This window comes from Sedimenticola hydrogenitrophicus, assembly GCF_025175675.1.
GTDB classification, from domain to species: Bacteria; Pseudomonadota; Gammaproteobacteria; order Chromatiales; family Chromatiaceae; genus Sedimenticola; species Sedimenticola hydrogenitrophicus.
This window is the reverse complement of the sequence record NZ_JANIOA010000012.1, coordinates 1-113,148: the sequence shown is the minus strand read 5'-3', so window position 1 is coordinate 113,148 and position 113,148 is coordinate 1. Positions and strand designations below refer to the sequence as shown.

The following is a 113,148-nucleotide window of genomic DNA, read 5'->3' as shown; positions in this document are numbered from 1 at the left end:
AAATAATAGAGGACAGACCACGCTTTACAGAGCAATTTCAAAAAGCCATTGCCTAACTTGTTATCTACGCGACTATAACCGTGGTCTGTCCCCTATTGGTCCAAAGGATATTGCCGAGCCTAGATCCTGATGGGTGACTGGTGCGTTTCGTTATCGAATCAGCACAACCCGAAGAAAAGGCAGGCGCGCCTTGGTTTCGACTCTATTTCAAATGGGCCTCAATCGTATCAGCGGACAAATCTGCACCGCACTCCCACTCAATGAAATATTTTCCATTATGTATTTTCTTGAATTCTTCCGGATCTTTTAATGGCTCGAATGCCTCTCCCTTCAGGTAGGGACCTACATCAAATTCACCTGATCTTCCATTTTCCGCCACAATACGGAGGATGAAATTCTCTTTTGGAATAACTTGCTGAATAATCATTGATCCAGTCCTCGTATAGGGAACGGCTTGCTCCCGATCACTGCCAATTGCCAATCCGCAATCAATTCTTCCTGATAAATTTCAATCCGAGCCACGACGAGCTTGTGTTTCCTCTTTCTTAACGCCGGACAATGATCATACATCCCGAGAATTTAGTGAATAATACAGTGCGAACCAATAATGTAAAACCCGACATCTTGCTCCGTGCATTATCCTGCCTGCTCTAATTGAACAAATTGAGCTAAACAACTGATTTAATTATTTTTTGTTTTTGCTGATAAAACCTGCCCCATTGGCTTTACGGCACGGCCCACCGATGCCCCAATGGACACATACTCAAAAATGGAAATGATCCGCATCCAGGTGGGCGGGGAATTTTTCGCGATAGCTGGCCAGCTCCTCATGATTGAGTTGCACGGTGAACAGGCCCGCGTCACTCCCGGCGTTCAGCAGTTCCTCTCCTTTGGGGGAGATGACCACGCTGTCGCCGCTGTAGGCGATGGCGTTGCCGTCCTCGCCGACCCGGTTCAGGCCCGCCACGTAACAGAGGTTTTCAATCGCCCGTGCCGGTAGCAGGCGCTGCCAGTGCAGGCGGCGTTTTTCCGGCCAGTTGGCCACGTACAGCAGCAGGTCGAAACTGCTGGTGTTGCGGCTCCAGACCGGGAAGCGTAGGTCGTAGCAGACCAACGGACAGATGCGCCAGCCGTTGAGGGTCACCACCAGCCGTTCGTCACCCGGGGTGTAGTGGTGGTGCTCGTCGGCCATGCGGAACAGGTGGCGCTTGTCGTAGAAGGCGAAGGTACCGTCCGGGCGCATCCAGATCAGCCGGTTGTAGTAGTGGCCGTCATCCTCCAGGATCAGGGAACCGGCCACCACTGCCCCGCTCTCTTTTGCCATGCGGGTCATCCAGTGGATGCTGTCGCCGGTCATGGTTTCGGCCAGTTGTGAGGATTGCAGGGAGAAACCGGTACTGAACATCTCCGGCAGCAGGATCAGGTCGGAACTCGGCGCCTGCGAGATCAGGGCCTCGAAGTGCTGCCGGTTGGCTTCCGGCTGCTGCCAGTGAATCTGGTCTTGAATCAGGGTAAGGGTCAGATCCTGCACAGTAACTCCGCCGCCTTGATGAGGGTTTGATCTTCCTTGGCGAAACAGAAGCGCACGTAGCGCCCCGGCGGTGGCTCTTTATAAAACACCGAAACCGGTATGGCTGCCACCCCTTTTTCACCGGTCAGCCATTCGGCCATGGCCATATCGTCCCGGTCACTGATATCACTATAATCCATCAGCTGGAAAAAGGTGCCCCGGGTCGGCGTAAATTTGAAACGCGAGCCGGTCATGTGCTCGCAAAACAGGTCCCGCTTGTGCTGATAGAAGGCGGGCAGTTGCCGGTAATGTTCCGGACAATCCCGCAGGTAATCCGCCAAGGCGAGCTGGATCGGCGTCACCGCCACGAAGGTGACGTACTGGTGGACCTTGCGCAGTTCCGCGGTGAGGGCGGCGGGGGCGATGCAGTAGCCGGTCTTCCAGCCGGTCACGTGGTAGGTCTTGCCGAAGGAGAAGACCACGAAGGCGCGCGCCGCCAATTCATCATGCCGCAACAGGCTTTGGTGGGTCTCGCCATCATAGACAAGATGCTCGTACACCTCATCGGAGAGCAGCAGGATATCGGTATCCCGCACCAGTTCGGCCAGGCTATCCAGATCTCCCGCCGACAGGGTCGCCCCGGTCGGGTTGTGGGGCGAGTTGAGGATGATCATGCGGGTGCGGGGATTGATCGCATCCTTGACCCGCTGCCAGTCGATTCCGAAGGCCGGCGGCAGCAGCGGCAGGTGCACCGCGCGACCGCCGCTAAGTTCGATGGCCGGCTCGTAGCTGTCGTAGGCGGGATCGAACACGATCACCTCGTCGCCCGGACGGACGCAGGCGGTGATGGCACAGTAGAGGGCTTCCGTGGCACCGGGCGTCACCGTCACCTCCCGGTCCGCCGAGACCGCACGGCCGTAGCTCTGCCCGATCTTGTCGGCGATTGCCTCGCGCAGGGCGGCCACCCCGGCCATGGGGGCATACTGATTATGCCCCTGCTGGATATGGTAATCGACCCGATCCAGCAATCCCTGGGGGGCGCTGAAATCGGGAAAGCCCTGGCCCAGGTTGATCGCCTGGTGCCGGTTGGCCAGTTCGCCAATGACGGTGAAGATGGTGGTGCCCAGGTTCGGTAGTTTGCTGTCGATGTTGATGCTCATGGTCTGGATTGGCTGTTGGAGATGGCGATCTAGTGTGCCAAATAGTGGCGCCGGGCGATAGCTGAACGGGCGCAGATTTCCTATCCTATGAAGCATATGCAGAACAAACCGCTACTCGTCGTCGAACAACTGTTCCACAGCTACCAGGAAGGGGGCGGTGGGCGGCCCATTCTCAATGGGATCGACTTGCAAGTGGCGGAGCATGAGTGTCTCGCCCTGCTGGGCAGAAGCGGCTCCGGCAAGTCGACCCTGCTGAACATGCTGGCCGGTATCGATACCCCCCAAGCGGGACGCATCCGGGTGCTGGACCAGGACATCAATGCACTCTCGGAACGCGACCGCACGCTGCTGAGGCGCCGCCACATAGGCTTTGTCTACCAGTTCTTCAACCTGATCCCCACCCTGACCGTCGCCGAGAACGTGGGTCTGCCATTGGAGCTCAACGGCGTCAGGGAACCTGAGATCAGCCGCCTGGTCGGCTTCATCCTCTCCGACGTGGGATTGGGTGATCGCTGGAACGCCTTCCCCGACCAGCTCTCCGGCGGCGAACAGCAGCGCATCGCCATCGCCCGCGCCCTGATTCACAATCCCGCCCTGGTGCTGGCCGACGAGCCCACCGGCAATCTCGACGCCGAGACCGGCGAGCAGATCCTCGGCATCCTGATTGGCCTCTCCCGACAGCTCAAGCGCACCCTGGTGATCGTCACCCACAGCCTGGAGGTTGCTCGGCGGGCCGACCGTATCCTCACCCTGTGCGACGGGGTGTTAAGTGAACAGGGAGAGCTCCAGTGGTAGGCTCACGGCTTTGGCGGGCCGGTCTCCGCCACCAGCGGCGACACACCTGGCAGGCCATCCTTTCGGTACTCGGCATCGCCCTGGGGGTGGCGGTGGTGATGGCGGTGGGACTGGCCAACCAGAGCGCCAGCCGGGCGTTCGAACTCACCATGGAGCAGATCTCCGGCCGCGTCAGCCATCAGATCATCGGCGGTCCGGGCGGGATACCGGAACGGCTCTATACCCGACTGAGAATGGAACATCCCTACCTGCCCAGCGCACCGGTGGTGGAGGGGGTGGTGCGCATCGGCGAGGAGCAGCTGACCCTGCTCGGGGTCGATCCGTTGGCGGAACGGCCGTTCCGGGATCTCACCCTGGATACCCCGCCCGCGGTGCTGAACCAATTGCTGACCCGGCGCGACGGCCTGCTGATCCCGGCCTACAGCGCACAGCGGCTGGGACTGCAGGCGGGCAGCCGCCTCACCCTGGATATCGCCGGGCGTGCCCGGGAGACGGAGATCCTGGCCCTGTTCGGCGGCCGTTCGCAGGCCGCCCTCGACGGCGTCCTGGTGACCGATATCGGAGTGGCCCAGACCCTGCTGACACAGTACGGCACGCTGGACCGGATCGACCTCGCCCTGGACGGGGCGCAGGCCGCCCGGTTACGGGGCTGGTTGCCCCCGGGGGTGCAACTGGTGGAGACCGAGCAGCGCACCGCCGCCATGGCCGGCATGAGCCAGGCGTTCCAGACCAACCTGACGGCCATGAGCCTGTTGGCCCTGCTGGTGGGCGGCTTCCTGATCTACAACACCGCCACCTTTTCGGTACTGCAACGTCGCCGCCAGTTCGGCATCATGCGCCTGCTGGGCGCCACCCGGGGCGAGGTGTTCCGCGCCATCCTGGCCGAACAGATGATCATCGGTCTGCTCGGCACCCTGCTGGGGATGGGCGCCGGTATTCTGCTGGCCCGGGAGCTGCTCTGGCTGGTGACCCGCACCATCAATGACCTCTATTTCGCCCTCACGGTAAGTCGGCTCGACCTGGCGCCGCCGATCCTGCTGACCGGCGCCCTCCTGGGTCTGCTGACCACCCTGATCGCCGCCTCGGTACCGGCCTGGGAGGCGACCCGCTCCAGCCCGCAGAGCGTCAACCGCCGCTCGGTCATCGAACGGCGCAGCCACCGCGCCCTCCCTTGGCTGCTGCTGATCGGCCTGGCAGGCATGGGCGGCGGCCTGGTGCTGGTGCAGAGCTCCGAGCGCAGCCTGCTGTTGGGATTTGCCGCCCTGTTCTGTTTCATCATGGGCTACTGCCTGCTGGTGCCGAGCCTGGTGCCGCCGCTTTCGCGACTGCTGCAGCGGCCGCTGGCAAGTGCCTTCGGCAGCATCGGCCGTCTCGCCTCCCGGGGTATCGACGCCACCCTGAGCCGCACCGGCCCGGCCATCGCCGCCCTGACCCTGGCGATCGCCGCCACCATCGGCATGGGCATCATGGTGGAGAGTTTCCGCGACACCGTCGGCCAGTGGCTGGCCCAGACGGTGCAGGGGGATATCTATGTCAGTGCGACTCACAGCGCCTCCCAACGCGCCTCCGCCCCCCTGCCCGACTGGCTGCCGTCACGGATCCAACAACTGGAGGGGGTGGCGGAGATCAGCAGTGGCCGTCACGTTACCCTGGAGAGCGAGCGCGGTCCGGTCCATCTGCTGGCCATCGGCCTGGCCAGCCGCAGCTATCGCGGCTTCCGTTTCAAGGGCGGGACCCTGCCCGATCTCTGGGCGCGCTTCGCCGCGGGCGATCTGCTGCTGATCTCCGAGCCCTACGCCTACCACCAGCGGCTGCAGGTCGGTGACCCGCTGCCGCTGCTGACGCCGGATGGCGTCGTCAGCTTTACCGTCGGCGGCATCTTCTTCGACTACGGCTCGGACCGGGGCCTGGTGGTGATGCCCAGGGAGCGCTACGCCGCCCTCTGGCACGACGCGCAGATCACCACCCTGGGCGTCTACCTGCAACCGGGTCAACCCAGCGGACCGTTGCTCACCCGGATCAAGCAGCTGGCCGGCCAGGCGGAGCAGCCCCTGCGGGTGCGCGCCAACCGGGAGATCCTGGAACAGTCCCTGGAGATCTTCGACCGCACCTTCACCATCACCCGGGTGCTGCGCCTGCTGGTGATCGCGGTGGCCTTTGTCGGCATCCTCAGCGCCATGATGGCGCTGGAGCTGGAACGGGCCAGGGAGCATGCAATCCTGCGCGCCACCGGCCTGACGCCGCGCCAGCTGCTGGGCCAGGTCAGCCTGCAGACCCTGCTGATGGGCCTGATGGCGGCGCTGCTGGCGATGCCGCTGGGCTGGCTGATGGCGGAGATCCTGGTGCATGTGATCAATCTGCGCGCCTTCGGCTGGAGCATGCCCAGCCAGTTGTCGCCGACCATCCTGCTGGAGGCCACCGGTTTCGCCCTGGTGGCGGCGCTGCTGGCCGGGCTCTACCCCAGCCTGCGCATGGCGCGCACCCGCCCCGCCCTGGCATTGCGGGAGGAGTAGCATGAAACGGTTCGCGCTTCTGCTGCTTGTGCTCCTGCTGACGGCCTGTCAGGAACCGCCCAAGCCAGGGGCCGAGCTTTCGGCCACCGATCTGCTCTCGTCGCTGGACCAGGCCGGATTCGCCCGCGCCACCCAACCGCGCGATTTCCGTTTCCCGCAAGATCATGGCGGGCATCCCGAGTATCGCAACGAGTGGTGGTATCTCACCGGTAATCTACAGAGCAAGGACGGGCGCCGCTTCGGCTATCAGGTGACCTTTTTCCGTTTCGGCCTGACACCGCCCAACACCATTCAAAACGCTTCCAGCTGGGTAGGCAATCCGGTCTGGATGGCCCATGTGGCCATCACCGATGCCCATGGCAAGCGACATCTTTCCGAGGAGCGATTGACCCGTGCGGGCCCCGGGCTGGCAGGCGTAGCAACCACACCGTTTCGGGTCTGGACGGAGGATTGGCAACTGCGCGCCGAAGGTAGCAAGTTCCCCTGGCACCTGGATCTGAAAACCCGGGCGTTCAGCCTGACGCTGGCTGTCGAACCCGGAGTCGAGGTGGTACTCCAGGGTGAGCGGGGGCTGAGCCGGAAAAGCGCTGAACCGGGCAACGCATCCTATTACTACTCCTATCCGCGCCTGCGCACCGCCGGGACGATCAGCCTGGATGGAGAGACCGTGGCGGTACAGGGCGACTCCTGGCTCGACCGGGAGTGGGGTACCAGTGCCCTGTCCCCGGAACAGTCCGGCTGGGACTGGTTCTCCCTGCAACTAAACGACGGCGACAATCTGATGTTCTACCGGCTGCGCGGCCGGGACGGCAAGGACGATCCCCACAGCGCCGGCAGCCTGACCGGGGCCGATGGCGCAACCCGTCGCCTGGACCTGGAAGACATTGAACTCACTCCCCTGCGCTGGTGGCAGAACCCCGCGGGCATAAGCTATCCGGTCGAATGGGAAATGCGGATCAAATCCCGCGACAGAACCCTGCGGATCAAACCGTTGCTGGATGATCAGGAGATGGACCACACCGTGCGCTACTGGGAAGGCGCCGTGGAGGTGTTCGAAGGGCAGACCCCGGTGGGCCGGGGCTATCTGGAGCTGGCTGGGTATTGAGGAACAATGGTTGTGCCCACGACGTGATGGTGCGGTATGCATTCCGTGTCCACCGGTCAACCGGCCACTCGCAGGGGCAGGCTCCCGTGCCTGCCCGAACCGCGTAATCGCCACGGCGATACGGGCAACCACAGGGGGTTGCCCCTACCGAATCGGCGGATCAATGCCTACCCGGTTCAAAGCCGGAACCGGTGGTAAAAAATCTCCATGACGACGCTTGAAATCCCCAAGCACCATCCCTAACTCATAGTCAAGTGGATGCCGCAAGGATTCACGAAATCGTGTGGTTCAATCGAACACACCTGTTTGAAAATATCGCTTGAAAAATGAGGATATGACCATGAGAGCTTATGATCTTTCACCCCTGTTTCGCAGCGCCATCGGCTTTGACCGGCTGGCCAACACCCTGGAGACCATCCACAACTCCAACGTCAGCGGCGGTTACCCGCCCTACAACATCGAGCTGATGGATGAGGATCACTACACCATTACCATGGCGGTCGCCGGTTTCACCCCCGATGATCTGGAGATCGAAGTCCGGCAGAACATGCTGCACGTTTCCGGCCAGAAAGCCGAGGAAGCACAGTCCAACCGGACCTTCCTGCATCGCGGTATCGCCAATCGCAGCTTTGAACGCAATTTCCAGCTCGCGGACCACATTCGGGTTGAGAGTGCCACCATTCAGGACGGCATGCTCGAAGTGAAACTGGTCAGGGAGATACCGGAGGAGATGAAGCCGCGCCGGATCGAGATCCAGAAACGCGCTTCCAATGTCATCGACAGCAAGGTGGAGGTGGCCTGATCCACCCACACAGGGCTCGGTCGCCAGACCGGGCCCTGTTGTCTTTCGACTACTCCTTGCCCAGCTGCTTCAGATAGACGGCAATCTTCGCCGCCTCCTGTTGCGGCATTTTCTCGAAACTGGGCATGCCGCTCTTCTCACCCGTACCCTGCTGCACCTTGTGGATAATCTGCCAGACCGAGAGGTCGGTTTCCCGATTGGCCGGCGCCCCCTTCAGAAATATCCCCGAACCATCCGCCTTGTGGCAGGGCGCGCAGTGATGTTCATAGAGTTGCTTACCGCTGACCAGATCGGGATGGTCATGTTCATCGGCGCTGCAACCGGCCAGGACCAGGGGCGTTGCAAGTAAGATGGCCCGGCAGTTTGCCAATAGTTGCATTAATTATGCCCAATGAGTGGTTTAGCCGTTATCTGTCGAATGATACAGACATGTTGCACGGCTTTCTGCAATGCTCCGCTGGTGAAGTTCAGAATCGCGCTTGTAGGAGCGGCGCCCCGCCGCGATTTCGGCCCGGGGGCGGGCCTCCTACAGGTGGATTTTTGCAACGATCGTTTTTTTCAACTGGAATCCTCCCGGCGGAGTCACCTGGGCAACACCCTGTTCAGCGCTGTTTTTCGAGAAAGTCACAAACCAGCTCCAGTGTCCGCTCCGGCTGTTCAAGATGGGGGGAGTGGCCGCAATCCTTCAGAATGGCCAGTTCGGTCCATTGCGGCAGCCGCTCGGCCAGGGTATGTATCTGCGCCAGGGTGCCGTACTGGTCATCCTCCCCCATCACCGCCAGCAGCGGCACTTCAATACCGGGCAGGCTGGCCTCGATATTCCAGGATTCGAAGCGGGGATCCAGCCAGATCCCCGACCAGTGACGGAAAGTGCTCTCGGTGTGATCCAAATGGTAGCGACGCAGCCGCTCGGCCAGGCTGCCGCTGTCGTAATCCTGCTTGGCCTGACGAATACCGTGCAGGGTCTCCTCCTCGACGAACAGATGAGGAGCCAGCAGCACCAGCCCCAGTATACGCGGGTCGCGCGGGTCGGTGCGCTCGCCGGCATAAATCAGGGAGATGGAGGCGCCGTCGCTGTGGCCGACCAGGAAGGCCTGGCCGATCCCCGCCGCATCCAGCACCGCGGGCAGGATATCCATCCCCTCCCGGTGCATGAAATCGACATCCAGCGGATGCGCGAACGGATCGGAACCGCCATAGCCCTGGCGGCTGTAGACGAACACGGCAAGCCCGGTCTGCTGCGCCAGCCGGCGGGGAAAATCCCGCCACATGTCGACACAGCCCAGCCCCTCATGCAGCAGTACCAGCACCGGCCGGTCCCCGTCGGGTTGGCCAAACCACTGGCATTCCAGTCGCGTCCCGTTCAGGGTGAGATAGGTTTTGCTCTCGTTGTCCATTGATTTCACATGTAACCGTTAATCCTTGAAGCGTAACCGCTCGGGCGGCCGATGAACAGCCCGCGCGGCCGTGCCGACTCAGGCCACCCGGATTCGCACCACCTTCATCACCTCAAATTCGATCCCGGCCACCGCATCCACGGTCGGGTAGTAGGTGATGTTGACGCGCTGCCCCTGCAATGATTTGTAGCGTCGTCTGCGTTTATAGATGAATGGCACCGACTGCCCTGCGATCATCAGGGTATTGATGATCCACTCACCCTGTTCCCGTTGCACGTGGGACGCCACCATGCGGCCATCTGACTGGACCAGCTCGCGGTGTTTCTTCAGCAATTTGTCAACAGGAGATTGCATTGAGTCCCAGTGTTGCACTCGCGATTAGCGCCGCGGCGGCATGGCGCAGCGCTCGCCCTCGCAGCCGGTCACCTCGATGGTGACATGCCCCAGCGTGCGGATATGCCGGATCAGCGCCTTATAGTGCTCGGGATCCCTGGGTTCATGGGTCACCAGGGAGATGATGACGCCAAAGCTCTTCGGCCCCAGCTGCCAGATATGCAGATCGACAATGCGGTTGTCCGAATCCTCCTCGATCGCCTCGGTGATGCGTCGGCCCAGCTCCTCACTGGGCACCGAATCGAGCAGCACGCCACTGGTCTCCTGCAGCAGGCCGACACTCCAGCGGGTGATCAGCACGGCACCGACTATGCCCATCAGGGCATCCATCCAGATCCAGTCAAAATACTTGCCGGCAATCAGGGCAATGATGGCCAGCACCGAGGTAAGGGCATCGGCAATGACATGCAGATAGGCGGCGCGCAGATTCTGGTCGTGGTGATGATGGTGCCCGTGGGGCTGGTCATCATGGTGGTGGTGGTGGTGCGCGACCGAGCCGCCATGCAACAACCAGGCGCTGAGCAGATTGACGGCCAGCCCCAGCACCGCCACCAGGATCGCCTGGTCAAAGTGGATGGTCTGGGGTGCGACCAGGCGCTCGACCGACTCCACCCCCATCAGCAAGGCCACCATCGCCAGGGTAATGGCGCTGGCGAAACCGCCCAGCGCGGTGACCTTGCCGGTGCCGAAACTGAAACGCGGGTTGTCCACATTCAGCCGGGCATAGCGGTAGGCGAACAGCGAGATGGCCAGCGCCGCCACATGGGTGCCCATATGCCAGCCGTCCGCCAGCAGGGCCATGGAGCCGAACAGGTAACCGGCGGCGATCTCCACCACCATCATGACCGCCGTCAGCAGCACCACCAACCGGGTGCGGCGTTCCCCTTCCGAGGTATCGATATTGAAGTTGTGGCCGTGGCGCCACTGTTCGAGCGAGTGGATATGCATGTCGATTCCCGGATACTGCCAAATCTGTGTACCGGGATTATAGGGTTTTGCGGCGAATGGATGCACCCCCAAAATCACCCCGCCTAAGCCGGTATCGTTACCCGGGGCCGCGCTACAGCGGCCGCGATTCTAATGTAGGGTGCCGGTGAGCTTGCGAACCGCACCACCCAGCACTGGAAACGGTGCAAGCTATCTGATGCGGTTCGTTTCACTCACCGCATCCTACAAGCTACCCGGGGTAGCGCTACAGCGGTCGGTTCCTCCCGTCGCGATAGGCCCTGAGCTGTCGCAGCTCCTCGGCTTCGTGCTGCTTGCGCAGCTTCAGCTCCTCCTTGTGTTCCCGCAGCAGGCGCAGGGCCAGCTCCACGTACTCTGTGGAACGCAACTCATTCCGTGCATAGCGCTTGAGCAGATTCAACCACTGGTGGTGGATCTGGCAATAACTCGCCTCACCAAAGGTGTTCATCGGGCAGTCCCGGCAGCGGGTCTGACCGGCCTCCTGTACAGCCACCTGCTGCTGCCACTGGGCGCGGTACTCGGCGGCATATTCGGCTATCCACTCGATCGTCCGCTCCCGCCGCTCCCCCTCAGGATAGCGCGCGAGATACCGTTTCATGGTCTCCACCTGACGCTGCAGGAAATCCTCATCCATCACATCGAGATCGCTGTCCCGCACGACAAAACGGACAATCAAGGCCAGTACTGGATCATCGACTACAAACATATCATCACCCATGAGTCACCACGGCAGTCCCCTTTCCCCATACCTTTAGCTGAAAAAAACGGAATGACAAACCGTTTCTTACCAGGGTTATTCCGGGTTATCCCGGCTGACCAACAGCCGACGGCTTTGTGTATAATGGCCCGGTCGCAGATCGAATAATCCACCTCCGGGGCCAGAACCCATGTTACAAGATCAACTTATCACGGCCGTAACCGGGTTGGCGTTTATCGTTCCCGGAATCCTGCTCCTGCGCTGGTGGCTGAATCGATCGGTCGGTTCGCCCGAAGCGTGGGCGGAGCAACATATCAAGATACTGCAGCAGAAATATGCCCAGGGCGAGATCGACGAGGAGACCTACCGTACCCGGCTGAAGGAGCTGCAGGGAGAGTAAGGAGCCGAATGTCAGGACAGGGGTCCCCTAAGTACGTGCCATTCAGTAAGGACCCGTCAATCTCAACCGGACTGAGCGATCTGTTTGCATGACAGAACACCCGATACTCTTTACCATTTTTCTGATCTTCTCCGGTGCCGCGCTGTTCGCCACCCTGGCGCTCTATGCGCGCCAGGCGTTGCTGATCTCCTACATCCTGCTGGGGGTGCTGCTGGGCCCCTCCGCCGCCGGGCTGGTGAACGACAGCGAACTGGTACGGGAGATGTCCAATATCGGCATCATGTTCCTGCTGTTCCTGATGGGGCTGGAGTTGAACCCCCGGGAGCTGCTGCTGTTGCTGAAAAAGACCACCACCGTCACCCTGCTCAGCTCCGCCCTGTTCGCCCTGTGCGGCGGGCTGGTCGCCTGGCTGTTTGGCTTCAGCCTGCAGGAGTCGCTGATCGTCGGCGCGGCAATGATGTTCTCCAGCACCATCATCGGCCTGAAACTGCTGCCCACCACGGTGTTGCATCACCAGCACACCGGCGAACTGGTGATCAGCATCCTGCTGTTCCAGGATCTGATCGCCATCGTGTTGCTGCTGGTGATCAAGGGTGGCGGCGGTAACGAGTCCCCGCTGATGGAGATCCTCAAGCTGGGACTGGCCCTACCCCTGCTGATCGGCGTCTCGGTGGTGTTCGTGAAGTTTGTCTTCTATCCCCTGATGAAGCGGTTCGACACCATCAAGGAGTACATCTTCCTGATCACCATCGGCTGGTGCCTCGGCCTCGCCGAGGCCGCCACCGCACTCGGCCTCTCGCATGAGATCGGCGCCTTCATCGCCGGCGTTTCCCTGGCCACCAGCCCGGTGTCGTTGTTCATCTCTGAGAATCTCAAACCCCTGCGTGACTTCTTCCTGGTGCTGTTCTTCTTCTCACTGGGCGCCGGGTTCGATTTGGGGATGCTGGACGACGTGATCCTCCCCGCCCTGCTGATTGCCGCGCTCATGCTGCTGCTGAAACCGGTCATCTTCGGCCGGCTGTTGCGTATGGTGGGGGAGGAGCAGGCGCGTTCGGCCGAGGTGGGCGCCCGCCTGGGGCAGATGAGCGAATTTTCCCTGCTGCTGGCGGTACTCGCCTGGGAGAGCCAACTGATCGGCCTGCAGGCCTCCTATCTGATCCAGCTCGCCACCCTGCTCACCTTCCTGGTCTCCACCTACCGGGTGCTGTTCAAGTACCCCACGCCGATCGCCCTGTCGGACAAGCTGCGGCGGGATTGATCATCACACCCCCAGCACCTCACCGTCGTCGGAGAGGTCGATGCGCTGCGCCGCCGGGGTGGCGGAGAGCCCCGGCATGGTGACGATGTCACCGGTGAGGGCCAGCAGATAGCCGACTCCGGCGCAGATCCGCACCGACTCCACCGGTAGTTCAAATCCGTCCTGGTGCCCCACCCGGGCCGGGTCGCTGCTCAGGGAGAGGTGGGTCTTGGCGATACAGATGGGCAGTTGTTCATAACCCAGGGTGCGAATCCGTTCCAGGTCCTTCAACGCCGCGCGGCTGTATACCACCTCACTGGCGCCATAGATGGTGCTGGCCACGGCCAGGATTTTGCGTTCCGGGGACTCGTCCAACGCATACAGGAAGCGCGCCGGCGGTCGCGGCCGGGCGGCGGCCTGGATCACCGCGTCGGCCAGCGACTCCCCGCCGGTACCGCCCCGCTCAAAACCGTCAAACCGGGCCACATTCAGGCCGTGCTCCCGGCAACCGGCCTCGATGGCGGCCAGGTCCGCCTCGCGGTCACCGGCAAACCGGTTGATGGTGATCACCGGTTCGAAGCCGAACGCCTGCACGCTCTCCACGTGGTGATAGAGGTGCTCCATGCCGGCGCGGATCTCCTCCACCGTCCCGCCGGTGTCGGGATTGCCGCCGCCGTGGGTGCGCAGGGCGCGCACCGTCACCACCAGCACCACGGCACTGGGCCAGATGCCGGCACTGCGGCACTTGAGATCGAAAAACTTTTCCGCCCCCAGGTCGAATCCGAACCCGGCCTCGGTGACCACGTATTCGGCGCGGGCCGCGGCGCTCTTGGTGGCGATCACGCTGTTGCAGCCGTGGGCGATGTTGCCGAACGGTCCGCCGTGCACCAGCGCCGGCACCCCCTCGCTGGATTGCACCAGGTTGGGCAGGATGGCATCGTGCAGCAGGGCCGCCATGGCCCCGGTGGCCTTCAGCCGGCCGGCGGTGACCGGTGCCCCCGCGCGGTCGAATCCCACCAGGATATTACCGAGACGCCGTTTCAGATCGGCCAGGTCCTCGGCCAGGCAGAGGATGCCCATCACCTCGGAGGCGGCGGTGATATCGAAACCGGTCTCCCGCGGCACTCCGTTGAGGCGGCCGCCCAGCCCGATCACCGCCTGACGCAGCGCCCGGTCGTTCACATCCAGCACCCGGCGCCAGAACACCTGGCGGTGTTCCAGGTCCAGTTCGCTGCGAAAATGCACCGCGTTGTCCACCAGGGCCGCCAGCAGATTGTGGGCGGCGCCGATGGCGTGCATGTCGCCGGTAAAGTGCATGTTGATGCGGGTCGACGGCTCCAACTGACAACGGCCGCCACCGGCACCGCCCCCCTTGATGCCGAAGATCGGCCCCAGGGAAGGCTCCCGGAGCGCCAGCGCCACCCGTGCGCCCAGCCGCTGCATGCCCTGGGCCAGTCCGATGGAGACCGTGGTCTTGCCCTCGCCGGCACGGGTGGGATTGATGGCCGAGACCAGGATGATCCGGCCGGCCGGCCGGTCGGCATTCTGCCGCAGCACCGGGAGCCGGAGCTTGGCCATGTACTCGCCGTAGGTCATCAGATCGGCGGCGGTCAGGTCGAGCCGCTCGGCAATTTCCTGGATGGGTCGCATCGGATACCCCTGTGTTGGTGGTCGTATTGTTTTCAGTCTATTAAAGCACAAGGCGACCCCGTTCCCTTAGCATCAACCATAAAGGACGTGAAGACGATTGATTGGTATCGGGTAACTACTCACCCGGTCTGCAAGTGATTGGTCTGCCTTGTTGGCCGATCTTGATCCAGCCATCACGTGAGGCCGGCAAGGTAGGCCAATCACCCCGTGAGCATTGGTGAGGAGTGGTACATGGATGTACCGTTTACGGACCTGAGGATGGCATGCGCCTACCGGCTTATCCACCCTACATCCTTACCCAGTGAGTAGTTACGGTATCGGATTGTTAATCCATTCCACAATACAGCTCCTTGCTTTTCCTTGGCGCTCCTTGGCGATAATCGCGGTTCAGGCTTTACTTCCGGATACCTGGGAAATTCGCAAAGGGATGGTATTCTTGCCGGAAACTCCTTATTCTTTCCCGATGTTGCGCCGCACAACGCGGGCACCCGAATCAGCAGCCTGAGCAACCATGTTAAGAAGCATCTATATCGCCGGAGCGGAACCCGGCAGCGGTAAATCGGTCGTGGTCCTGGGCATGATGGAGATGCTCACCGCCCTGACCAAGCGGGTCGGCTTCTTTCGCCCGATCATCCCGGAGAACGGCGGCAGCGACGATCTCACCCACCTGATCACCCAACGCTACGGCATCGACCTGCCCGTCTCCTCGTTATATGGCTGTACCGACGAGACGGCGCGCAATCTGCTGGCGGAGGGGCGCTACGCCGAGTTGCTGAAACAGATCATGGCCAAGTACAAGGCCCTGGAGCAGCAGGTCGAGATGGTGGTCTGCGCCGGCACCGACTTTTCCGATGTCACCTCGGCCATGGAGCTGGATTTCAACGCCGACTTGGCCAACAACCTGGGCTGCCTGCTGATGCCGGTGATCAAGGGCTACGGCCGCTCCGCCCATGAGACGGTGGACGCGGTGCGGGTGCTGGAGGAGTCCCTGAACAACCGCGGCTGCGATCTGCTGGCGGCCATCGTCAATCGGGTGGATCCGGCGAACATCGACCAGGTGATCGCCGAGCTGACCGTCTCGGCAATACCGACCCTGCCGTTCTATGTGCTGCCGGAACACCGCACCCTGGAGAAACCGACCGTCGGCGAGATTGCCCGTTCGCTCAATATCACCTGCCTGAACGGCGATCAGGAGTCCCTCAACCACGAGGTGAGTCACTACAAGGTGGCCGCCATGGAAGTGCCGAACTTCCTCGACAATATCCAGGAAGACAGTCTCATCATCACCCCGGGTGACCGCGCCGACATCATCCTCACCAGCCTGGCGGCGGACGCCTCCAGCAGCTACCCGAAGATCGCCGGCCTGCTGCTGACCGGCGGGCTGAGGCCAGCGCCGCAGGTAACCCGCCTGCTGGAGGGACTGAGCAAATCCCGCGTCGCCATCCTCAGCGCCCCCTGGGACACCTTCACCACCGCCCTGCGGGTGAACGAGGTGGAGGGCAGCATCCTGCCCGCGGACGAGCGCAAGATCGCCGCCGCGCTGGGCATTGTGGAGAAATACATCAACGGAGAGGAGCTGAAGGCACGGATCTCGCTCAGCCAGACCCGGCGCAAGACCCCGCTGATGTTCGAATACGAGATGATCCAGCGCGCCAAGTCGGTGCGCAAGCACATCGTGCTGCCGGAGGGCTTCGACGAGCGCATCCTGCGGGCGGCGGAGATCCTGCTGCTGCGCGAGGTGGTGGATATCACCCTGCTCGGCTCGGAAGAGAAGATCCGCCAGCGCATCAGTCAGCTGGGGCTCAATCTCAACGGGGTGAGGATGATCGACCCCCAGACCTCGCCCTGGCGCCGCACCTTTGCCGACACCTACTACCGACTGCGTAAGCACAAGGGGATCTCCGAGCAGATGGCCTATGACGCCATGGCCGATGTCAGCTACTTCGGCACCATGATGATCCACCACGGCTATGCCGACGGCATGGTCTCCGGGGCCGCCCACACCACCCAGCACACCATCCGCCCGGCGTTCGAGATCATCCGCACCAAGCCCGGCCGTTTGCTGGTCTCCAGCGTCTTCTTCATGTGCCTGGAGGACAAGGTGCTGGTGTACGGTGACTGTGCCATCAATCCCAATCCCAATGCCGCCCAACTGGCCGATATCGCCATCAGCTCGGCCGCCACTGCGGCCATGTTCGGCATCGAGCCGCGGGTCGCCATGCTCTCCTACTCCACCGGCATCTCCGGCAAGGGGGATGATGTGGAGTCGGTGCGCGAGGCGGTGACCATCGCGCGCCGCCTGCGCCCGGACCTGAAACTGGAGGGACCGATCCAGTACGATGCCGCTATCGATCCCGAGGTGGCCCGCACCAAGATGCCGGAGAGCGAGGTGGCCGGCCGGGCCACGGTGTTCATCTTTCCCGACCTCAACACCGGCAACAACACCTACAAGGCGGTGCAGCGCTCGGCCAACGCGGTGGCCATCGGCCCGGTGATCCAGGGGCTGAACAAGCCGGTGAACGACCTGAGCCGCGGCTGCAGCGTGACCGATATCGTCAACACCGTGGCCATCACCGCCATCCAGGCCCAGGAGAACGATCCCCGGAACGATCCGCGGGAGGAGACGGCGTGAGCATACTGGTGATCAACGCGGGCAGCTCTTCCATCAAATACCAGCTGTTCGATATGCAGCGGCAACCCGCCCTGGCCAGCGGACTGCTGGAGCGCATCGGTGAGCCGCGGAGCCGGCATCAGCTGCAGTGGCTGGACGCCACCGGGCAACACCAGACGTATGAGTTCGCCTGCCAGACCGCCAGTCATCACCAGGCGCTGGAGCAGGTGGTGGAACAACTCGGTGCCCGGGGCGTTCTCACTTCCCTGGATCAGCTGGATGCCATCGGCCACCGGGTGGTGCATGGCGGCGAACGCTTCAGCCAGCCGGTATTGATCGACAGCGCGGTCATCGACGCGATCCGTGACATGATCCCGCTGGCGCCGCTGCACAATCCGGCCAACCTGGAGGGGATCGAGGTGACGCTGGCGCTCTGTCCATCGGTCCCCCAGGTAGCGGTTTTCGACACCGCCTTCCACCAGACCATGCCGGCCCACGCCTACCACTACGCGTTGCCGGAACGGCTCTATCGCAACTACCGGGTGCGCCGCTACGGCTTTCACGGCACCTCGCACCACTTCGTCGCCAAGCAGGCGGCGGAATATCTGGAGCAGCCGCTGGAGAGCCTCAACCTGATCACCCTGCACCTGGGCAACGGCTGTAGCGCCAGTGCCATCCAGGCCGGGCACTGCATCGACACCAGCATGGGTATGACGCCCCTGGAGGGGCTGATGATGGGCACCCGCTGCGGCGATATCGACCCGGCGCTGCACTTCTATCTGCTGCGCGAGAGCAGCATGACCGCGCAGCAGCTGGAGCGGCTGCTGAACCGGGAGAGCGGGCTCAAGGGGGTCTGTGGTTCCAGTGATATGCGCGAGGTGGCCGACAAGGCCGCGCGCGGCGACGCCCAGGCGCAGCTCGCCCGGGCCATGTTCGCCTACCGGGTGAAGAAGAGCATCGGCAGTTACTACGCCGCCCTGGGACGGGTCGACGCGATCCTCTTCACCGGCGGCATCGGCGAGCATGACGGCGCGCTGCGGCGGCAGATCTGCGGCGGTTTGGAGGGGCTGGGCATCGAGGTCGCCGTTGAAGATCAGGCAACGACAGGCAACACCCTGCCCCTGCACACGGCCGATTCCAGGGTCAAACTGCTGGTGGTCCCCACCAACGAAGAGCTGGAAATTGCGCGCTGTGCACAGCTGGTAATCGATTCGAAAAAGTAGCACGGGCCACCGCGGCGGCGATCCACCAAGGTTCAGACGCCGATAACGGCGCCCACGGGGCGCCCTATGTACTGGATTGACCGGCCCCTACCGTCCCACCAGAAAATTCGCCATCCCGTAGGGGCAACCCCCGTGGTTGCCCTTGTGTTCACCGTACCAGTGACCCAGGCAGGCACGGGGGCCTGCCCCTACCAGCCCTGCAAATAGTCCACAAAATCGTCACTTTGCAACCGCTCCTCGTTCCCACGCTCTGCGTGGGAAAGTATACCCAAGGTGGATGCGCCCCTCGGGCTTATCCACCAAGCCCGGGTATCGTTCCGCCCTCCGGAGGAGCGGCGCCCCGCCGCGATTTCGGCCCGGGGGCGGGCCTCCTACAGATATCCCCAATCCCGAGTGCAGTCCCGTCCGCAGGCGCTACTTTCCTCGTTCCCACGCTCCGAGACTGTGAATGCATACCCAGTCGCATAGTGGAGTACGTTGCCTGTGCCCACGTTTTACCCCGCGCCGCACCCTCCGCGTGGGCACAAAAAGCGCGCCCACTCTACCGAGCAGCGATTTTCATCAGGAGGCAAACCGGGTGATACAATCCAACCCGGGATACCTGAACTGACCACATCTATGGACAAGAAAACCGCCACCATTCTCGAAGCGCTGGAACAGGCCGCCATCTCGGGGCTGTGCCGCGACGGCCAGTTGGAGATCGGCATGCAGGTGGCCCGCACCCTGTACCCGGAGATGAGCGAGGCGGAACTGCTGGCGCTTGCCGAGGCGCTCTACAAGCGCAGCGTTTCAGCGGAGTAATCGATTCGGGCAGGCTCCCAAGTATAAGCTCCAGGTTAACCTGACAGTAACATTAATAAATTAGAAAAGTCTTATTGATTATAGTATGGTAGGCAGCGAAACATCAGCGAGCCCTAATCCGTTCTGGATGCTGAAGAATCAACAACTTAACGCCCCAATCTGCCCGGCATACCGCCTGTCCCGCTGGTGAATCCCATTCACTCCGGAAACGACCGCGATAGCCACGGCGCGCCCGGCAGTTGGTCGATTTACCCTGCAGGGTAGTCTCACATTTCGCTTGGACACGAGGTAATCACAAAGATTAGATGCGTATTACGGCACTGCAACCCGCCTGGAGCTTCCTGCTTCCGTTCACCCACTGGCTTCCCAATATCGACAAGCGCGACCTGCGCGCCGACCTGCTTGCCGCCCTCACCGGCGCCATCGTCGTCCTGCCGCAAGGCGTGGCCTTCGCCACCATCGCCGGCATGCCACCGGAATACGGGCTCTACGCGGGCATGGTGCCGGCGATCATCGCCGCCCTGTTCGGCTCCTCGAAACACCTGGTTTCGGGACCCACCACCGCCGCCTCGGTGGTGCTGTTCTCCGCCCTGTCGGTCTATGCCACACCGGGCAGTGCCGATTACATCACCCTCGCCCTCACCCTCACCTTCATGGTGGGCGTGTTTGAGCTGGCCCTGGGCCTGGCGCGCATGGGCGCGCTGGTCAACTTCATCTCCCACTCGGTCATCATCGGCTTCACCGCGGGCGCCGCGGTGCTGATTTCCGCCAAACAGCTGAAACACTTTTTCGGCGTCGAAATGGACAGTGGCGGCCATCTGCATGAGATTCTGTTCAACTTCTCGCGGCATTTCCCGGAGATCAATCCCTGGGTGACCGGCATCGCCCTGATCACCCTGCTCTCCGGTATCGCCTTCAAGCGCTGGCTGCCGCGCATCCCCTACATGATCGCCGCCATGCTCACCGGCACCCTGGTGTCGCTGTTGCTGGATACCTGGTTCGGGCCATCGATTACCCATATACCGACCGTCGGCGCCCTGCCGGCCACCCTGCCGCCGCTGTCGGCGCCGGAACTTTCGTTCCAGAACGTCAAGGACCTGGCCCCCACCGCCCTGGCGGTGACCCTGTTCGCGCTGACCGAGGCGGTCTCCATCGGCCGCTCCATCGCTGCCCGGGGCGGTTATCGCATCAACGGCAATCAGGAGTTCATCGGCCAGGGGCTGTCCAATATCGCCGGCGCCTTCTTCTCCGGTTACGTGGCCACCGGCTCGTTCAACCGCAGTGGGCTGAATTATCAGGCCGGCGCCAGGACGCCCCTGGCGGCCATCTTTGCCGCCCTGCTGCTGATGGTGATCGTGCTGCTGGTGGCCCCCTATGCCGCCTATCTGCCGAAGGCGGCCATGGCCGGTATCCTGTTCCTGGTGGCCTGGGGCCTGATCGACTTCAAGGAGATCAGTCATGTCCTGAAGTCTTCCAAGCGCGAAAGCGCGGTGCTGCTGGTGACCCTGTTGAGCGCCATGTTCCTGGAACTGGAATTCGCCATCTTCGCCGGGGTGCTGCTTTCCCTGGTGCTCTACCTGGAGCGGGTCTCCAAGCCCAATATCGTTACCCGGGTGCCCGACCACCGCCTTTACAAACACGCCTTCTCCAGCGATCCCGACCTGCCGGAGTGCAAGCAGCTGAAGATCATCCGTATCGACGGCTCCCTGTTCTTCGGCTCGGTCAATCACCTGCAGGAGCGGTTCGATCGCATCCGTGCCAATCACCCGGAGAAGAAGCACCTGGCCATCATCGCCAGCGGCATCAACTTTGTCGATCTGCAGGGCGGACACGCCCTGGTCGAGGAGGCGCAACGTCGCAAGGACGCGGGTGGAAAGCTCTACCTGATCAACGTCAAGGAGCGGTTGTGGGACTCGCTGGAACGGGGTGGCGATCTGGAAGTGATCGGCGACCGCAATATCTTCCAGTCGAAGAATGCCGCCATCCACGCCATCTATCATAAGCTGGATAAATCGATCTGCGCGGGCTGTGAGCATCACATCTTCCAGGAGTGCCGGAGCGCACCGGCGCGGTAGCCGTCCGGTGACATGGCCGGTGGACCGCCGGAGCCCCCTGAAAGCGCATTACCCGGTTAATAAGGAACCACGGATTCACACGGATAAACACGGATTCAGAATTCTGATCTCCTATCTGTGTGAATCTGTGTCATCCGTGGTTCTCCAGGGTCCCGCCCAGCCATTATGCCCGGGTCAATTAATTCGTCCGTAATGCCCCACCCATCTGCCAACCACCAAACCACCAGAGGGGATTATGGTAAATTTATTCGCGTTCATTTGCGTTCATTCCATCCTTAGGTCCGTAAACGGTGCATGACATCCTCGGCTCCGTAAACGGTACATCCCTGTACCACTCCTCTTGCACCACTCCTCGCGGCCAAAAATGAATCCTTGCCGAGAGATGCTGAGGATAAGCCTCGTCAAATTTAGAATTGCTGTCATCGAAGCGGTCCACTTTACTCGCCGGCCACCCCGGAATAGAGGTCCGATTCCGGCTAGCACCGCCCCGATCGCTGCCCTATGATGAGCGAAACAGGCAAGACAGGCGGCGGCAATGGAGTTGGACCTCACCACATGCGAACAGGCACGGCAGACCCGGGACCCCCGCTTCGACGGACGCTTCTATGTCGGAGTGAAAAGCACCGGCATCTATTGCCGCCCCATCTGCCCCGCCCGGCTGCCGAAGGCGGAGAACATCACCTTTTTCCGCTCCGCCGCGGCCGCCGCGGAGGCGGGTTTCCGCCCCTGCCTGCGCTGCCGGCCCGAAGCGGCACCGGGCACACCGGCCTGGCACGGTACCTCCACCACCGTCACCCGGGCGTTGCGGCTGATCCATGAGGGGGCGCTCGACCAATCCTCGGTCACTGCCCTGGCCGACCGGCTGGGGATCACCAGCCGGCATCTCGGCCGCCTGTTCCAGCGCCACCTCGGCGCCTCGCCCCTCGCCGTCGCCCAGACCCGGCGCCTGCAGTTCGCCAAAAAGCTGATCGACGAGACCGGCCTCTCCATGACCGAGGTGGCCATGGCGACCGGTTACGGCAGTGTGCGTCGCTTCAACGACCATTTTCGCCAGGTCTATGGCCGGCCGCCCTCAGTGCTACGGGCCGGTACCGGCCCGGCCGCCGGCGACCCGCTGGTTATCCGCCTGCCCTACCGCGCCCCCTACTGCTGGGAATCGATCGCGGCATTTCTGGCCAAACGGGCCGTTCCCGGCGTGGAGTGGGTGAGCGACGGGGCCTGGCACCGGCATATCGCGCTGGACGGCCAGGCCGGCCATATCGAGGTCAACGACCACCCCACCGAACAGGCCCTGGTCTGTCGCCTCACCCTGCCCTCCACGGCTGCGCTCTACAGCCTGGTGGAACGGCTGCGTATCCTGTTCGATCTGAATGCCGATCCACGGGAGATCGACGTAACCCTGTCACGCGATCCCGTGTTGCAACGCCTGCAATACGAGCACCCCGGCATCCGCGTGCCCGGCGGCTGGGACGGTTTCGAGCTGGCGGTGCGCGCGATCGTGGGACAACAGATATCCGTGGCCGGCGCCACCACGGTGATGGGGCGCATCGCCGAGCGCCTGGGCACCAGCGTCGACGGCGTCCACCCGTTCCCCACCCCGGAGCGGCTGATGCGGGCCGATCCATCCGACTTGCCGATGCCGCAGGCCCGGGCACGGGCCATTATCCAGCTGGCCGGTGCGGTGGCCGATGGCACGCTTGACCTGAGCCGCTGGGTCGAGGCGGACAGCCTGCGTGAATCGCTGATCGCCATCAAGGGGATCGGCGAATGGACCGCCGGCTACATCGCCCTGCGTGTCTTGTCCGATCCGGACGCCTTCCTGCACTCCGACCTGGTGCTACTCAAGGTGGCCCGGCAACTGTACGGTGACCGCAATGCGGCCGCGCTGCTGGAACGCTCCGCCGACTGGCGACCTTGGCGCGCCTATGCTGGCATGCACCTGTGGCGAGCCGCCGCACAACTCAATGGGTAACCTGAGATGAAATACGACTACTACGACAGCCCCATCGGCCCCCTGTTACTGGCGGGGGACGAACATGGACTCGAACTGATCGGCTTTCCAGAGGGCAAGGGACGCATCGAACCGGGCGCGGACTGGCGGCGGGATGCGCTGCCCTTCGCCACGGTCCGGGCGCAGCTCGCCGAGTATTTCGCCGGTGACCGAAGCACCTTCGATCTGCCGTTGCGTCCCCACGGCACACCGTTCCAACTCGCCGTTCTGAACGCCCTGCGCTCGATCCCCTACGGCGAGACCCGCAGTTATGCCGACATCGCCCAACAGCTCGGCCGGCCCAAGGCAATGCGCGCGGTAGGCGCCGCCAACGGGCGCAACCCGCTGCCGATCGTCATCCCCTGTCATCGGGTGATCGGCGCCGACGGCAGCCTGACCGGCTTCGGCGGCGGTGTCCGGGTGAAGCAGTATCTGCTCGACCTGGAACAGGACAAACCGGGCCTGTTCTAAGCCATCCGCCTAGGCACAGAAGACGTGCCGATATGGGGTCTATTCCCCTGAACGAGCTTGATAGGGTGGGCACGCTTTTTGTGCCCACGCTGTTGTAGCTTGGTATGCATTCCCACGCGGAGAGACTGTGAAAGAATTGCCAAATGACGCGAAAAGTGGGGTACCCAAACCCTTCCCGACATGGCGATCGCCTCTCTACGGGTGTCTCAGGCGGTCAATTTTTTTGCCACGTTGATCAGCCTGAATACTTTCACAGTCTCGGAGCATGGGAACGAGTCAACCTGAATTCCTCGATTCAACCGTGAAGAACGCAAAGTGCGCAAATAGATACCATGGCTTACCTTCATTTCCGTCCTTTGGTCCTTTGATCCGTAAACGGTGCATTGCATCCTCGGCTCCGTTATCGGTACATCCCTGTACCACTCCTCCGGTCCAACCCGGCAGGTGGAGGATCGGGAGAATACAGCTCGTAGGTTGGGGTGAGCCTGCGAACCCCAACGATGTTTGTTTGGGAGTGCGTCATGATGTTGGGGTTCGTACCTCACCCCAACCTACCACACTGCTCTAACCCATTTCCCCTGCAAGAAAAACCGAGCTGCCTCATAAGCAGCGGTTTGCGCTACCCGTAATTTAATAAATTAGAATGGCCTTATGTTTTATAGTATCTTTTCATATCGGAACATCGGCTGCTGCTGATCACTCGTTCCAGAAGCCCAACACTCAACAGCTTATAGCGTCAGGCTACCCGGCGGACTGTGTTCACAGCGCGTGTCGGGTTCGGCTGTGTACAGACAGGTATCCCCCCGGGGACCGGACGAAAAATTGTCGGAGTCAAACCACCCGGCACCGGGTTCTGCTCCGTGCGCACGTCCGGCTTGACCCGGCCCCCGGCAAAGCGTGATCGCAGGCATCGGCATCAGATTTTCCGACAGCACAAATCAATATAGAAAGGTTTTTTTTCGGGAGCGTATACATGACCACACTGGCCGACGAGGAGCAGACAGCCCCCCAGCCACTATTGCTGTCGCTGAAACAGATCATCCCCGCCGCGCTGTTCCTGGTCGGTGGCGTACTGCTGGCCATGAATGTCCCTACGATCGAGATCGCCTGGGTCACCGCCCTGCTGCTGCTCACCATCTATCTGTTCGCCTTTGAAGTAGTGGGGGTCGATGTCGCCGCCATCGTCATCATGGTGCTGCTCGGCCTTACCTCGCTGGCCGCCCCGCTGATGGGCTTGAACGCCGGACTGGTGGATACCCAGCACCTGTTCGACGGTTTCAGTTCCAACGCGGTGATCTCCATCATCGCCGTGATGATCATCGGCGCCGGGCTGGACCGCACCGGCATCATGAGCAAGGTGGCCGCCTTCATCCTCAAGGTCGGCGGCAAGACCGAGGGACGCATCATTCCCATCATCTCCAGCACCGTGGCCATCATCTCCTCGTTCATGCAGAATGTGGGCGCCGCCGCCCTGTTCCTGCCGGTGGTCTCGCGTATCTCCGCCCGCGCCGACCTGCCCATGTCGCGCCTGCTGATGCCCATGGGCTTCTGCGCCATCCTCGGCGGCACCGTGACCATGGTCGGGTCGTCACCGCTGATCCTGCTCAATGACCTGATCAACACCTCCAACATCGCCCTGCCCGAGACGCAGAAGATGCAAGCCTGGGGTCTGTTCTCCGTCACCCCCATCGGCCTGATGCTGGTGGCCACCGGGGTGATCTATTTCGTGCTCGCGGGGCGCTTCGTGCTGCCCGCCACCAAGAGCGAGAGCAGCACCACCGCGGCCGGGGCGATGCAATACTTCCGCGATCTTTACGGCGTCAGCTTCAGTCTGTTCGAACTGGTGGTGCCGGACGGCAGCACCCTGGTAGGCAAGGAGCTGGACGATATCGAGACGCTGTACAAGGTGCGGGTCATCGCCAACAAGCGCCCCGGCCAGGAGAGCCAGGTCGGGCCCGGCACCCTGGCCCGCGATACCGCCATCGAAAATGGCATGGTACTGGGGGTGATTGCCGAGTCGCGCAATATCGACCACTTTGTCGAGACCTTCGGTCTCAGGAAGCGCAATGAGCTGCGCAGCTTCACCGAGTCCCTGGCCGCCACCAAGGCCGGTATCGCCGAGGTGCTGATCCCCCCCGGTTCCAAGCTGATCGGCAAGAGCGCCCGCGACGTGTGGATGCGCAAGGTCTACGGCATCGCCATGATCGCCCTGCACCGCAACGGCGAGACCATGCGCGAGGGTGACGATATCCGCAACATCCCGTTTGTCGCCGGCGACACCCTGGTGGTACACACCACCTGGGAGGCGCTGGCGCGCCTGGAGAAGGACCGCAATTTCGTGGTGATCACCACCGAGTATCCGCGCGAGGAGCTGCGTCCGCACAAGGTGGGCTGGGCCGCCCTGTTCTTCCTGATCGCCCTCTCCATGGTGCTGTTCACCGATATCCGTCTCTCCGTGGCCCTGCTCACCGGGGCGATCGGCATGATCCTCTCCGGGGTACTCTCCATCGAGGAGGCCTACGAGGCGGTGAGCTGGAAAACCGTGTTTCTGCTCGCCTCGCTGATCCCGCTGGGACTGGCGGTGGAGAGCACCGGCACCGCCAAATGGATCGCCGAGCAGACCCTCGAAGTAGTGGGTGCGCAACCTGTCTGGGTGATCCAGGCGGCGGTCGCCATCCTCGCCACCTTCTTTACCTTGGTGATGTCCAACGTGGGTGCCACGGTGCTGCTGGTGCCACTGGCGGTCAATATCGCCATCGGCGCCGGGGCCGATCCGGCGGTGTTCGCCCTCACCGTGGCCATCGCCACCTCCAACTCGTTCCTCATCCCTACCCACCAGGTGAATGCCCTGATCATGGGACCGGCCGGTTACCGGGTGCCGGACTTCATGCGCGCCGGTGGCATCATGACCATCCTGTTCCTGGTGGTGATGATGATCGCCATGCAGCTGTTCCTGTAAAGGCCTTGCCGTGCGGGCGCCGCGACCGCGGTGCCCGCCACGGGCCGAACAATTGCGATACGACGCTCACCTTCTGGGTGAGCCTGGCTTCAGCTACAATCTTTTATCTTTTTGTATTTTTTGGTAACTACTCACGGGGTGATCGGTCTGCCTTGCCGGCCTCACGTGCTGGCTCGCCTCCACGAATCCGGCCCCATTTTCAGCGCCTGCCCAAACTCGCTTCGCTCAAACAAGGGCAGGCGTGAAACTGAAAAAGGGGCCGGATTCGAGGCGCCATCAAGATCGGCCAACAAGGCAGACCGATCACTTACCGACCGAGCGAGTAGTTACATTTTTTGTAAATTTCGTGGTTCAACGGCTTTTTCCAGGTTAAAGGCAGGAATCTGTTTTTCTTGGCGTGCTTTGCGTCTTGGCAAGAGTCCATTTGCCATCCTTCATCCAGAGGCGCTCAACCGGCGGACACGCCAAACCTGACGAATCCGCCGGCGAAGCCAGGGGGTTAGCCAAGGAATTTATTTGTAAGTACACTGATTTAGACCTACATTTAATTCCGGAACAGCCGATATATTTCGGTGTGGTTTTTGTTTTCACACAACACGACGGCCACAGGCCAGGGAGTGGAGATGCCGAAAACCAATGACCAGACCATCCTGATTGTCGATGACGCCCCGGAGAATCTCACGGTACTCAGCGAACTGCTGCAACCCCGCTACCGGGTCCGCGCCGCCACCTCGGGCGAGAAGGCGCTACGCATTGCTGGTACCCCGCCTCGTCCAGACCTGGTCCTGCTGGATGTGATGATGCCGGAGATGGATGGCCACGAGGTGTTCGCCCGGCTGCGTGCCGACCCGCTCACCCGAGATATTCCGGTCATCTTCATCACCGCCATGGACAGCACCGAGGCGGAACTGAGCGGGCTGGAGATGGGTGCGGTGGACTACATCGCCAAACCGATCGTGCCCCCCATCGTGCTGGCCCGGGTGCATACGCAGTTGGAACTGAAGCAGGCGCGCGACCGGCTGTCCGACCAAAATGCCTGGCTGGAGGCCGAAATCCAGCGGCGCATGAGCGAAAACCTGCTGGTGCAGAATGTCAGCATCCACGCCCTGGCCCGCCTCGCCGAGACGCGTGATCCGGAAACCGGTAATCACCTGCACCGCACCCAAAACTATGTCCGCACCCTGGCGACACGATTACGGGATCACCCCCGCTTCTCGGTCTATCTGGACGACCCGATCATCGACTCAATGGCAAAATCCGCGCCCCTGCACGATATCGGCAAGGTGGGTATCCCTGATCACATCCTGCAGAAACCCGGCAAGCTGACACCGGAGGAGTGGGTGATCATGAAGACCCACGCCAAACTGGGTTCGGAGGCGCTGGAACAGGCCGAGCGGGATGCGGAAAAACCGGTCAAATTTCTCACCCTGGCCAAGGAGATCGCCCACTGGCATCACGAGTACTGGGACGGCAGCGGCTATCCGGACGGACTGGCGGGTGACGCCATCCCGGTATCGGCACGGCTGATGACCATCGCCGATGTATTCGATGCCCTGATCTCCCGACGGGTCTATAAACCGCCGATACCCTTTCCGGAGGCCCGGGAGATCATCGCCAAAGGCCGCGGCAACCAGTTCGATCCGGACATGGTGGACAACTTCCTGGCGGGATATGAGGATTTCGTCGCCATCGCCGAACGCTATTCCGACAACCACTGACCATGACCCGCGAGCGCGCACGGAAAAGCCATATCAGCCGGGGATATATACTCTATATAGTTCTCGTCTACGCCATCTTTGCCGCCCTCTGGATCCTGCTCTCGGACAAAACGCTGGAGTGGCTGTTCCAGGATACTGCCAACCTCACCCTGGCCAGCACCCTGAAAGGTTGGGTGTTTGTGGTGGTCACTTCACTACTGCTCTATGGATTGATGAGGCGACTGGCCGCCAGCGACGAATCCGCCCCCATCCACCTGGGAGGGCGGAGCTTGTTCCAGTTCCTGCTGCTGGCCGGCCTGATCGTCCTGTTGGCCGGTGCCGGTATCAGCCTTATGGTGCAGCATGAACAGGAAAAAGCGCTTGCCCGACTGCAGGTGATTGCCGATCTCAAGTCGCGACAGATCTCGGACTGGCGTGTGGAACGAGAGAAAGAAGCGGCCCTGATACAGTCCAACAGCTTCTTCACCGAGCAGTTCCAGCGCTGGCAGGAGCGGGATGACCAGCGCGCCCGGGACGCCCTGCGCGCACGCCTGGAGCAGATGCGCGGCAGCCATGGCTTCAGCGCCATTGAGCTGTTTGATCCGCAAGGCCGCTACCTGTTGGGCACCGGCGCCGTACCGGAACGGACGGCCCCGGATCTGCTGACGGCCCTGGAACAGGTCAGACGGGACCGGCAGATCCACCAGGCCGGACCCTATCGCCACCCGGACGGCACCACCCATCTGGATTTCGTGGTGCCGCTCGTCATCGCCCAGCCCGCGCCCTGCCTGGTGCTGCACATCGATCTGGCGGAGTGGCTCTACCCGGTCCTGCAGACCTGGCCGATACCCAGCGACACGGGCGATACCGTCCTGTTCCGGCGCGACGGTGACCAGGTGCAGTTCCTCAACCAACTGCGCCATCACCCGGACGCGGCGATGAACTTCCGCCTGCCACTGGGCAACCTGGCACTGCTCTCCGCGCAGGTACTGCGGGGCGAGGCACGCCAGGGTGCCCTGGTGAAGGGGCTCGATTATCGTGACGAACCGGCCATCGGCGTGGTGCGCGCGATCGCCGGGACCGACTGGTTCCTGCTGGCCAAAGTGGACCGGAGCGAGTTCCTCTACGGGGCCATTGAGGGCAGCCTCTGGATCGGCCTGGCCGGCTTGCTCGCCCTGCTGGTCGCCGGGGCCGGCCTGGTGATGCTGCGCCAGCGCGAACAACTGCTACGGGCCGAAAGCGCCCGCCAGGCCCAGACGGATCGCCTGCACGCACTGAAGCTGCTGGGGGCCATCGTCGACGCCTCCGAGGACGCGATCTTCGCCCTGGATCTGGACGGCCGTTTCATCCTCTTCAACCGGGCCGCCCAGCAGTTTACCGGCAAGACCGCCGAGGAGGTGCTCGGCCAGGACGAAAGGGTGCTGTTTCCGGCAGCGAAGGCCGAACAGATGATCGCCGCCAACCATCAGGTGATGACGGAAGGCGTACACCGGATATTCGAAGAGGTCATATCGGTCGCTGGCAGCGAACGTTTTTTTCACACCGGCAAGGGCCCGTTACGCGATGAACGCGGGGAAGTCATGGGGCTGTACGGGGTTTCACGCGACATCACCGAGCGCAAGGATTTCGAGGTAACCCTGCAGCGTCAGACCGAGGAGCTGGCGCAGCGCAATGAAGAGCTGGAGCGTTTCAACCGTGCCACGGTGGGGCGGGAGCTGGACATGATTGAACTCAAGCGCCAGATCAATACGCTGTCGCGACAGCTTGGCCAGGAACCGCCCTACCCACTGAATTTTCTCGACAACGGCATGGATCGGCAAAGCGAGGGCCGGGAATCGTGAGCAGAATCCACAACCCTGGAAGGCGGGAGGCAGACCGCCGAAGCCACTCCCCCGACGGATGATAAACGACACAGGATCCTGATGCAGATAGCCACCCGACTCAGCCTCGCGTTTCTCGCCGTGGCCCTGGCGGCCACCCTGTCACTGGGTGGCCTGAGTTATGTGGCCGGCCGCAATGCCCTCATCCAGCAGACCCACGCGCAGTTGCAGGCGATTGCCGCGATTCAACAGCAGCGACTTGAAGCGCTGCTGGCGCAGAGCCGGGAACGCCTGCTGCTGGTGGCCAGCCGCACCCAGTTGCGCCTCAGCCTGGAACGTTTCCTGGAGACGCCCAACCCGGCCGACCAGGCGCTGATGAACCGTATCCTGCGCGATGCCAGGGCACAGATCGACGATTTCACAAAGATCTCCATACATACCGCCGATGGCCGTATTGTCGCCTCCACCGACCGCCGCGAGCCGGGCCGGCAGGCACCCCCGGACACAGCGCCGGAGGGCGGGACGGAACGGATTCGCGTCGACCGGTTCTTCACCTATCCGGGAGGCGAGCTCGGCATCCGTCTCTCCGCCACCCTGTCGCTGAATGACCGGGTACTGGGCCTACTGGTCATCGAGGCGACGGGGCAGAAACTGCTCGATCTGATACAGGACTACACCGGTCTCGGCGCCACTGGGGAGACCCTGCTGATCGGCAGAAGCGGCAGCGGCGATGCGCTGTTCCTCACCCCGGCCCGGTTCGCCCCGGATACCGCCCTCAAGCGCTCACTCCCCATGGGTGAACTGGCCTCACCGGCGGTCCAGAGCCTGCGGCTGACCGCGCCACAAATGTTTAGCGGTACCGACTACCGCGGCCGCAGCGTGCTCGCCGCCGTCCGGCAGATACCGCAGTACGGCTGGGGATTGCTGACCAAGATTGACCAGGCGGAAGTCCTCGCCCCCGTGGACCGCCTGGTGGAACTGCTGATCTATCTGATCATCGCCATTACCGCTCTGGTGGTGCTGGCCTCGTGGTACATCGCCCGCTCCATCAGCCGCCCGATCATTGCCCTGACCCGCACCGCCCAGGCCGTGACCGAGGGGGAACTCACGTGCCGTGCGGATAGCGCCGGGGGGGACGAGATTGGCGCCCTGGCCCGCTCCTTCAATGCCATGACCGAAAAGCTGATCTCCAGCAACGCGGCGCTGAAAAACCATGTCGCCGAATTGCAGCGCTACGAGCAGATTGTCTCCACCTCGGGTGACATGCTCGCCTTCGTGGACCAGGAGCAACGCTATCTGCTGGCCAACCCCGCCTATGCCGAGCCCTTCAACACCACCCCGGCAGGCTTGCGGCTGCGCCATGTCGAAGAGGTTGTCGGCCCGCTGGCCTATCGGGAGATCGCCCCCCATATGGATCGGGCACTGGCCGGCGAGGCGCAGTATTTCGTCCTGGAGCCGCGCTTTCCAGACGGCCTAACGCGGATGCTGAGCGCCGAATTCCTCCCCTACCGGCGACAGGAGGAGGTGCTGGGGGCGGTGATCAACCTGCGTAACATCACCAGGCAACGGCAGGCCGAGGAGACGCTGCGACGTAGCGAGGCGGAGTTGCGCCAGGCACAGCAGCTGGCCGGGGTCGGCAACTGGAGCTGGGATCTGGTGAACGACATACACAGCTGGTCGGACGAAATCTACCGCATTTATGGGCGCGATCCCGCACTGCCGGCGGCGGTCTACCCGGAGGTCCGCGAATACTTCACCGAGGAGAGCTGGGAGAGACTGACCGTTGCGGTTGAGCAGGGCCTTAAGGAGGGGACTCCCTATTTGTGCGACGCCGAGGTGATCCGTCCCGACGGCAACCATCGCTGGATCGTGGCCCGCGGCGAGGCCACCCGGGACGCCCAGGGCAAGGTGATCAGCCTGCGCGGCACGGTGCAGGACATCACCGAGCGCAAACTGGCCGAGCAGGAGATTCGCCGCCTCAACGCCGACCTGGAGCGGCGCGTGGCCGAGCGCACCGCCGAGCTCAGCGCCGCCAACCGGGAGCTGGATGCCTTTGCCTATGCCGTCTCCCATGACCTGCGGGCCCCGCTACGGGCGATGAGCGGTTTCAGCCAGGCCCTGGCGGAGGATTTCGGCGACCAGCTGCAGGAGGAGGCGCGGGGATATCTGCGCCAGATCGAGCTCGCCAGCCAGCGCATGGGAAAACTGATCGATGCCCTGTTGGCGCTCTCGCGCATCAACCGGGGTCCGCTGAAGTGCGAACGGGTGGACCTCAGCGACCTTGCGCAACGTCTGCTCGAGGAGTTGGCACAGTCCGACCCGCAACGCCAGGTGAGTGTCTCCATCGAGGCCGGGCTTCGGGTCGACGGCGATCTGTCCATGATCGAGATCGTCATGCACAATCTGCTCGGCAATGCCTGGAAGTACACCGCCCGGACGACCAACCCGCACATCCGGGTCTATAGCGAGGGACAGGCCGACGACCGCCGCTTCTGCATCGCCGACAACGGAGCCGGGTTTGACATGGGCCACGCCACGCGGCTGTTTTCACCCTTCCAGCGGCTGCACCGCCAGGAGGAGTTCCCGGGCATCGGCATTGGGCTGGCCACCGTGCAGCGCATCATCAACAGGCATGGTGGACAGATAGAGGGACGGGGCGAAACAGGCAAGGGGGCGCTATTTCGCTTCTCCCTGCCGGACACCATCGTGGACAGCACCATCGTGGCTACCACAACGAGTGACAAGGAGAGGTTTAATGAATGAAAAGATGATCCTCCTGGTGGAGGACAATCCCCAGGATGAACTGCTTACCCTGCGCGCCCTGCGCAACGCCAAACTGGCCAACCGGGTGGAGGTGGTGCGGGACGGCCAGCAGGCGCTCGACTACCTGTTCCAGGAAGGCGAGTTCGCCGACCGGGCGGGACCGGCCCTGCCCACCGTGGTGATGCTCGATATCGGCCTGCCGCGCCTCTCCGGTCTGGAGGTGCTGGAGCGGCTGCGCGGCGACCCCAGGACCGCCCTGTTGCCGGTGGTGATACTCACCTCCTCCGATGACGAGCAGGATCGGCTGCGGAGCTACGAAAGCGGTTGCAACAGTTTTGTGCGCAAGCCGGTGGCGTTTGCCGAATTTGCCGAGACTGTGGCCCATCTGGGCATTTACTGGCTGGCGACCAACATCGCGCCACCGGAGTATTGATTGGCGATGAACGTCCCCCTCAAATTGCTGGTGATCGAGGATAGCGAAGCGGATTTCCTGCTGCTGGAACGCCATCTGCGTCAACAAGGCATCACCATCAAGTGTCGGCGTGTCGTGAATAAGGCGGAGCTGGAGGAGGCCCTGCAGACCCGCTGGGACCTGCTGCTCTCCGATTACTCGGTCCCGGGCATGGACTTCCGCGAGACCCTGCGACAGGTCCGCACGGCCGAACCCGACCTGCCGGTGGTCCTGGTCTCCGGTAGCGTCGGCGAGGAGACGGCAGTGGAATTGCTGCGCCTGGGGCTGAACGATTTTGTCCTCAAGGAGAGCCTGGTGCGACTCTGGCCGGCCATCCAGCGCGTACTGGCGGATGCGCAAGAGCGCCGGGCCCGCCGCACCGCCGAACAGGGACTGCGTGAGGCCCAGGCTTCGATGCTGCAGGAGCAGCACCAGGCACGCCTGGCGGCACTGAATCTGATGGAGGATGCGCTGGCCGCCCGGGCGCGCGCTGAAGCGGCCCACGCCGAGCTGCAGGAGAGCATGACACGGTTGAACTATGCCCTCGCCGCCACCCAGGAGGCGGTTTGGGACTGGGACCTGCCCAGCGGCCGGATCAAGCACAACCCGCGCTGGTGTGAACTGCTGGGCATCACCGACGATCTGCCCGAGCATGGGGTCGAATTCTATTATGCGCTGATCCATCCCGATGACCGGCAGTTGGTCAACAGCCGGCTCAAGGACGCCTTCAGGAGCGACGCGCACTATGTGGCCGAGTATCGTCTACGCCACGCCGACGGCCGCTACCTCTGGGTGCTCGACCAGGGGCAGATCGTGTCACGCAACTCCCAGGGCAAGGCGTTACGCCTGGTGGGTGCCTTCACCGACGTAACCCAGCGGCGGCAGGACGAGGAGCAGTTGCGCGAACTCTCCCTGGCCGTCGAGCAGAGTCCGGAGAGCATCGTGTTCACCAATCTGCAGGGCGAGATCGAATATGTAAACGAGACCTTCGTGCAGAACACCGGCTACCGCCGGGAAGAGGTACTGGGGCACAATCCGCGCATCCTGAAGACCGGCAAGACGCCGCCGGAGACCTATCGAGAGATGTGGGCGACCTTGACCGAAGGACACACCTGGAAGGGCGAGTTCCACAATCGCCGCCGCGACGGCAGCGAGTTCGTGGAGTTCGCCATTATCACCCCACTGCGCCAGCCCGACGGCCGCATCTCCCACTATGTCGCGGTCAAGGAGGACATCACCGAGAAGAAACGCCTGGGCGAGGAGCTGGACCGGCACCGCCATCACCTGGAGGAGCTGGTGGCCAGCCGCACGGCGGAGCTGGAGGTGGCGCGCGCCCTGGCCGACACCGCCAACCAGGCCAAAAGCACCTTCCTGGCCAACATGAGCCATGAAATCCGCACCCCGATGAATGCCATCCTCGGACTGACCCACCTGCTGCGCCGCGACGGCGCCACGCCGCGCCAGATCGAGCGCCTGGACAAGATCGACAGCGCCGCGCAGCATCTGCTGTCGATCATCAACGACGTGCTCGACCTGTCGAAAATCGAGGCCGGACGGCTGGAACTGGAACAGACCGACTTCGCCCTCGCCTCGATACTGGACCATGTCCGTTCGCTGATTGGCGAAGCGGCCAACGCCAAGGGCCTGTCGGTGACCATCGACACCGATAATGTCCCCGCCTGGTTGCGTGGCGATGTCACCCGGCTGCGCCAGGCGTTCCTCAACTACGCCAGCAACGCGGTCAAGTTTACCGAGCGGGGCAGCATCACCCTGCGTGCCCAACTGCTGGATCAGCGGGACAACCGGCTGTACATCCGCTTCGAGGTGCGGGACAGCGGAATCGGTATCGCCCCGGAGCAGCTGTCGAAGCTGTTCCAGTCCTTCGAGCAGGCAGACATCTCCACCACCCGCCGCTTTGGCGGCACCGGTCTCGGGCTGGCCATTACCCGTCGACTGGCACTCATGATGGGGGGTGACAGCGGGGTCGAGAGCCAGCCCGGCCAGGGCAGCCGCTTCTGGTTTGCCGTCTGGCTGCAGCGCGGGCACGGTATCATGACCAGCGAATCGATCGCCACGCCACGCGACGCTGAATCCCAGTTGCGCCGGAAACACGCCCGCCGCCGCCTCCTGCTGGCCGAAGACAACCCGATCAATCGGGAGGTGGCCCTGGAACTGCTGCATGGGGTCGGCCTGTCGGTGGACACGGCGGAAAACGGCCGCATTGCCCTGGAGAAGGCCGCGGCCAACCACTATGACCTGGTGTTGATGGATGTGCAGATGCCGGAGATGGACGGTCTGACCGCGACCCGGGCGCTCCGCGCACGACCCGACAACGCCGACCTGCCGATCCTGGCCATGACCGCCAACGCCTTCGATGAGGACCGGCGCGCCTGTCTTGATGCCGGGATGAACGACTTTGTCGCCAAGCCGGTGAACCCGGAGGACCTCTATACCACCCTGCTGCGCTGGCTCGAACCGCCTGAGCGGGGGACGGAGTCCACCGTTCCATCCGGCACCACGACCGGGGAAAAGTCCGGGCAGCTCCCCTTGAGCGCCATCCCCGCCCAACTGACAGAAATCCCGGGGCTGAATCCCGCCCGGGGCATCGCCGCCGTCAAGCAGAATCCGGCCAGATATCAGCAGCTGTTGCACATGTTTGCCGATGCCCACCGGGGGGATGTAACGGAGATAAAGCGCCTGCTGGAACAGGAAAACACCCGGGCGGCCCAACAGCTGACCCATGAACTGAAGGGGGTCGCCGCCACCCTGGGTGCCGAGGGGATTGCCGAATTGGCCGGCGCGCTGGACCGGGCGCTGCGGGAAGAGGCGGCGCCCGCAGCGTGCGATCAAATGATCCGGCAGTGTGAGCAGGCATTGGGACAACTGGTCGGGGTGATAGATGGTCTATCCGGGGAAGCGGTTTCCGCACCGCTCCCCACCGGCATCACCAACGAACAGTCGGTGCAGCTCTTCAAGGAGCTGGAGCGCCTGCTCAGTGAGGATAACACCCGTGCCAATCAGCTGGCCCGCGACTCAGCCGACCTGCTGCGCCTCAGGCTGGGCAGTCGCTATGGGGAATTTACCCGGCAGCTCGACCGATTCGACTATGAACAGGCCCTGCGGACCCTGCAGGAGATCATCAGGCCGGAAGCGGACGACTGAAGCGAAACAGTGACAGGAACGTTACCCCTCCAGTTTGTCGGGATCAGTGACAAACGAACGCAAACAGAAACGACTAATCGACTCGTGCTTACTTGCCTGATTCGGCAAAATGGATCGTGAAGGGTGACTCCAAGCCATTTTCCTGATGATATTTCCCTTGTTATTTTATGGTTTACGGCCAGCTGATGGCACGCCATAATAGCGCGCAACCATTTGTTTTTATAGATGTTTAATTCATTTTCCGCAGTATGGGCAGCAGCGGATGATGGTGGCTTGTGGCGCTTACGCGGTAACCCTATTCTGAAGAAACGGAATCCGTTCGTTCAGCCGGAAAACAGCTTCCAGGTTTCGGGTGTGATCCGGTGCTATTTCCGGGCTATCCGGAGTTGCTCGCCGGGTGCTTTCCGGTCAGCCTCATGATATAAGAAACCCAAGCAGAAGGATCTCCGTCGTTAAAGATTACCGACCGACCGCCGATACAATGGGTGATAGATTATTCCCATATATATCCAAGGTTTATATTTTGGGAATCAATTTACGCAGGCTTGCCTGTTGAAGTGTACAGGTCCTACTGAACCCGACACGAGTTACTGAACCATGAAAATTCTGATGACAACCTTCACCGGAGTGTGCGCGCTGATCCTCGGTGCTACTGCCGTAGCCGCCGAATTCGGCACCAGCGTTCCGATGCGCACCGGCAACGCCACCACCTATTATGTCAAGGCAGTAGCCGGCGATCTGGAAGCCATGGAGTTCATGGTGGATACCGGTTCTGGCTACACCACCATCAATGAGGTGACCCTGGCGGAACTGAAGCGCACCAAGCAGGCGGAATATCTGCGTGACCTGATCGGAATTCTGGCCAACGGCACGGAAATGGTGGTCCCGGTGTATCGCCTGGCCAGTCTCAATATCGGCGGTGGTTGCCATCTCAGCAATGTCGAGGCGGCGGTGTTCCCCGGCAAGACACGCCAGATTCTGGGTCTGAGCGCCCTGAAACAGGCTGGGCCATTCATCTTCTCCTTCGAACCCCCGAGCCTGATGCTCAGCAACTGCGTCAACCCCGCGCTGCTGGCCGGTGCACCGGAAAAGTGAGCCGCCGCAACAGCTAATCCATCCGCCCTCCCGCATGCCCCGTTAAATTCCGTCGCCTTCCGGCGACGGAAAGCGGGGCTATGCCGGGCAAATTCGCCGTCTCTCCGCTACGCATATCCCGGCAGCCTCCCGCTGTGGCCGCCTAGCCCTCCAGAACCCCCGTCCGCTAAGGCTTGTGCACCCCAGCTTCAGCCTCCAATCAATTCTGGCAAGTAAATTGCAGAATTAGGTAGTGAACGGAACCCACCGCATCGAATCCGATACGGAGAGGTTAATGCAAACGATGCCGAAAGGCAGGAGGAAGTCATGAATAAGGGATATCGTAAAACACTATTGGCAGGCGCTATCGCCGCCCTGATCGCCGGGCCCGTGCTGGGTGCGGAACATGCAGCACAAGCACCCGAGGCGCCGGGCGTGACACCGGATCAACCGATGCAGGAGTCTCCGCAGTCTTCCCCGAGCACCCCACAGCCGATGGATAAACAGACCGGAACCGCGGAGCAGCCGGGGGCTGCCGAACCCAGTTCCATGCTCGCCCTGACACCCGATGACCTGCGCAGACAGGAGGTGATCGGTAGCGACGGCGAGGCCATCGGCAGGATCAGTGATGTGGTGAGTAACCGGGGGGGCGGCGAGATCTATGCCGTCATCTCCACCGGTGGTTTCCTGGGGCTCATTGGCGGCAGCGAGCATGTGGTACCGCTCAGTGAACTGCGCCTGGAGGAGCAGAAACTGCATCTCAGCACTACCCAGGAAGAGTTGACCTCCCGTGAAGAATACACGGAAGATCAATATCTAGTTGTGCAGCCGGATGACCGGCCCATCAGTGAATTCTCTGCATTTGAGCAGCAACAGCCTGAGCAACAGCCGGAGCAGCAGCAGGAGCAACAGCCGGAGCAACAGCAGCAACAGCAACAGCCGGCGGAGCAGAAGAGTAACTGACGCCTGGCACTCCGCTTCTCGCCGGCACGGTAGGTAATGTGGCGGCGGGTGGTGGCGGATCTCACCGCAGGCAGGGTGGTGCAAAAACCAGTTTTCTCACGGGACCGGTGTCGGATCGGGCAAACAGTTTGAATTGACGCCCGGTTTTCAAAGGGATTTGAAACCGGCCCCGGGGGAAAAAGATTTTAGCGCACCACTCACTTGGGGGATTTCACCAACAGCGGGAGCCTGGCTCCCGCTTTATTTTGTTGATCCCCCACAGCCGAGACAGAGTAGGAGAATCAATATGCGGAAAAAAACATCATTTATCGCAATAGTCGTTCTGGCGCTCAGCACGCTGGTCCAGGGCTGTGGTTTCCTGGTGGGAGCCGCCGTGGGCGGAACCGCCGGTTATCTGTTGAAAGACGAGGGCTATGAAGTACAAACTCCCGTCAGACGCGAATCTCCACCGGCGCAAGAGTGATCCCTGATCGATAATCCGATGTCAGTTCGGCACCGGGCGAAATGCCTAGCGGACCATCCCCGGCTCCCGGAAATGCGCCCTGTCGTCGTTTCGCAACACAAATCTTCTTGTAGTTCAAGCAGTTGCGAAACCACTCATAAAGGCGTTGCCAAGCAACGACAGATGAGACCAGACACGACACGACAACCGCGCCACCCTACGGCTATCTTATTGATTTTATAGTCATCTGTTGAGTTGGCATGGATGGTGCTGTAACGAGGACGTGGATGTACCACAATCAACCCATGGAGGAGAAAATGAAGACTACCACTTTAGCGAAAATACTCGGTTTCTCATTGGCGACCCTGTTTTCCGCAGCTACCATTGCCGCGGAGATGGACGCCGTTCAGTTTGAGTCTCTGGATCAGAACCAGGATGGTCAGCTGACTGCCGAAGAGGCGGCCCGCGACACCGCATTGAATGAGAACTGGACGGCCGTGGACAAGGATGGCAGCGGCACCATCGACAAGGCCGAGTTCAGTGCCTTTGAATCCATGCTCAAGGAAGGTGGCGAAGCGGGTGGCGAGAAAAAACCCGCTGAATAACCCCTAGAGCCGTGGAAAGGCCATCCGCGAAGGGAAGCGCGGATGGCCTTTGTTATTGCGCGCAACCCCGCCTGCCCAATATTCCTTGTTTGTTCATGACAAACCACGCCATTAGCGTTCATTCGCGGCATTATTAACAGTTTCCGACCCGGGCGTAGTCTGCTGGATTATCGGTTCAGAGCGCGCCTTTGAGACCGATCCGCTCCGCCACCTCGCGCATGCCGAGGATGGTCTGGGTGATCAGCTCGCGCCGCTCCATGCCGAGCATCGCCGCCCCGCGATCGATAATGCCGCGATCCACCTTGGCGGCGAAACTTTTGTCCTTCCACTTCTTGATCACCGACTTCGCCTCCAGGTCGAGGACACTTTTCGAGGGACGCACCAGGGCGGTGGTGGTGACCAACCCGGTCAGCTCATCGGTGGCATAGAGCACCTTCTCCATGTCGCTGAGCGGCTCGACCTCGGTGCAGATACCCCAGCCGTGGCTGATGACCGCACGGATATAGGCGTCCGGCCACTGCTGTTGGCGCAGTATCTGTTCGGTTTTCCAGTGTGTCGTGACGCTCAGGAAGCAAAACGGGACATCCCAGTCGGCCCTTTCGCCCTCGCTTGCCACGACAGCTTATTAAGCCCCGGCCGCCCTGCGTCAGGGACGCTTCGCCACAGCATTGCAAGCTCGCTGCAGGCTACGCCTCCCTTCCTCAAATGGCTCGACGGCGTTTCGAATGTGCTTGCATATGGCCTCCGCTGGCTCCGGACCTTCGGCCCTACGCCACTACGGCCATACGCCCGCACCTACGCCTGCCGGGGATTACGCGCCTTCGCTTCGCTCTCCATGGCGCGCAGCGTATGCAGTGTTGCTCGGGAAACTGGTCATAATCCAGATCATGCACCAGTCCGACGATCCCCCACTGCTCCTCGTCGCCCCCGCGTTGCCGGGCGAAATAGCGCATTACCGCCTCCACCGCCAGGCCATGTTTGACCAGGCTTTCCGTTTGGGTATAGGTGGTCAGCAGCCGGTACGCCTCATCCCGGCTTGGAATCCGCTCCTCCATAGTCCCACTCCTGTTTCTGTTTTCACCCAGTCGGGTCTACTATTGCATTCAATGAACTGATCCGCATCTTATCCGTTATGCATACAAACCCCAAACCGACCGACATCATCCTGCACAACCAGTCACGCACCCTGGAAGTGGTTTTCGATACTGGTGAGCGTTTCAATCTGCCCTGGGAGTACCTGCGTGTCTTCTCGCCCTCCAAGGAGGTCAGGGGGCGTTTCGGCAAAGACCGGATTCTGGTGCTGGACAAGCGGGATGTGGTACTGCAAGAGATCAAACCGATTGGCAATTATTCCCTGAAGCTCTATTTCGACGACGGCCACAACTCCGGCCTGTACGACTGGCGGTTTCTCTATGAGCTGGGGGTCAATCAGGCGCAGTACTGGCAGGAGCACCTACAGCGGGTGGCTGCATTGAAGTCTGACCCGGATTGATTCACGCCGCCTCACTCCCTGATCACCCCGGCCTGATTGACCAGCCCCTCGGCCGCGCTGATACCGCAACGCTGATTCCCCGCCACCGCCAGGTCGATCTTTTGCGGTTTCTCCAGATCCATATCGCTCATGATGCGGATATAACCCTCCCGCGTCTGGTTGTTCCCCAGCCGGGGATTGTGCCGCCTCTCTTCACCTATGGTCGAGGTGGTCATGCCGTTGTAGTCATGGGCCGGGTAGACCCTGATCCGGTCAGGCAGGACAAACAGCTGGCGCGTGATCGAATCGAACGCCTTACCGGCGTCACCGGACTGGAAATCGGTGCGGCCGCTGCCGCGAATCAACAGCGTATCGCCGGTAAACACCCGATCGGCGGCGAGGTAACAGATATCGGTATCGGTATGTCCCGGGGTATACAGCACCTTCAGCGCATTGTCGCCAAACAGCACATGATCGCCCTGCTTCAACCAGACGTCGGCACAGGGAACTTGTGCATTCCCATGTACCGCCACATGGCAGTTGAAGCGCTCCCGCAACAGCCCGCCGCCGGTGATGTGGTCGGCGTGTATGTGGGTCTCCAGCGAATAGCGCAGAACCAGCTCCAGCTCCTCGATCAGCCGGATGTCCCGCTCACTCTGTTCCAGCACCGGATCGATCATCACCGCCTCCAGGCTCTGTTTGTCCCAGAGCAGGTAACTGTAGGTGCTGGAGTCCCTATCGAAAAGCTGTCGCATCTGCATGGTTTGTCCTTCCCGCATGTTTCTCTATAGGACTACAGATGATGTTTAAATGTTCGGCGATCAACCCAGGGAAATTTAAGGTAATAGGCCACAAGTGCGTCGGACGGTAACCTGGATGAAGCCCACCCATATTGTTCGAACGTAACTACTCACCCGGTCTGTAAGTGATTGGCCTGCCTTGTTGGCCGATCTTGATGGCGCCTCGAATCCGGTCCCTTTTTCAGATTCAAGCCTGCCCTTGTTTGAGCGAAGCGAGTTTTGTCCAGGGAAGGACTTATGCCGCGAAGGCCAGGAGGAGTGGTACAGGGATGTACCGTTTACGGAGCCGAGGATGCAATGGCCGGGAGCGGCTTGGGCAGGCGCTGAAAAAGGGACCGGATTCGAGGAAACAAGCCATCACGTGAGGCCGGCAAGGCAGGCCAGTCACCCCGTGAGTAGTTACATTCGAACAATACACTGACTTGGGCGAGCGAAATCCGGGGTAGAACCCTGTCGGCTCTGCTCCCCGGATTCCGCCGCTATCGGCCTGTGGATTTTCTCCCTGTGCAAGGTAGCGGCTAAATCCAGGCTACCGTGCAATGAACCGGTCCCGGGTAAAGACTATTGGCGAATGCCTTCTACGGTGAGGAACAGCTCCACTTCACGCGCGGCCGGACCCAGGTCCATGGGAATACCGAAATCCGCGAGCGCCAGCCGGGTGGTGCCCTCGAATCCCCGACGGAAACCGCCCCAGGGGTCCTTGCCGGCGCCGATCTGGGTGACATCGATGCTGATCGGACGGGTCACGCCGCGCAGCGTCAGGTCACCCTTGAGCAGCCCCGTGTTATCTCCCGTGACCGCATAGCTGGTGCTGGTGAAGGTCGCCTGGGCAAACTCGTCCACTTTCAGGAAATCCTGGCTGCGCAGGTGCTTGTCCCGCTCGGCATGGTTACTGTCCACGCTGGCGGGATTGACCGTGACTGAAACCGTCGATGCCGATGGGTTGTTCTCGTCATAGTCGAAGCTCCCCTCGAACTGGTTAAAGCGGCCCAGCACCCAGCTGTAACCCAGATGGGCGATCTTGAACTGGACGAAGGCATGGGCATTTTGCGTATCGATGACATAGCGCTCGGCCGATACCGGGGCGGCAAGGACCATCCCGGCCGCCGTAAGCAGTGAAAATATCAAGCGTTTTTTCATGATGTCTCCTTGGTAAAAAAGGTTTCTGATTCAGTGATTGCACCTGTCGCGCGGCCTGTCACGCGCCTGGGCTTGCCGAGCATCCGCATCAGGGTGGGATCGCGATCGATAAAGTGGTGCTTGAGGGCGGCCAGTGCATGCAGGGCGACCAACCCGATCAGGCTGACGGCAAGGACAAAATGGACGTCACCCGCCGCATCCTCCATGTCCTTAAACGCCGGCAGCAGCGCCGGTACCGTGAACCAGCCGAACACCTCGATACCGCGTCCGTCGGCGGTGGAGATGAGATAGCCGCTGACGGCGATGGCTAACAGCAGCAGGTAGAGCCCGCCGTGCACCAGGCCAGCCAGACGCCTCAGCAACCGCGAACCGCCATCCAGCGGCCGCGGCGGCGGGCTGATAAACCGCCAGCACAGCCGGAGCGACAGCAACAGCAGCAGGGTGATCCCGAGACCGCGATGGAGATGCGGTGCCGCCTGATACCAGGGGTGGTAATAATCCAGGCTGGTCATATAGAGACCCAGCGGGAACAGGCCCAGGACCAACAGCGCCACCAGCCAGTGCAGCGCAATGCTGATGGCGCCGTAGGTTTGCCGGGTGTTGCCGAGCCGCATCCCTTGAGCCCCCTCTCTGCGGACCTGGCGCGGTACCATCTTGAATATGACGGGCTCAGGCGGCATGCCGCTCGATCTCGGCCTGGGCATCCTCTATCCCCTTGCGACGAATTTCATCCCCCATATTGAGCCCTTCCGAATGGATAAAGTTCACCTGCCGTATGCCGAGGAAATTGAACAGGGTCTGCAGATAGGGGGCCTGCTGATCGGTGGCGGTACCGCTGTGCACGCCACCCCGCGCGGTGATGATGAAGACCGGTTTGTCTTGCACCAGCCCCACCGCCCCTTGGTCGGTATAGGCGAAGGTGCGTCCGGCCATCACGATATGGTCGATGTAGGCCTTCAGCGTGGAAGGGATGCCCAGGTTGTACATCGGCACACCCAGGACCACCAGATCGGCGGAGAGAAATTCATCGATCAGCAGATTGATGCGTTCCGCAATCCGCGCCATCTCCGGGGTATGCTGCTCCGGCGGGCTCATCATGGCGGCCAGCATGGTCTCGTCCAGATGGGGCAGCGGTTTGCCGACCAGGTCCCGCTCGATGACCTGGTATTCCGGGTGGTTGTCGAGCCACTGGCGCACAAACCGGGCGCTGAGCCGGCGCGAGTCGGAACCGGTCAACCGGGCACTGGAGTCGATATGGAGTAGCCGTTTTCTGTTCATGTGACACTCTCTCAGGTAATGTTTAACTTGGAGAGGAGCCTATCATTGTCCCTGTTTTGTTATTAGACGGTATTTTTCAAAAACTATGTTCCACCTATGGAACAATGCACCCCCTTGGGAGGGCTTGCATGAAGGTGGGTTAATGCGGAAGACTGCTGAAATGCCGGTCCAGGAAGGTGATGAAGGCCCTGACCTTGGGGGTCAGGTGACGGGGAGAGGGATAGACGGCGTAGATCCCCCCCTCCCGGACACTCCACTCATCGAGCACCGAGACCAGCTCACCGCTGGCGATCAGATCCTGGCAGTGCAGCTCCGGTAACAGGCCGATCACGCGGCCGGTCAGGCAGGCCCCGCGGATGGCATTCAGGTTGTTGATACCCAGTCGGCCGGTAATCTCCACCGCGACCGTTCCCCGCGGCCCTCTGAACTTGAGGAGTTCACTGCCGCGGCGCGCGGAGAACACCACGCAGTCGTGCTGTTTCAGATCCTCGGGTGAGCCGGGAATCCCGTGTTGTTGGAAATACTCCGGTGCGCCACAGACCCGCATCCGGTCGGTATAGAGCCGATGCGCCACCAGGGTGGAATCCTCCAGCTCCCCGGCCCGGATCGCCATATCGAAGCCCTCCCCCACCAGGTCCACAAGGCGGTCGGAGACATCCACCTGCAGCCGGATCTCCGGCTGCTGGCGAAGGAACTCCCGGGTAATGGCCGGCATGATGGAGATACCGATATCCACCGGCAGGGTGACCCGCAGCAGCCCCCGCGGCTGCTCCTGACACTGGCTGATGGCACGCTCCGCCTCCTCCGCCTCGGCCACCAGCCGGGCACAGCGGTCATAATAGAGCGCGCCCAGCTCCGTGGTGCGAACGCTGCGCGTGGTCCGCTGCAGCAGGCGCGCACCCAGCCGGCCTTCCAACTGGCTGATCTTGCGGCTGACACTCGATTTCGGCAGGCCAAGATTGGTCGCGGCAGCGGTAAAATTACCCGCCTCCACCACCTTTACAAAGATCACCATCTCGTTGAAATCCAGCATGCAGCCTGACCTTCCCTTCGGTTTCGTTGCCGGGCTATACGTTAACGCATTCCCCAACCGTTGCGCATTACTTTCGTTTGCAACAACTACTCGCCCCCTATCCACACCACAGAGACACAGAGAGCACAGAGAGCACAGAGAGCACAGAGAAATAACAAGATCCTCCCGCAGGTTCCATCCTCAGGTCCGTAAGCGGTGCATTCCAGGATCGGGGAGGGTCTGAGTGCCAATTATCCGCCACGCTACGTTGTTGAGTGAACCTCTGTGTCCTCTGTGCCTCCGTGGTACATTGGAGAGGCATTAATGGACACCTCGGGTAAATAGTTACCGCTTGCAACCGATTTCCCCACGCAACTCCGGCTTGTCTTGGTTCGATCGGCAATGGCATAGTCAACCCTTTCCGCCACCAATAATAAAAGGCCACCCGCTTGGATCCCAGCCTCACCCGCCGCCACCTGTTCCTCAGTATCCTGTTCCCCTTTGCCCTGGGCTACTACCTCTCCTATCTCGCCCGGGTGGTGAATGCGGTACTGGCACCAGACCTGGTGGCGGAACTCTCGCTCGGCGCGGATACGCTCGGACTGCTGACCGCCTCCTACTTCTTCACCTTTGCCGCCGCCCAGCTGCCCCTGGGAATCCTGTTGGACCGTTACAGCCCGCGCCGCATTGAATCCCTGCTGCTGCTGGTGGCGGCCGCCGGGGCCCTGCTGTTCGCGCTGGGGGACAGCGCCTGGGACCTGATCATCGGCCGCGGCCTGATCGGACTGGGCGTGTCGGCCTGTCTGATGGCCGCCTTCAAGACCTTCACCCTCTGGTTCAAGCCGGAAAAGCTGCCGCTGCTGAACGGGATCATTCTCGCCTCGGGCGGGGTCGGCGCCATCACCGCCACGGCACCGGTCCAGGCCGCCCTGTCGCTGACCGACTGGCGCGGGGTCTTCCTGCTGCTAGCGGGCCTGCTGCTGCTCTCATCCGTGATCATCTTTGTACTGGTACCGGATCACACCGAGGAGCGCCCGCAGGAGACCCTGCGGGAGCAGCTGCGCGGCATCGGCACCATCTTCCGCGACCGCTTCTTCTGGATGATCGCCCCCCTGACCATGCTGTCACAGTCCTCGTTCATCTCCATCCAGAGCCTCTGGGCCGGCCCCTGGCTGCAGGACATCGGCGGACTGGAACGCACCGCCATGGCCGACACCCTGTTGCTGGTGGCCGCCGCCATGGTGGCCGGTTTCCTGGCCATGGGTACACTGGCGGAACGACTTGCGCGTATCGGGGTACGCCCCATCCTGTTGTCGGCGGCCGGCATGCTGACCTTTCAGTGTATTCAGCTGCTGATCATCCTCGGGCCGGCGGCGGCCTGGCTCTCCCCGGTCTGGATCGGTTTCGGCTTCTTCGGCACCACCGGCATCGTCCAGTACGCGGTACTCTCACAACACTATCCGCGTCACCTGGCCGGGCGGGTCAATACGGCGATGAATCTGCTGGTGTTTGTGTCGATTTTTGTTTTGCAATACGCCATCGGCGCCATTATCAATCTCTGGCCGCAAGTGGGTCCCGGCCAGTATCCGGCCGTCGCCTACCAGATGGCGTTTGGTTTTGCCCTAATGCTGCAGGCGGGCGCATTCAGCTGGTTTGTCCGGGAGTACCGGCGCGGTCGGGCGGTCACAAGGTAGGCGTCTGAATGCAACCCATTGGTTGTGACGCCCCGACCGCTGCTTTAGGATAGGGCGCGTTTTGGTGGCTGATGCGGCCAGCTAGGGCTGAAGGGCAAAGCAAGGTGTTCCGATGAAAGTAAAACTGCGACTCCAGATCCGTTTTAACGACAGTGTCATCGGTCCCGGCAAGATCGCCCTGCTGGAGTCGGTCGCGCAACACGGCAGCATCTCCGGTGCCGGCAAGGCGTGCGGCATGACCTTCCGGCGCGCCTGGCAACTGATCGAAACCGTTCAGGAGGCGCTGGGTCAACCGCTGGTGGAGACCACCGTGGGTGGCAAGGGCGGCGGCGGCGCCGAACTGACGCCCTTTGCCAAATCACTGATCGAGCATTATCGAAAGCTCGAAAAACAGGCCAATGGCTCCGCCGGATCGCTGTTCGAGTTGCTTAACCAGACCGATTCGGACCTATCCTGACGGATCACGCTTTCGTCTGTTGGATAAACTCCAGGGCGTTCTGATCCGGATCGCGGCAGAACAGCGCCCGCCGGCCCGAACGACTCAGGGTGTAGCCGATCCCGGCGGCATCCAGGGTGGTGACCAGGTCATCCAATGTCTCCACCCGAAAGGCGAGGTGACGGTCCAGCCCACCGTGGGCCGGCCTGCCCTGCAGCGGGTCGGGGTTGGGCAGCTCCAGCAGATGGATCTGCTGTTCGCCCAGGTTGAGCCAGGCCCCCGGGTAACCGAGATCCGGGCGCGACCGATCGACGGTCAGCCCCAGTACGCCCCGATAGAAATCCAGCGCCCGCGTGGTATCGGCCACGATCAGGCTGGCATGATGAAATCCGGTCACCAGTTTCGACATCGCAATCTCTCCCGACCGTCTGTAACTCAAGTTTCGGAGTTCAGTCCCAGACACCGGTCGGGCCACCCCCTTGCCGGGACCGTCGGAGGCATTTGTGCCGACGCCGAGGGCATCCATATACGTATTCACAGTGTGTCTCTGCAAGGGAGTAGCACGCCCTGAACGACCTCTTTTGAACTCCGAAACTTGAGTCTGTAATTTCAGGCAATCTGCCGGCAGTGGGTCTCCCTGGTAAACAGTATCAATACCAGCGCCAGGACAAGCCAGCCCAACATCAGGCCAAAGCCGTTGCGATAGGCCTCCAGCCCGTAGATCCGTGCACCGTTTTCCATGGCCCCCGTCCAGTGCCGGTCCAGCAGCCAACCCACGGCGGGCTGCAGCAGCATGGGGCCGATCATCACCCCCATGTTGACTAGGCCCGAGGCGGTGCCGGCCAGGCGGGGTGGCGCCGACTCCCGGGCGAAGGCGAAGCCGATGATCATGTTGCCGGTAAAGAAACCGATCACGACCAGCAGCAGCACCAGCAGCCAGACCGGCAGGCCTGGCACCAGGATCACCACACACCAGACCGCCAGCTGCACCACGCAGCCCAGCAGATAGAGCGGCTTGCGATGCCCCAGGTGATCCGACAGCCAGCCGAACACCGGCCCGCCGATCGCCCAGGAGACCAGCAGCGCCGAACAGATGGCGGCGGCCGAAGTCTTCTCCAGTCCATAGTGGGTGGTGAGAAACGGCACACCCCAGAGGCCGGCAAAGGTGAGCACGCTGCCGACCCCGGCGCCGGGGACGAAATAGAGCAGCCAGGTGTTGCGATACCCCAGCACCGTCCGTATGCCCGCCATCACCCCCCGGGAGTGCTGCGTGGCTGTGTCGTCATGGGCGGTGGCATGGCTGGCATACCCCCTCTCCGTGGGGTCATCCCGGACCAGCAGCCAGATGGCCAGGGCCACCGCAAAGGCGACCCCCGCGGATACCAGCATCACCGGTCGCCAGCCAAAGCCATCCACCAGCAGCCGCAGCGGCACCCCGGCGAACACCGCCCCCACCACGCCGCAGAACAGCGCCATGCCGGAGGCCAGCGAGTACTGTTTCGGCGGTAGCCAGTGGCCGGCCAGCTTGAGCATGCCGACAAAGGCCACCGCCACCGACCCGCCGATCAGCAGGCGCCCCAGGTTGGCCCAGAGCGCATCCGGGGCCATGGCAAACAGCAGGGTGCCGAGCCCGGCAATGGTCGCCCCGCTGGCCAGCAGTCGCCGCGGTCCCCAGTGATCCGCCAGCAGCCCGGTGGGCACCTGCATCGCCACATAGCTGTAGAAATAGAAGGCAGAAAGATTCCCCAGTGCCGTGGCGTTGAGCTGAAAATCGGTCATCAGCTCGGTGGTCATTACCCCCGGAGCCACCCGCTGATAGAAACCGATGAGGTAGAGTGCCGCCCCAAGTCCCCAGATCATCCAGGCCAGGCGCAGTGGTGGAAAGGCTACAGCATTCATGAATTATCCCTATTGACGTTCACGTCACTATAGCCTGTGTTGCAGGGAGATAAAACCCGACAGAGAGGACCGCTATTACTTCGTCAAACAAAGCGCTACGGCTTATCGGTTACAAACGCAATTATTTAGGCAGGACGGCGAAATCGCCTACACGAGGGGGTGAATACCAATGGGGAGTGCGACCGGGCACCGCCGCCTCACCATCATCCGGAGTGGTTGTGAGCCGCCCGGCTCAGTTATCCCGCAGCCAATCCTGATACTGGATTCGCTTATTGCAATTGTCAAAAAGCTCGGGCGGGCAATCCAGCTTATCGCAGATGAATTCACAACGTGCGCATTCAGCCGGGACATCGCTGATGAAAGAACCGAACAGATCCCTGAGAAAAGCGCTGATTCCCCTGATCATTTTTGGCTGTCCTTTTGGCTGGTTATAGACTAAGTACCGGATTGACCGGATTATTATTCTATCCATAGACCTCCATTCCCTGATCAGCACCCAATCGACAAATTCGTCGACAGGACGAACCCGCCCGGGAGTCTGACCTCCCGGATAGTACTTAATCCCACGTGGCAGTTCAAGAATGCCCTTAGCGGCCTGGTTTTTGCGCCTTTCTGATACGCCGCAGCTGCACAATCTCGGCAAAGATGCCGCCGATAGCGCCCCAGAGGCCACCAAGAATGATCACCACCACCGCTTTGTCGCCGGCCAGCTGTTGCAGAAAGGTGGGTTGGGGCATCGGGTAGAGCATGAGGTGGATCAGCAGGGATAACAGCAGCGCGCCGATCAGTCCCATCGCCATACCGTGCAGCAGCCGGCCATCGCGTGCCTTCAGGGCGGTGAAGACGCCGGGGGCGATCCACAGTGCGGAGAGCGTGAGCAGTTGCGGTGCGGTCGCCTGCTGCACGCCCAGCCACAGGGCCAGCACGATCAGCCCCAGGGAGAGTGTTACCAGCATCAACGCGCCGAGCAACAGGGCGCGATAGTTCATGAAAGGCGGTTGTTCTGCTGCCATATGAGGGTTCTTCAGCTTACGGGCGGTGGGTTTAGAGGACATACAGAAGGCGACGAGACGAGCCTCATCGGGCCGGCTTCACATTGACATGATCGAAGGGACAGTGGCGACAGGCGGAACCGCAGCAGTTACCCCGGCTGCGGTGATAACATTCGGTGAACACCATCAGCCCGTCCTCCCAGTAGTAGTGCCGCCCCTCCACCAGCTGCTCCAGGGGCCAGGGATCGATCGCTTCCGTTTCGTTCGCTTCTCTCATCGCCTCTCCCACCCGGTTACTGAGCGGTCCAGCCCGAATCGATGGTCAGGGAGGAACCGGTGATGGAGGAGGCCTGGTTGCTGGCCAGGAAGGCGACCAGGTCGGCTACCTCTTCCGGCTCGATCAGTTTTTTGATCGCGGCATTTTTCAGCATCACATCGGTGACCACCTGGTCCTCGGGAATACCCCGGGTACGGGCCTGATCGGCGATCTGATTCTCCACCAGCGGGGTGCGCACATAGGCCGGGCAGATGGCGTTCACCGTGATCCCGAATTCGCCCCCTTCCAGCGCCGCGGTCTTGGTCAGGCCGATCACCCCGTGCTTGGCGGAGATGTATCCCGCCTTGAAGGGGGAAGCCACCATGGCGTGGACCGAGGCGATGTTGATCACCCGGCCCCAGCCCTTCTGCTTCATCATCGGCCAGGCATAGCGGATCAGCAAGAAGGGGGCGGTCAACATGACCCCGATCAGCTTGTTCCACTGCTCCACCGGAAACTCCTCGATCGGGGAGATATGCTGGAAGCCGGCATTGTTGATCAGGATATCGACACTGCCGTGCAGTTGAGCGGCCTGGGCGATGAGGGAACGGCACTGCTCGGCATCGGACAGATCCGCCTGGATGAAATTGGCGCCGATTTGCGTGGCGGTGGCGTTTCCGCTCTGCGAATTGAAATCCGCAATTACCACCTTGCAGCCCAGACTCACCAACTTCTCGGCCACGGCCCGCCCGATACCGCTCGCCCCACCGGTCACCACGGCAACTTTATTCTGCATCTGATCACTCTCCTGATAAGTATCGGCGCCACGGCCGGTCGTTCAGGTGCGGATTATAACCCAGTGAGTTGACGATTTATTGATGAAAAAAACATTAAAAAGCGTGGGGTTCCGGTGTGCTGGACCGATAGCGTAAAGCGGCGGGGGAAATCGGTGGGCCGGGTACGGCCCACCTCAGATCAGGTTTTCCCTGCTACCAAGCCGCCTGCCCTGAGTGACCGGTCTCCGCGATTTTGACCTTTGTCGCTCTCATGAAACGACTCGGGCAACAGACCCTTGTGGGGTGGTGGCTGGGAGACGGCCGGGACAGGCTTGTTCAGTGGCACCAGTATAGGGAAAAAAGTTGAGTGAATGGATGCAAATACAGCCCATGATTCACTTTAATATAGATTTTTTAACTATAATATTGGCTATTTATAGTGATATTATTCAGATTATTCTAATAATGTACAAACCAGACCCTACTGTCGAATATCCAATATGAAACTGGACCGCATAGACCGACGCATCCTCACGGAGATGCAACACGACGGCCGCATCAGCAATCTGGAGCTGGCGGAGCGGGTAGGTCTCTCCCCCACCCCCTGCGCGCGGCGGGTCCGGCAGCTGGAGGAGGCCGGCATCATCGACAAGCACGTCACCCTGCTCAATCCCGCGCGGCTGAACCTGAAACTCACCGCGCTGATCCAGATCAGCATGGACCGGCACACCCCCGACCGCTTCGAGAATTTTCAAGCCCGGGTGGCGGAGTACCCCGAGGTGATCGAATGCAGTTTGATCACCGGACAGTCGGCGGATTACCTGGTCAAGGTGGTGGTACCCGACATGGAGGCCTACCAGGAGTTTTTGCTGGGCAAGATCACGCGCATCGCCGGCGTCTCCGGGGTACAATCCAGCTTCATCATGCGACAGATCATCCACAAGACCGAACTGCCGCTGGATTACCTGACATAGTGCCAATCAGGGCACCCCACTACCCGCACGGCAGACAGAGAGCACCACGATGGATCAGACCACCACCCTCAGCAAACTGGATCAATTGAAACGCATGACGGTTGTCGTGGCGGACACCGGCGAGTTTGAGCTGGTAAAACAGTACACCCCGGAAGATGCCACCACCAACCCCTCGCTGATTCTGAAGGCCTCGCAGCAGCCGCAATATGCCGGGCTGACGGACCAGGCCATCCGCTGGGCCAGGGCACAGGGCGATCAGGAGCGCTTCATGGACAATGCGGTCGACAAGCTGTCGGTCAGCTTCGGCTGTGAGTTGCTCAAGCTGATTCCGGGGCGGGTCTCCACCGAAGTGGACGCCCGCCTCTCGTTCGATCGCGACGCCACCATCCGGCGCGCCCGCCGCCTGATCGAGCTGTATGAGCAGCAGGGCATCGCCCGTGAGCGCATCCTGATCAAGATCGCCTCGACCTGGGAAGGTATCCGCGCCGGCGAGGTGCTGGAGGCCGAGGGCATCCACTGCAACCTCACCCTGCTGTTCAGCTTCGTCCAGGCGGTGGCCTGCGCCGCGGCCGGCATCACCCTGGTCTCCCCGTTTGTCGGCCGCATCCTCGACTGGCACAAGCAGCAGAGCGGCCGCGACAGCTATCCCGCCAATGAAGATCCCGGGGTACTCTCGGTACGGCGCATCTACGACTATTTCAAGAAGTTCGACCACCCCACCATTGTCATGGGCGCCAGCTTCCGCAATCTGGGGGAGATCGAGGCGCTGGCCGGCTGCGACCGCCTCACCATCAGCCCGGCACTGCTCAACGAGCTGGCCGGCCAGCACGACCCCCTACCCCGGGCGCTCTCGGCCGAGCACGCCCGCCAGGCGGACATCGAACAGCTGGAGATCGATGAGACACGCTTCCGCTGGCTGCTGAACGAGGACGCCATGGCCACGGAAAAACTGGCCGAGGGGATCCGCCTGTTCAGCCGCGATCTGGAAAAACTGGAACGGGCCATCGACGGGAAGATGGTAGAATAGGCGCCCGAATTCACCCATTAACAACGGACAAGGCCATACCATGAGTACAGAACAGGCGTTACTTGAGCGCAGCGAATCCAAATGCGAACTCTGCGCGGCCACGGAAAATCTCCAGCCCTACCCGGTCCCGCCCGCCTCCGAAGACAGCGCCGAGCAGTCCCTGCTGCTCTGTGACACCTGTCGCGAACAGATCGAGGCGCCGGAGAAGACCGACCCCAACCACTGGCGCTGCCTCAACGACAGCATGTGGAGCCAGGTGCCGGCGGTGCAAGTGGTGGCCTGGCGCATGCTCAAGCGCCTCAGCGCCGAGGGCTGGCCGCAGGATCTGCTGGATATGCTCTACCTGGACGAGTCGACCCTGGCCTGGGCGGAGGCCGGCAGTGAAAGCGGCGGCGGTGAGCAGTCAGCGCCGCATCTGGACTGCAACGGCGCTCGGCTCGAAGCGGGTGATACGGTCACCCTGACCAAGGATCTGAACGTCAAGGGGGCCAACTTTACCGCCAAGCGCGGCACCGCGGTACGCGGCATCTCCCTGGTGGCTGACAATCCCGGACAGATCGAGGGCCGGGTGAACGGCCAGCAGATCGTTATCCTGACCCAGTTCGTGAAGAAGTCGGGCTGAACGCTACCTTACTTCACAGGCCAAATACGGATCGTAGGGGCAGGCCCCCGTGCCTGCCCTGGTCCGATGCAATCACCGCCCACGAACAACCACGGGAGGTTGCCCCTACAAGTACCGAATCGCGTCTACCAGGGTGACCCGCTGTTTGTGCCCGAGCGTGTAGGATGGGTGGAGGCGCGGCACCATTATTGACGGCTATTCGCGGCGGTCGGGCGCGCCGTAACCCATCTTCGGATGCGGATGCAGGTGCACGATGGGTTGCGCGCCGGAGACGGAGCCGGCGGAGAGTTCATGGAAGCGCTCCACCCATCCTACGAACTGGAACCGGCAAAAAGCAAGTAACCGCGAAGAACGCAAAGTACACGAAGGAAGACGAGTAGCTTTTCCTTTGCGCTCTTGGCGTTCTTTGTGGTTATAACGACATCCATAGGGCGCGTAGGGTGGGTACGCTTTTTGTGCCCACGCAGCTGCTAGCCGGTATTCTGCATACCGGCGGAGATCCCCGCCATGGTCACCATCAACGCCTGCTCCAGGCGCTCATCCGGGGCGTTGCGGTCGCGATGTAGCAGTTCCGCCTGCAGGTAGTGGAGCGGATCGATATAGGGGTTGCGCACATTGATGGAGCGCCGGATCAGGGGGAAATCCGCCAGCAGCTTGCGGGTCTGCTTGATCTTCAACACCTGATCGAAGGTGCCACAGAGACGCTCCCGCAGGGTATCGCCCAGGGGTTGCAGCGCCTCCGGCACCAGCCGGGCGGCATAGTACTCGGCAATCACCGGGTCACTCTTGGCCAGCACCATCTCCAGCATATCCACATAACTGGCGAAGAAGGGCCAGGCCGCGTACATCTCGTGCAGTTGCGCCAGCCGGCCGGACTCGATCGCCTGCCCCAAGGCGCTGTCGGAGCCCAGCCAGGCCGGCAGCATGAGCCGGATCTGGGTCCAGGCGAACACCCAGGGGATGGCGCGCAGGCTCTCCACCCCGCCATCGGCACGGCGTTTCGCCGGCCGCGATCCCAGCGGCAGCTTGCCCAGCTCATGCTCCGGCGTGGAGGCGCGGAAGAACGGCACAAAGCGCGGATCATCCCGCACCACCGCCCGGTATTCGTGAAAGGCGGTCTCGGCCAGGGATTCCATCATCGCCCGCCACTCCGGCCGGGGCGCCGGCAAGGGACAGAGGGTGGCGGCCAGCACGGCGCCGGTATAGCGCTCCAGGTTGCGCTCGGCAATCTCCGGGATGCCGAACTTGAAGCGGATCACCTCGCCCTGCTCGGTCACCCGCAGGGTGTGATCCACCGATCCGGGCGGCTGGGCCAGGATCGCCCGGTGGGTGGGACCGCCACCGCGGCCGACCGTGCCGCCGCGGCCATGGAACAGAGTCAGGTGCACCTCGCGGCCGCGGCAGGTGGCGGTCAACGCCTCCTGGGCCTGGTACTGTCCCCAGACCGCCGCCAGCTGGCCGGCATCCTTGGAGGAGTCGGAGTAGCCGATCATCACCTCCTGATGCCCGTGGGTGTAGTCCCGGTACCAGTCGATGGCGAGCAGCTGGTCGATACAGTGGTGGGCCTCCTGCAGGTCCACCAGGGTCTCGAACAGCGGCACCACCCGCATGTCGTGACCCACCCCCATCTCCCGCAGCAGCAGGATGACCGAGAGCACATCGGAGGGTTGGCTGGCCATGGAGATGACATAGGAACCGAGGGCGCTGGGATCGGCCTGGGCGATCACCCGGCAGGTCTCCAGCACCTCATTGATCTCCCCGTCCGGCTGCCAGTTAGCCGGGATCAGCGGCCGCTTGCTGCGCAGCTCACCCAGCAGGAAGCGCTGCTTCTCCGCCTCGTCCCACGCCAGGTAGGAGCCGAGATCGTAGAACCGGGTGAGGGCCTCGAACACCGCCGCGTGACGGTCGGCATTCTGCCGGATATCCAGCCGCACCAGGGTGACCCCAAAACAGGCGATGCGGCGGATGATATCCTCCAGCAGCCCGCCGGCGATGATCTGCATGCCGCACTCGATGAGCGAGCGATGGCAGAGCATCAGCGGCTCCAGCAGCTCCTCGGCCGTCAGCAGCGTCTCCGCGATGATGTGGTGTCCGGACAGCCCCTGCTGGATCAGGGTCTTGGTCTGGTCCAGGCGACGCCGCAGCCCGGCCAGGATATGCCGATAGGGTTCGGCCGTATCGCCGGCCCGCTCCCGCAGCTCATCGTTGCACTGATACATGGAGAGTTCGGAGCGCAGTTCATCCAGATCGCGGTCATACAGATCGGCGGCCATCCAGCGCGCCAGCTGCAGCACCTCCCGGGTCACCGCCGCCGTGACATGGGGATTGCCGTCCCGGTCCCCGCCCATCCAGGAGGAGAAGCGGACCGGTGACCAGTCGAGGGGCAGCGGCTGCCCCAGCACCGCCTGCATCGACTCGTCCAGCTGGCGCAGATAGTTTGGCACCGCTTGCCACAGCGAGCCCTCGATCACGGCAAAGCCCCACTTCGCCTCGTCGATGGGCGTGGGGCGCTGGCGCCGGATCTCGTTGGTGTGCCAGATCTGGCTGACCAGTTCATTCAGGCGCCGCTGGCGGTACTCGCCCCGCTCCAGCTTGCGCAGACAGTCGGTGATGGCGTTGTATTTCTTGATCAGGGTACGGCGGTTTACCTCGGTGGGGTGGGCAGTAAGCACCAGGTCCACCTCCATGCGGCCGATCGCCCGCAGGATCTGTTCATTGTCGAGGCCATCCGCCTGCAGCTGTTTCAGTTGCCGGGCGAAGGAGTCCTCCGCATCCAGCTCGCAAACATCCTGATGCAGCCGCACACGATGAAACTCCTCGGCGATATTGGCCAGGTTGAGAAACTGGGTGAAGGCGCGCGCCACCGGCAGCATCTCCGCCTCGCTCAGAGCAGAGAGCTCCCGCAACAGCGCCTGGTGATCCGAACCGGCATCCAGCCGCCCCGCCTTGGCCAGGCGGCGAATGCGTTCGATCTTCCGCAGAAACGCCGGACCCAGATGGTTTTCGATGGTTCGCCCCAGACTCTCACCCAGCATGCGCACGTCGTCGCGTAATGATTCATCCAGATTGGTCATAGACTTCCAAACTCCAACAAGGGCGATAATATCGGCGACTAGTACTACTTCAATTCGATGAAGTACTTTGTAGGGTGGATAAGCCGGTAGGCGCATCCACCGCAATAATGGTGGATGCGCTTTGGCTTATCCACCCTACGAAACCGAACAGCTTTACCCGACATATTAAATTGGAAGACTCCTTTAGGCCGGGACGGCAAACCGCAACAAAAAGGGGGCGAGATAACGGGTACTCTCTTCACTGTAGGTGCGCGGTGCATTATAGATGACCAGCCGGCGGGAGACGAACAATTCGGGCCGGCGACTGAAGCTGAGCACGGCCACCTTGGCCTGACTGTGGCCATGCCCGGCAAAGTCGATGCGCCCGTTCAGCCGCAGGCCGGCCGCCGCCGCCAGCGCGCTAACCCGGGTCACCCCGTGCACCGGGATCAGCAGGTAGAAACATCCGTCCTCGCGCAACAGGCGGGCGGCGATCGGCACCAGTTCGGCATAGGGCAGGCGGTCGGCGTGCCGGGCTAGGCGGCGCAGGTTTGTGCCGCTTTTGGTGTGTTGTTCGAAAAAGGGCGGATTGCTGATGATCAGATCGAAGCGCCGGTCGCAGTCGGTCGCGTAGGCCTGTATCGACCGCCGCACCAACTCCAGCCGCCCGGACCAGGGGCTGGCGGCGAAATTGGCAGCGGCGTCACGACACGCCGACGCGGCCAGTTCCACGGCAGTGACCCGCCCCGCCCCCAGTTGCATCAGCATCAGCGACAGCAGGCCGCTGCCGGCGCCGATATCCAGCACCCGTTCACCACCGGCGACCGGGGCCATGGCGCCGAACAGGGTGGCATCGGTGCATACCTTCATGGCCGTTTCGCCCTGCCGCACACCGAACTGCTGAAAGCGGAAAATCGACACCGCGCTCAGTCCGGCGGGGTGACGGGGCGCAGTCCGCCCGCTGGCAGCACCAGGTCATAGGCCTTGCCGAACCCCGCCACATAGCGCCCGGTTTGTGGCGTCAGGACAAACAGATGGAAGTCTGGCAGGCGACGCAGCAGGGCCACGGTCTCGCCGAAGCGCTGCTCCATCCGCGACAGCAGGCCGGCCTGCTCCGGGGCGTCGGGAGGGAGCTCCTCCGCCCGGCACTGCAGGATCACCCGCTCCCGGGCGAAGGGGTTACGGGTCTCCTCCTCCGGCCGGATGAACAGGATCGCGGCGCGCCCCTGGTGCCGCAGGTTCCGCGTGTGCGCGGCCAGCTCGCTGACGAAGATATAGAAGCACCTGAATTCATCCCGAAGATAGGGGGCATAACTGATCTCCGGCTCGCCGGCGGCGGTGACGGTGGAGAGCAGCAGGGTCCGCTGGGAATCGATCAGTGCCTGATAGTCCGCCTCCGCCTGTCGCGGGTCGGTTGATTCAGGGGTGGTCATGAAGGCTCGCTCGCAGGTCAGAAAAAACAGGCCTTCATGCTGACACGACCCGGCGCGGAGATAAACCCCGGGGTAACTACTCGCCCCATCTGCACCACGGAGACACAGAGAGCACAGAGAAACCACAAGATCCTTCCGCAGCATCGTAGGATGCGGTGAGTGAAACGAACCGCATCGCATGGGGGGCGGCAACGGTGCGGTTCGCAAGCTCACCGGCACCCTACGGTATCCGCGGCGGTATATTGTTTCGTTAACCTCTGCGTCCTCTGTGCCTCCGTGGTGCAATGGAGGAACTTTGACGGACGCTCAGAGTGAGTAGTTACCCCCGGAATTCAGTGCGTGCGCGGCGAGGGATCGGAGAGGATCAGCTCCGGTGTGGAGAAGGGGGCCAGGCGCTCGATGAAATCCACCATTTCCAGGACCGGGGAGGCACGGAAGAAGCGGGCCATGGGTCGGTCCATCCACAGCCGGTCGGAGTAGAGATAGATGTTGTGCGGGGTGTCGCCGGTACCGTCCCGATCGCGGTCGAAACCCTCATAGGTATCCCAGGCGTTATCGCGCCAGTCATTGCCGCGCGCGCTGGTGGCGGCGCTCACCGCGACCGGAATGATATTGCCAGTGAAGCGGTTGCCGTGAATGATATGCCCGCCCTTCTCGCCATAGAAATACATCGCCACATCGTTGTAGGCGAAGTGGTTGTCGTTAAGATAGAGGATATTCTCCGGGTGGGTCGGCGAGTTGGCGGTCAGGCCGACGGCGCAGCGGACGATGTCGTTGGCCTCCAGCCGCACCTGGGAACTCCCCTTTACCGCCAGCGCGGAACTGGTGGCATCGGGCATGTTCAGCAGCCGGTTGTTGCGGATGATCACCTCATTGGAGTAGATCAGCACGATGCCGCTGGTATTGCCGGCCAGGGTGTTGTTCTCTATCTCGTTATTGTGCGAGAAGATCAGCTCCATGCCGATGCGGCTGTTCTCGATGGTGTTGCCGACAAAGCGGTTGTCGGTGGAGTTGGTGAACAGCACATCCCGCACGCCGCTGATGTGATTCCCTTCCAGCAGATTGTCGGAGCTGTACCAGAGGCGAATCCCCTCCCCGCGCAGGCTCGGCGCGTCGCCACGGGATTCAATCCGGTTGTTGCGCACCGCATTGCCGTTCGACTGGCGGATATGGATACCGAACAGCACATCGTCAATGCGGTTATCCTCCACCAGCGCGTCATCCGCCGCCAGCAGCAGTGCGGCATCCACCTGATCATGCGAGTGGCCGGAGTTGGTCAGGTGCAGGCCGCGCAGCGTGACCCCGTCGGCCTGGACCGTGAGCACGGTGCCGCTGCCCTCGCCATCAACCGTCACCTCGCCGCGGCCGTCGATGGTGATCGGCCGCCGGATCACCGCCGGACCGGCATAGCGGCCCGCCGGCAGGGTCAGCACGCCCCCCGGCGGCGTAATATCGACAAACAGCTGCAGCGGCGGCAGCGCATATCCCGAAGTGGATAGCAGGCAGCCCGCCAGCAGCCAGAGCATCGGCCATAACCGCTTCATGACAGAGTTTCAGCAACCGTTCCAGTGAGTTGAAAACACGCCCGAGGCGCCGCACCGATCCGGGGGCCGCCGCCGGGTTAGTAATTCTGACACAGGATAGGGTTATCGTGCGACGCTGTCCTTAAGAATAATCAATTCGACACCCTGCCGGTTGACCCGGTCGCTGGAGCGCGGCGGGTTCGGCAGGTGGCGCAACGAAATATGCCGAGTAATAAATTATACTTGCGGTATGCAGTCTGTTTTCTACCAGCGGGAGGAGACATCATGACGGCATTCAATGTGGTCCGTTTCAAGGTCAAGCCGGGAATGGAAGAAAAATTCCTCGCGGAACACCGCACGTTTCAGCCCCGGTTTCCGGGTTTCAGGCGGGGCTACGTCATCCACACCGGAGAGCGTGGCTACTGCTTTATCGGTGAATGGGAGCACGCCGCCGACTCGATTCAGGCGGAAGAGGAGATGGTCGGGCTGCTCGACCGCTTCAGGGACACGCTCGAAGACCAGGGCCCCGGACTCGGCATATCCGATCCCGTGGTGGGTGATGCCCTGATCGAATACTACCCGGCGGAGAGCTGAACTTGACTCACCAGGTGACACCCTTGCCCCCATGCCTATCTCCGTTGGGTCAGATAGACCACTACTCATCCGGTAACTATACTCAAATGTATATCCAGCGGTAAGAGTAGAGAGGTGTTGCCATGTTCGTGGAAAATTTACTGGCGGAAAAAGATGGTCAGATCTGGTCCATCACACCGGACGCTACGGTTTATGAGGCACTGGTGCTGATGGACCAGAAGGATATCGGTGCCCTGCTGGTGATGCAGGGGAACAAGCTGATCGGGATTCTCTCGGAGCGGGACTACGCGCGCAAGATCATCATCAAGGGCAAATCATCCAAGGAGACCCTGGTACAGGAGGTGATGACCAACGAGGTCTGTTATGTGGACAAAAAGACGAACATGGATGAGTGTCTCGCGATCATGACCGAAAAACACATTCGCCACCTGCCGGTAATGGAGCAAAACCGGCTGATCGGCCTGGTGAGTATCGGCGATGTGGTCAAGGCCATCATCAGCGAACAGGAGATCGTCATCGACGACCTGTACAACTACATCAACGGGGTCTACTACTCACCGCACTAAGGACTCGCGCAGACCGGAAAGATCACCCGGAACGCCGCGCCAGGCCGTTGGTTGATCACCTCCACCCGCCCCCCCATGGCGGTGGCCAGCTGACTGACCAGGGCCAGGCCGATACCGGTACCGATAGTCTCGCGGGTCAGTTCATTCTCGGAGCGGTAGAACAGGCGAAATATCTTCTTCATCTGGTCCCGGGGCACCCCGGGACCATAATCCCTGACCGTGAACACCAGCCGGTTATCGCGCTCCAGCGCCGCCGTGATATCGATCCGGCGGGTCGCGGCGCCGCGGGAAAACTTCAGCGCATTGTCCACCAGGTTGATCATGATCTGGCTGAAGCTGTCACTGTCGATCTTCACCACGGCCGCCGCCGCCTCATCGGCCTGCAGCCTGAGTTCGAAATCCGCCCGCTCCACCACGGAGGCGATTTTCGAGTGGATGCCGTCCAGCAGCTCCGCCACACGGGCCGGCCGGCACTCCAGCACCAAACCGTTACGCGTCATGCGGGCCAGCTGCAGCACATTGTTGATCAGGCGGGTGAGGCGTTCACTCTCGTCATGGATATAGTCGTAATAGCTGAGCTTTTTCTCCTCGCTGGCCCAGCCCTCGTGCAGCATCTCCCCATACATGCGGATCGAGGTCAGCGGCGTCTTCAGCTCATGGCTGATGGCGGAAACGAAATCCTGCTGCTGCCGGGTCAGCTCAATCTGCCGCAGGCCCAGGCGGTACAGCAGATAGAACCCGCCACATAGCACCAGCAGCAGGGTGGCCGCCACCCAGAGGACGAGGCGGCCCCCGGGGCCGGCCGGCAGCTGCCGGATGCTGTAGATCAGTTCCATCTCGCTCAGCGGGGCGGCGAGGCGATTGCGGTAGAGCAGCGCCCCGGACAACTCCTCGGCGCGGCTGTAATAGCCCTGGGCGTTTTTGCCGCGGAAGGTGCTGAACAGATCACCCCGGTAGGCCAGGGTCAGCTCACTCATGCCGGACAGGGCGCTCTCCCTGAACAGGTCGGCAACGGTCGCCTGCAGAAACGGCTGGCGTTCGATCAGCAGCCCCTGGACCAGGCGCCGACCGTCTCGCCACACCTTGCGAAACAGCACCAGATGCCCACTGTCCAGAAGGCTGAACTCGAACGGGTCCAGTTCGCTCTCGAAGGTGTGGATGCGCACCCCGGTCTGGCTTGCCGGCGGCCGCGCTGCCGCATCCTCGTCCATGACCGGCGCCGGCACCGGCAGCATACCGCGCTCCTTGCGGACACTGCGCTGCGCGCCCCGCTGCTGCTCCTCCGCCGCGGCAACCTGCTCCTCGGCAAGCCGCGCCTCGAAACGCCGGTCCAGCTTCAGATCCTCCACCCGGCCCAGCTGTGCGGCGGCAGCGGGCGATTGCACCTGTTTGCGCTTGCTGAAGTTCTCGGTGAGCCGGTCAAAGGCCGCCTGAGGCTGGTCGGCACGCTCCGCCTCCATCGCCGACCCGCTAGCGCTATCGAATAGGCCGACCGCGGGCGCCCCAAGGGACGGCTCTCCAGGCGTCCGTTCCGCCTCCTTCCCGGCGGGTGTCCGGTCGCGTCCGCTCCCGTTGCTCCGCACCAGCCGGTTCTCACCGAGGATCTGTTGCACCCGCTCATGCAGCGCCAGCCGCCGGTTCACCTCATCCCCGGCAATGCCGTAGCGGATCGCCTGCTCCGGCTGGGCGGGCAACAACGGCGTGCTGAAACGCCCGGTGTCATCCACCTGAAAATAGCCGATCACGCCGGGGACTGAGGTGTCGACCGGATAGTTCGACAGGGCCGAACGCTGCAGAAAACCGGCGCCCGGATCCCCGCTCACCACCAGGAAGGCATAATCGCTGAAACGGCGATTCTCTTCGCTGTTCACCAAGCGTCTGAGCCGGTCATCGATGCGCGCGCTCAACGCCTCCGCCTGCAGCCGATACTGGTGAAATGCCTCCCACTTGAGCTGGCTGTAGGATTGCCTGATCAGCACCCCGGAGGGGATCAGCAGCGCCAGGAAAAACAGCAGCAGCCAGCGCCGCAACCGGGACGGGTCCAGGCCGGTAAGCCGGTTGCCATGTCCCATGGTCACTCCACCAGCAGCCGGTAACCGGCACCGCGCACCGTCACCAGGTAACGTGGATGGGCGGCGTCCGGCTCGATCTTGCGGCGCAGCCTGGCGATATGAATATCCACCGTGCGGGTCTCCAGATCGAGATTTTTCGCATAGCCCCAGACCCGGGTCAGCAGTTCATCGCGGGAGACCGGGCGCTCGGCATTGGCATGCAGATACTGCAGCAGCTCCATCTCCCGCCGGGTAAAGGCGTGTTCGCTATCACCGCAGCGGCCGGAGAGATTCAGGCAGTCCAGTTCCACCGCATCGCCCAGCCTTATCCGGCTCTCCCCTTGCGTGCCGATACGCGAGCGGCGCAACACCGCCTGCACCCGCAACACCAACTGGGTGACGGAGAAGGGCTTGGCCACGTAATCGTCCGCGCCCAGGGAGAGTCCCTGGATCACATCCTCATCGCCGCTCTTGGCGGTCAGCATGATGACCGGCTGTTCCCGGTCCTGCTCCCTTATCCGCGCACAGATATCGAAGCCGTTGACACCGGGCAGCATGACATCCAGCAGGATCAGGTCATAGCGGCCACTCAACGCCAGCCGCAACCCCTCCCGGCCATCGTCGGCGGCATCCACCGCATAGCCGTGAAACACGAACAGATCCACCAGGCCGCCGCGGATGGCCTTTTCGTCTTCAACAATCAATAAGCGAATCTTGCGGGACATGGTTGCTCTGGTATGGCTTCTCTGATTTGGCTTCTTTGGCTCACCGAAGTGGTCGTTCGCGCTGCCTGAAAGCCTATCAGTTTCAGCCATGGCAGACATGTAAAACTTTTGTAAACCGTCCGCGGATGATTTTACAAAACCCTGTCTACAACGCGCCGACGCGCCATCCTAGACTCTCCCCACGCAATCCACGAAACCCGCTATCGGGAGGTAATCCATGGCATTGATCAACCGGATAACTCGGCTCTTCCGCGCCGACCTGCACGCCGTACTCGACCGCATCGAAGAACCGGACCTGCTGCTTCGCCAGGCCATCCGGGAAATGGAGGCGGCGTTTGCCGAGGATGAACAGCGCAGCCGGCTGCTGCAACACGAACTGGCCCAACTGAGCGGCCAACAGCAGAGCTGCCACGGCAAGCTGGCCGCTATGGACGAGGAGCTGGACATCTGTTTCCAGTCGGACCAGGAGTCGCTGACAAAACAGCTGATGCGCAAAAAACTGGAGCTGGAACGGTTTAGCGAGCAACTGGAGGGTCGTCGGCAGACGCTGCAACAGGCGCTCACCGAGCTGTCGCGGCGACTGAGCGATAACCGCACCCGGCTGGAGGGCCTGCGCCAGAAGGCGCAGCTGCTGGAGCCCCAGCCTGGCGACAGCCGGGCGCAGGACCGCCGGGAACCGGCCGGCATCCACATCAGCGACGCCGATGTGGAGATCGCCTTGCTGCGCGAAAAGCGCAAGCGGAGTCACTCATGAAGCGGCCCACTTTTCTCGAAGGGGTGGGCCTCGCCCTGGCGGCCAGCCTGAGTGGCGCGATCCTGTTCAGCGCCCTGGCGCCCGTGGTCGGCCATTCGACCATCCTCAAACTGTTGATCGCCGGACTCGGCCTCACCTACACCCTCTACCTGCTCAGGCGCAGCGGACAGCGGCTCGGCCGCGTGGTCACACTCTCCGCCTGGCTCCTCAGTTCGGCCATCATCTGGTTGCTCGATCCTCCCCTCACGCTCTACCTGCTGCTGCACATCGGGCTGATCTGGCTGATCCGTTCGCTCTATTTCTACAGCAGCCTGTTCTCCGCGCTGGCCGACCTGGGCCTGAGTGGGCTGGGCCTGGCGGCAGCCAGCTGGGCGCTGCTGCAGACCGGCAGCCTGCTGCTCGGCATCTGGTGTTTTTTCCTGCTCCAGGCACTGTTCTGCGCCATCCCGTCCGAGATGAAAAAACGCCCGGGTCCCGGCGCGGCCGGCGACGAAACAGGCGACCGTTTTCAGCAGGCCGAGCAGGCCGCCGAAACCGCCCTGCGTCGACTCTCATCGATCCATTGACACCCAAGGAGCCACATCATGAAATCCAAAATCATTGCCCTGTCACTGTTTACCACCACCGCCGGGGCGATCGCCCTCTTCCCGGTCTATCAGAGCAGCGGCGCGGCGACACCGCTTGTGGTCCATCCGGACCAGCCGCCGCTGATTGAGCAGATCGCCCGGAAGGCTCAACGCATCGAGGTGGTGTTCGTGCTGGATACCACCGGCAGCATGGGCGGCATGATCGAGGCGGCCAAGGAGAAGATCTGGTCCATCGCCAGCTCCATGGCGTCGGCCCGGTCGGCCCCGGAGATCCGCATGGGGCTGGTGGCCTACCGCGACCGTGGCGACAGTTATGTGACCCGGGTGCTGGACCTGTCGGGCGACCTGGACAGCATGTATGCGGCACTCATGGAGTTCCAGGCGGCCGGTGGAGGCGACGGCCCGGAGAGCGTCAACCAAGCGCTCAGCGACGCCGTCAACCGGATCTCCTGGAGCCGGGACGACAACAGCTACAAGGTGGTGTTTCTGGTCGGCGACGCCGCGCCCCACATGGACTACCCGGATGAGGTGAAATATCCCGAGACCATCGTTAAAGCCAGGCAGCGCGGCATCGTCATCAACGCCATCCAGTGTGGCGACGACCGCGCCACCCTGGACGACTGGCAGCGGATCGCCCAGCTGGGCAGCGGCAGCTACTTCCAGGTCGAACAGAGCGGCGGCGCCCTGGCCATCGCCACGCCGTTCGATGAACAGATCGCCAGACTCTCGGAAAAACTGGACCAGACACGGCTCTATTACGGTAGCGAGGAGGAGCGGCGGGCGCAGCAGAAGAAGCTCGCCGCCAGCGAGAAACTGCATGCCGAAGCGTCGGTCGCGTCGCGCGCGCGCCGTGCCACCTTCAACGCGTCAAAGAGCGGCAAGGAGAACTTCCTCGGCGAGGGGGAACTGGTGGATGATGTCGCCAGCGGCCGGGTCGACATCACCGCCATTGAACGGGAAAAACTCCCCGCCGCGCTGCAGGCAATGGCCCCGGCCGAACAGCAGGCCGTGATCGCGGGGAAGGCGGCGACACGCCAATCGCTGAAACGGCAGATCGGTGAACTGGCCGGGGCGCGCGCGGACTTCATCAGGGAGCGGGTGGAGGAGCGCGGCGACGCCGATACGTCGCTGGACAACCAGCTCTATGACACGGTCAGGAAGCAGGCCGCGAAAAAAGGATTGCATTACGAATCCGATGCACCGGCCTACTGAGCGAGGAGGAGTAGCGATCCCCAAGGGCCAGTTTCGTAGGGTGGGTTAGCGGCGCGCAGGCACCACACTTCCCGGCTGCTACACCACCCGGGCGCCGCGTAACCCACCGATTCCTCAACCGCCAAACGGTGGGTTACGGCGCGCGCACGGTGCAATGCAAACGGCCACCCCCGGCGCAGGGCGCGCCTCAGGACAGGGGTCGGAGTCAAATTTGATTTAGGAAACAGCAAGCCAAGCCTCCAGCCACCGCATCAACCGCGGCACCTCAGCGGTCGGCCTGCCACTTCAGCAGCAGGGGCACCACCGGGGAGGGTGATTGATACAGGCAGACCTGATCACGTCCCCGTTCCTTGGCCTGGTAAAGCGCCCGGTCGGCATGGCCAAACAGCACATCCAAGTCTCCGCCATCGCCGGAAAAGAGACAGGCACCAATACTGGCAGTGACCGGATATTGTCGCTGAGCGTCCATCTCGTAGGGACGGGCAGTGGCGGCACGGATCTTCTCGGCGATCTCGGCCACCTGGCGTCCGGCAATATGTTCATCCGGATCGAGATTTTCCAGCACCACCACGAATTCATCCCCGCCAATCCTCGCCACGGTGTCATCGGCGCGGACCGAGCCGGTCAGCCGACCCGCCACCTCCTGCAACAGCTGATCGCCCTTGAGGTGGCCCAGGCCGTCGTTCAATGCCTTGAAGTGATCAAGGTCTATAACCAGCAAGGCATTCAGGGAGTTGCGCCGGGTGCAGGAACGCAGCAGTTGCTGCAGACGGTCCAGCAGCAGGCGCCGATTGGCCAGGTTGGTCAGGGGGTCGAAGTAGGCGAGCCGGTGGATCTCCGCCTCCGCCGCCTTGCGCTCGGTGATATCCAGGGTGACCGCCAGCAAGGCGGAGATATCACCCGCCGGCGTGCGTAGCGGCACGGCATGGGTTTCCAGCCAGCGCTGGTTGTTTTTGAGGCCGCGGAGCTGGAACTCCAGGGTAGCCGATTCACCGGCGAACACCCGCTGCGTCAGATTGGTGAATGCCCCCCGGTCGGGCGGCAGCACCAGCTCCGCCAGGTCGCAGCCAAGTACCTGATCCAGGCTGTCGGCCTCGATCATCTCCAGACCGGCGCGGTTCATCTGCAGCACCCGCCCCTCACGGTCCAGCAGCTTCACGCAGCCGGGCTCGTTGTCGATAATGGTCTGCAGCTGCAGCTCATTGGCGGCTAGGCTCTGTGCCGCCAGGTGCGCCTCTAGGGTCGAACCGACCCAGCGCGCCAGCAGGGTGACGAACTCCCGGTCGCCGTCATCGAAGCGCCGCCGATAGGGGGTGGGTGAGCTGAAGTTCACCGTGCCGTAGACCTGGTCGCCGACCGTTACCGGGGCGCCGATATAGCACTCCAGCGCGACGGACTGGTAACAGGGATGGCCATGGTAGGGCGAGTCGCCCATCTCATTTATCGCCAGCACCCCGTTATGGGCGAGGGTGATGCTGCAGTAGGTATTGGCCAGCTCGAAGAGCTGATTGTCCTGCAGCGTGTTCGGGGGCGATACCTGGGAGACGATACGGTACTCACTGCCAACCACGCGACTGACGATGGCGAACTCCAGGCCCAAGTGATTCATGCCTACCGTCAAAGCGCGCCGCAGCCGCTCATCCAGCGGCAGGTGGGACAGGGCAGCTACCTCGCTCAGGTGCCGGAGGCTGTCCAGCAGCCGTTGAGTGGTCTCCTCGTTGCGACGGCGCTCGCTGATGTCGCGTCCAATCACCACTAGGCCCTGGCGACTGCCGTCAGGCTTGAACAGCGGGACTTTGCTGACCTCGAAGGTACGCACGCCGTTCCGGTCGGGAATCTCTTCAATGTTGTCGAACCGCTCCCGCCGCTGCCACGCCTGTTCATCATCCAGTGCGCAATTCCGGTACGCCTCCTCCATTTGCGGATAGCGATCGGCCAGTTCCAGGTCGCTCTTCCCCCGCCACGCCTCGCCCTCGAGACCGAAAAGCCGTAAACCGGCCGAATTGACCACCTGCCAGCACCCCTCCCCATCCTTGAAAAAGATGGCATCGGGAAGCGCCTCGATCAGCGTTTCCAGGCGCCGGGCGGTCTCCTCCGACTGTTGATACCGCAGCAACTGCTGTTCCCTGCGCCGCCGGCGCCAGAGCTGAAGAAGCAGGAGCAACAACGCCGCCTCCGCCAGTAGCCAGATCAATAGCACCAGGGTCGGGCGCTGGCCGACAATAAGTGCTTCAAAATTGGAGAGGAAGGAGAAGGTTTTGATCTCCAATGCAATGAGCCAGCCCCAGATAGTGAGGACCAGGAACAGGGCCAGGATGACCGAGGCGAGCCAGAACCGATGATTAAAATGGAGGGACACGGAGTCTTCCGCCGGCGGACGAGGCGTGAAACGGCTGCTCATGATGACCGGTTCTGGGGCTGCGTTGTGGATACGCCGCATCAGCCCTGACGCCAGCATAATTTGGTAGACGCGACGGAGAACAGCGCGATGGTCGGAGTAACCACCTGCCCATTTTTGTTCTTAGTTCCTTCGGCCGCGCTTTTCTGGACCATTCCAGCCGCCGCACACTACCCCGATTTTGCAAACACTACAACCCCCGGGTATTTGGCCGGCGGGCCGGCGGCGCTGAGCCGCTCACTCCCGCCCCGACAAATCCAGCTCCGGTGCCGGATCCACGTCCGGATGCATCTCCAGCACCAGCGGCGAGGTGCGCACCATGGGCACGAACACGGTTTGCTCCGCCACCGGGATGGCAGAGCGCCTGGACATGCGATAAAGCCCGAACAGCGCCAATATGCCGGCGCTGGTGGCCGACACCACCGGCAGACCGACCGGGCCGATCAGGTCCATGGCGATGCCGGCCAGCAACGGCCCGAAGAGCGCACCGATCCCATAGATCAGCAGCAGTCCGCGGGTGGTCTCCAGCACCTGTCCCGGCGCCAGGTGATCATAGGCGTAGGCGACGCTGATGCCGTAGAGTGAGAACATCAATCCGCCGTGCAGGAAGGCAGACACGGTCAGTCCCGGATAGCCCCGGATGACAATCAGGGCGGTCGCCGCCGCCGCTGCGGCGGTGGCCAGGCTGGTCAGGGTCAGTACGGTGCGGCGATCGATCCGGTCCGAGAGATGACCGATCGGCCACTGCAGGATGGCACCACCGAAAATGGTGGCGCTCATCAGCATGGCGATCTGCCCGTCCCCCAACTCCAGTCGCTGGCCGAAAACCGGCGTCATGCCCCAGAACACGCCATTGACCACGCCGGCAATCAGCGCGCCGATAAAACCCAGGGGCGTCATCCGCATCAGCTCGGTGAATTTCGCCGACACCTCCTTCTCTATCGTCGGCTCTTGCACCCGCGCCAGCGCCACCGGCACCACCCCGAGTGAGATCAGGATGGCAGCCAGGGCGAACAGTGTCAGCTCGGTCGTGTCCCCGGCCAACAGCAGCAGCTGGCCGGCTCCCAGCGCGACCAGGGTGCTCATCATGTAGAGGGAGAAGATGCGGCCCCGGACGGGGCCGGCGCTCTGCTCGTTGAGCCAGCTTTCGACCACCATGTAGAGTCCCACCACGCAGAGGCCGCTGAGCACGCGCAACACCAGCCAGACCCAGGGATGCACCAGCAGACCGAAGGCCAGACTGGCGGCCGCCCCCACCGCGGCGAAGGCGGCGAAAGAGCGGATGTGCCCGACATTGCGGATCACCCCGGGGACGGCCAGGGTGCCGACGATGTAACCAGCATAGTAACCGGCCATGATCAGGCCGATATCGATATTGCTGAAACTGGCGAGGGTGGCGCGCACGCCGAGCAGGGTACCCAGCAGTCCTACGCCCACCAGCAGGAGCCCCAAGCCACTCAGCAGTATCAGAATTGTCGGTGTCATGGCGCGGATCAACGTGGCCGGGTAAAAACAGAAGCATATGCGAAACGGTGCCGCCTTGCATGAAGGATCCGCAACTGGTCCCGCGCAAGGTTGGCGGAAAAAGGGTGCTGGCCCGGGGTCGGGGACGCACGGGTCTTTGCAATGGGCGCGTCGATGTTGCTATTCTGAACCACCGAAAATCACTGTCGGGGCTTGGAATTACGCTGATATGCTTACCCACGCAACTAACGGCGCACACGGCAACCCGCCTTCGGCCATCGGCCGCAGCGCCTCCTGGTGTCGCGCCATGGCGATGGCGAAAAAGATGGCGCCGCTGCAGATGCCGGTGCTGATTACCGGTCAGAGCGGGGTCGGCAAGGAGGTCATCGCCCAGATGCTGCACCATTGGAGTGAGCGTGAGGGCAGGAACTTCATCCCGCTGAACTGCGGCCTGCTCCAGGACCAGTTGCTGGAGAGCGAACTGTTCGGCCACCGCAAGGGGGCGTTCACCAGCGCGAGCCACGACCACGACGGGCTGTTTCACGCGGCCAGTGACGGTACCCTGTTCCTGGACGAGATCGGCGAGTTGACCGCCTCCTGCCAGGCCAAACTGCTGCGGGTACTGGAGACCGGCGAATACCGCCCCCTGGGCAGCACCACCATCCGGCGCACCAACGCGCGCATCATCGCCGCCACCCATCGTGACCTGGAGAAGATGATCTCCCAGGGACGTTTCCGCCAGGATCTCTACTACCGGCTCAATGTACTCACCATCGATATCCCGCCACTCAGCCAACGGGCGGAGGATATTCCGCTGCTGGTGGACCATTTTCTGGGGCAACCCCTGGGCAACACCCCGCGGCAAACCATTACCCCGGAGGCCATGCAGCAACTGATGGCCCACCACTGGCCCGGCAATGTACGCGAACTGAAGAACATCATCGAACGGCTGCGCGTGCATTGCGACGCGGAGATCAGGGCGGTCAATATCGATTCGATACTGAACCGTCAGAATGGCGAGCCGGCCGATGAATCAGCACGGTCATTCGCCCGGGTCATGCCCCTGTCCCAGCTTGAGAAGGCCTATGTGGAGTGGGTACTCGAACAGTGCAACGGCAACATCAGCAAGGTCTCCAAGGCCCTGGAAGTCTCGCGCACCACGATCTACCGGATTCTGAAATCCACCAAAAACTGAACAATACTGCATATCCCCCCCACAAAAAAATAACTGTCCATTTCCTGAACAGTGTGTTCACAATGGTCAAGTCATCCCAAATTCCTTTTAAATTACGTGGCTTAAATCGCTGCCGGGAAAAATACCCTACAATACATGTCCATTTTATGGACACTGCCGCCTACTTACCGTGATTCGCGACACCACTCCGCGCGCCATAATTTCCTTTTGTTTACAATGCATTGGCAAACTACCCTGCATTGAGTAGTGATATTGGCCCAGTAGATGCATTATTATTCCGCACATATAACCATGGCATGCATTATTTATCATATTGCATGCCGATAAACGAACGAGAGTCTGCATGACACCTCAGCAGCCCTATATCGAAAGCGCAATGAACGCGGGAGATGAGATCCTCGGTCCCGCCCTCGGTCTGGGACTGGGCGAGCGGATCGCCGTCATTGATGAACAGGGAACCCTCACCTATTCCCAACTGAACCAACGCGCCGGCCGTTTCGGCAACGCCCTGCGCTCCCGCGGCGTCCGCCCGGAAGAGCGGGTGATGTTCCTGCTGGAGGATTCCGCCGATCTGGTGGCCGCCTACATCGGTACCCTGCGCATCGGCGCGGTGGCCATCGCCTACAACAGGATGGCGGTGCAGCGGGATCTGCTGTTCACCATCAATGAGAGCCGGGCGCGCTATCTGTTTGTCGAGGCCGACTACGTCGCCGCCATCGAGGCGCTACGCCCGCGGATCCAGCACCCGTTCACCCTGATCGTGCGCGGCCCGGAAAGCAGCGATCACCTGAGTATCCAGGCGCTGCTCGCCGACAGCAGCCCCGAACTTGAATCCACCCCCATGTCGCCCGACGACATGGCCTTCTGGATCTACACCTCGGGCACCACCGGCAAGCCCAAGGCGGCCGTCCACCTGCATCACGACCTGATCGTCAGCGACCTGCACCTGCGGGAAAATCTCAAAGTCCAGCCGGGGGAAAAGATCCTCTGCACCTCGAAACTCTTCTTTGCCTACCCGTTGGCGCACGGCCTGTTTGCCGGGCTGCGCTGCGGCGCCACCCTGATCCTGTTCGACGGCTGGCCCACACCCGAGCGCACCGGCGAACTGGTCGAGCAACACCGGCCGGACCTGCTGTTCAGCGTGCCCACCTTCTACCGCAAACTGCTGAACCAAGGGATCGCGGCGAGCCCCGCGTTCAAGAACCTGCGCTGCTGCGTCTCCGCCGGCGAGCAGTTGCCCAAGGCGCTGTTCAGCGAGTGGCATGCCGCCACCGGCAAGCTGATCTATGAGGGGATCGGCACCACCGAGACCCTGATCCTGTTCATCGTCAACACCCCGGAGGCGTGCCGTCCCGGCGCCAGCGGCCGGGTGGTGCCCTGGGCGGAGGTGCGCCTGACCGACGAGCACGGCAACCCGATCGAGACGCCCGATACCCCCGGGGTCGCCTGGCTGCGCATGCCCTCGGTATGCGACCGCTACTGGAATCGCCAGGATATGACGCGCCACGCCTTCAACGGCGTCTGGTATCGCACCGGCGACATCTTCAGTTTCGACGCCGAGGGCTGGTGGTATCACCAGGGCCGGGCCGACCACATGCTGAAGATATCCGGGCAGTGGGTCAGCCCCAGCGAGATCGAATATTGCGCCCTGTCGGTGCCCAACGTAGCCGAGGCGGCGGTGGTGGAGGTGCCTCGCGGTGACGGACCGGCCCGCATCGTCCTGTTCCTGGAGCCGCAACAGGCGGACCTGGACCCGCAGGCCCTGGCGCTGCAGGTGCAGCAGACGCTGCGCAGCCAGCTGGCCCATTTCAAGTGCCCACAGGATGTGCGCATTATTGACCATGTGCCGAGAACGGCAACGGGAAAGATTCAGAAATACAAATTACAACAGCTGCTTGAAGAGCCCACACCGGCCGGCTGAACGGCGATCAGCCACATCCGGCAGGATAATTACATTAGGAGGAGATCGATGAAAATGCACACCAGCACCCTGTGGAAGCCACTGCTCATGACCCTGTCGCTATCGGCGGCTTCGGCCATGGCAGCGGAAGTGGAACTCAAGATCCACCACTTCCTGCCACCCCCATCCACCGCCCACAGCCAGTTCATCCAGCCCTGGGCCGACAAGGTGATGAAGGAGTCCAACGGGCGGATCGATATCAAGATCTACCCGGCCATGCAACTGGGCGGCAAGCCCCCGCAACTGTTCGACCAGGTGCGCGACGGGGTCGCGGATATCGTCTGGACCGTGCCCGGCTATACCCGCGGCCGCTTCCCGCTGACCGAGGTGTTTGAGCTGCCCTTCGTTGCCGGCAGTGCCGAGGCGACCAGCCAGGCGGCCTGGGAGTTCTACGAAAAATACATGCAGGAGGAGTACCAGGATGTGCACCCGATCCTGATCCATACCCACGCCCCCGGTCAGTTCCACATGCGTGACAAGCCGATCAAGACCCTCGCCGATCTGCAGAACACCAAGGTCCGAGCCCCCACCCGCACCATCAACGAGGCGCTGAACGTGATCGGCGCCACCCCGGTGGGTATGCCGGTGCCGGCGGTGCCCCAGGCCCTCTCCAAGGGCGTGGTGGACGGCGCCATGTTGCCCTACGAGGTGACCCTGCCTTTGAAGGTGCATCAACTGGTCAAGTTCCACACCGAGATTGGTGGAGGCCGGGGCATCTATACCGCGATGTTCCTGTTCGCCATGAACAAGCAGAAGTACGACAGCCTGCCGGATGACCTGAAGCAGGTGATCGACAACAACTCCGGCTTGGCGCTGGCCAAACAGATCGGCGCCACCTGGGACCAGGCCGACAACCCGGGTCGGGAAGCGGCACGGAAAAACGGCAACCAGTTCAACACCATCGAGGGCGAGGAGCTGGAGCGGTGGAAGATCGCCACCCGGCCGGTGGTGGACAACTGGATCAAGGCGATGGACGAGCGCGGCCTGAACGGCCAACAGATGTACGATGACGCCAGGGCACTGGTCGGCAAGTACAGCCGGGAAGAGCCGAAACAAGCGCAAAAATGAGTTCAGCATCCGCCGACACGATCCGGCCCGGGTTCCCGGGCCGGATTCTGCACACCCTGTGTAACCTGTTTGCCACCGGCGGCGGACTGGTCCTGCTGGGCCTGGCGGTTATGACGGTGGCCAGCATTGTCGGCCGTTACCTGTTCAGCCTGCCGGTCCCCGGTGATTTCGAGCTGGTGGAGATCGGTTGCGCCATCGCGGTGTTCGCCTTCCTCCCCTATTGTCAGCTGCACAACGGCAATGTGGTGGTGGATTTCTTCACCCTGCACATCCACCCGCGCACCCGCGGCCGCATGGACAGTGTCGGCAGCCTGGTGTTCGGGCTGATCGCCGCACTGCTGACCTGGCGGCTCGCCCTGGGCGGCTATGACATGTACCGCTACGGCGAGCAGACCATGATCCTGGGTCTCTCGCGCTGGTGGGGTTTCATACCCATCGTTGCCTCCCTCGCCCTGCTGACCCTGGTCTGTTTCTATACCTGTGCCCGCCAATGGAGTAACCGAACGCTATGAGTGGTATCGCTATCGGATCCCTGATGTTCGCCGTTCTGTTACTGCTGATTGCACTGCGACTCTCCATCGGGGTCGCCATGCTGCTGGTGGGCATGATCGGCTATGTCTATCTCTCCGGATGGGACCCCCTGATCAACTATCTGAAGACCGCCGCCTACTGGCGTTTCAGCACTTACGATCTCTCCGTGGTGCCGCTGTTTCTGCTGATGGGCCAGTTCGCCAGCAAGGCGGGGCTCAGTCGCGCCCTGTTCCACACCGCCAGCGTCTGGATGGGGCATCGCCGCGGCGGTATCGCCATGGCGGCCATCGGTGGCTGTGCCGGCTTCGGCGCCATCTGCGGCTCGTCCCTGGCCACCGCCGCCACCATCGGCCAGGTGGCCCTGCCGGAGCTGAAGCGCCACGGCTATTCCGGCGCCCTGGCCACCGGGGCGCTGGCGGCCGGCGGCACCCTGGGGATCCTGATCCCGCCGTCGGTCATCCTGGTGATCTACGCCATCCTCACCGAAGGCAATATCGCCACCATGTTCCAGGCCGCCTTCATCCCCGGCTTTCTCGCCGCCCTGGGTTACCTGATCGTCATCTCGATCTATGTGCGGCTGTATCCGGAGGCCGGTCCCGCCGGCGAGGCCAGCAGCTGGTCGGAGAAGTTCGCCAGCCTGGGCGATATCTGGGCGGTGGCCACCATCTTCCTGGTGGTGATCGGCGGCATCTACGCCGGCGCCTTCACCCCCACCGAGGGGGCCGCCGTGGGCGCCGTGGCCACCGGCGTACTGGCATTTTTTCATGGCCGGCTGCGCTGGGAAGGTCTGCGCGAGTGTCTGCTCGGCACCGCCAGCGCCACCGGCATGATCTTTCTGATCGTGTTCGGCGCCGATCTCTTCAACGCCTTCCTGGCGCTCACCCAGATGCCAGCCGAAGCGGCCAGCATGATCGGCGAGAGCAGCCTCTCCCCCTACCTGGTGCTGGCCACCATGCTGGTGCTCTACCTGATCTTCGGCTGCGTCATGGACTCGCTCTCCATGATCCTGCTCACCATCCCGATCTTCTGGCCGATCCTGATGGGGCTGGATTTCGCCATGGACCCGGAGGATCTCAAGGTTTGGTTCGGCATCATCGCCCTGATCGTGGTGGAGGTGGGACTGATCACCCCGCCGGTGGGGATGAACGTCTTCATCATCAACAAGATGGCCAGGGAGGTGCCGATGATCGAGAGCTTCAAGGGGGTGATGCCGTTCCTGATCTCCGACATCGTACGGGTGGTGATCCTGATCCTGTTCCCCTCCATCACCCTGCTGCTGCCGCGGCTGCTGGGTTGATGAATACCGATCGGAAGGGAGAGGTCGGATGCTTACACGGGCAAGGCGAGATGCAGCCGTTTCGACTCGACTCCCCCAACCCCTTGATAAAACAGTAATCAGATCTTGGGTGTGCGGGTTTTTTTGGTTTTTTCAATCTTAAAAAAAGATTGACCTAATCTGCCGCTTTGGGCGCGCTGAAGGCTTTACTGTAGTAGCCAGATTGATCGAAACAGCAAACCCGCCGTTTTCCGGAAGCAAGCATGTCACAAGCATTACTAATCCGCTTCGCCCGAGTCTTGGGCTGCTTGGCTGAAGTAATCCAATGTATCCAGTCCAGGCGTGCGATGGTGGTTGTATCGTCCCAAACGGCTCGGGCCTCGGGAGCAGCCGCCAGGGCTTCGTGTAGGTCAGAGGGGATCTCAGGTTCTGGTTCTTGCTCCACTGACATGATCTCAAACGTGACAATGTCGCCGAAGTTCGCGCCTGCGGTTTCGAGTAGCGCCTTGTTTACCCTCAACCAATGACTCAATTGACCATCCGGCTCAAGCATAGCCCGGAAGCCATGAGCATTGAGGGTACCCTCTACCGTCGTCCTTCCTCGTCTGGGAAGCTTTGCGCTCGCGCTCTTGGGCAGAATTACAAAAGCCCACGGAACATCGCCGCCCAACTCGGCCGGACGAAGCAGTTTTGCTTTGAACTGAGATTTTGTGTCGCTTTGTATCATGCCGAATCAGCCCATAAATGCGCTAATGCTTGCCATCAACCGACCCGATAATATTACGCGTTTTCGGGTAGGGTGATGGCCTTGTTGGGCGTAGTGATGATTATAGCGAGCGGCCATCGAAATGCTTCACCGGCAACGATGAAAAATCAAAGTCTTCCAGGCAGCGAACATTGATTGCTGCCATCCTGTTTCCTGATGGATCAGTTGCTTCACCGAAAGGGTGGATGCCGCACTTGGGGCAGAAATGATGCCTGATAGTATGTTCGCCGAACATGTAAGTGGCCAGGTTTTCTTCAGGAGTAAGCAAGTGCAATTTATCTCTTGGGACAAACCACATAAGAGAACCCTTGCGAGAACAGATAGAGCAGTTGCATTCCATGACCTCGGAAATTTCGCCTTCTGCTTCGAAGGCAATCTGACCACAGTGACAGCTACCTTTATAATTCATTTCCTGGCTCCTCTCATTCTTGAGAATTAATTAATACCATAACGCCTATTGTATATAGCGCGCCCTTGTGCCCAACGCCCGCCATCACCGGTGACAAAACCGCAGCAAAACGGAGGTTTTTACAACCGGTGGACAACTTGATTACGTGATTTTAGTCCACTACGAATAGCTTGGCCCCAGCGGTAATCTTTTAGCCATACCAATCAGATCTTGGGCGTCACGGTATTTTCCCGGTTTTTTTCCGGTTTTTTTCCGGTCCACCGGGTACCCCGTTTTGATAGACACAATCTAAGTCGTGGTGTTAGTTTATGTGATAGTTGAACTATTTCTACTGCACACAACCAAACAGACACTATTGAACAAGAATTATGAATCGTGCCGTTGTCCCCTATGTACGCTAAAAAATTTCTGGCCATTCTGTTGACACTGCTACTGGGCCTATCCCCAGTGCAGGGTGCAATAGCGGAATTGACTTCATTGCCTCAACCAATGGGGCATGCGCATCAGTTAGTGGGTATACAGGGCGACAATGGTATTGAAGATAGCCAGCCATTCCAGGATTCCGGCCAATTTGATACCGACACAGGCAGTACGAATACCAGTTGTTTATCTGGTCATTGCGCCGCTTGCGCACTGGTACTGACTCAGACACCAATCCTTTCTACAATCCACACCTCAAAACCCTTGCTGCTCCAACTAAGCGGACACTTTGCAAGCCCTCCTTCGGCCTCTCTTTTTCGACCGCCCAAGTCCTGATTTCCCTACCCGTGATTACCGAATCATCAGGGATCACCTGATGCGACTAATTGGTTGATTATTTGTCAGCGGTGTTGTGTATGCCACTGACTTGTAGAGGAAATATATTTCATGAATGATAATAATCGCCCCAAATATAAGGGGAGCGTCATGCTGACGCGTCGCCGATTTGTACAGGGATTGGCTATGGGAGGTGCCTTCACCGGCATGGGATTGGGGGCCGGTTCCGTGCTGGCCGCCGCCTTGCAACAACAAGGACCGCAAACCCTGCGTGGCACGGATTTCAATTTGACCATTGGCCAACAGGCCGTCAACTTTACCGGTACACCCCGAATCGGCACAACGGTCAATGGTTCACTGCCGGCGCCAATCTTGCGTTGGCGTGAAGGCGATATCGTGACTTTGAGAGTGACCAACCTGTTGCCAGAGACCAGTTCCATCCATTGGCACGGCATCATTTTGCCCAGTGCAATGGATGGCGTACCCGGCATTGCCAATGGTTTTACCGGCATAAAACCGGGTGAGACCTTCACCTACCAATTCCCGGTCACCCAAAGTGGCACCTACTGGTACCACAGTCACTCCGGTTTTCAGGAGCAAACGGGGCTCTATGGTCCTATCGTCATCGATCCAAGAGACCCCGACCCTTTCACCTATGACCGCGACTATGTGGTGATGTTCTCCGACTGGACGGATGAAGATCCAACGGATGTGTACGCAAAACTGAAGAAGCTTAGCCACTACTACAACTTCAATGAACGTACTCACAGCGATCTGATGAAGGACCTCAAGGAGAAGGGACTGACGGCCACCTGGAACGATCGCAAGATGTGGAGCCAGATGCGCATGAGTCAGCGTGACTTTTCCGATGTGACCGGTCAAACCTATACCTTTCTAACCAACGGCCAGACGCCGGCTGACGGCTGGACAGGGCTGTTCAGGAAAGGTGAGAAGGTACGACTCCGCTTTATCAACGGATCGGCCATGACTTTTTTCGATGTGCGCATTCCCGGCTTGAAGATGACGGTAGTCGCGGCGGATGGACAAAACATCGAACCTGTCCTTGTCGATGAATTCCGCATGGGCGTAGCAGAAACCTATGACGTAATTGTGGAGCCAGAGGATGACCAGGCCTACACCATTTTTGCCCAGGATATCGCCCGTTCGGGATTTGCCCGGGGAACCCTGACACCGGATATCTCGCTGACAGCCGCTGTCCCTGAGATCGACTCCCTGCCCAATCTGGAACATGGCGACATGGGCATGAACATGATGGGCGGCGCTGGTCATGATATGGGCAGCATGAACGAAGGTCAGCATCAGATGCCTTCGGGAACGGTGATGCCCGGTATGGATCACAGCCAACATCAGATGGGTGGCGGGCAAATGATGCCCGGGATGAAACACGAAGAGCAGCAAATGCCGGCTGGAGGAATGATGCCCGGCATGGATCATAGTCAACACGAGATGTCCGGCGGCAGCTTGATGCCCGGTATGGGGCAAGGCCAACACCAGATGATGGCGGATGGGCGCATGGAGATTAAACCACTGAAACCCAACCCCTCCGATTTCACCGCAGGCCCCGTGCATCATGCCCCAACCGAGTATGGCCCCCAAGTCGATATGCGATCGGATGAGCCACAGTACCGGCTCGATGATCCGGGTGTCGGTCTGCGTAATAACGGACGGCGTGTTTTAACCTATTCCGATCTGCGCAACTTGCGCACCACGTATGATCACCGTGATCCGGATCGCGAACTGGAACTCCACCTGACGGGCAATATGGGCCGCTATATGTGGTCCATCAATGGCGTGAAGCACAGCGATGCCGAACCACTGCGCTGGAGGCTTGGAGAGCGTATTCGTATTACGTTTGTGAATGACACCATGATGAATCACCCGATGCATCTGCATGGCATGTGGAGTGATCTGGAAACGGGGGATAACAACTATCTGCCCCGTAAACATACGGTGATTGTGCAACCCGGGGCACGTATCAGCTATCGCGTGACCGTTGATGCGGAAGGCGGCTGGGCCTATCACTGCCATCTGCTTTATCACATGCCGGGCATGTTCCGCACCGTCATCGTCAGTTGAGGAAGTAAAAATGAAAAACATAATTGCTGCAATAATGTTTGTCGGTCTCTCTTCAACGGCGATGGCCGGTGGGGCGGATGATCCACTGCTTTACAAGGTGATGATCGACAAAATGGAATTAAGAAACACCAGCGGACCCAATGCCCTGGTGCTGGATGCCGATGCCTGGATCGGCTATGACCTCAATAAGTTCTGGCTTAAAACGGATGTGGAGCGTGTCAACGGCAATACCGAAGAAGCAGAGGTACAGTTTCTTTATAGCCGTGCCATCGCCCCCTTCTGGGATTTTCAGGCCGGATGGCGGCACGACATCAAACCAAAACCGACACGCGACTATTTGGCACTCGGATTCAAAGGATTGTCTCCCTACCAATTCGAGGTGGACGCCGGTCTGTTTATTGGTGAATCGGGACAAGTGAATGTGCGACTGAATGCCGAGTATGAATATCTGTTTACTCAGAAATGGATTCTTTCGCCCGAGATAGAGGTCAATGTATTCAGCGAGGACGATGCACAACTGGGGATCGGCTCTGGTCTCTCTGATATGGAGTTGGGATTACGGTTGCGCTATGAGGTGCGACGCGAGTTTGCCCCCTATATCGGTGTGAACTGGACCAGGAAGTTTGGCCAGACAGCGGATTTTGCCAAGGCTGGAGGTGACGATACCAGCGATGTACAGCTCGTAGCCGGTCTTCGGATCTGGTTCTGATATGACGATGAACTGACACCTTATCTTTCCTACTGTAACCGTCCGGCGATCACACCTTGTCCGTGATCGCCGGTTTCCAGTTATAGGGCAGCAATTCATGGGGGATATCAAGTGCTCTGACGGTACCGATATCGCTTTGACGACGTGCTATAAGTAACTCAAGATTCGAAGTTCAAATTCAGCAATAAATATTGCTTAACCTGTTGATAGCAAAAACAAGTGGATCCCACGCATGGTAAACCGATTGTGTTCAAACATAAGTTTCGGAGTTCGCCGTACTTGTAGGGTGGATAAGCTTGCGCATCCACCGCCATCCGATTCATGGTGGATGCGCTGATGCTTATCCACCCTACGAATTCAGCGATTCGGGCTTTGTGAAATGAATTCCGAAACTTGAGTAAGTAACTGGAGAGGTTGAGCATGAGTGAACCCGTTGAAGTAACCGTATTCCGCTGGGCCGGTGCCTGGGGGCCTTTCAAGGTTAAGGTGCCCTGTGGTGAATGCGCCCTAACCAAGGATGTGATTTTGGATACATGCGAGCACGAACTGGCCGATATCCCGGTGCGGCTCGATATGCGTGAATGGCTCAGCGAGTGGTGGTTGCCGCTGCTCAGGGGGGGCTGGCATGCACCGATCGTGATCGTCGACGGACGGGTCATCAGCCAGGGCCACGCGCTGAACCGGGGATTGCTGACCCAAGCGGTGATAGAGGTTCATTCGCGACGGGAGGTTATCACCGGCAACCATCTTTTCGGCAAGGCAACCTGCCCCCACTGTATCCGTGCGAAGGGCTATCTGGATGATGCGGGTATCGACTACAGCTACCATGATGTGGTCAGGGATGCGCGGGCACTCTACGAAATGCTGGCCCGGGTGAAACCGATTGTCGGCCCCAGGACGCCGATAACCGTGCCGCAGATCTGGATTGACGGGGCGTATGTCGGGGGTGCTGACCAGCTCAGCGAGATCGTTCACCAGTTGGTGGACCCCAACTACGACCGGGGCCAGTGCTCGATGTCGCCGCAACGCTGAAGCCGCAGGCAGGACATCGCTTATGCCCGCCAGGTGGGTGTCATTGCCCTGATCAGGGTCGCGCACCGATGGCGATGACGACGAAACCGGCGAGGCGCTGAGTCGGTTCAAGTGTTCTGATTGATCCGGTATCGGCAAGTTCGGCCGACGCCACTAATCTTGAGTTGTTACTCGGACCCCGTACTCCTGACCCCGTACTCCTCAAGGCGCACAACGCGGGCCGGACGTGAGGGGTACCGCCCATCCTCACATGCTGGCAGCTTACCTGTCGCTCGACCCGGATTGAGCGCCCCTTCCCCGCCCGGTCGCCTGATCAAGGAAATCAATCAATTCCCCGGCGTAGCGTTCCGCTTGCTGAGTCAAGTCGTGGCCGCCGGCCAGAATCACCAGCCGGACGTTTTCGCCGGGGCGCTCCGCGTAGATGGTCTTGGCATCCGCAATTGGCACGGTCTCATCCTCGCTGCCATGCACCAGCAGCACCGGGTAGTGGATTTTCCGAATGGCGTTGCGCGGGGCGATGTCGCTGATGCGCTGACCCATGGTGTGCTGCTTGTAGTAGCGGAACACAGTGCCGATCGGGAAATAGGGGATGTGGTAGGCAGCCAGAATGCGACGTATATTGCTCTGCGGGTCGGCGAAGGCCGAGATGCTCACCACGGCGGCCAGATCGCGGCGCGAGGCCACCAGCAGGGCCGCCGCCGCCCCAAGTGAATGGCCCAGCGCGGCCAGTCTGGCAGCATCCACATCGGGTTGAAGCGCCAGCCAGTCGAGCGCATGTTCGAGGTCTTCGGCAAAGCTCGGCAGAGTGGAAGAGCCGTCGCTGTCGCTGTTGCCATGATTGCGCGCGTCGAACAGGAGCACGGCGTAACCGGCCCGATGCAGCAGCGGCGCCAGCGGCAGCAGCATCCCGGCATTGCCGCCCCAGCCGTGCAGCACGGCCACAGTAGGGGCGGGTTCGGTTCCCTCAGCGGGAATGAACCAGCCGAACAGATGCTTGCCGCCTTCAGTCGGGATCGCGACTTCGCGGTAGGCCAAGCCAACCGCTTGCGGGGCATTCCGCTCAACGGGCATCGCGCCGACCGGTTTGTCGGTTAGTTCGATCGCGGCCACGCTGAGCAGCAACACCGCCGCGCTGGCGGTGAGCCACAATGGCCAACGCTTCCACCATGGCCGGCGACGATGCTCCTTTGCGTGTGTCATAGCTCTCTCCTCTCGCTTTTGGAATGGGCATAGGGATTTCCGTGTTCAGCGCACCGAACGATAGACGCCGGATCGCTGGCGCTTGCTCAGCACCAACTGCCAGAGCTGCCCCTGCCTGGAGCGGAAGAAACCGGCGCAGCACAGCAGGTAGTACTTCCACATACGGTAGAAACGCTTGCCGTACTTGGCTTCCAGGCCGGGCCAGGCGCGATCGAAGTTCGCCCACCAGGCCATCAGGGTGCGATCGTAGTCCGCGCCGAAGTTGTGCCAGTCCTCGATCAGGAAGCGACCTTCCAGCGCCGCAGCGATCTCCCGGGCCGAAGGCAGCTTGCCATTGGGGAAGATGTATTGGTCGATCCAGGCGTCGGTCTTGGGCGAGGTGGCATAGTTGCCGATGGTGTGCAGCAGGAACAGCCCCTCGTCCTTGAGCAGGCGCCGTACCGTGTCGAAGTAGCTGTCGTAGTTTCTGGGGCCGACGTGCTCGAACATGCCCACGGAGACCACCTTGTCGTATTGCCCGGCGAGATCGCGATAGTCCATGAGCTCGATGGTCACCGGCAGGCCGGCGCAGCGTTCCCGGGCCAGTTTCTGCTGTTCCTTCGACACGGTGATGCCGATGACCTCCGCCCCGTAATGCTCCGCCGCGAAGCGGGCGAGCCCGCCCCAGCCGCAGCCTATATCGAGCAGACGCTCACCGGGCTGCAATTCCAGTTTGCGGCAGATGAGGTCGAGTTTGTCACGCTGCGCCTCCTCCAGGTCGGTGGCCTTGTCCCAATAGGCGCAGGAATAACTCATGGTGGGATCGAGCATGGCCTTGAAGATGTCGTTGCCGATGTCGTAATGCTGTTCTCCCACCTGAAAGGCGCGCCGGCTGGACTGCAGATTGAACAGGCGGTGGCGGACGACTTCGCCCAGCAGGCGCACTCGCGCCCAGCCCCCGAGCTTTTGATCGGTGTCGGTGCTCAGCAGACGGCAGAAGAGCTGGTCCAGGCTTTCGCACTTCCACAGGCCGTCCATGTAGGCTTCGCCGAACCCGCGGGAGCCTTGGGTGAGGATCCTCCGATAGACCCTTTCGTCGTTGACCTGGATGTCCCAGTGCGCGTCGCCGCTGAACCGCACGCCCGCTTCGGCCGCAAGATCGCGAAGCACGGCGGGCGGCTCCGGCCGCTTCGATATCACCCAATCAGTGCTCAAGTCTGCCATTTCGATATCTCCCAATCAGCTCTCAAGTCTGCCATCCCGCAATCGAAAAATCCGGTCGAAGCGGCCGATGATCTTTTCGTCGTGGGTAACCGCGATGATCGCCGCCTGCTGCTCAGCGGCGAGCTTGCGAAGGAGGTCCATGACGATGCCGGCCCTCTCGGAGTCGAGCGCAGCGGTCGGCTCGTCGGCGAGGATAATTCGCGGCCGGTTGGCGAGCGCCCGGGCGATCGCCACGCGTTGTGCCTCGCCGCCCGAAAGGTGGGCCGGCATGGCGTGCCGGCGATGGCCGACTTGCAGGTACTCGATAAGATCCATCGCGCGCCGCCTCGCGTCGGCCTTCGGATAGCCCGCCAAGTGAAGCACCAGCGCGACATTGTCGGTACTGTCAAGGAACGGCAACAGGTTATGGAACTGGAAAATGAAACCGATCTTTTCCAGCCTCAGCCGGCGCAGGTCCCGGCGCAGCCATTGGTTCGCATAGACGACCTCGCCGTCGAGATTCATTGATCCTTTGTTCGGCTCTACGATGCAGCCGATGACGTTGAGCAGTGTGCTCTTTCCCGAACCACTCGGCCCGAGCAGCCCCACCACCTCGCCCGCACCCACACTGAGCGTCACCTCGCGCAGCGCATCGACGCGCGTCTCGCCTTCGCCGAAATGTTTGGAAATGTCGCGTAGCTCAATCAGCGCGTTCATAAAGGTCGGACCCTGCATCAGCCGGCCAGGGCGCGGGCCGGATCGACACGCACCGCAACGCGCACAGCCAAGGCGGTTGCTAGCAGGCAAACGACCACCACCACGCCGAACAGGATTCCAAGATCGGTCGACTCCAAGACGACACGCCGCGGGAATCGGTCTTTCGCCGACCAGACCAGGGCGGTACCCACGGCGAAGCCCACCACCCCCATAAGCAGGGCCTGCTGGACGATGAGGCCGATGATAGTGCGGTCCGACGCGCCGATAAGCTTCAAGGTGGCGATCTCGCGCAGCTTGTCCATCGTCAGCGTGTAGATGATGAGGGCGATGATGACGGCCGAAACGACGGTCAGGACGCCCATGAACAGGCCGAGCTGGTGGCGCGCGTGTTCGATGACGACGCTGGTCAGGATCGCCTCCTGCTCAGCCTCGCTGAGCACCGACAAGTGCTTCCAGCGACGGACATCGGCGGCCACGGCCTCGACGGGGATATTGGGTGAGATGCGTGCGACAACGGCATTGACGATATCCGTGTCGGCTCGCTCGGCTCCGCGCGCGGTCTCCCGCCGGGCCTCGGGTGGCGAGAGATCAAACTGCAGATCCTGGGCGTCCTGCAGGGTCATGTACACCACAGGATCTGCGGAAGCCGTGACGCTCCCCTGGGTGAGTCCGACAACGGTATAGACGTCTCGACCGAGTTCCAGCCTATCCCCGACGGCAAAGCCGGTCTTGCGATCGGCGATCAGCTCGTAATGACTGCGGGTAATGCCCCGCCCAGCGGTCAAGTTCACAGGACCGCCGGGTCGCCCTGGCTCAAAGCCCACGACCTCCAACTTGAGACGCCGGCCGGCATGATCAATCTGCACGGGCTGGAAGGTCACCGCGCCGGCCATAACGATGCCGTGGATGCGTGCGATCATCTCGCGCGTCGCACCGGGCATACGGGAGATTTCGGCAAACGGACCGTTCGTGCCCCCTTGGACGACCCAAAGGTCCGCATCGATTGACACAGGCAACGCCAACGCGTCGGCGATCATCCCGCGGTAGATGCCGGCCATCGTCACGACCACGCCAAGCAGCAGGCTCAGGCCCAACCAGGTTACGACGAAACGCCCCAACTTGTGGCGCATATCGCGGAAGGCAAGATTCATGGCTGCCCTCCGGCGCGATTCACAGTGACCTTCCGGCCGACCCTGAGCCCCGCCTCAGGTTGGACGATGACCTCAGCGCCGGGCGGAAGCCCGTCAACAATCTCCAGGCGCCCGTCCAGTGTACGCTGGCCGAACACGACGGCGTGCTGGGCAAGTTGGCCGTCTTCGACCGTCCAGACGACGCCATGCCGTCCCTCCAGGCCGGTCACGGCGATCTGCGGCACGAGGCGTGCCTCGGCGAGCTCATTGACCGTGATGACCACCTCCGCCTGTTCGCCGAGATAGAACTCGGCGGGACAAGCATCGCACCGGACATAGACCCGCCGCTCCTCGTTAACCCGGTCACTCTCGATATCGATCCGCGCGACCCGTCCCGAGAACCGGCGGTCGGCCAGGGAGCGGAAGGTGACCTCCGCCTGCTGGCCGACGTGCAACTGACCGGCCTTCGCCTCATCGACATAAGCAAGCACCCAGACCGTCTTGGGGTCCACCAGCGTAAAGAGCTGTTCACCCGGGGTCAGCATCGAGCCCAATTCGCGATTGCGCGAAACCACGATGGCATCGTAAGGCGTGTAGAGCGCGTATTTCGCGAGCCGCGCTTTTTCGAACGCCGCCTGAGCCTTCTCCTGCTCGAGGTTGGCACGCGCAACCTCCAAGGCGCTCTGCGCCTGCGCAAGCTCGGCGCGGGCCATGTCGTACGCCGATTGCGCGTCCTGCGCTGCTTCGATCGACACGCTGCCCTCCTGGACCAGATCCTGACGCCGCTCATTGGCCTGTGCTTTTTGTGTCAGATTCGCCTGCGCGCGCTTGATCGTGGCGGCGGCCTGATGGATCGCTGATTCGGCTTGCGCTACCGCAGCCCGTGCCTGCGCGACCCGGGCCTCCTGCTCGCGGCTGTCGAGCCGCGCGAGCAAGGTTCCGGCCACGACCCGATCGCCATAATCCGCGTGCAGCTCGATGAGCGTGCCAGCCGCCTCGAAACCCACCCGCGACAGGATTCTTGTCTCCACCGTCCCCAAACCGAAGACCTGGATCGGCACATTGCGGTCGGTTTCGGCGACCTGGATGCCCACAGGCCTGAGCATCAATGCCCATGCGCCGCCTGCGACGATTGCAGGGACCAGGAGCAGGACCACAAATTGTAGTAAGCGTTTATGTTTCATGGACCATCGGCCCAGCCTCTGCCAAAAATAAATAAATAAAATCAGTTGGAGATCTGTAGTGGCTCCAGCACGCCCCTCAAAGGGACGCGCGGCCGTTGTCGTGCTACATGGTCACCAACGCTCGCACTCGAAGCCCAAGAGGCGGCGCGTCCGGCGGTGAAGGTCTGGCGGAAAGGCGGTCTGGCAAGCGCGGTTAGGGTCGCTCGCAATAACACTGAGGATGTTGAGTTTACGTCTTCCAGTAAACCTGCACTCCATGCGGTTGAAACGCCTCCCGGCTTCCTATCCCTCAGAAACGTGAGCCTCGGCATGCCGGCGCCAGCGGCATGCCGATGCCCTTTTCTAAAGGGCCAGCCTAAAGGCCAGCGGCTGTTTGCACATAGGGCACGTCCATCTCCTTCGTAATGAACTTGCTCGGAATCCCCGGCTGATGCAGTGCGTAGTACACGAAAATCCTTTTCGGTTTCCCCGCGGTCCCGAACTTCTTGCTTTCGAACCTGTAGCGGCCGTTCCCCACTTCCGCGGCAAGAATTCCTTCGGGCAGGTATGCGACCTTCGCGTGGTTCATACCGTCGGCTGGAGCTTGGAACGGCACGATCACAGGGTTCGTAAGATTGCTCTCGACTTCGTAATCTTCCTGGACGACCACGAGCGCCCCGGTCACACCCTTTTCGTTGGCGTTGTCCGTTACCACGATTTCATAGCGGCCCGGTTCAGCCGTCTGCTTCACCTCGATCGCCCCGAAGAAGTCCTCCGCGCGCTGCACTTCCGTCAGCACCGCGCCTATCGACTGAAGAACCGCTTCCTTTGACTTGCGGGTCACGGCCTCCTGGAGCCGGGTCATTTCCTGCTTGACTTTCGATATATCGTAGCCGTGATGGCGCTCGGTCATGTAGTACAGACCGTGCTTACCGCTCACGGAGGCACTCATCACCCGAAGTTTTCCTTCGACATCCGACCACTGCTGCCTGCTTGCCAGCGTAGCCGCTTGGTGAAGATACGTCTTCACGAGTTCCACATTCGTCGCGTCGAAATACGCGCAGTGGGAGCGATGCGGGAAGACCGGACCCGTTCTTTGCAGGCGGCCGTCCGGTCCCGCTACGTAAACCCTGACTCCCCAAGGCAATCTGGGAAAGGTATGAATCGCGGTGTAATAGCCCGTAGAAAGGTCGTACGCCGCTATCTTCTGGACATGGGGAGCCTTGATGTTCTGATTGAGCTCCATCGTGTGCAGGTGCTGCCGGTAATCTTTGACACCAGGATGACTCATATCTCCGTGAGCCATCTTCTCCTTGAAACCCATTTCCGTCATGTGGTCGTACGGCGGCGGCCCTGCGGCCGGAACTATCTCGAAGATCACTTTCGCATCGCGAACCTCCCGGCGGGAACTATCGAAAACCTTGACCCGTAGCTTCACGGGTTCTTCGAAGGAAAACATCGGTATGTCGCCTTCCACCGTGTACGGAGACGCCTCAGCCGCCCTTGCGGGCGCGAGAGACCCGATCCCATACAGAAGTGCACACGCCACAATCGCACTAAACCTTGTTCCGACCATTTGTCTCATTTGTATCTCCTCCACTGGCTCGTTCATCTTCCGAGTGACGCCGGCTCCCATAGGTTCTGCCCCTTGAGAATCCCTATTTCAAGGCAAAAGTCCCAAGCTGTCTGTAACAAAAGTTACGGGTAGTGAGGAGAGCGGACGTGTATCCGGCTGTAACCGGCTTGCTGCCGTCAGGAGGGCCTGCGTGAACGACGTTTCCGGCGACAGATCGGGGCTACCGCTCTTCGCCCAGCCGCTCCAGGAGCGCGAGGTCGACGATGTGGATGGTCTGTCTGCTGAGCTTGATGCCGCCGGCCCGGACCAGACCCGTCAAAGCCCGCGAGATGTGGACCCGCACGGTGCCAACCAACGCTGCAAGCTCCTCTTGCCGGAGTAGATCGCGGCGCAGATGGATCTCCTTGCCGTTTCGCACGCCGTGTTTAATCGCTCGTTCGTAGAGCAATTTCGCCAGGCGCGCTGTCACGGTTTTCAGCGAGAGATCCCCGGCCAGCATTGCGAGGTGGTTCATTTGATTGCCGGCGGCGATGAGCATCTTCAGCATTACAGACGGCTGCTCATGCGCCAGACAGCGGGCATCATCAAGTTCGAGCACGTACAGTCTGGCCGCAGTCACCGCCGTGGCGCTCACGATATGCCTGCCGGTGCTGAAGGCGGACGCGATGCAGAAGGTATCCCCTGGCCGATCGAACACGTTCAGCACCTGCTCGCGACCTTCCAAGCTTGACCGGTAGCATTTCACGCGTCCCGATTCGAGGATGTAGAGTTCGTTGCACGGGGCACCTTCCCTGAAGATGGATTGGCCTTCTCCAAGCGACTTCGATTGGCACAGGCCGGCGAACGCCGCGAGCGCGCCCGGTTTCAGACCGGCAAGCCACGGAACGGATTGCGAAAAATCCGTTGGGGCGCACTCCCCTGAGCTATTGAAAATTTGCATGGCAAAATCCCAAATTGAATGTTGACCCTGGGCACGGCGGCAACCGGCCCGAACGGCGGCACCCCATACGGAGGTGCATTACCTGTCGCTCGATCCGGATTGAGCGCCCCTTCCCCGCCCCGTCGCCTCATCAAGGAAATCAATCAATTCCCCGGTGTGGCGTTCCACTTGCTGAGTCAGGTCGTGGCCGCCGGGCAGAATCACCAGCCGGACGTTCTCGCCGGGGCGCTCCGCATAGATGGCCTTGGCATCCGCAACTGGCACGGTCTCATCCTCGCTGCCATGCACCAGCAGCACCGGGTAGCGGATTTTCCGAATGGTATTGCGCGGGGCGATGTCGCTGAAGTTGTAGCCCATGGTGTGCTGCTTGACGTAGCGGAACACCGTGCCGATGGGAAAATCGGGGATGTGGTTGCTGGCCAGAAAGCGCCGCATATTGCTCTCCGGGTCGGCGAAGGCGGAGATGCTCACCACAGCGGCCAGATCGCGGTGCGAGGCCACCAGCAGGGCCGCCCCCGCCCCCAGCGAATGGCCCAGCGCAGCCAGTCTGGCAACATCCACATCGGGTTGAAGCGCCAGCCAGTTGAGCGCATGTTCGAGGTCTTCAGCAAAACTCGGCAGCGAGGACGAGCCGTCGCCGTCGCTTTGGCCATGATTGCGCGCGTCGAACAGGAGCACGGCGTAACCGGCCCGATGCAGCGGCGGCGCCAGCGGCAACATCATCCCGGCATTGCTGCCCCAGCCGTGCAGCACGGCCACGGCCGGGGCGGACTCGGACCCCGCCGCGGGAATGAACCAGCCGAGCAGGTGCTTGCCGTTTTCAGTCGGGATCGCGACTTCGCGGAAGGCCAAATCATACCCTTGCGGGGTATTCCGCTCAACGGGCATCGTGTCGACCGGTTTGTCGATCCGTTCGATCGCGGCCACGCTGAGCAGCATCACCGCCGCGATGGCGATAAACCACACTGGCGGTCGCTTCCACCAGCGCCGCTGACAATGTTCCATTGCGTGCGTCATAGCACTCTCCGCTCTCCTTTGGAATGGGCGTCGCCATGTCCATATTCAGCGCACCGAACGATAGACGCCGGATCGCTGGCGCTTGCTCAGCACCAACTGCCAGAGCTGCCCCTGCCTGGAGCGGAAGAATCCGGCGCAGCACAGCAGGTAGTACTTCCACATACGGTAGAAACGCTTGTCGTACCTGGTTTCCAGGCCGGCCCACTTCACGTTCATCTTCCGAGCGCCCTCGGTCCCCAGAGTTCTTGCCCCTTGAAAAGCCACACTTTAAGTATAGGTAATATAACCCACCCTTTTCGCTAAAAAACCACCCTGACAACCCCCATCAACCAGGCCATTTCGCGGCCAGGTTTCGCCAATATCACCCGTCGCGGTTGCCTGACCGGAGAAACTGGCCGAATTTCGGCGCTTTGATTCGCCAAAACCAGACTGGCATCCGAACGCCACCCTTGCCCTGTGTCGCCGATAACGTCCCTGTCAGTAGGAGTTCGCGGAGTTCGGAGTTCGGAGTTCGGGGTCAGCGGAGTTCTGGGTTAGAGTAACAACTCCACCGGAATGAGTTCGGGTTAAGGTTTGTCTCGCCAAGAAATATCGACTTTGCGATGATGGACAACGCAATCTCGCAGGTAAAGATTAATGAGACTTTGGTACGGAACATCCTTTTCTTCGGCCATTTCTTTAAAGTATTCAATCACATCCTCGCTTAACCGCATTGTGACAGGCTTCTTTAGTTTGGAAGCATAAGGATTCTTCCGGGACTTCATTTTTGAAAGGTCATACTCTTTCTTCATAATGCGCCACCTCTATAGAACTTGCGCTCCTTCTTGGTTGCTTTGCGCGCAGATATAATCCGGATAATTTTTCCAGACTGTCTTTCACAATGTGCAACTATGAGAACGCGTAACTCATTGCTCAGGCCCAGCATCAAAAAACGGTCTTCTTCCTCAGAGTTTTCTACATCATCAAATTGGATAGCGTATTCATCATAGAACACCGATTTGGCTTCCTCGAAGGATACGCCATGCTTTCTGAGGTTGGACCGGGCTTTAGTAGGGTCCCATTCGAAATCAATCATATGTACATTGTATGTACACTCATGAGGAGGGTCAATAACCTTATCAGTTAGTTTGTAGCCTGGATGGAGCCCGCTCCCGGGAAGCCTGACAGGCGCACGGCCCGCGACGGGCGGAATCCGGGGCGGTGTTGCGCCGAGCCGCCGGATTCCGCCGTCATAGGCACTGGCGGTCTATGCGGATGGGGGAATGGCGGCTGCATCCAGGCTACGCGCCCCCCCAAAATCCGTCATAGGGCGCCCCGTGGGCGCCATCGGCGGGCACGGCCCGCCCTATGGTTTTCGTGCTGGGGGTCGGAGGCGGGTGTGGCTGCGCCGCCGATCGGCCCGGGGCGAGCCTCCTACAGCTCGCGATCGATGATCGACAACCGGTTGCGCAGCCGCCGGATCTCATCCAGTAGTTCCAGCGCCAGGGCGGCACCAGCCAGGTTGACCCCCAGGTCGTGCTGCAGCCGCTGCACCCGCATCACCCGGCCGAGGCTGCTGCCGCTGAACCGCCAGTGACACAGATCGTCGCCGCGCGGCTCGATTATGCCCTGTTCCACCAGCTCGACGATCCACTCGGCGTGCACCCGGCAGGCCCGACTCAGCTCACCCAGGGTCAGCTGGCACTCCTCATCCAGCAGCAGGCCGACCAGAATCTCCTCTTCCCGTCTCATCTACACCCCCAGTCCGGCACGTGGATTGAACGCCAGTTCCTCTGCCATTTTACGGTATAGCTCATTCGCCTTGGCGTTGTCCGCCGGCGGCAGAGCGATCTGCAGCACCGCATACAGATCACCGGAGCTGGCAGCGGGAATGCCACGCCCCTTCAGTCGCAGCTTGCGGCCGCTGTTGGAGCCGGCCGGTATGGTGAGATCGATCACCCCAGCCGGGGTCGGCAGCTTCACCTTGGCACCCAGCGCGGCCTCCCAGGGCGACACCGGCAGGTCGAGATAGATATCCCGCCCGTCCACCCGGTAGAGCGGATGGGGCCTGAACTCGATCTCCAGGTAGAGATCCCCGGCCGCGCCCCGGCCGATGCCGGGGGCACCCTGCCCGGCCAGGCGGATCTGTTGGCCCTGACGGACCCCCTTGGGAATGCGTACGTTGAGGGTGCGCTCGCGGGTGATCATATGCCCGCGCGGATCCAGCTCGGGGGCATGCAGGGTGATGCTGCGGGTAGCGCCGTGAAAGGCGTCCTCCAGATCGATCAGCACCTTGGCGTGGTGGTCCTGTCCCGGGGCGTGGAATCCACCGCCACCGCGTTGGCTCGAACGGAACGCCGAACCAAATCCCTGGCCGAACAGGGACTCGAAGAAGTCGCTGTATTGCGAGGCGTCGCCGTCGGTGAAACCGCCGCCGCTGAATTCGAATCCGGCATCCCAGTCCGGTGGCGGACGGAAATCCTGTCCGGCCTTCCAGTTGGCGCCCAACTGGTCGTAGGCGGCGCGTTTCTCCGGGTCCTTGAGCACCTCGTAGGCCTCCCCCACCTCCTTGAAGTGCTTCTCGGCATCCGTCTCCTTGCTCACGTCCGGATGGTATTTTCTCGCCAGCCGACGATAGGCGCGCTTGATCTCATCCTGGGCCGCACCCTTGTCGACCCCCATGACCGCGTAATAGTCTTTGTATTGCATGACCCCCACCTGAGAGTGGCAACGTTGTTGTTATATGAGGTGGGGTTAAGGCGATGCATTTTCCAGCGGTCTGATCGACCATCGGCGGACCCTGTCATGGCACTCCCCACACCTGAACTATAGTCGTCGGTGACGCCCTGTTCAGGTATGGCCAGGAGGGATCGGTAATTGTAGGGCGGCTGGGGACTTGGTGGGTTACGCGGTGCCCGGGTGTTGTCGTGGTCTGGAAGTGTGGTGCCTGTGCGCCGCTAACCCACCCTACGAAGGTGCCGTTAGGATGCCGGTGCGGCACGCCAGCAGGGGTCGGAGTCAAGCCGGCCGGTCCAAATGGCATGTTGTCCTACTTTCCGCGGCTTGACTCCGACCCCTGGTTAAAACACGCCCACCCGACGTCAACCCGTGGCCAGTTTCAGCCTGGCGGGCCGCTCTTCCGCCGGCGCTTCGGCTGCCACTTCCGGAGTCTTGGCCGGTTTTCCGGTGGGCACATCCGGCTGGGCGTGGCGGTCATGCAGGAAGCGCAGCACCTCGGCACGGTAGTGGTTGTAGGTCGGATCATCCGCCAGTTGCAGGCGCAGACGCGGGCGCTCCAGCTCGATGGCGAGGATCTCGCCGATCGTGGCGGACGGGCCATTGGTCATCATCACGATACGGTCCGAGAGCAGCACCGCCTCGTCCACGTCATGGGTGATCATGATCACCGTGTTGTTGAGCTCGCCCTGGATCTCCATCAGGGAGTCCTGCATGTGGGTGCGGGTCAATGAGTCCAGCGCGCCGAAGGGTTCGTCCATCAGCAGCACCTTGGGCTCCATGGCCAGGGCCCGGGCGATACCGACCCGCTGTTTCATGCCGCCGGAGATCTCGTCGGGGCGCCGTTCGATGGCGTGCCCCATATGCACCAGTTCCAGGTTGTGCAGGGTCCACTCGTGACGCTCCTGCCGGCTCTTCTGCTTGCCGAACACCTGGTCGACCGCCAGTCTTACGTTGTCGTAGACCGAGAGCCAGGGCAGCAGGGAGTGATTCTGAAACACCACCGCGCGATCCGGTCCCGGTTCCGTCACTTCGCGGTTCTCCAGCAGCACCCCACCGGTGGTGGCATTGAGCAGCCCGGCGACGATATTGAGCACCGTCGACTTGCCGCAACCGGAGTGGCCAATCAGGGAGATAAACTCCCCCTGATCCACCTTCAGCGAGACATCATCGAGCACATTCAACGGCCCATTGTCGGTGGCGAAAGTGATACTGATATTTTCCAGACTCAGGTAATTATTCATGTGATTGCTCCTTATCGCAGTACCGCATTGCGGTCCCAGGTGGCCCAGCGCTGCAACAGCAGCATGCCGCGATCCAGTATGAAACCAAGACAACCGATCACCAGTACCGCGACCATGATGCGCGACAGTGAATTGGAGCTGCCGTTCTGAAATTCGTCCCAGACAAACTTGCCGAGCCCGGGATTCTGCGCCAGCATCTCGGCGGCGATCAGCACCATCCAGCCGATGCCCAGGGAGAGGCGCAGGCCGGCAAACATCATCGGTATCGATGACGGGATGACAATCTTGATGGTCTTGGTCAACCAGCCGAGACGCAGCACCCGGCTGACGTTGATCAGGTCCCGGTCGATCGAGGAGACTCCCACCGTGGTATTGATAATGGTGGGCCAGATACAGCACAGGGTGACGGTGATGGCCGAGGTGATGAACGCCTTGTCGAACATTGGTTCATCGCTGATGTAGACCGCGCTCACCACCATGGTGACGATCGGCAGCCAGGCCAGCGGCGAGACCGGCTTGAACAGCTGGATGAGCGGATTGATCGCCCGGTACAGGGTGGCGCTCATGCCACAGATGATGCCGATCGGGATGGCGATCAACGAGGCGATGATAAAGCCGGTCGCCACGGTCACCAGACTGGTGGCAATCTGATCCAGGAAGGTCGGCTTGCCGGTATAGGGGCGCACCTTGACCTCGGCATCCGGGTTCTTCGCCAGTTTGGCCTGGTTGCGCTGCTCCTGGCGCTGGTAAAAGGCGACTTCCTTCTGCCGCTCCGCCTGATGCTCCTGGTACAGTTGCACACCCTGATCCCACACCTGCGCCGGCCCGGGCAGCTGTCCCAGCGAGGTGGTGACCGAGGCGGCCCCGGCACTCCACAGCATCAGGAACAGACCCAGCGCGGCGAGGGGAATCAGCAGTTGCCTGACCAGTGACGAGGTGGCCTTGACCAGCCGATCGCCCTCGAGAAAGGCGAACAGCAACTGCAGCCACTTAAAGTCAAAACTCTTGCCTGGATTGATGATTGTTGTGCTCATAGTCGTATCCTGCGTTATCCGTTCTGCATGCCCCCGCCAACCGGCGGCGGGGGCGATTGCGGTTAGATTTTGTCAGCACCCTTGAGTCCGATCTTGAACTGCTCCAGGTATTCATTCGGCTGTTTGCCGTTGTAGGTAATGCCGTCGATGAAGTGGGTCTGGGGCGCACGGAAGCCATCTTCAGCCGCGAAGTCGGGGAATTCGCCGGCGGCAATCTTGCCTTCGGCAATCAGTTCCCTGGCCGCCGTCTGATAGATATCCGGGCGATACACCTTTTTGGCGATGTCCATGTACCAGCTGTCCGCCTTCTGCTCGCCGATCTGCCCCCAGCGGCGCATCTGGGTCAGGTACCAGATGGCATCGGAGTAGTAGGGATAGGTGGCGTTGTAACGGAAGAAGACGTTGAAGTCCGGCACCTCACGTTTGTCGCCCTTCTCGTACTCGAAGGTACCGGTCATGGAGTTGGCGATCACCTCGTAGTCGGCGCCCACATAGTTGGGCTGGGAGAGGATCTTCACCGCCTCGGGGCGATTGGCATTGTTGTTGTCGTCCAGCCACTTGGCGGCACGGATCATCGCCTTGACCACCCGGATATGGGTGTTGGGATTTTCATCGGCCCAGCTCTTGGACACGCCGAACACCTTCTCCGGATTGTCCTTCCAGATCTCGTAATCGGTAATCACCGGCACGCCGATACCCTTGAACACCGCCTGCTGGTTCCAGGGTTCGCCCACGCAGTAACCGTTGATGGTGCCGGCCTCCATGGTGGATGGCATCTGTGGCGGCGGCGTGACCGAAAGCAGGGCATCCGCATTGATATTACCGCTGGTGTCGCCCTTGGCCGGTGCATAGAAGCCGGGGTGGATGCCGCCGGCGGCCAGCCAGTAGCGCAGTTCGTAGTTGTGAGTGGAGACCGGGAACACCATACCCATCTTGAACGGCTTGCCCTGGTCCTTGAATTTCTCCACCACCGGCTTCAGGGCATCCGCCTTGATCGGATGCACCGGTAGGCCGTTCTCGTGCGGCACATGCGGCTTCATCTGTTCCCAGATATCGTTGGAGACGGTGATCGCGTTACCGTTCAGGTCCATGGAAAAGGCGGTAATGACATGCGCCTGGGTACCGAAGCCGATGGTGGCGCCGAGCGGCTGACCGGCGAGCATGTGCGCCCCGTCCAGCTCGCCGTCGATCACCCGGTCGAGCAGCACTTTCCAGTTGGCCTGCGCTTCCAGCGTGACATAGAGCCCCTCATCCTCGAAGTAGCCTTTCTCATAGGCGATGGCCAGCGGTGCCATGTCCGTCAACTTGATGAAGCCGAATTTGAGATCCTCCTTTTCGGCCGGTCCCACTGCGGCGGCCGCGCTGTTCGCAGTCAGCGCCGCAGCGGCGACAATCCCCGCGCACAGCAGCACCGAGCGCATGGCGCGGAGGGGACCCCGCCGCGCCGGCAGCGCCTGACTTGCTGTTGTATCACCCACTTGATGGCACTTTTTCATCTCTTGCTCTCCTAAATGGCCAGAAAATAAAAAAGCGCCCACCACAGCGGGTGCCAGACCCGTTGTAATGGACGCCTTTGTCCGTTTTGACAGACCGCCGTTGGCCTGTCGTTGATCAGCTTCGAAACCGCCCGCGGGCGTTTCGATTCAGTTAACCGCTGTTACTGCAAGGTGCGGGCCAACTTTTCAAATCCCGTGGATTTCACCCCTTGTTTAATGGATAGCGCCCGTGCCCCCCCTCCTGGCTGAACATCCACCCCGCCGCCCTGCACAATTCCGGTGCCTGTGCACCGCTGGCGCCCAGGGAGCGTGCACTTCATTCGAAAAGCTCAGACATCTCGATCAGCCGCTCGGCCACATCCGCCAGGCGCCGATTCTGGTCCATGGCCATCTTCTGCAATGCCCGATAGGCCTGCTCCTCAGACCAGTGGCGTTTGTTCATCAGGATGCCCTTGGCGCGGTCCACAAGCTTGCGTTCCCGTAACGAACTGCGGGTTCGGTCCAGCTCATCGCGCAGGGTCTGGTACACGCGAAAACGCGCCACCGCCACGTCGAGGATGGATCCCAGGCGCCGGCCATCAAACCCATCCACCACATAGGCATGCACGCCGGCATCCACCGCCGCGGCCATGATTTCACTGTCGTCCTGATCGGCAAATATCACCACCGGACGCGGCCATCGGCTGCTGATGGTGCGGATCTGATCCAGCAGCCGCGAATCGGGAAGCGCGATATCCATCACCACCAGATCGGGTTGCAGGGCCTCAATCTGCCCGATCCACTGCTCGGACAGCAGGCGCGTCGCCAGCACCTCGTGACCATTCTCCAGCAGCGCCTGTTGCAGCCGTCCGGCATGCTCCACACATTCATTGATCACCAATACGCGCGGCATGATTAGCCCCTCTCCCTGGCGAGCGCCAGGCGCCGCCCGCGCAGGACGATATCTTGATGGGAATGGACAGAACAGGTCACTTGCTAACTCCAGGGCAATCAACAACACCTACAGGGTTATGCAGCGACTGTGCCAACCCCACTGGAGGGGTTATTTCGGGATCGGCGAGTACCGGATATCCGGCCGTGGATCAAAGAACGACGAGGGGCGGTTTTTTGGTGGGTTACGCGGCGCCCGGGTATTATCGTGGCCTGGAAGTGGGGTGCCTATGCGCCGCTAACCCACCCTACAGATACGGCGAATTTCGAAACTGGAGTCAGTCGATCCGTTTGCTGTCCCGCCCCGCTTCATACTGGGGCAATTGGTCGCAGATATGATCCCAGGCGGCCTTGGAACCGACAAAGATATGCGCATCCGGATCGACCCCGGGAGGACCGGTCAGGGTACCCAGGGTAAACTGGACAAACTCCCCCGGGTCATCGGCCGGGGCGAAGGTCATGCTGGATCCGCAACGGGAACAGAAGCGACGTACCGTGCCATTGGCTGCCTGATAGCTGCTGAGCAGTGGCGCTCCCTCCAACCAGCGAAAATCCTCCACCCTCGCCTCGCCAAAGGTGGCAAAGGCGGCGCCGTGAAACTTACGGCACATGGAACAGTGGCAGTGGGCCATCCGCGGCCCGATGGCTTCCACCTCATATTTCACCGCACCGCAGAGACATTGGCCGCGCAGCGGAAATTCTCTTTTGTTATGCATCTGATGCTCCTGTTACCGAAGAGGAGAGCGGCGGCTATTGCGGCTTATCAGGCTTTTGCAGCTCTGCCAGCTTCTGGTTGTAGAGTTCCCGGGTAATCTCGCCCGCCTCCAGGCGGCGTTTCAGGGATTTTTCCAGTAGTTCCCGGTTGACCGGATTGCGCCCCTTCATCCTGGCCCAGCTGATACCCAGGGCAATACCGCCGATCGCGCTGCCCCAGAAGAGCAGCATAGCCCAGAATCCGAATTCAGAAGTGTCCATAGGAAAATACCGAGTGATCGTCAATAGGTGGCCTGGACCGGCAACGCTACCGGTGTCCAGCCCCGCGGAGCGGTCAAACAGCCGGGGAAACCGGAGCCGGCTTATCACGATGTTACTGCGTACTCCGATGGTAACGGAAGTGGCAACCGGGAGCCTGCCGGGTTGATAGACAGACTCTCGGCGAGATCAACGGCGCAAATGCCGCTCCGGCCGAAATTCGGATCAAGGTTCTTTTTTCCCAATAATACAGTAAGTTAGTGAGTTATTTAGCGGTGGATTAATTGGATATATTTTGTTAGCCTTGGACCAGTTTTTGTACAGTTATAGACGCTAATCACTGCGTTGAACCTCTGGATTCATGGTGACTGACTGGTGAAATTCCTGTTTCGTTTACTCCTCATCGGCCTTGCCGCACCCGCCCTGCTGGGCGGCTGCGCCTCCTATAAAATCAAGTCACAGACGGTTCAGCAGAAAGTCCACCAGAAAAAACTGCAGGCCAGCCTCAGCGCGGCCGAACTGGTCGAGATCAACCGCCAATGGAACCTGCTGGTCACCTACAAGGAGGATAGCCTGGAGGATCACTGGCAATCCCCGTCGGAAACAGTGGAGCTCAAAACCGGTGATTGCGAGGATATCAGCATTGCCAAGATGCTGGACCCCGCTATCCGGAAATCCATTCCGCCGGAACAGCTCAGGCTGAGCTATGTCCACACCCCGGCGGGACTGCCCCACATGGTATTGATCATCGGCCAGGGCGATAAGGCGCTGGTGCTGGACAATCTGTTTAATGAGATCAAGACCCTGTCGGCATCCGGTTACCGGCCGGTCTATCAACTGGATGCCAATGGACAGGTCTATCGGGATGACCGGTTGCTCGATGCCCACCCCCGGTTTGAAAAGTTCGATCGGATACTGGCCGAGCTGGAACCGGCGCCCCAGTCCGGGTTTGAAGATTTCGAACTGATCCTGGCGAAACTGGAACTCGACGCCACCTACTAATCCCCGCAGGATCCTGACGTTGCCCTTCCGCAGGGGCGGCAAGTCTCAAGCGACTTCATGCTTATTTACAGAAAAAATAGCGGAATAGTTGGTTAATTCATCAAGCATGTCGGCATTGTCGCTTATACTGGATCCAAGAGTAGTAAACATCCAGGATCCGATGAAAATTCTGATACCCCATATTCCCTCCGAAATAAAGCGCCAGGAACTCCTTTCGGTTGTTCAGCGCGCCGTAAAACCCAGATGGTTCATGCCCCTCAAAAAGGGCGGCACCGTCGCCAAGTGCAGCCTGATCCGTATCCTCGATGTGGATAGCGGGGGGGTCGAGATTCATGGCCTGGTGGATGTTTACCCGGAACGGACGGCGGAGAAGGTGATCCGCTCACTCGATGGAAAAAAACTTCACGGTTATCGGCTCTCGGTGAGGAAATGGGCCGATCGCACGCTGATGGTGGGTGGAAAGAAAAAACTCCCCGACGGCCAGACCGCTTGCAAGCGTCGGCGCAATCTCGAAATCTCCATTACCTGATCCTCATGACGAACAGCTGAGGCTGATCCAGCCGGCCCAGTCGGGGATCTCTCCGGCGTAGTGCTGATGTTCCGGGTGCTCGCTGAAGGGGTGGCGCAGCAGCGCCGATAACTCATTCACCAGTCGATAATCACCGGCATCGACCGCACGAATCGCCTCCTCGGCCATGTAATTACGCAGGATAAACTTTGGGTTCACGGCCCGCATCCGGGCCGCTCTTAGCGGCGGCGTGGCGGCCTCCCGTGCGGTCCGCGCGGCATAGCGCTCGATCCAGTGAGCAATGGTGGTCCCCCAGATCGGGATTGTAGACACCGAACTGATGTCCGGTGTATTTCATGGCGATGCTCTCGGTCCCCGGGAGGGTGACATGGCCGCCAAAATAGCGGGCCAGTTCATCCGGATTTAACAATTCCAGGTCAAGATCAAGCAGCCGGGCCACATCCGGATTGATGCTGATCAGGTGCGCCCCTTCCAGCGGACTGGGATCGATACGTTGGTAGAAGTGCCCCGGCAACCTGACGTAGCTGTTATCGAAATTGAGATTTTCAGGGTTCGGACGACCGTCGACATACCATTGCTCTGCAGGATTGACATTCCAATACCCTACCATTATCGTCGGTTTTTAACAGCCCACAAACCGTGGGCGTTTTTCAGTCGGGTAGTCACATGAAAATAACCATAATCAGCGGCAGCCATCGCGATCCCTCCCAGAGCATGAAGGTCGCGCAACATATCCAACGGGTGCTACGGCAAGCCGATTACTGCGTCGAGGCAGAGATCTTCAGCCTCGCCGGTAATCCACTCCCGCTGTGGGACCAGCGCATCTGGGAGGACGATCCCGAGTGGCGGGAGATACTACAACCGATGCGTTCCCTGTTCGGCGCCAGCGATGCCTTCGTGGTGGTCTCGCCGGAATGGCACGGCCAGGTGCCGGCGGGATTAAAGAATCTTTTTCTGCTCTGTAGCAAAAACGAGGTGGGGCACAAACCGGCGCTGATCGTGACCGTCTCCGCCGGCGACGGCGGCGCCTATCCGGTGGCCGAACTGCGCATGAGCAGCTACAAGAACAACCGCATCTGCTACATTCCCGAGCAGATTATCGTGCGCCACGTGGAAACGGTACTCAATGCCGATCCCGAGAAGAACGATCCCCGCTCCGACCCCTATTACCAGGAGCGCATTGCCTGGGCCCTGAGCCTGCTCGGCCAGTACGCATCGGCGCTGAAAACGGTGCGCGACAGTGGCGTCGCCCTGCACAAAAAATTCGCCAACGGCATGTAAACCAGGCAAATGCCTAGGGAGCACAGTATGAACAGTCCGGACAAGTCGGCGGTCAGCGGCTATCTGCAGCAGTTGCAGCGCCGCATCTGCCAGGCCCTGGAAAAGGCCGATGGCCAGGCGAAGTTCCGCGCCGACGAGTGGACGCGGGACGGCCGTCAGGGTCTGGGCGGTGGCGGCATCACCCGGGTCATCGACAACGGCACTGTCATCGAACAGGGCGGGGTCAACTTCTCCCATGTGGTGGGCGAGAGCCTGCCGCCATCCGCCACCGCGCATCGCCCGGAACTGGCCGGCCGGGCATTCGAGGCGATGGGGCTCTCCCTGGTGATCCACCCCTGGAATCCCTATATCCCAACCTCCCATGCCAATGTGCGCTTCTTCATCGCCGAGCGGGAGGATGAGCCACCGATCTGGTGGTTTGGCGGCGGCTTCGATCTCACCCCCTACTATGGCAACGACGAGGATTGCCGGCACTGGCACCGCACCGCGTTCGACGCCTGCCAGGGGTTCGGCGAAGAGACCTATGACCGCTTCAAGCAGTGGTGTGACGATTACTTCTATCTGCGTCACCGAAACGAACCCCGCGGCATTGGCGGACTGTTTTTCGATGACCTGAACGAGGGGGGATTCGACACCTGCTTCCGCTTTATGCAGAGCGTGGGGGACCACTACCTGCCGGCCTATCTACCCATTGTCGAGCGCCGCCGGGATCAGGCCTACGGTGACCGGCAGCGGGAGTTCCAGCTCTACCGGCGCGGCCGCTATGTCGAGTTCAATCTGGTGTACGATCGCGGCACCCTGTTCGGCCTGCAGAGCGGCGGCCGGACCGAGTCGATCCTGATGTCCCTTCCCCCACTGGTCAAATGGCGTTATGACTGGCACCCTGACCCGGATTCGGAAGAGGCGCTGCTCTATGCGCGCTACCTGAAACCGCGGGCGTGGCTGGACGAGTAGCTATCTCGGAACGGATCGACCGAACAACAGACAAGCGGGGTGTTGTATGGACAAAAAATTCTGGCATGAGCGCTGGGAGAACAACCAGATCGGTTTTCACCAGCAGGAGATCAACAGCTACCTGCAGCAGTTCTGGTCACGGCTACAGCTTCCCGCCGGCGCCACGGTCTTCGTGCCGTTGTGCGGCAAAAGCCGTGACATGCTCTGGCTGCTGGAGCAGGGATACCGGGTACTGGGCATCGAGATCAGTCCGATAGCCGTAGCCGATTTTTTCCGCGAGAACGGCCTCGCTCCCGAGGTCACTTCCCAGGACGGTATAGCACGCTGGTCCTGTGATGAGCTGGTGATCCTGTGTGGCGACTTCTTCACATTGCGGGCCGCGGATGTCGCCCACTGCGGCGCGGTCTATGATCGCGCCTCCCTGATCGCCATGCCCCCGGCCATGCGCCCGGCCTATGCGGAGAAGCTGCAATCCCTGTTCCCTGCGGCCCGTCCCATCCTGCTGGTGAGCATGGAGTATCCGCAGCAGCAAATGGACGGCCCGCCCTTCTCGGTACAGGAGGTGGAGGTCCATGGACTCTATGCCGGCCGCTTCACGATCGAAAACATCCTCACCCGGGATATCCTGGACGACAGCCCCCGGTTCAGGAACCGCGGGGTCACGGCGATGCGCGAACGGGTCTATCTGTTGCGGCCTATGACTGGTTAATTGGGCTAATAGATACTCAGCAGGTAATCGTCCAGCTCGGCGTTGATGCGCTGACGGTCGCCGGCGGTAAACAGTCCCGCCCGTTCCCGCTCCCGCTTCGAGGCGCAATTGACACAGCATGAGCAGCCGGGCACCGCCTTCAGGCGCGCCCGGGGAATCACTCCGCCACAGACTTCACAATACCGCTTGGTGCTCTGTTTCCGACCCGCCTGGGCCACGTCTTGTTCACGGATCCTCATCACCGAGGTCAACACCTGATCCTCGATAAACTTATCCGCCATATCCGCCATATCCATCGTTCTCTCCTTCTGTATCTGCTTACGGGGCTCACTCCCCGATATAACGTCTGCGCTTGGAGGCCTTCACCTTGTCCAGATCCACCAGGATCAGACCATCCACACAATCGGCAAACTGGGGGTCCACCCCGAATGCCAGGAACTGCACCCCACCCTCCTCGCACAGTTCGGTGTACTGTTTGTAGAGGGTGGGTACCGTCAGATTGAACAGGGAGAGCTGCTGCTTCAGCTCCTGAAAATCCGCTTTCACGTCGCCGCCGGAAAAGATCCGCCGGCACTCCGCCAATGATCCCTTGCTGATCCGGTAAGGGTTATAGGACTCCGCCAGCGCCCGTTTTGCACCGTAGTAGTGACTGAAGTGGTAGACGATCAGATCACGGGCGTGGGTGGGGTAGCGTGAACTGAGACTCACGGGACCGAACAGGTAGCGCACTTCGGGATGGTGCCGCACATAGGCACCCAGCCCCTGCCACAGATAATCCAGCGTCCGCGAACCCCAGAAGGCCGGTTGGACAAAGCTGCGGCCCAGTTCCAGACCCTGTTCACAGAAGGCGGTGAACTCCGGGGCCAGCCTGAACAGGCTGGCACTGTAGAGCCCTTCCAGCCCCCGGGTCGCCACGATGGAAGCGGCCTCACCAAACCGGTAGGCCCCGGCGATCTCCAGCTCGGCGTCATCCCAGAGCACCAGATGCCGGTAGTACTGGTCATAGCCGTCCACGTCGCGGCGTTGTCCCGTACCCTCCCCCACCTTGCGGAAACTCAGCTCCCGCAGGCGGCCGATCTCGCGAATAAAACTGGAGTCGGCCTTCCAGGCCGAGAGGATGATCTGTTTGCCATCCGTGGTCGTACCCAGCAAGTCCGCGCCGCGCAGCTCACTCTTCAGTGCCTGGCGCGATTCCGGATGGGCAATACTTTTTTCGGTGGAGAAAATGCCGCTCCGGCGCTGGCCGATGCGATAGAGATGTTTGCGCAGCATCTTCACCTGGGCATTGGGGGTGATGCCCGACTCACTGATGCTCTGGATTGGAATCGCCTCACCAATCCGAAAACCGATGGTGGTCCGGCGCTGGCGAAACATCTCTCGCACCAGCAACAGGGCCGCCAGTGGTTTGGACAGCATGGACACGCCATAGAACAGGGGTGAATTTCTGGCATCGATGTACACCGGCACAATGGGCGAGGCGGTGCGTCGGGCAAACTGCAGAAATCCCGGTTTCCAGTGCACATCCCGCACACCGTTCGGCCGCAGGCGGGAGACCTCGCCGGCGGGAAACACAATCACCGCCTGTTCCCTGTGCAGCGCATCATAGATCCGTTTGATATGCGATCTGGGAGAACCCCCACCGAAGTTATCCACCGGCAACAACAGCTCCTCCAGCGGCTTGAGCGACGCCAGCAGATCGTTGGCAATCACCCGGATATCCTTACGCACCCGGCTGATCATCAGGATCAGCGCCAGGGCGTCCAGTGCGCCCAGGGGGTGATTGGCGACGATCACCACCCGGCCGCTGGGCGGGATGTTCTCCAGTTCCTTGCTGACCAGCGAGTAGTCGAGGTCGAAGTACTCCAGCACCTTCTCGATGAAATCGAGACCCTTGATGCCGGCGTTGTGTTGCAGAAAATGGTTGATCTCCCGCTCGTTGAAGAGCATGCGGAGAAAACGCACCAGCGGCCGGGAAAACAGCCTCGGCCTGGTTTCAAAAAAATCCGGAAATCGGTCGGTCAGCACCTGTTCGACGTTCAGCACAAGTCATCTCCACTCGGTTTTGCAGCAGAGTAACCGGGTGATGTGACGGTGAATTTACGCCGGGGTTAACGAATGATGACAGTCACCGGTCAGTCGTCTTCGCGCCTGACCGAGAGGTAGAGATCCGCCGGATCGTCACAGTTCATGGTAATGGTGATCGGGCGGCAGCAGACCTGGCAATCCTCAATGTACTCCTGCTCGGATACCGAGCAGTCGAGGAGCAACAATTGGGGTTCTCCACAGTACGGGCAGTTCACGGTGCGCTGCTGGATCAGTTCCATAACGATACCCCCAGGTGTGACGGGACCTTACGGCTTATACCGGTTCCACCGCCACCTCCGTCTTGACCGAGTTGGCAATAAAACAGAGGTCGTGGGACTGGTGATGCAACGCCTCCAGTTGCGCGACCGTCGGTTGGTGTTCGCCGTCGAACTCGATCGCCGGCCGCAACACCACCCGCAACATCGCCATCCTGCCCGCGGCATCCTTCCCCATCACCCCGAGCGCATCGTCAACATAGGAATCCACGCGAAATCCCTGCCGGGCGGCGAGTGAGAGGAAGAACAGCATGTGGCAGCTGGAGAGCGAGGCGACGAACGCCTCTTCGGGGTCCACATTGGCCTCGACCGAAAGTGGCACCGGCACCACCTGGGGCGACGACGAGGCAGGCACACTGAGCCCGCCATCGAACTCCCAGCGATGGCCACGGCTGTACCGGTTATCCAGAAAATTGGCATCACCCCGTTGCCAGGTTACCCGGGCGCTGTACTCCGACATCGACTTGTCCCCCGCGTTGCATCTCCACCAAGAAGTAGTGTAGCGCACAGGCGGGGTGGCGAGGACGTAATACGGATGCCGGGTGACGGGCCAAAAGCGGATTACTCGGTCCGCTGCTTCTCTCCCTTGAGCCGGGAGGGCCGGGACAACAGATAGGTCGCCACCGTCAGCATGATCAATGCGACCGCCCAGATGATGAGCATCGGCAGGCGGCTGAATCCGGTGAGGTAGACCAGACTGGCCGACATGGTCAGTGCAATCAACAGCTTGGCATGCAGCGGGATGATCCGGTGCTGGTGCCAGCGCTGCAGCGCGGGACCGAAAGTCCGCTGCCGGTAGAGCCAGCGGTGCAACCGGAGCGAACTTCGGGAGAACGCCCAGAGTGCCAGCAGCAGAAAGGGCGTTGTCGGTAGGACCGGCAGCACCACGCCCAGCATGCCCAGCGCGAAGCACAGCCAGCCCACGGTGAGGTAGGCCACCCGGACGACTCCGCTGCGCTGTTGTGGATGTTGTGCCGGCATAGAGGAGATCACTGCCCGAATCGATACAGACCGCTATTCAAGCAAATGCGCGGGTGGCTGTCGACCCAAAAGCGCTGCCGTGGCAGCGCCGGATTCAACGATGTTTGACCCCGCAATCAGTTGGCCGGCACGCCCCGCCCCAATCCGTCGACGATTCACGCCATTTTGTTCTATGGTATTGATCAGGTATGGCTTGGCCGACAGCGACCGCGTGATCCACTCAACACCCGTTCAGCCACGCAAGCCGGGACGCCACGGCGGGAGTGCGCGTGGCGCACGACAAGGAGAGAGCCATGACACTTATTCTGACATCCGACGCCTTCGGGAATGGCGGCGAGATCCCCCGACAATACACCTGCACGGGCGAGGACCGCTCGCCTTCGCTCGCCTGGGAGAACGTGCCCGCCAATGCCCGGAGCCTGGTGTTGATCGTTGACGACCCCGACGCCCCCGATCCCGCCGCCCCGAAGATGACCTGGGTGCACTGGCTGCTCTACAACCTGCCGCCAAGCGCCACCACTCTGCCCGAGCAGGTCACCACGGCGCAGCTACCGACCGGTACCCTGGAGGGGCTCAACGACTGGCAGCGTACCGGTTACGGCGGCCCCTGTCCGCCGATCGGCCGGCACCGTTACTTCTTCAAGCTCTATGGCCTGGACCGAATACTCGCCGACCTGCGGCAGCCCACCAAGAAGCAACTGGAAGCGGCCATGCAGGGCCACATCCTGGCCCGGACGGAGCTGATCGGGACCTATCAGAAGTAGCCGCGCGGATCCTCAGGGCGCGGGGCCTCAGGGATTACAGGAGTAGCCGAATGCGGCCAGCCCCTCCTCCAGGTAATCGGCCAGCAACGGATGGGCGATCAGGTACTCCGCCGTGTACTCGTTCCAGCTATCGGCCGCCTCCTCCAGCGCCGCCGGCCACTCCGCGACGGAGAAGTCGCCGCGTCCGACCCACATCAGCGCCACGACCGCCTGCTGCTGATCCGGTTCCAGGTCCTCAATCGTCGCCTTGAATTCCTGAAAGGTGGTGTCGCCGCTATGATCCGCAAGCACCTGCAGAGCCCAGTCATCACTCGGGCTGTCGGGTACCTCGGGAATCACCACCTCCTCCTTGCAGTGGAATAGCCGTGCTTTTTCGCTGAGAAAGCAGACCGTGTCTTGATTAATCTCCAGTTCCGCCATATCAACCTCCTGTTCTGTTCAACCGGCCAACCGTGGGCTGGCTAGGAGTCTGTCGGGCTTGACCGACAGACTCCCAGAACATCCTCCAGGCTTTGCCGATCCACCTCGATGCCATACCGTTCCCGCAGATAGGCGGCAAACGACTGAACGGTCGGTGCGGGACCCGGCATGTCGCGCAGGAAACCGCGCAGATCCTCCATCAGCGCCCAGGGGTATATGATCCAGCACCATTCACGCACCAGTTCGGCGTAGAAGTCCGGGGTGAATTCACTGACGGTTTTATGCTGCAGCACCGCCGTTTTCAGTACCTCGGGCTCGCCCTGTCCCTGCAGATGGCTGAGCGCCACGACAAAGGTGTCACCGGAATCGCTGACGTCATCCACCAGCAATACCCGTTTGCCGGTAATATCGACGGTCAGGGGGTCGCGCACCCTGGCCAGCCGCTCCTTGTGGGCGCCGCGATAGTGTTCGATCCTGAACCCGGTGAGATCGAAGATGCCGAGGTAGTCCGCCAGGACGCGCGCCGGCAGGTAGCCGCCCCGGCCGATGGCCACGATCAGGTCGGGCTGAAAACCGGCCTGACGCACCCGTAGCGCCAGCTGGCGGGCGAGTGCATGGAATTGCCGCCAGCTGATCAACTGACACTGCATGGTATCAGGCATTGAATCCCCCCGAACGCTCCTACCCCCTAGGGCCGGTCCGGAAGTATGTGGTGCTTGCCCGCCACCTTGACCGTGGTCGCTTGCGGTCCTACATCCCCCTGCCCTTCATTGAAGCGCACCTGATCACCGATCTCCAGCCGATCAAAACCTCCATTGATCACGCTGTTGCGATGGAAATAGATCTCCCGGCCATCATCGGTCCGGATGCGTCCGAAATCCTCCATCGGCATGAGCGAGACCACCCGGCCATGGGGTGGGGACTGATGGGACTTTACCTCATGCCTAAGCTTGTGAGTGAACTGCCTCAGCTGCCGTTTCGTAGCCGCAAAGGCATCGCGAATCGCCACATGCATCTCTTCATGGGCGTGATGCTGATCCGGTTTCCGGCTCGCCACCAGCTCCCGCCCTCTCACCGTGATATCGACACGCGCGTGGAACAGATTACCCTGTTGGTGGTGCCGGTGGCGGCGTTCCACCATCACGCGACAGCTGGTAATGATATTCGGGAACAGCTGCTCCAGTTTTGCCGCATGATTGCGGACATCGGCTTCCACCGCATCCGAGTGGTCCATATTGCGGAAAGTGAGTTGTAATGGAATTTTCATGGCGTCCGATACCCTCCCTCTTGGCTCTCCTGATACCTGGCTGTCCGCCTGGTACCTCTAACTAAAAAATAGCACAGAGCCACAACACACTCCCCTGTTTTGACGCGACAAAAGTTACCCCCTCCCGGCTTGACGCCCCCGGGATAAGCTCCTTTAATCAGGAGAAGAAGACAAGTCTCTGAGCCAGCCCATGCCGAATGCCAATTGCGATATCAAAGACCCTGCCCTCGCGGAACGGGGCGTGCAACGCATCGGATGGGCCTGGCACGAAGGTACCGCCTGATGCCCTTTTCACGCGACAGGGGCATGCGACAGATGCTCGCCGACATCGACAGCGAAGTGAGCTACACGCGCCGTCTGATCGGCAAGTCGGCACTGGAGCGGCGGGTCATGGACGCCATGGCACGGGTGCCGCGCGATGAGTTCGTACCCGATGAGATGAAGGAGCTGGCCTTCGATAACGGCCCGCTGCCGATCGGCCATGGCCAGACCATCTCCCAACCCTATATTGTCGCCCTGATGACCGACCTGCTGCTGCCGCAAGCCGACCAGCAGGTGCTCGAAATCGGCACTGGCTCGGGTTACCAGACCGCGGTGCTGTCGCTGCTGTGCCGGCAGGTGTATAGCATGGACCTGATCCCGAAACTCACCGCCGCCGCGGCCAGCCGGCTGGCCCGTCTCGGCTACGCCAATGTCCACATCCGCAGCGGCAACGGCTATCACGGCTGGCCGGAGCACGCACCCTACCACGGCATCATCGTCACCGCCGCCGCCCCCTACGTCCCGGAGGAGTTGATTGACCAGCTTGCCCCCGGCGGACGCCTGGTCATCCCGGTAGGCCTGCCCCATTTCACCCAGCAACTGCTGCTGGTGAACAAGGATGAGCAGGGGCGTACCCACAGCCGCGATATCCTGAGCGTCGCCTTCGTGCCGCTGGTGGACAGCCCGACAGCAACGGGTGACGAGCAGTAGGCGGATGGCGACACAGCCGCTCCAGGTCAGCCTGCGCTTCTACGAAGAACTGAACGACCTTCTGCCTGCGGAGAAGCAAAAGGTGGAATTCGTGCATCGCTACAAGCAAACCGGCTCGATCAAGGATCTGGTCGAATCACTGGGGGTGCCGCACACCGAGATCGACCTCATCCTGGTCAATGGCCGGTCGGTGGATTTTCACTATCAGGTGCAGGACGGCGACCAGATCAGTGTCTATCCGGTGTTCGAGTCCCTCGACATCAGCCCGCTCACGCGGTTGCGCCCCCGCCCCCTGCGCGACCCCCGCTTTGTGCTGGACGGCCACCTGGGCCGCCTGGCCGCCTACCTGCGCATGCTCGGTTTCGACGCCCTGTATCGCAACGACTACGACGATCCAACGCTGGCCGGGATTTCGGTGGAGCAGCGGCGCATCCTCCTGACCTGTGACCGCAAACTGCTGATGCGCAAACAGATCACCCACGGCTACTTCGTGCGCTCACGCCAGCCCCACGAGCAACTGCGGGAGGTGGTCACCCGCTTCGACCTGCGCAACAACCTGCGGCCGTTTAGCCGCTGCATGCATTGCAACGGCATGATCCGGCCGGTGGCCAAGGCGCTGATCCAGGATCAGCTGTTACCCCACACCCGCGCCCACCAGGAGGTATTCGGACAGTGTGACCGGTGCCGCAAGATCTACTGGAAAGGGACCCATTACCAGCAGATGCAGCGCCTGATCGGCTGGCTGACGGCGGGGCCGGTGCCACATCCGCCAGATTCAGGCTAGCCTGAGGGCACTTCAATCGCGCCACGTGTCGCCTGAGGCGCTTCGAAACTGCCTCGAATCGCAACGGTTACGCCCTATTTCGAAACCATGAAGTGAAAAAGCGCCACCCTTCAGGAGAACCAAACAGACTCGATTCAGTCTCACTGTTAGCGCGCAATCCCGCGTACACGGAAAAATTGGTCGAAATTCACCGCCATCAACACCCTGGCCATCTACCCTTCCTGAAACATCACGAAGGGAGAGGTGGAGTTCGCTGCCGGCCGCTGTGGCAAACCGGTGTCGTTGCCCTTGAACTGGCCAAAGAGAAATTCAAATACGCGCTGCCCCATCTGTCCATGCAGCATGCACTCATGAAACGAATGGCCACACCCCTCCAGTTGTTGGAACTCAAAGCGGGTGCCATAGCCCCGGCTGCCCGCGGCGGCGCGCATGGCCCGAATCCACCGATGGCCGCGTTCCAAACGGTTCCTGCCCTGTTGGGTGTCGATACGCCTGGCGGTGTTGAGGCCTCGTCCCGGTAGATATCCCGCGCGCCGACAAATACCGCCATCGGGACCTGCAGAAACTGTTCAGGGCATAATTCACCGACCTGCGGTGCGTTTGCTGTGGCAACGCCGCGGGGAAAGCGCCGCCGATCATCGGGGAAGGTATACCATCCCGGCGCCCCCATGGTGACAGCCTGTACCTTTTGCGGGTAAGCCATGGCGTAGCGGTGCACAAACTGCCCCCCACCCGAGTGACCGAACAGGAACAACCGATCGGTTCGCGCACCCGTCAGCATACCCACCTCTTCCACCAGGGCATGCAGGGCCTGATCGGGGCGACTGCAAACCGCACCACGCCTGACTCCCAACCGTTGGTAGGCGGGAAACTGCGCCGCGGTAAAACGGGGTGCCGCGAGTATCACGCCATAGCGTTCGGCGAGGACGACAAACTGGCGCACCTGGCTTTTTGCATTACAGGAGATCCCGTGTACCGCCACCATCAGGGGCGCGCCCTCACCACAGCTGGCGGGCACATAGAGGTAGTAGCCCAGCCTGGGGATGCAACCCAGTTCATGTCGGGTGATGACGCCCGCCATGGGGGTGTGCTCAAGCTCGCGCGGCACGGCCGCACAGGAGGATGATTCGATCGAGGTGGCCATTGGTGTGTTTGACATGTTCAGCTGCCCTCATGGTTGCTCGGACATGGCGCCCAGGATCGGGGAGCGATCGCGGCCCATGGCTGGTTATCTGTTCTGCCCATGCCGGGAACTGTTCAGCGATACTGTTCACCGATTCTGTTCACCGATCAGGCGACACTCTTTAATTTTCTGTGGAACAGCTGATGAGTGGGGCCGGGGCGCGCCAAAAGGATATCGGGTGAGCCGGCCTCCAGCACCACACCGCCGGCCAGATGCCAGATGATATCCGCTTTCAAAACCAGTTCGAGGCGGTGGCTAATCAGCAGCACGGTCCCCTGAAACTCCTGCAGCACGCTATCGAGCAAGGTGCAGGAGGTGGCATCCAGATTGGCATCGATCTCATCCAGCAACAGAATTT

The 113,148-nt window shown here is 61.3% G+C and carries 109 protein-coding genes and 2 pseudogenes; 49 read left to right on the top strand and 62 right to left on the bottom strand.

What is annotated here, in order from left to right; all coding sequences use genetic code 11:
- Positions 1-202 precede the first annotated feature (202 nt).
- From NPX02_RS08845 to NPX02_RS08835, 3 genes are all read right to left on the bottom strand, one after another.
- Positions 203-427, bottom strand: coding sequence for a DUF2442 domain-containing protein (locus NPX02_RS08845; protein ID WP_260293154.1), 225 nt, complete (start codon positions 425-427; stop codon positions 203-205).
- Between the two features lie 336 nt (positions 428-763).
- Positions 764-1,531 (bottom strand): amidohydrolase, encoded by a 768-nt coding sequence (locus tag NPX02_RS08840; protein WP_260293153.1) that lies wholly within the window; start codon positions 1,529-1,531, stop codon positions 764-766.
- On the bottom strand, positions 1,519-2,670 hold the full coding sequence (locus tag NPX02_RS08835) for a pyridoxal phosphate-dependent aminotransferase (RefSeq protein ID WP_260293152.1): 1,152 nt from the start codon (positions 2,668-2,670) through the stop codon (positions 1,519-1,521). Before NPX02_RS08835 ends, NPX02_RS08840 begins: the two co-directional genes overlap by 13 nt.
- Before the next feature lie 87 nt (positions 2,671-2,757).
- On the opposite strand from NPX02_RS08835, the gene NPX02_RS08830 reads away from it, so the two are divergent.
- From NPX02_RS08830 to NPX02_RS08815, 4 genes are all read left to right on the top strand, one after another.
- Positions 2,758-3,465 carry an ABC transporter ATP-binding protein gene (locus tag NPX02_RS08830; protein ID WP_335342542.1) on the top strand — a complete coding sequence of 236 codons (708 nt, stop codon included), beginning with the start codon at positions 2,758-2,760 and terminating at the stop codon, positions 3,463-3,465.
- Complete coding sequence (locus NPX02_RS08825) at positions 3,459-5,978, top strand: ABC transporter permease (RefSeq protein ID WP_260293151.1); 2,520 nt, start codon at positions 3,459-3,461, stop codon at positions 5,976-5,978. The genes NPX02_RS08830 and NPX02_RS08825 overlap by 7 nt, the downstream gene beginning before the upstream one ends.
- 1 nt (position 5,979) lies before the next feature.
- Positions 5,980-7,083, top strand: a complete 1,104-nt coding sequence (locus NPX02_RS08820) for a lipocalin-like domain-containing protein (RefSeq protein WP_260293150.1) — start codon at positions 5,980-5,982, stop codon at positions 7,081-7,083.
- Between the two features lie 340 nt (positions 7,084-7,423).
- Entirely contained in the window at positions 7,424-7,885 is a 462-nt protein-coding gene (locus NPX02_RS08815) for an Hsp20 family protein (RefSeq protein WP_260293149.1), read from the top strand.
- A 49-nt stretch (positions 7,886-7,934) separates the two neighbouring features.
- On the opposite strand, the gene NPX02_RS08810 is transcribed toward NPX02_RS08815, so the two are convergent.
- The 5 genes from NPX02_RS08810 to NPX02_RS08790 form a co-directional block, all read right to left on the bottom strand.
- Positions 7,935-8,264, bottom strand: a complete 330-nt coding sequence (locus tag NPX02_RS08810) for a c-type cytochrome (RefSeq protein ID WP_260293148.1) — start codon at positions 8,262-8,264, stop codon at positions 7,935-7,937.
- A gap of 223 nt (positions 8,265-8,487) precedes the next feature.
- Complete coding sequence (locus tag NPX02_RS08805) at positions 8,488-9,282, bottom strand: alpha/beta fold hydrolase (protein WP_260293147.1); 795 nt, start codon at positions 9,280-9,282, stop codon at positions 8,488-8,490.
- 78 nt (positions 9,283-9,360) lie between these two features.
- On the bottom strand, positions 9,361-9,636 hold the full coding sequence (locus NPX02_RS08800; RefSeq protein WP_260293146.1) for a hypothetical protein: 276 nt from the start codon (positions 9,634-9,636) through the stop codon (positions 9,361-9,363).
- A gap of 24 nt (positions 9,637-9,660) precedes the next feature.
- Positions 9,661-10,623 (bottom strand): CDF family Co(II)/Ni(II) efflux transporter DmeF, encoded by a 963-nt coding sequence (dmeF, locus tag NPX02_RS08795; RefSeq protein ID WP_260293145.1) that lies wholly within the window; start codon positions 10,621-10,623, stop codon positions 9,661-9,663.
- Between the two features lie 244 nt (positions 10,624-10,867).
- Positions 10,868-11,347: a hypothetical protein gene (locus NPX02_RS08790; RefSeq protein ID WP_260293144.1), complete on the bottom strand. Its 480-nt coding sequence runs from the start codon at positions 11,345-11,347 to the stop codon at positions 10,868-10,870.
- Positions 11,348-11,528: 181 nt separating this feature from the next.
- Between NPX02_RS08790 and NPX02_RS08785 the strand changes: the two genes are divergently transcribed.
- Both NPX02_RS08785 and NPX02_RS08780 read left to right on the top strand, forming a co-directional pair.
- Positions 11,529-11,738: an SHOCT domain-containing protein gene (locus NPX02_RS08785; RefSeq protein WP_260293143.1), complete on the top strand. Its 210-nt coding sequence runs from the start codon at positions 11,529-11,531 to the stop codon at positions 11,736-11,738.
- 88 nt (positions 11,739-11,826) lie between these two features.
- Positions 11,827-12,996 carry a cation:proton antiporter domain-containing protein gene (locus NPX02_RS08780; RefSeq protein WP_260293142.1) on the top strand — a complete coding sequence of 390 codons (1,170 nt, stop codon included), beginning with the start codon at positions 11,827-11,829 and terminating at the stop codon, positions 12,994-12,996.
- Positions 12,997-12,999: 3 nt separating this feature from the next.
- On the opposite strand, the gene NPX02_RS08775 is transcribed toward NPX02_RS08780, so the two are convergent.
- Complete coding sequence (locus NPX02_RS08775) at positions 13,000-14,625, bottom strand: formate--tetrahydrofolate ligase (protein ID WP_260293141.1); 1,626 nt, start codon at positions 14,623-14,625, stop codon at positions 13,000-13,002.
- 511 nt (positions 14,626-15,136) lie between these two features.
- Here NPX02_RS08775 and pta point away from each other — a divergent pair.
- The 16 genes from pta to NPX02_RS08695 all read left to right on the top strand — a co-directional run bounded on the left by pta (position 15,137) and on the right by NPX02_RS08695 (position 39,732).
- The gene (gene pta, locus NPX02_RS08770) at positions 15,137-17,257 is read left to right on the top strand and encodes a phosphate acetyltransferase (RefSeq protein WP_260293140.1); all 2,121 of its coding nucleotides are present in this window, start codon (positions 15,137-15,139) and stop codon (positions 17,255-17,257) included.
- Positions 17,254-18,459 carry an acetate/propionate family kinase gene (locus NPX02_RS08765; protein WP_260293138.1) on the top strand — a complete coding sequence of 402 codons (1,206 nt, stop codon included), beginning with the start codon at positions 17,254-17,256 and terminating at the stop codon, positions 18,457-18,459. The genes pta and NPX02_RS08765 overlap by 4 nt, the downstream gene beginning before the upstream one ends.
- A gap of 618 nt (positions 18,460-19,077) precedes the next feature.
- Positions 19,078-19,260, top strand: coding sequence for a hypothetical protein (locus NPX02_RS08760; RefSeq protein ID WP_260293137.1), 183 nt, complete (start codon positions 19,078-19,080; stop codon positions 19,258-19,260).
- Between the two features lie 305 nt (positions 19,261-19,565).
- Complete coding sequence (locus tag NPX02_RS08755; RefSeq protein WP_260293135.1) at positions 19,566-21,335, top strand: SulP family inorganic anion transporter; 1,770 nt, start codon at positions 19,566-19,568, stop codon at positions 21,333-21,335.
- 535 nt (positions 21,336-21,870) lie between these two features.
- Positions 21,871-23,307 carry a DNA-3-methyladenine glycosylase 2 family protein gene (locus tag NPX02_RS08750; protein ID WP_260293134.1) on the top strand — a complete coding sequence of 479 codons (1,437 nt, stop codon included), beginning with the start codon at positions 21,871-21,873 and terminating at the stop codon, positions 23,305-23,307.
- Between the two features lie 6 nt (positions 23,308-23,313).
- Complete coding sequence (locus NPX02_RS08745) at positions 23,314-23,796, top strand: methylated-DNA--[protein]-cysteine S-methyltransferase (protein ID WP_260293133.1); 483 nt, start codon at positions 23,314-23,316, stop codon at positions 23,794-23,796.
- Between the two features lie 973 nt (positions 23,797-24,769).
- On the top strand, positions 24,770-26,755 hold the full coding sequence (locus NPX02_RS08740; protein ID WP_260293132.1) for an SLC13 family permease: 1,986 nt from the start codon (positions 24,770-24,772) through the stop codon (positions 26,753-26,755).
- A 623-nt stretch (positions 26,756-27,378) separates the two neighbouring features.
- Positions 27,379-28,473, top strand: coding sequence for a response regulator (locus NPX02_RS08735; RefSeq protein ID WP_260293131.1), 1,095 nt, complete (start codon positions 27,379-27,381; stop codon positions 28,471-28,473).
- A 2-nt stretch (positions 28,474-28,475) separates the two neighbouring features.
- Positions 28,476-30,293: a PAS domain-containing protein gene (locus NPX02_RS08730; RefSeq protein WP_260293130.1), complete on the top strand. Its 1,818-nt coding sequence runs from the start codon at positions 28,476-28,478 to the stop codon at positions 30,291-30,293.
- Between the two features lie 81 nt (positions 30,294-30,374).
- On the top strand, positions 30,375-33,035 hold the full coding sequence (locus NPX02_RS08725) for a PAS domain S-box protein (protein ID WP_260293129.1): 2,661 nt from the start codon (positions 30,375-30,377) through the stop codon (positions 33,033-33,035).
- Positions 33,028-33,468 carry a response regulator gene (locus NPX02_RS08720; protein WP_260293128.1) on the top strand — a complete coding sequence of 147 codons (441 nt, stop codon included), beginning with the start codon at positions 33,028-33,030 and terminating at the stop codon, positions 33,466-33,468. The genes NPX02_RS08725 and NPX02_RS08720 overlap by 8 nt, the downstream gene beginning before the upstream one ends.
- Before the next feature lie 6 nt (positions 33,469-33,474).
- The gene (locus tag NPX02_RS08715) at positions 33,475-36,648 is read left to right on the top strand and encodes a response regulator (RefSeq protein ID WP_260293127.1); all 3,174 of its coding nucleotides are present in this window, start codon (positions 33,475-33,477) and stop codon (positions 36,646-36,648) included.
- Between the two features lie 747 nt (positions 36,649-37,395).
- Positions 37,396-37,743 (top strand): retroviral-like aspartic protease family protein, encoded by a 348-nt coding sequence (locus NPX02_RS08710; protein ID WP_418067326.1) that lies wholly within the window; start codon positions 37,396-37,398, stop codon positions 37,741-37,743.
- 306 nt (positions 37,744-38,049) lie between these two features.
- Complete coding sequence (locus NPX02_RS08705; protein WP_260293125.1) at positions 38,050-38,685, top strand: PRC-barrel domain-containing protein; 636 nt, start codon at positions 38,050-38,052, stop codon at positions 38,683-38,685.
- Positions 38,686-38,971: 286 nt separating this feature from the next.
- Positions 38,972-39,148 carry a hypothetical protein gene (locus NPX02_RS08700; RefSeq protein ID WP_260293124.1) on the top strand — a complete coding sequence of 59 codons (177 nt, stop codon included), beginning with the start codon at positions 38,972-38,974 and terminating at the stop codon, positions 39,146-39,148.
- A 296-nt stretch (positions 39,149-39,444) separates the two neighbouring features.
- A complete protein-coding gene (locus tag NPX02_RS08695) occupies positions 39,445-39,732 on the top strand; it encodes an EH domain-containing protein (RefSeq protein ID WP_260293123.1) in 288 nt (95 codons plus the stop codon).
- Positions 39,733-39,907: 175 nt separating this feature from the next.
- On the opposite strand, the gene NPX02_RS08690 is transcribed toward NPX02_RS08695, so the two are convergent.
- Positions 39,908-40,348 (bottom strand): hypothetical protein, encoded by a 441-nt coding sequence (locus NPX02_RS08690; protein WP_335342541.1) that lies wholly within the window; start codon positions 40,346-40,348, stop codon positions 39,908-39,910.
- Between the two features lie 151 nt (positions 40,349-40,499).
- Positions 40,500-40,787 (bottom strand): hypothetical protein, encoded by a 288-nt coding sequence (locus NPX02_RS08685; RefSeq protein WP_335342540.1) that lies wholly within the window; start codon positions 40,785-40,787, stop codon positions 40,500-40,502.
- 77 nt (positions 40,788-40,864) lie between these two features.
- Here NPX02_RS08685 and NPX02_RS08680 point away from each other — a divergent pair, with 77 nt between their 5' ends.
- Positions 40,865-41,224 carry a gamma-butyrobetaine hydroxylase family protein gene (locus NPX02_RS08680; protein ID WP_260293121.1) on the top strand — a complete coding sequence of 120 codons (360 nt, stop codon included), beginning with the start codon at positions 40,865-40,867 and terminating at the stop codon, positions 41,222-41,224.
- Positions 41,225-41,235: 11 nt separating this feature from the next.
- Here NPX02_RS08680 and NPX02_RS08675 read toward each other — a convergent pair whose 3' ends face one another.
- The 5 genes from NPX02_RS08675 to NPX02_RS08655 all read right to left on the bottom strand — a co-directional run bounded on the left by NPX02_RS08675 (position 41,236) and on the right by NPX02_RS08655 (position 45,454).
- A complete protein-coding gene (locus NPX02_RS08675) occupies positions 41,236-41,964 on the bottom strand; it encodes an MBL fold metallo-hydrolase (protein WP_260293120.1) in 729 nt (242 codons plus the stop codon).
- Between the two features lie 600 nt (positions 41,965-42,564).
- Entirely contained in the window at positions 42,565-43,143 is a 579-nt protein-coding gene (locus NPX02_RS08670; protein WP_260293119.1) for a YceI family protein, read from the bottom strand.
- Complete coding sequence (locus NPX02_RS08665) at positions 43,140-43,823, bottom strand: cytochrome b (RefSeq protein ID WP_470423641.1); 684 nt, start codon at positions 43,821-43,823, stop codon at positions 43,140-43,142. The genes NPX02_RS08670 and NPX02_RS08665 overlap by 4 nt, the downstream gene beginning before the upstream one ends.
- Positions 43,813-44,421, bottom strand: a complete 609-nt coding sequence (locus tag NPX02_RS08660; RefSeq protein WP_260293118.1) for an FMN-dependent NADH-azoreductase — start codon at positions 44,419-44,421, stop codon at positions 43,813-43,815. Before NPX02_RS08660 ends, NPX02_RS08665 begins: the two co-directional genes overlap by 11 nt.
- Positions 44,422-44,560: 139 nt before the next feature.
- The gene (locus NPX02_RS08655) at positions 44,561-45,454 is read right to left on the bottom strand and encodes a LysR family transcriptional regulator (RefSeq protein WP_260293117.1); all 894 of its coding nucleotides are present in this window, start codon (positions 45,452-45,454) and stop codon (positions 44,561-44,563) included.
- Positions 45,455-45,882: 428 nt separating this feature from the next.
- Here NPX02_RS08655 and NPX02_RS08650 point away from each other — a divergent pair, with 428 nt between their 5' ends.
- Together NPX02_RS08650 and NPX02_RS08645 are read left to right on the top strand one after the other, a co-directional pair.
- Entirely contained in the window at positions 45,883-47,127 is a 1,245-nt protein-coding gene (locus NPX02_RS08650) for an MFS transporter (RefSeq protein WP_260293116.1), read from the top strand.
- 112 nt (positions 47,128-47,239) lie between these two features.
- On the top strand, positions 47,240-47,584 hold the full coding sequence (locus NPX02_RS08645; RefSeq protein ID WP_260293115.1) for a winged helix-turn-helix domain-containing protein: 345 nt from the start codon (positions 47,240-47,242) through the stop codon (positions 47,582-47,584).
- Positions 47,585-47,588: 4 nt separating this feature from the next.
- Here the strand turns inward: NPX02_RS08645 and NPX02_RS08640 are convergent, their stop codons facing one another.
- The 5 genes from NPX02_RS08640 to NPX02_RS08620 form a co-directional block, all read right to left on the bottom strand.
- The gene (locus tag NPX02_RS08640; RefSeq protein ID WP_260293114.1) at positions 47,589-47,972 is read right to left on the bottom strand and encodes a VOC family protein; all 384 of its coding nucleotides are present in this window, start codon (positions 47,970-47,972) and stop codon (positions 47,589-47,591) included.
- A gap of 200 nt (positions 47,973-48,172) precedes the next feature.
- Positions 48,173-49,462, bottom strand: a complete 1,290-nt coding sequence (locus NPX02_RS08635) for an MFS transporter (protein WP_260293113.1) — start codon at positions 49,460-49,462, stop codon at positions 48,173-48,175.
- A gap of 587 nt (positions 49,463-50,049) precedes the next feature.
- Positions 50,050-50,475: a glyoxalase gene (locus tag NPX02_RS08630; RefSeq protein WP_260293112.1), complete on the bottom strand. Its 426-nt coding sequence runs from the start codon at positions 50,473-50,475 to the stop codon at positions 50,050-50,052.
- Positions 50,476-50,539: 64 nt separating this feature from the next.
- On the bottom strand, positions 50,540-50,731 hold the full coding sequence (locus tag NPX02_RS08625) for a DUF5522 domain-containing protein (protein WP_260293111.1): 192 nt from the start codon (positions 50,729-50,731) through the stop codon (positions 50,540-50,542).
- Between the two features lie 16 nt (positions 50,732-50,747).
- Entirely contained in the window at positions 50,748-51,506 is a 759-nt protein-coding gene (locus tag NPX02_RS08620) for a 3-hydroxybutyrate dehydrogenase (RefSeq protein WP_260293110.1), read from the bottom strand.
- Positions 51,507-51,986: 480 nt separating this feature from the next.
- On the opposite strand from NPX02_RS08620, the gene NPX02_RS08615 reads away from it, so the two are divergent.
- Genes NPX02_RS08615 through NPX02_RS08605 form a run of 3 tightly spaced genes read left to right on the top strand, consistent with a single transcriptional unit; the run spans position 51,987 to position 54,109 of the window.
- Positions 51,987-52,460, top strand: a complete 474-nt coding sequence (locus NPX02_RS08615) for an Lrp/AsnC family transcriptional regulator (protein ID WP_260293109.1) — start codon at positions 51,987-51,989, stop codon at positions 52,458-52,460.
- 49 nt (positions 52,461-52,509) lie between these two features.
- A complete protein-coding gene (tal, locus tag NPX02_RS08610) occupies positions 52,510-53,487 on the top strand; it encodes a transaldolase (RefSeq protein ID WP_260293108.1) in 978 nt (325 codons plus the stop codon).
- Between the two features lie 40 nt (positions 53,488-53,527).
- On the top strand, positions 53,528-54,109 hold the full coding sequence (locus NPX02_RS08605) for a PhnA domain-containing protein (protein ID WP_260293107.1): 582 nt from the start codon (positions 53,528-53,530) through the stop codon (positions 54,107-54,109).
- 470 nt (positions 54,110-54,579) lie between these two features.
- Here NPX02_RS08605 and ppc read toward each other — a convergent pair whose 3' ends face one another.
- From ppc to nosD, 4 genes are all read right to left on the bottom strand, one after another.
- Positions 54,580-57,183 (bottom strand): phosphoenolpyruvate carboxylase, encoded by a 2,604-nt coding sequence (ppc, locus tag NPX02_RS08600; RefSeq protein WP_260293106.1) that lies wholly within the window; start codon positions 57,181-57,183, stop codon positions 54,580-54,582.
- 183 nt (positions 57,184-57,366) lie between these two features.
- On the bottom strand, positions 57,367-58,083 hold the full coding sequence (locus NPX02_RS08595; protein WP_260293105.1) for a tRNA1(Val) (adenine(37)-N6)-methyltransferase: 717 nt from the start codon (positions 58,081-58,083) through the stop codon (positions 57,367-57,369).
- Between the two features lie 5 nt (positions 58,084-58,088).
- The gene (locus NPX02_RS08590) at positions 58,089-58,595 is read right to left on the bottom strand and encodes a HugZ family pyridoxamine 5'-phosphate oxidase (protein WP_260293104.1); all 507 of its coding nucleotides are present in this window, start codon (positions 58,593-58,595) and stop codon (positions 58,089-58,091) included.
- Between the two features lie 332 nt (positions 58,596-58,927).
- On the bottom strand, positions 58,928-60,139 hold the full coding sequence (nosD, locus tag NPX02_RS08585; protein WP_260293103.1) for a nitrous oxide reductase family maturation protein NosD: 1,212 nt from the start codon (positions 60,137-60,139) through the stop codon (positions 58,928-58,930).
- A gap of 264 nt (positions 60,140-60,403) precedes the next feature.
- Here nosD and NPX02_RS08580 point away from each other — a divergent pair, with 264 nt between their 5' ends.
- Both NPX02_RS08580 and NPX02_RS08575 read left to right on the top strand, forming a co-directional pair.
- Positions 60,404-60,712 carry a putative antibiotic biosynthesis monooxygenase gene (locus NPX02_RS08580; RefSeq protein WP_260293102.1) on the top strand — a complete coding sequence of 103 codons (309 nt, stop codon included), beginning with the start codon at positions 60,404-60,406 and terminating at the stop codon, positions 60,710-60,712.
- Positions 60,713-60,834: 122 nt separating this feature from the next.
- Positions 60,835-61,278, top strand: coding sequence for a CBS domain-containing protein (locus tag NPX02_RS08575; protein ID WP_260293101.1), 444 nt, complete (start codon positions 60,835-60,837; stop codon positions 61,276-61,278).
- Here NPX02_RS08575 and NPX02_RS08570 read toward each other — a convergent pair.
- On the bottom strand, positions 61,275-63,350 hold the full coding sequence (locus tag NPX02_RS08570; protein ID WP_260293100.1) for a sensor histidine kinase: 2,076 nt from the start codon (positions 63,348-63,350) through the stop codon (positions 61,275-61,277). The genes NPX02_RS08575 and NPX02_RS08570 overlap by 4 nt on opposite strands.
- Positions 63,351-63,352: 2 nt before the next feature.
- Positions 63,353-64,054, bottom strand: a complete 702-nt coding sequence (locus NPX02_RS08565; protein WP_260293099.1) for a response regulator transcription factor — start codon at positions 64,052-64,054, stop codon at positions 63,353-63,355.
- A gap of 217 nt (positions 64,055-64,271) precedes the next feature.
- On the opposite strand from NPX02_RS08565, the gene NPX02_RS08560 reads away from it, so the two are divergent.
- From NPX02_RS08560 to NPX02_RS08550, 3 genes are read left to right on the top strand one after another with little or no spacing between them, the layout of a single operon-like run.
- Positions 64,272-64,808, top strand: coding sequence for a PspA/IM30 family protein (locus tag NPX02_RS08560; protein WP_260293098.1), 537 nt, complete (start codon positions 64,272-64,274; stop codon positions 64,806-64,808).
- Positions 64,805-65,374, top strand: coding sequence for a hypothetical protein (locus NPX02_RS08555; RefSeq protein ID WP_260293097.1), 570 nt, complete (start codon positions 64,805-64,807; stop codon positions 65,372-65,374). Before NPX02_RS08560 ends, NPX02_RS08555 begins: the two co-directional genes overlap by 4 nt.
- 18 nt (positions 65,375-65,392) lie before the next feature.
- Positions 65,393-66,607: a vWA domain-containing protein gene (locus NPX02_RS08550; protein WP_260293096.1), complete on the top strand. Its 1,215-nt coding sequence runs from the start codon at positions 65,393-65,395 to the stop codon at positions 66,605-66,607.
- A gap of 265 nt (positions 66,608-66,872) precedes the next feature.
- On the opposite strand, the gene NPX02_RS08545 is transcribed toward NPX02_RS08550, so the two are convergent.
- Complete coding sequence (locus NPX02_RS08545; RefSeq protein ID WP_260293095.1) at positions 66,873-68,966, bottom strand: diguanylate cyclase domain-containing protein; 2,094 nt, start codon at positions 68,964-68,966, stop codon at positions 66,873-66,875.
- A gap of 276 nt (positions 68,967-69,242) precedes the next feature.
- A complete protein-coding gene (locus NPX02_RS08540) occupies positions 69,243-70,490 on the bottom strand; it encodes an MFS transporter (RefSeq protein ID WP_260293094.1) in 1,248 nt (415 codons plus the stop codon).
- Between the two features lie 208 nt (positions 70,491-70,698).
- Here NPX02_RS08540 and NPX02_RS08535 point away from each other — a divergent pair, with 208 nt between their 5' ends.
- From NPX02_RS08535 to NPX02_RS08515, 5 genes are all read left to right on the top strand, one after another.
- Positions 70,699-71,664 carry a sigma-54 interaction domain-containing protein gene (locus tag NPX02_RS08535; protein WP_260293093.1) on the top strand — a complete coding sequence of 322 codons (966 nt, stop codon included), beginning with the start codon at positions 70,699-70,701 and terminating at the stop codon, positions 71,662-71,664.
- Positions 71,665-72,007: 343 nt separating this feature from the next.
- Positions 72,008-73,585 (top strand): benzoate-CoA ligase family protein, encoded by a 1,578-nt coding sequence (locus NPX02_RS08530; RefSeq protein WP_260293092.1) that lies wholly within the window; start codon positions 72,008-72,010, stop codon positions 73,583-73,585.
- A 48-nt stretch (positions 73,586-73,633) separates the two neighbouring features.
- Positions 73,634-74,692 carry a TRAP transporter substrate-binding protein gene (locus NPX02_RS08525; RefSeq protein ID WP_260293091.1) on the top strand — a complete coding sequence of 353 codons (1,059 nt, stop codon included), beginning with the start codon at positions 73,634-73,636 and terminating at the stop codon, positions 74,690-74,692.
- Positions 74,689-75,204: a TRAP transporter small permease gene (locus tag NPX02_RS08520; RefSeq protein WP_260293090.1), complete on the top strand. Its 516-nt coding sequence runs from the start codon at positions 74,689-74,691 to the stop codon at positions 75,202-75,204. The genes NPX02_RS08525 and NPX02_RS08520 overlap by 4 nt, the downstream gene beginning before the upstream one ends.
- Positions 75,201-76,520, top strand: a complete 1,320-nt coding sequence (locus NPX02_RS08515; RefSeq protein ID WP_260293089.1) for a TRAP transporter large permease — start codon at positions 75,201-75,203, stop codon at positions 76,518-76,520. Before NPX02_RS08520 ends, NPX02_RS08515 begins: the two co-directional genes overlap by 4 nt.
- Before the next feature lie 154 nt (positions 76,521-76,674).
- Here the strand turns inward: NPX02_RS08515 and NPX02_RS08510 are convergent, their stop codons facing one another.
- Both NPX02_RS08510 and NPX02_RS08505 read right to left on the bottom strand, forming a co-directional pair.
- Positions 76,675-77,226, bottom strand: coding sequence for a YdeI/OmpD-associated family protein (locus NPX02_RS08510; protein WP_260293088.1), 552 nt, complete (start codon positions 77,224-77,226; stop codon positions 76,675-76,677).
- 100 nt (positions 77,227-77,326) lie between these two features.
- Positions 77,327-77,674 (bottom strand): GFA family protein, encoded by a 348-nt coding sequence (locus NPX02_RS08505; RefSeq protein ID WP_260293087.1) that lies wholly within the window; start codon positions 77,672-77,674, stop codon positions 77,327-77,329.
- Positions 77,675-78,541: 867 nt separating this feature from the next.
- On the opposite strand from NPX02_RS08505, the gene NPX02_RS08500 reads away from it, so the two are divergent.
- The 3 genes from NPX02_RS08500 (at position 78,542) to NPX02_RS08490 (ending at position 82,268) form a co-directional block, all read left to right on the top strand.
- On the top strand, positions 78,542-80,527 hold the full coding sequence (locus NPX02_RS08500; RefSeq protein WP_305792804.1) for a copper resistance system multicopper oxidase: 1,986 nt from the start codon (positions 78,542-78,544) through the stop codon (positions 80,525-80,527).
- A 10-nt stretch (positions 80,528-80,537) separates the two neighbouring features.
- Positions 80,538-81,236 carry a copper resistance protein B gene (locus NPX02_RS08495; RefSeq protein WP_260293086.1) on the top strand — a complete coding sequence of 233 codons (699 nt, stop codon included), beginning with the start codon at positions 80,538-80,540 and terminating at the stop codon, positions 81,234-81,236.
- Between the two features lie 420 nt (positions 81,237-81,656).
- Positions 81,657-82,268, top strand: a complete 612-nt coding sequence (locus NPX02_RS08490; RefSeq protein ID WP_260293085.1) for a glutaredoxin family protein — start codon at positions 81,657-81,659, stop codon at positions 82,266-82,268.
- A 261-nt stretch (positions 82,269-82,529) separates the two neighbouring features.
- Here the strand turns inward: NPX02_RS08490 and NPX02_RS08485 are convergent, their stop codons facing one another.
- The 19 genes and pseudogenes from NPX02_RS08485 to NPX02_RS08395 form a co-directional block, all read right to left on the bottom strand.
- Positions 82,530-83,468, bottom strand: coding sequence for an alpha/beta hydrolase (locus NPX02_RS08485; RefSeq protein WP_260293084.1), 939 nt, complete (start codon positions 83,466-83,468; stop codon positions 82,530-82,532).
- 45 nt (positions 83,469-83,513) lie between these two features.
- Positions 83,514-84,671 (bottom strand): cyclopropane fatty acyl phospholipid synthase, encoded by a 1,158-nt coding sequence (gene cfa / locus NPX02_RS08480; protein WP_260293083.1) that lies wholly within the window; start codon positions 84,669-84,671, stop codon positions 83,514-83,516.
- Between the two features lie 15 nt (positions 84,672-84,686).
- Positions 84,687-85,367: an ABC transporter ATP-binding protein gene (locus tag NPX02_RS08475; protein ID WP_260293081.1), complete on the bottom strand. Its 681-nt coding sequence runs from the start codon at positions 85,365-85,367 to the stop codon at positions 84,687-84,689.
- A 17-nt stretch (positions 85,368-85,384) separates the two neighbouring features.
- Positions 85,385-86,518: an ABC transporter permease gene (locus NPX02_RS08470; protein WP_260293079.1), complete on the bottom strand. Its 1,134-nt coding sequence runs from the start codon at positions 86,516-86,518 to the stop codon at positions 85,385-85,387.
- Complete coding sequence (locus tag NPX02_RS08465; protein WP_260293078.1) at positions 86,515-87,681, bottom strand: efflux RND transporter periplasmic adaptor subunit; 1,167 nt, start codon at positions 87,679-87,681, stop codon at positions 86,515-86,517. The genes NPX02_RS08470 and NPX02_RS08465 overlap by 4 nt, the downstream gene beginning before the upstream one ends.
- Positions 87,682-88,036: 355 nt before the next feature.
- Positions 88,037-89,245 carry a hypothetical protein gene (locus NPX02_RS08460; RefSeq protein WP_260293077.1) on the bottom strand — a complete coding sequence of 403 codons (1,209 nt, stop codon included), beginning with the start codon at positions 89,243-89,245 and terminating at the stop codon, positions 88,037-88,039.
- Between the two features lie 211 nt (positions 89,246-89,456).
- Entirely contained in the window at positions 89,457-90,176 is a 720-nt protein-coding gene (locus NPX02_RS08455; RefSeq protein ID WP_260293076.1) for a Crp/Fnr family transcriptional regulator, read from the bottom strand.
- 78 nt (positions 90,177-90,254) lie between these two features.
- The gene (locus NPX02_RS08450) at positions 90,255-91,193 is read right to left on the bottom strand and encodes an alpha/beta hydrolase (protein ID WP_260293075.1); all 939 of its coding nucleotides are present in this window, start codon (positions 91,191-91,193) and stop codon (positions 90,255-90,257) included.
- 45 nt (positions 91,194-91,238) lie between these two features.
- Positions 91,239-91,373 (bottom strand): annotated as a pseudogene (locus NPX02_RS08445) (cyclopropane-fatty-acyl-phospholipid synthase); the annotation flags it as partial.
- A gap of 386 nt (positions 91,374-91,759) precedes the next feature.
- Positions 91,760-91,984, bottom strand: a complete 225-nt coding sequence (locus NPX02_RS08440) for a BrnA antitoxin family protein (protein WP_260293074.1) — start codon at positions 91,982-91,984, stop codon at positions 91,760-91,762.
- Entirely contained in the window at positions 91,981-92,268 is a 288-nt protein-coding gene (locus NPX02_RS08435) for a BrnT family toxin (RefSeq protein WP_260293073.1), read from the bottom strand. The genes NPX02_RS08440 and NPX02_RS08435 overlap by 4 nt, the downstream gene beginning before the upstream one ends.
- Before the next feature lie 338 nt (positions 92,269-92,606).
- Positions 92,607-92,924 (bottom strand): chaperone modulator CbpM, encoded by a 318-nt coding sequence (locus NPX02_RS08430; RefSeq protein ID WP_260293072.1) that lies wholly within the window; start codon positions 92,922-92,924, stop codon positions 92,607-92,609.
- Positions 92,925-93,881 carry a DnaJ C-terminal domain-containing protein gene (locus NPX02_RS08425; protein ID WP_260293071.1) on the bottom strand — a complete coding sequence of 319 codons (957 nt, stop codon included), beginning with the start codon at positions 93,879-93,881 and terminating at the stop codon, positions 92,925-92,927.
- Between the two features lie 392 nt (positions 93,882-94,273).
- Positions 94,274-95,152 carry an ABC transporter ATP-binding protein gene (locus NPX02_RS08420; RefSeq protein ID WP_260293070.1) on the bottom strand — a complete coding sequence of 293 codons (879 nt, stop codon included), beginning with the start codon at positions 95,150-95,152 and terminating at the stop codon, positions 94,274-94,276.
- An 11-nt stretch (positions 95,153-95,163) separates the two neighbouring features.
- Positions 95,164-96,186, bottom strand: coding sequence for an ABC transporter permease (locus NPX02_RS08415; RefSeq protein WP_260293069.1), 1,023 nt, complete (start codon positions 96,184-96,186; stop codon positions 95,164-95,166).
- 62 nt (positions 96,187-96,248) lie between these two features.
- Positions 96,249-97,682, bottom strand: coding sequence for a CmpA/NrtA family ABC transporter substrate-binding protein (locus NPX02_RS08410; RefSeq protein WP_335342538.1), 1,434 nt, complete (start codon positions 97,680-97,682; stop codon positions 96,249-96,251).
- A gap of 316 nt (positions 97,683-97,998) precedes the next feature.
- Complete coding sequence (locus tag NPX02_RS08405; protein WP_260293068.1) at positions 97,999-98,574, bottom strand: ANTAR domain-containing response regulator; 576 nt, start codon at positions 98,572-98,574, stop codon at positions 97,999-98,001.
- Between the two features lie 316 nt (positions 98,575-98,890).
- Positions 98,891-99,328, bottom strand: coding sequence for a GFA family protein (locus NPX02_RS08400; protein WP_260293067.1), 438 nt, complete (start codon positions 99,326-99,328; stop codon positions 98,891-98,893).
- 34 nt (positions 99,329-99,362) lie between these two features.
- A complete protein-coding gene (locus tag NPX02_RS08395; protein ID WP_260293066.1) occupies positions 99,363-99,587 on the bottom strand; it encodes a hypothetical protein in 225 nt (74 codons plus the stop codon).
- A 372-nt stretch (positions 99,588-99,959) separates the two neighbouring features.
- Between NPX02_RS08395 and NPX02_RS08390 the strand changes: the two genes are divergently transcribed.
- Together NPX02_RS08390 and NPX02_RS08385 are read left to right on the top strand one after the other, a co-directional pair.
- The gene (locus NPX02_RS08390) at positions 99,960-100,586 is read left to right on the top strand and encodes a transglutaminase-like cysteine peptidase (RefSeq protein WP_260293065.1); all 627 of its coding nucleotides are present in this window, start codon (positions 99,960-99,962) and stop codon (positions 100,584-100,586) included.
- Positions 100,587-100,836: 250 nt separating this feature from the next.
- On the top strand, positions 100,837-101,115 hold the full coding sequence (locus tag NPX02_RS08385) for an RNA-binding protein (RefSeq protein ID WP_260293064.1): 279 nt from the start codon (positions 100,837-100,839) through the stop codon (positions 101,113-101,115).
- Positions 101,116-101,118: 3 nt separating this feature from the next.
- Here NPX02_RS08385 and NPX02_RS08380 read toward each other — a convergent pair whose 3' ends face one another.
- Together NPX02_RS08380 and NPX02_RS08375 are read right to left on the bottom strand one after the other, a co-directional pair.
- The gene (locus NPX02_RS08380) at positions 101,119-101,313 is read right to left on the bottom strand and encodes a hypothetical protein (RefSeq protein WP_260293063.1); all 195 of its coding nucleotides are present in this window, start codon (positions 101,311-101,313) and stop codon (positions 101,119-101,121) included.
- Positions 101,288-101,725: a protein adenylyltransferase SelO family protein gene (locus tag NPX02_RS08375; protein ID WP_260293062.1), complete on the bottom strand. Its 438-nt coding sequence runs from the start codon at positions 101,723-101,725 to the stop codon at positions 101,288-101,290. Before NPX02_RS08375 ends, NPX02_RS08380 begins: the two co-directional genes overlap by 26 nt.
- A gap of 56 nt (positions 101,726-101,781) precedes the next feature.
- Between NPX02_RS08375 and NPX02_RS08370 the strand changes: the two genes are divergently transcribed.
- Genes NPX02_RS08370 through NPX02_RS08360 form a run of 3 tightly spaced genes read left to right on the top strand, consistent with a single transcriptional unit; the run spans position 101,782 to position 104,059 of the window.
- On the top strand, positions 101,782-102,396 hold the full coding sequence (locus NPX02_RS08370) for an NADPH-dependent FMN reductase (protein ID WP_260293061.1): 615 nt from the start codon (positions 101,782-101,784) through the stop codon (positions 102,394-102,396).
- A 27-nt stretch (positions 102,397-102,423) separates the two neighbouring features.
- Complete coding sequence (gene hemF / locus NPX02_RS08365; protein WP_260293060.1) at positions 102,424-103,350, top strand: oxygen-dependent coproporphyrinogen oxidase; 927 nt, start codon at positions 102,424-102,426, stop codon at positions 103,348-103,350.
- 46 nt (positions 103,351-103,396) lie between these two features.
- Positions 103,397-104,059, top strand: a complete 663-nt coding sequence (locus tag NPX02_RS08360; RefSeq protein WP_260293059.1) for a thiopurine S-methyltransferase — start codon at positions 103,397-103,399, stop codon at positions 104,057-104,059.
- Positions 104,060-104,064: 5 nt separating this feature from the next.
- Here NPX02_RS08360 and NPX02_RS08355 read toward each other — a convergent pair whose 3' ends face one another.
- From NPX02_RS08355 to NPX02_RS08335, 5 genes are all read right to left on the bottom strand, one after another.
- Entirely contained in the window at positions 104,065-104,355 is a 291-nt protein-coding gene (locus NPX02_RS08355) for a TraR/DksA family transcriptional regulator (RefSeq protein WP_260293058.1), read from the bottom strand.
- A gap of 31 nt (positions 104,356-104,386) precedes the next feature.
- Complete coding sequence (gene olsF, locus NPX02_RS08350) at positions 104,387-106,102, bottom strand: bifunctional ornithine lipid synthase OlsF (RefSeq protein ID WP_260293057.1); 1,716 nt, start codon at positions 106,100-106,102, stop codon at positions 104,387-104,389.
- Between the two features lie 89 nt (positions 106,103-106,191).
- Complete coding sequence (locus NPX02_RS08345) at positions 106,192-106,383, bottom strand: CPXCG motif-containing cysteine-rich protein (protein WP_335342537.1); 192 nt, start codon at positions 106,381-106,383, stop codon at positions 106,192-106,194.
- 34 nt (positions 106,384-106,417) lie between these two features.
- Positions 106,418-106,879, bottom strand: coding sequence for an OsmC family protein (locus tag NPX02_RS08340; protein ID WP_260293056.1), 462 nt, complete (start codon positions 106,877-106,879; stop codon positions 106,418-106,420).
- A gap of 101 nt (positions 106,880-106,980) precedes the next feature.
- On the bottom strand, positions 106,981-107,400 hold the full coding sequence (locus NPX02_RS08335) for a YbaN family protein (RefSeq protein WP_260293055.1): 420 nt from the start codon (positions 107,398-107,400) through the stop codon (positions 106,981-106,983).
- Between the two features lie 293 nt (positions 107,401-107,693).
- Here NPX02_RS08335 and NPX02_RS08330 point away from each other — a divergent pair, with 293 nt between their 5' ends.
- Complete coding sequence (locus tag NPX02_RS08330; protein WP_260293054.1) at positions 107,694-108,164, top strand: YbhB/YbcL family Raf kinase inhibitor-like protein; 471 nt, start codon at positions 107,694-107,696, stop codon at positions 108,162-108,164.
- A gap of 27 nt (positions 108,165-108,191) precedes the next feature.
- Here NPX02_RS08330 and NPX02_RS08325 read toward each other — a convergent pair whose 3' ends face one another.
- The 3 genes from NPX02_RS08325 to NPX02_RS08315 are packed head-to-tail and all read right to left on the bottom strand — an operon-like array spanning position 108,192 to position 109,851.
- On the bottom strand, positions 108,192-108,584 hold the full coding sequence (locus NPX02_RS08325) for a DUF3775 domain-containing protein (RefSeq protein ID WP_260293053.1): 393 nt from the start codon (positions 108,582-108,584) through the stop codon (positions 108,192-108,194).
- Between the two features lie 41 nt (positions 108,585-108,625).
- Positions 108,626-109,246, bottom strand: coding sequence for a phosphoribosyltransferase (locus tag NPX02_RS08320; protein ID WP_260293052.1), 621 nt, complete (start codon positions 109,244-109,246; stop codon positions 108,626-108,628).
- A 26-nt stretch (positions 109,247-109,272) separates the two neighbouring features.
- Entirely contained in the window at positions 109,273-109,851 is a 579-nt protein-coding gene (locus tag NPX02_RS08315; protein WP_260293051.1) for an HPF/RaiA family ribosome-associated protein, read from the bottom strand.
- Positions 109,852-110,133: 282 nt separating this feature from the next.
- Here NPX02_RS08315 and NPX02_RS08310 point away from each other — a divergent pair, with 282 nt between their 5' ends.
- Both NPX02_RS08310 and NPX02_RS08305 read left to right on the top strand, forming a co-directional pair.
- Positions 110,134-110,823: a protein-L-isoaspartate(D-aspartate) O-methyltransferase gene (locus NPX02_RS08310; protein ID WP_260293050.1), complete on the top strand. Its 690-nt coding sequence runs from the start codon at positions 110,134-110,136 to the stop codon at positions 110,821-110,823.
- A gap of 4 nt (positions 110,824-110,827) precedes the next feature.
- Positions 110,828-111,607 (top strand): Mut7-C ubiquitin/RNAse domain-containing protein, encoded by a 780-nt coding sequence (locus NPX02_RS08305; RefSeq protein WP_260293049.1) that lies wholly within the window; start codon positions 110,828-110,830, stop codon positions 111,605-111,607.
- A gap of 229 nt (positions 111,608-111,836) precedes the next feature.
- On the opposite strand, the gene NPX02_RS08300 is transcribed toward NPX02_RS08305, so the two are convergent.
- Entirely contained in the window at positions 111,837-112,766 is a 930-nt protein-coding gene (locus tag NPX02_RS08300) for an alpha/beta hydrolase (protein WP_260293048.1), read from the bottom strand.
- A gap of 131 nt (positions 112,767-112,897) precedes the next feature.
- Positions 112,898-113,148 (bottom strand): annotated as a pseudogene (locus tag NPX02_RS08295) (metal ABC transporter permease); the annotation flags it as partial.

Coding starts and splice junctions, on each gene's coding strand:
- NPX02_RS08845 (WP_260293154.1), bottom strand. CDS start 427: ATGATTATTCAGCAAGTTATTCCAAAAGAGAATTTCATCCTCCGTATT.
- NPX02_RS08835 (WP_260293152.1), bottom strand. CDS start 2,670: ATGAGCATCAACATCGACAGCAAACTACCGAACCTGGGCACCACCATC.
- NPX02_RS08830 (WP_335342542.1), top strand. CDS start 2,758: ATGAAGCATATGCAGAACAAACCGCTACTCGTCGTCGAACAACTGTTC.
- NPX02_RS08820 (WP_260293150.1), top strand. CDS start 5,980: ATGAAACGGTTCGCGCTTCTGCTGCTTGTGCTCCTGCTGACGGCCTGT.
- NPX02_RS08815 (WP_260293149.1), top strand. CDS start 7,424: ATGAGAGCTTATGATCTTTCACCCCTGTTTCGCAGCGCCATCGGCTTT.
- NPX02_RS08810 (WP_260293148.1), bottom strand. CDS start 8,264: ATGCAACTATTGGCAAACTGCCGGGCCATCTTACTTGCAACGCCCCTG.
- NPX02_RS08805 (WP_260293147.1), bottom strand. CDS start 9,282: ATGGACAACGAGAGCAAAACCTATCTCACCCTGAACGGGACGCGACTG.
- NPX02_RS08800 (WP_260293146.1), bottom strand. CDS start 9,636: ATGCAATCTCCTGTTGACAAATTGCTGAAGAAACACCGCGAGCTGGTC.
- dmeF (WP_260293145.1), bottom strand. CDS start 10,623: ATGCATATCCACTCGCTCGAACAGTGGCGCCACGGCCACAACTTCAAT.
- NPX02_RS08790 (WP_260293144.1), bottom strand. CDS start 11,347: ATGTTTGTAGTCGATGATCCAGTACTGGCCTTGATTGTCCGTTTTGTC.
- NPX02_RS08785 (WP_260293143.1), top strand. CDS start 11,529: ATGTTACAAGATCAACTTATCACGGCCGTAACCGGGTTGGCGTTTATC.
- NPX02_RS08780 (WP_260293142.1), top strand. CDS start 11,827: ATGACAGAACACCCGATACTCTTTACCATTTTTCTGATCTTCTCCGGT.
- NPX02_RS08775 (WP_260293141.1), bottom strand. CDS start 14,625: ATGCGACCCATCCAGGAAATTGCCGAGCGGCTCGACCTGACCGCCGCC.
- pta (WP_260293140.1), top strand. CDS start 15,137: ATGTTAAGAAGCATCTATATCGCCGGAGCGGAACCCGGCAGCGGTAAA.
- NPX02_RS08760 (WP_260293137.1), top strand. CDS start 19,078: ATGGACAAGAAAACCGCCACCATTCTCGAAGCGCTGGAACAGGCCGCC.
- NPX02_RS08755 (WP_260293135.1), top strand. CDS start 19,566: ATGCGTATTACGGCACTGCAACCCGCCTGGAGCTTCCTGCTTCCGTTC.
- NPX02_RS08750 (WP_260293134.1), top strand. CDS start 21,871: ATGGAGTTGGACCTCACCACATGCGAACAGGCACGGCAGACCCGGGAC.
- NPX02_RS08745 (WP_260293133.1), top strand. CDS start 23,314: ATGAAATACGACTACTACGACAGCCCCATCGGCCCCCTGTTACTGGCG.
- NPX02_RS08740 (WP_260293132.1), top strand. CDS start 24,770: ATGACCACACTGGCCGACGAGGAGCAGACAGCCCCCCAGCCACTATTG.
- NPX02_RS08735 (WP_260293131.1), top strand. CDS start 27,379: ATGCCGAAAACCAATGACCAGACCATCCTGATTGTCGATGACGCCCCG.
- NPX02_RS08730 (WP_260293130.1), top strand. CDS start 28,476: ATGACCCGCGAGCGCGCACGGAAAAGCCATATCAGCCGGGGATATATA.
- NPX02_RS08725 (WP_260293129.1), top strand. CDS start 30,375: ATGCAGATAGCCACCCGACTCAGCCTCGCGTTTCTCGCCGTGGCCCTG.
- NPX02_RS08720 (WP_260293128.1), top strand. CDS start 33,028: ATGAATGAAAAGATGATCCTCCTGGTGGAGGACAATCCCCAGGATGAA.
- NPX02_RS08715 (WP_260293127.1), top strand. CDS start 33,475: ATGAACGTCCCCCTCAAATTGCTGGTGATCGAGGATAGCGAAGCGGAT.
- NPX02_RS08710 (WP_418067326.1), top strand. CDS start 37,396: ATGGAGTTCATGGTGGATACCGGTTCTGGCTACACCACCATCAATGAG.
- NPX02_RS08705 (WP_260293125.1), top strand. CDS start 38,050: ATGAATAAGGGATATCGTAAAACACTATTGGCAGGCGCTATCGCCGCC.
- NPX02_RS08700 (WP_260293124.1), top strand. CDS start 38,972: ATGCGGAAAAAAACATCATTTATCGCAATAGTCGTTCTGGCGCTCAGC.
- NPX02_RS08695 (WP_260293123.1), top strand. CDS start 39,445: ATGAAGACTACCACTTTAGCGAAAATACTCGGTTTCTCATTGGCGACC.
- NPX02_RS08685 (WP_335342540.1), bottom strand. CDS start 40,787: ATGGAGGAGCGGATTCCAAGCCGGGATGAGGCGTACCGGCTGCTGACC.
- NPX02_RS08680 (WP_260293121.1), top strand. CDS start 40,865: ATGCATACAAACCCCAAACCGACCGACATCATCCTGCACAACCAGTCA.
- NPX02_RS08675 (WP_260293120.1), bottom strand. CDS start 41,964: ATGCAGATGCGACAGCTTTTCGATAGGGACTCCAGCACCTACAGTTAC.
- NPX02_RS08670 (WP_260293119.1), bottom strand. CDS start 43,143: ATGAAAAAACGCTTGATATTTTCACTGCTTACGGCGGCCGGGATGGTC.
- NPX02_RS08665 (WP_470423641.1), bottom strand. CDS start 43,823: ATGCCGCCTGAGCCCGTCATATTCAAGATGGTACCGCGCCAGGTCCGC.
- NPX02_RS08660 (WP_260293118.1), bottom strand. CDS start 44,421: ATGAACAGAAAACGGCTACTCCATATCGACTCCAGTGCCCGGTTGACC.
- NPX02_RS08655 (WP_260293117.1), bottom strand. CDS start 45,454: ATGCTGGATTTCAACGAGATGGTGATCTTTGTAAAGGTGGTGGAGGCG.
- NPX02_RS08645 (WP_260293115.1), top strand. CDS start 47,240: ATGAAAGTAAAACTGCGACTCCAGATCCGTTTTAACGACAGTGTCATC.
- NPX02_RS08640 (WP_260293114.1), bottom strand. CDS start 47,972: ATGTCGAAACTGGTGACCGGATTTCATCATGCCAGCCTGATCGTGGCC.
- NPX02_RS08635 (WP_260293113.1), bottom strand. CDS start 49,462: ATGAATGCTGTAGCCTTTCCACCACTGCGCCTGGCCTGGATGATCTGG.
- NPX02_RS08630 (WP_260293112.1), bottom strand. CDS start 50,475: ATGGCAGCAGAACAACCGCCTTTCATGAACTATCGCGCCCTGTTGCTC.
- NPX02_RS08625 (WP_260293111.1), bottom strand. CDS start 50,731: ATGAGAGAAGCGAACGAAACGGAAGCGATCGATCCCTGGCCCCTGGAG.
- NPX02_RS08620 (WP_260293110.1), bottom strand. CDS start 51,506: ATGCAGAATAAAGTTGCCGTGGTGACCGGTGGGGCGAGCGGTATCGGG.
- NPX02_RS08615 (WP_260293109.1), top strand. CDS start 51,987: ATGAAACTGGACCGCATAGACCGACGCATCCTCACGGAGATGCAACAC.
- tal (WP_260293108.1), top strand. CDS start 52,510: ATGGATCAGACCACCACCCTCAGCAAACTGGATCAATTGAAACGCATG.
- NPX02_RS08605 (WP_260293107.1), top strand. CDS start 53,528: ATGAGTACAGAACAGGCGTTACTTGAGCGCAGCGAATCCAAATGCGAA.
- ppc (WP_260293106.1), bottom strand. CDS start 57,183: ATGACCAATCTGGATGAATCATTACGCGACGACGTGCGCATGCTGGGT.
- NPX02_RS08590 (WP_260293104.1), bottom strand. CDS start 58,595: ATGACCACCCCTGAATCAACCGACCCGCGACAGGCGGAGGCGGACTAT.
- nosD (WP_260293103.1), bottom strand. CDS start 60,139: ATGAAGCGGTTATGGCCGATGCTCTGGCTGCTGGCGGGCTGCCTGCTA.
- NPX02_RS08580 (WP_260293102.1), top strand. CDS start 60,404: ATGACGGCATTCAATGTGGTCCGTTTCAAGGTCAAGCCGGGAATGGAA.
- NPX02_RS08575 (WP_260293101.1), top strand. CDS start 60,835: ATGTTCGTGGAAAATTTACTGGCGGAAAAAGATGGTCAGATCTGGTCC.
- NPX02_RS08570 (WP_260293100.1), bottom strand. CDS start 63,350: ATGGGACATGGCAACCGGCTTACCGGCCTGGACCCGTCCCGGTTGCGG.
- NPX02_RS08565 (WP_260293099.1), bottom strand. CDS start 64,054: ATGTCCCGCAAGATTCGCTTATTGATTGTTGAAGACGAAAAGGCCATC.
- NPX02_RS08560 (WP_260293098.1), top strand. CDS start 64,272: ATGGCATTGATCAACCGGATAACTCGGCTCTTCCGCGCCGACCTGCAC.
- NPX02_RS08555 (WP_260293097.1), top strand. CDS start 64,805: ATGAAGCGGCCCACTTTTCTCGAAGGGGTGGGCCTCGCCCTGGCGGCC.
- NPX02_RS08550 (WP_260293096.1), top strand. CDS start 65,393: ATGAAATCCAAAATCATTGCCCTGTCACTGTTTACCACCACCGCCGGG.
- NPX02_RS08540 (WP_260293094.1), bottom strand. CDS start 70,490: ATGACACCGACAATTCTGATACTGCTGAGTGGCTTGGGGCTCCTGCTG.
- NPX02_RS08535 (WP_260293093.1), top strand. CDS start 70,699: ATGCTTACCCACGCAACTAACGGCGCACACGGCAACCCGCCTTCGGCC.
- NPX02_RS08530 (WP_260293092.1), top strand. CDS start 72,008: ATGACACCTCAGCAGCCCTATATCGAAAGCGCAATGAACGCGGGAGAT.
- NPX02_RS08525 (WP_260293091.1), top strand. CDS start 73,634: ATGAAAATGCACACCAGCACCCTGTGGAAGCCACTGCTCATGACCCTG.
- NPX02_RS08520 (WP_260293090.1), top strand. CDS start 74,689: ATGAGTTCAGCATCCGCCGACACGATCCGGCCCGGGTTCCCGGGCCGG.
- NPX02_RS08515 (WP_260293089.1), top strand. CDS start 75,201: ATGAGTGGTATCGCTATCGGATCCCTGATGTTCGCCGTTCTGTTACTG.
- NPX02_RS08510 (WP_260293088.1), bottom strand. CDS start 77,226: ATGATACAAAGCGACACAAAATCTCAGTTCAAAGCAAAACTGCTTCGT.
- NPX02_RS08505 (WP_260293087.1), bottom strand. CDS start 77,674: ATGAATTATAAAGGTAGCTGTCACTGTGGTCAGATTGCCTTCGAAGCA.
- NPX02_RS08500 (WP_305792804.1), top strand. CDS start 78,542: ATGAATGATAATAATCGCCCCAAATATAAGGGGAGCGTCATGCTGACG.
- NPX02_RS08495 (WP_260293086.1), top strand. CDS start 80,538: ATGAAAAACATAATTGCTGCAATAATGTTTGTCGGTCTCTCTTCAACG.
- NPX02_RS08490 (WP_260293085.1), top strand. CDS start 81,657: ATGAGTGAACCCGTTGAAGTAACCGTATTCCGCTGGGCCGGTGCCTGG.
- NPX02_RS08485 (WP_260293084.1), bottom strand. CDS start 83,468: ATGACACACGCAAAGGAGCATCGTCGCCGGCCATGGTGGAAGCGTTGG.
- cfa (WP_260293083.1), bottom strand. CDS start 84,671: ATGGCAGACTTGAGCACTGATTGGGTGATATCGAAGCGGCCGGAGCCG.
- NPX02_RS08475 (WP_260293081.1), bottom strand. CDS start 85,367: ATGAACGCGCTGATTGAGCTACGCGACATTTCCAAACATTTCGGCGAA.
- NPX02_RS08470 (WP_260293079.1), bottom strand. CDS start 86,518: ATGAATCTTGCCTTCCGCGATATGCGCCACAAGTTGGGGCGTTTCGTC.
- NPX02_RS08465 (WP_260293078.1), bottom strand. CDS start 87,681: ATGAAACATAAACGCTTACTACAATTTGTGGTCCTGCTCCTGGTCCCT.
- NPX02_RS08460 (WP_260293077.1), bottom strand. CDS start 89,245: ATGAGACAAATGGTCGGAACAAGGTTTAGTGCGATTGTGGCGTGTGCA.
- NPX02_RS08455 (WP_260293076.1), bottom strand. CDS start 90,176: ATGCAAATTTTCAATAGCTCAGGGGAGTGCGCCCCAACGGATTTTTCG.
- NPX02_RS08450 (WP_260293075.1), bottom strand. CDS start 91,193: ATGACGCACGCAATGGAACATTGTCAGCGGCGCTGGTGGAAGCGACCG.
- NPX02_RS08440 (WP_260293074.1), bottom strand. CDS start 91,984: ATGAAGAAAGAGTATGACCTTTCAAAAATGAAGTCCCGGAAGAATCCT.
- NPX02_RS08435 (WP_260293073.1), bottom strand. CDS start 92,268: ATGATTGATTTCGAATGGGACCCTACTAAAGCCCGGTCCAACCTCAGA.
- NPX02_RS08430 (WP_260293072.1), bottom strand. CDS start 92,924: ATGAGACGGGAAGAGGAGATTCTGGTCGGCCTGCTGCTGGATGAGGAG.
- NPX02_RS08425 (WP_260293071.1), bottom strand. CDS start 93,881: ATGCAATACAAAGACTATTACGCGGTCATGGGGGTCGACAAGGGTGCG.
- NPX02_RS08420 (WP_260293070.1), bottom strand. CDS start 95,152: ATGAATAATTACCTGAGTCTGGAAAATATCAGTATCACTTTCGCCACC.
- NPX02_RS08415 (WP_260293069.1), bottom strand. CDS start 96,186: ATGAGCACAACAATCATCAATCCAGGCAAGAGTTTTGACTTTAAGTGG.
- NPX02_RS08410 (WP_335342538.1), bottom strand. CDS start 97,682: ATGAAAAAGTGCCATCAAGTGGGTGATACAACAGCAAGTCAGGCGCTG.
- NPX02_RS08405 (WP_260293068.1), bottom strand. CDS start 98,574: ATGCCGCGCGTATTGGTGATCAATGAATGTGTGGAGCATGCCGGACGG.
- NPX02_RS08400 (WP_260293067.1), bottom strand. CDS start 99,328: ATGCATAACAAAAGAGAATTTCCGCTGCGCGGCCAATGTCTCTGCGGT.
- NPX02_RS08395 (WP_260293066.1), bottom strand. CDS start 99,587: ATGGACACTTCTGAATTCGGATTCTGGGCTATGCTGCTCTTCTGGGGC.
- NPX02_RS08385 (WP_260293064.1), top strand. CDS start 100,837: ATGCCCCTCAAAAAGGGCGGCACCGTCGCCAAGTGCAGCCTGATCCGT.
- NPX02_RS08375 (WP_260293062.1), bottom strand. CDS start 101,725: ATGGTAGGGTATTGGAATGTCAATCCTGCAGAGCAATGGTATGTCGAC.
- NPX02_RS08370 (WP_260293061.1), top strand. CDS start 101,782: ATGAAAATAACCATAATCAGCGGCAGCCATCGCGATCCCTCCCAGAGC.
- hemF (WP_260293060.1), top strand. CDS start 102,424: ATGAACAGTCCGGACAAGTCGGCGGTCAGCGGCTATCTGCAGCAGTTG.
- NPX02_RS08360 (WP_260293059.1), top strand. CDS start 103,397: ATGGACAAAAAATTCTGGCATGAGCGCTGGGAGAACAACCAGATCGGT.
- NPX02_RS08355 (WP_260293058.1), bottom strand. CDS start 104,355: ATGGATATGGCGGATATGGCGGATAAGTTTATCGAGGATCAGGTGTTG.
- NPX02_RS08345 (WP_335342537.1), bottom strand. CDS start 106,383: ATGGAACTGATCCAGCAGCGCACCGTGAACTGCCCGTACTGTGGAGAA.
- NPX02_RS08340 (WP_260293056.1), bottom strand. CDS start 106,879: ATGTCGGAGTACAGCGCCCGGGTAACCTGGCAACGGGGTGATGCCAAT.
- NPX02_RS08335 (WP_260293055.1), bottom strand. CDS start 107,400: ATGCCGGCACAACATCCACAACAGCGCAGCGGAGTCGTCCGGGTGGCC.
- NPX02_RS08330 (WP_260293054.1), top strand. CDS start 107,694: ATGACACTTATTCTGACATCCGACGCCTTCGGGAATGGCGGCGAGATC.
- NPX02_RS08325 (WP_260293053.1), bottom strand. CDS start 108,584: ATGGCGGAACTGGAGATTAATCAAGACACGGTCTGCTTTCTCAGCGAA.
- NPX02_RS08320 (WP_260293052.1), bottom strand. CDS start 109,246: ATGCCTGATACCATGCAGTGTCAGTTGATCAGCTGGCGGCAATTCCAT.
- NPX02_RS08315 (WP_260293051.1), bottom strand. CDS start 109,851: ATGAAAATTCCATTACAACTCACTTTCCGCAATATGGACCACTCGGAT.
- NPX02_RS08310 (WP_260293050.1), top strand. CDS start 110,134: ATGCCCTTTTCACGCGACAGGGGCATGCGACAGATGCTCGCCGACATC.
- NPX02_RS08305 (WP_260293049.1), top strand. CDS start 110,828: ATGGCGACACAGCCGCTCCAGGTCAGCCTGCGCTTCTACGAAGAACTG.
- NPX02_RS08300 (WP_260293048.1), bottom strand. CDS start 112,766: ATGTCAAACACACCAATGGCCACCTCGATCGAATCATCCTCCTGTGCG.